General features: G+C 59.9%; 97 protein-coding genes, 2 tRNA genes and 2 pseudogenes (2 of these 101 running past the window's edge). 56 read left to right on the top strand and 45 right to left on the bottom strand.

The window, feature by feature from the left end; translation table 11 throughout:
• Both speA and ACA058_RS03025 read right to left on the bottom strand, forming a co-directional pair.
• Positions 1 to 1,378 carry the 5' portion of an arginine decarboxylase gene (gene speA / locus ACA058_RS03030; RefSeq protein WP_103397199.1) on the bottom strand. 536 nt of this gene lie to the left of the window's left edge, so the window shows 1,378 of its 1,914 coding nt (coding positions 1-1,378); it begins with the start codon at positions 1,376 to 1,378; the stop codon falls past the left edge of the window.
• A gap of 219 nt (positions 1,379 to 1,597) precedes the next feature.
• A complete protein-coding gene (locus ACA058_RS03025) occupies positions 1,598 to 1,969 on the bottom strand; it encodes a translation initiation factor Sui1 (protein ID WP_497637787.1) in 372 nt (123 codons plus the stop codon).
• Between the two features lie 130 nt (positions 1,970 to 2,099).
• On the opposite strand from ACA058_RS03025, the gene ACA058_RS03020 reads away from it, so the two are divergent.
• Positions 2,100 to 2,252 carry a hypothetical protein gene (locus tag ACA058_RS03020; RefSeq protein WP_497637786.1) on the top strand — a complete coding sequence of 51 codons (153 nt, stop codon included), beginning with the start codon at positions 2,100 to 2,102 and terminating at the stop codon, positions 2,250 to 2,252.
• 18 nt (positions 2,253 to 2,270) lie between these two features.
• On the opposite strand, the gene ACA058_RS03015 is transcribed toward ACA058_RS03020, so the two are convergent.
• Positions 2,271 to 2,840 carry an NUDIX hydrolase gene (locus ACA058_RS03015; protein WP_497637785.1) on the bottom strand — a complete coding sequence of 190 codons (570 nt, stop codon included), beginning with the start codon at positions 2,838 to 2,840 and terminating at the stop codon, positions 2,271 to 2,273.
• A gap of 3 nt (positions 2,841 to 2,843) precedes the next feature.
• On the bottom strand, positions 2,844 to 3,911 hold the full coding sequence (locus ACA058_RS03010; protein WP_497637784.1) for a DUF2333 family protein: 1,068 nt from the start codon (positions 3,909 to 3,911) through the stop codon (positions 2,844 to 2,846).
• A 253-nt stretch (positions 3,912 to 4,164) separates the two neighbouring features.
• Between ACA058_RS03010 and ACA058_RS03005 the strand changes: the two genes are divergently transcribed.
• The 14 genes from ACA058_RS03005 to ACA058_RS02940 all read left to right on the top strand — a co-directional run bounded on the left by ACA058_RS03005 (position 4,165) and on the right by ACA058_RS02940 (position 22,859).
• Positions 4,165 to 5,835, top strand: coding sequence for a diguanylate cyclase (locus ACA058_RS03005; RefSeq protein WP_497637783.1), 1,671 nt, complete (start codon positions 4,165 to 4,167; stop codon positions 5,833 to 5,835).
• Between the two features lie 51 nt (positions 5,836 to 5,886).
• Positions 5,887 to 7,833, top strand: coding sequence for a methyl-accepting chemotaxis protein (locus ACA058_RS03000; protein ID WP_497637782.1), 1,947 nt, complete (start codon positions 5,887 to 5,889; stop codon positions 7,831 to 7,833).
• Positions 7,834 to 8,007: 174 nt separating this feature from the next.
• Positions 8,008 to 9,750, top strand: coding sequence for a protein-disulfide reductase DsbD (locus ACA058_RS02995; RefSeq protein ID WP_497637781.1), 1,743 nt, complete (start codon positions 8,008 to 8,010; stop codon positions 9,748 to 9,750).
• A gap of 132 nt (positions 9,751 to 9,882) precedes the next feature.
• The gene (gene aroQ, locus ACA058_RS02990) at positions 9,883 to 10,335 is read left to right on the top strand and encodes a type II 3-dehydroquinate dehydratase (protein WP_497637780.1); all 453 of its coding nucleotides are present in this window, start codon (positions 9,883 to 9,885) and stop codon (positions 10,333 to 10,335) included.
• Positions 10,336 to 10,383: 48 nt separating this feature from the next.
• On the top strand, positions 10,384 to 10,848 hold the full coding sequence (gene accB, locus ACA058_RS02985) for an acetyl-CoA carboxylase biotin carboxyl carrier protein (protein ID WP_497637779.1): 465 nt from the start codon (positions 10,384 to 10,386) through the stop codon (positions 10,846 to 10,848).
• Positions 10,849 to 10,865: 17 nt separating this feature from the next.
• Positions 10,866 to 12,224 (top strand): acetyl-CoA carboxylase biotin carboxylase subunit, encoded by a 1,359-nt coding sequence (gene accC, locus ACA058_RS02980; protein WP_497637778.1) that lies wholly within the window; start codon positions 10,866 to 10,868, stop codon positions 12,222 to 12,224.
• A gap of 288 nt (positions 12,225 to 12,512) precedes the next feature.
• The gene (gene prmA / locus ACA058_RS02975) at positions 12,513 to 13,391 is read left to right on the top strand and encodes a 50S ribosomal protein L11 methyltransferase (protein ID WP_497637777.1); all 879 of its coding nucleotides are present in this window, start codon (positions 12,513 to 12,515) and stop codon (positions 13,389 to 13,391) included.
• 30 nt (positions 13,392 to 13,421) lie between these two features.
• A complete protein-coding gene (locus ACA058_RS02970; RefSeq protein WP_497637776.1) occupies positions 13,422 to 14,672 on the top strand; it encodes a DUF3426 domain-containing protein in 1,251 nt (416 codons plus the stop codon).
• A gap of 185 nt (positions 14,673 to 14,857) precedes the next feature.
• On the top strand, positions 14,858 to 15,868 hold the full coding sequence (gene dusB, locus ACA058_RS02965; RefSeq protein WP_497637775.1) for a tRNA dihydrouridine synthase DusB: 1,011 nt from the start codon (positions 14,858 to 14,860) through the stop codon (positions 15,866 to 15,868).
• Positions 15,865 to 16,185 (top strand): DNA-binding transcriptional regulator Fis, encoded by a 321-nt coding sequence (gene fis, locus ACA058_RS02960; RefSeq protein ID WP_015093301.1) that lies wholly within the window; start codon positions 15,865 to 15,867, stop codon positions 16,183 to 16,185. Before dusB ends, fis begins: the two co-directional genes overlap by 4 nt.
• Positions 16,186 to 16,266: 81 nt before the next feature.
• Entirely contained in the window at positions 16,267 to 17,874 is a 1,608-nt protein-coding gene (gene purH, locus ACA058_RS02955; protein ID WP_497637774.1) for a bifunctional phosphoribosylaminoimidazolecarboxamide formyltransferase/IMP cyclohydrolase, read from the top strand.
• A 155-nt stretch (positions 17,875 to 18,029) separates the two neighbouring features.
• Positions 18,030 to 19,322 (top strand): phosphoribosylamine--glycine ligase, encoded by a 1,293-nt coding sequence (gene purD / locus ACA058_RS02950; RefSeq protein WP_497637773.1) that lies wholly within the window; start codon positions 18,030 to 18,032, stop codon positions 19,320 to 19,322.
• Positions 19,323 to 19,420: 98 nt separating this feature from the next.
• Positions 19,421 to 22,198, top strand: coding sequence for a hybrid sensor histidine kinase/response regulator (locus ACA058_RS02945; RefSeq protein ID WP_497637772.1), 2,778 nt, complete (start codon positions 19,421 to 19,423; stop codon positions 22,196 to 22,198).
• Positions 22,199 to 22,262: 64 nt separating this feature from the next.
• On the top strand, positions 22,263 to 22,859 hold the full coding sequence (locus ACA058_RS02940; protein WP_008058841.1) for a MarC family protein: 597 nt from the start codon (positions 22,263 to 22,265) through the stop codon (positions 22,857 to 22,859).
• 26 nt (positions 22,860 to 22,885) lie between these two features.
• Here the strand turns inward: ACA058_RS02940 and ACA058_RS02935 are convergent, their stop codons facing one another.
• The 6 genes from ACA058_RS02935 to cobG form a co-directional block, all read right to left on the bottom strand.
• Positions 22,886 to 23,563: a hypothetical protein gene (locus tag ACA058_RS02935; protein ID WP_497637771.1), complete on the bottom strand. Its 678-nt coding sequence runs from the start codon at positions 23,561 to 23,563 to the stop codon at positions 22,886 to 22,888.
• A 57-nt stretch (positions 23,564 to 23,620) separates the two neighbouring features.
• Positions 23,621 to 24,448, bottom strand: coding sequence for a hypothetical protein (locus ACA058_RS02930; protein WP_497637770.1), 828 nt, complete (start codon positions 24,446 to 24,448; stop codon positions 23,621 to 23,623).
• A 184-nt stretch (positions 24,449 to 24,632) separates the two neighbouring features.
• A complete protein-coding gene (cobJ, locus tag ACA058_RS02925) occupies positions 24,633 to 26,342 on the bottom strand; it encodes a precorrin-3B C(17)-methyltransferase (protein ID WP_497637769.1) in 1,710 nt (569 codons plus the stop codon).
• Positions 26,342 to 27,073 (bottom strand): precorrin-2 C(20)-methyltransferase, encoded by a 732-nt coding sequence (locus tag ACA058_RS02920; RefSeq protein ID WP_497639852.1) that lies wholly within the window; start codon positions 27,071 to 27,073, stop codon positions 26,342 to 26,344. Before ACA058_RS02920 ends, cobJ begins: the two co-directional genes overlap by 1 nt.
• Positions 27,073 to 27,699, bottom strand: coding sequence for a precorrin-8X methylmutase (locus ACA058_RS02915; RefSeq protein ID WP_497637768.1), 627 nt, complete (start codon positions 27,697 to 27,699; stop codon positions 27,073 to 27,075). The genes ACA058_RS02920 and ACA058_RS02915 overlap by 1 nt, the downstream gene beginning before the upstream one ends.
• Positions 27,692 to 29,047, bottom strand: coding sequence for a precorrin-3B synthase (cobG, locus tag ACA058_RS02910; RefSeq protein WP_497637767.1), 1,356 nt, complete (start codon positions 29,045 to 29,047; stop codon positions 27,692 to 27,694). The genes ACA058_RS02915 and cobG overlap by 8 nt, the downstream gene beginning before the upstream one ends.
• Positions 29,048 to 29,305: 258 nt before the next feature.
• Here cobG and ACA058_RS02905 point away from each other — a divergent pair, with 258 nt between their 5' ends.
• The 10 genes from ACA058_RS02905 (at position 29,306) to ACA058_RS02860 (ending at position 38,795) form a co-directional block, all read left to right on the top strand.
• Entirely contained in the window at positions 29,306 to 29,956 is a 651-nt protein-coding gene (locus tag ACA058_RS02905) for a hypothetical protein (RefSeq protein ID WP_497637766.1), read from the top strand.
• A 175-nt stretch (positions 29,957 to 30,131) separates the two neighbouring features.
• A complete protein-coding gene (gene cbiE, locus ACA058_RS02900; RefSeq protein ID WP_497637765.1) occupies positions 30,132 to 31,343 on the top strand; it encodes a precorrin-6y C5,15-methyltransferase (decarboxylating) subunit CbiE in 1,212 nt (403 codons plus the stop codon).
• The gene (locus ACA058_RS02895; RefSeq protein WP_497637764.1) at positions 31,336 to 32,433 is read left to right on the top strand and encodes a cobalt-precorrin-5B (C(1))-methyltransferase; all 1,098 of its coding nucleotides are present in this window, start codon (positions 31,336 to 31,338) and stop codon (positions 32,431 to 32,433) included. Before cbiE ends, ACA058_RS02895 begins: the two co-directional genes overlap by 8 nt.
• Entirely contained in the window at positions 32,430 to 33,155 is a 726-nt protein-coding gene (locus ACA058_RS02890; protein WP_497637763.1) for a cobalt-precorrin-6A reductase, read from the top strand. The genes ACA058_RS02895 and ACA058_RS02890 overlap by 4 nt, the downstream gene beginning before the upstream one ends.
• An 81-nt stretch (positions 33,156 to 33,236) precedes the next feature.
• Positions 33,237 to 33,560, top strand: coding sequence for a helix-turn-helix domain-containing transcriptional regulator (locus tag ACA058_RS02885; RefSeq protein ID WP_131058881.1), 324 nt, complete (start codon positions 33,237 to 33,239; stop codon positions 33,558 to 33,560).
• A 117-nt stretch (positions 33,561 to 33,677) separates the two neighbouring features.
• Positions 33,678 to 34,076 carry a DUF2946 domain-containing protein gene (locus ACA058_RS02880; protein WP_497637762.1) on the top strand — a complete coding sequence of 133 codons (399 nt, stop codon included), beginning with the start codon at positions 33,678 to 33,680 and terminating at the stop codon, positions 34,074 to 34,076.
• Between the two features lie 47 nt (positions 34,077 to 34,123).
• Entirely contained in the window at positions 34,124 to 34,603 is a 480-nt protein-coding gene (locus ACA058_RS02875) for a copper chaperone PCu(A)C (protein ID WP_497637761.1), read from the top strand.
• A gap of 21 nt (positions 34,604 to 34,624) precedes the next feature.
• Positions 34,625 to 35,083, top strand: coding sequence for a DUF2946 domain-containing protein (locus ACA058_RS02870; RefSeq protein WP_497637760.1), 459 nt, complete (start codon positions 34,625 to 34,627; stop codon positions 35,081 to 35,083).
• Positions 35,084 to 35,173: 90 nt separating this feature from the next.
• Positions 35,174 to 37,291 (top strand): TonB-dependent copper receptor, encoded by a 2,118-nt coding sequence (locus ACA058_RS02865; protein WP_497637759.1) that lies wholly within the window; start codon positions 35,174 to 35,176, stop codon positions 37,289 to 37,291.
• Between the two features lie 127 nt (positions 37,292 to 37,418).
• Positions 37,419 to 38,795 carry a PepSY-associated TM helix domain-containing protein gene (locus ACA058_RS02860; protein WP_497637758.1) on the top strand — a complete coding sequence of 459 codons (1,377 nt, stop codon included), beginning with the start codon at positions 37,419 to 37,421 and terminating at the stop codon, positions 38,793 to 38,795.
• Between the two features lie 123 nt (positions 38,796 to 38,918).
• On the opposite strand, the gene ACA058_RS02855 is transcribed toward ACA058_RS02860, so the two are convergent.
• Positions 38,919 to 42,221 (bottom strand): hypothetical protein, encoded by a 3,303-nt coding sequence (locus ACA058_RS02855; RefSeq protein WP_497637757.1) that lies wholly within the window; start codon positions 42,219 to 42,221, stop codon positions 38,919 to 38,921.
• Between the two features lie 284 nt (positions 42,222 to 42,505).
• On the opposite strand from ACA058_RS02855, the gene urtA reads away from it, so the two are divergent.
• From urtA to ureC, 11 genes are all read left to right on the top strand, one after another.
• Complete coding sequence (urtA, locus tag ACA058_RS02850; protein ID WP_497637756.1) at positions 42,506 to 43,771, top strand: urea ABC transporter substrate-binding protein; 1,266 nt, start codon at positions 42,506 to 42,508, stop codon at positions 43,769 to 43,771.
• Positions 43,772 to 43,846: 75 nt separating this feature from the next.
• Positions 43,847 to 45,349: an urea ABC transporter permease subunit UrtB gene (urtB, locus tag ACA058_RS02845; protein ID WP_497637755.1), complete on the top strand. Its 1,503-nt coding sequence runs from the start codon at positions 43,847 to 43,849 to the stop codon at positions 45,347 to 45,349.
• The gene (gene urtC, locus ACA058_RS02840) at positions 45,349 to 46,428 is read left to right on the top strand and encodes an urea ABC transporter permease subunit UrtC (protein ID WP_497637754.1); all 1,080 of its coding nucleotides are present in this window, start codon (positions 45,349 to 45,351) and stop codon (positions 46,426 to 46,428) included. Before urtB ends, urtC begins: the two co-directional genes overlap by 1 nt.
• On the top strand, positions 46,425 to 47,297 hold the full coding sequence (gene urtD / locus ACA058_RS02835) for an urea ABC transporter ATP-binding protein UrtD (RefSeq protein WP_497637753.1): 873 nt from the start codon (positions 46,425 to 46,427) through the stop codon (positions 47,295 to 47,297). The genes urtC and urtD overlap by 4 nt, the downstream gene beginning before the upstream one ends.
• 132 nt (positions 47,298 to 47,429) lie before the next feature.
• Positions 47,430 to 48,128: an urea ABC transporter ATP-binding subunit UrtE gene (urtE, locus tag ACA058_RS02830; RefSeq protein ID WP_060542795.1), complete on the top strand. Its 699-nt coding sequence runs from the start codon at positions 47,430 to 47,432 to the stop codon at positions 48,126 to 48,128.
• A gap of 30 nt (positions 48,129 to 48,158) precedes the next feature.
• Positions 48,159 to 48,998, top strand: a complete 840-nt coding sequence (locus ACA058_RS02825; RefSeq protein WP_497637752.1) for an urease accessory protein UreD — start codon at positions 48,159 to 48,161, stop codon at positions 48,996 to 48,998.
• A 49-nt stretch (positions 48,999 to 49,047) separates the two neighbouring features.
• Complete coding sequence (ureA, locus tag ACA058_RS02820; RefSeq protein ID WP_007907366.1) at positions 49,048 to 49,350, top strand: urease subunit gamma; 303 nt, start codon at positions 49,048 to 49,050, stop codon at positions 49,348 to 49,350.
• 9 nt (positions 49,351 to 49,359) lie between these two features.
• The gene (locus ACA058_RS02815) at positions 49,360 to 49,893 is read left to right on the top strand and encodes a GNAT family N-acetyltransferase (protein ID WP_497637751.1); all 534 of its coding nucleotides are present in this window, start codon (positions 49,360 to 49,362) and stop codon (positions 49,891 to 49,893) included.
• Positions 49,894 to 49,899: 6 nt separating this feature from the next.
• The gene (locus ACA058_RS02810; protein WP_497637750.1) at positions 49,900 to 50,433 is read left to right on the top strand and encodes a GNAT family N-acetyltransferase; all 534 of its coding nucleotides are present in this window, start codon (positions 49,900 to 49,902) and stop codon (positions 50,431 to 50,433) included.
• Positions 50,433 to 50,738, top strand: coding sequence for an urease subunit beta (locus ACA058_RS02805; protein ID WP_497637749.1), 306 nt, complete (start codon positions 50,433 to 50,435; stop codon positions 50,736 to 50,738). The genes ACA058_RS02810 and ACA058_RS02805 overlap by 1 nt, the downstream gene beginning before the upstream one ends.
• A 139-nt stretch (positions 50,739 to 50,877) precedes the next feature.
• Positions 50,878 to 52,578, top strand: a complete 1,701-nt coding sequence (gene ureC, locus ACA058_RS02800) for an urease subunit alpha (protein WP_497637748.1) — start codon at positions 50,878 to 50,880, stop codon at positions 52,576 to 52,578.
• Between the two features lie 58 nt (positions 52,579 to 52,636).
• On the opposite strand, the pseudogene ACA058_RS02795 reads toward ureC, so the two are convergent.
• Positions 52,637 to 57,920: pseudogene (locus ACA058_RS02795) on the bottom strand (dermonecrotic toxin domain-containing protein).
• 241 nt (positions 57,921 to 58,161) lie between these two features.
• On the opposite strand from ACA058_RS02795, the gene ACA058_RS02790 reads away from it, so the two are divergent.
• Positions 58,162 to 59,295: a sensor histidine kinase gene (locus tag ACA058_RS02790; RefSeq protein WP_497637747.1), complete on the top strand. Its 1,134-nt coding sequence runs from the start codon at positions 58,162 to 58,164 to the stop codon at positions 59,293 to 59,295.
• Here ACA058_RS02790 and ACA058_RS02785 read toward each other — a convergent pair.
• Together ACA058_RS02785 and ACA058_RS02780 are read right to left on the bottom strand one after the other, a co-directional pair.
• A complete protein-coding gene (locus tag ACA058_RS02785; RefSeq protein WP_497637746.1) occupies positions 59,288 to 59,593 on the bottom strand; it encodes a chaperone modulator CbpM in 306 nt (101 codons plus the stop codon). The two genes, ACA058_RS02790 and ACA058_RS02785, sit on opposite strands and share 8 nt — an antisense overlap.
• Before the next feature lie 23 nt (positions 59,594 to 59,616).
• On the bottom strand, positions 59,617 to 60,561 hold the full coding sequence (locus ACA058_RS02780; RefSeq protein ID WP_497637744.1) for a DnaJ C-terminal domain-containing protein: 945 nt from the start codon (positions 60,559 to 60,561) through the stop codon (positions 59,617 to 59,619).
• 295 nt (positions 60,562 to 60,856) lie between these two features.
• Here ACA058_RS02780 and ACA058_RS02775 point away from each other — a divergent pair, with 295 nt between their 5' ends.
• Positions 60,857 to 62,131 carry an Hsp70 family protein gene (locus ACA058_RS02775; protein ID WP_497637743.1) on the top strand — a complete coding sequence of 425 codons (1,275 nt, stop codon included), beginning with the start codon at positions 60,857 to 60,859 and terminating at the stop codon, positions 62,129 to 62,131.
• A gap of 145 nt (positions 62,132 to 62,276) precedes the next feature.
• On the opposite strand, the gene ACA058_RS02770 is transcribed toward ACA058_RS02775, so the two are convergent.
• From ACA058_RS02770 to ACA058_RS02760, 3 genes and pseudogenes are all read right to left on the bottom strand, one after another.
• The gene (locus ACA058_RS02770; RefSeq protein ID WP_497637742.1) at positions 62,277 to 63,290 is read right to left on the bottom strand and encodes an AI-2E family transporter; all 1,014 of its coding nucleotides are present in this window, start codon (positions 63,288 to 63,290) and stop codon (positions 62,277 to 62,279) included.
• Positions 63,291 to 63,372: 82 nt separating this feature from the next.
• A pseudogene (locus ACA058_RS02765) lies at positions 63,373 to 63,447 on the bottom strand (PsiF family protein); the annotation flags it as partial.
• Positions 63,448 to 63,468: 21 nt separating this feature from the next.
• Complete coding sequence (locus ACA058_RS02760; protein WP_497637741.1) at positions 63,469 to 64,257, bottom strand: AraC family transcriptional regulator; 789 nt, start codon at positions 64,255 to 64,257, stop codon at positions 63,469 to 63,471.
• A 95-nt stretch (positions 64,258 to 64,352) separates the two neighbouring features.
• Between ACA058_RS02760 and ACA058_RS02755 the strand changes: the two genes are divergently transcribed.
• On the top strand, positions 64,353 to 65,240 hold the full coding sequence (locus tag ACA058_RS02755) for a DMT family transporter (protein ID WP_497637740.1): 888 nt from the start codon (positions 64,353 to 64,355) through the stop codon (positions 65,238 to 65,240).
• Positions 65,241 to 65,246: 6 nt separating this feature from the next.
• On the opposite strand, the gene ACA058_RS02750 is transcribed toward ACA058_RS02755, so the two are convergent.
• The 3 genes from ACA058_RS02750 to ACA058_RS02740 form a co-directional block, all read right to left on the bottom strand.
• On the bottom strand, positions 65,247 to 66,137 hold the full coding sequence (locus ACA058_RS02750) for a lipase family alpha/beta hydrolase (protein ID WP_497637739.1): 891 nt from the start codon (positions 66,135 to 66,137) through the stop codon (positions 65,247 to 65,249).
• A 107-nt stretch (positions 66,138 to 66,244) separates the two neighbouring features.
• A complete protein-coding gene (locus ACA058_RS02745) occupies positions 66,245 to 66,550 on the bottom strand; it encodes a DMT family transporter (protein WP_046819737.1) in 306 nt (101 codons plus the stop codon).
• Entirely contained in the window at positions 66,551 to 67,189 is a 639-nt protein-coding gene (locus ACA058_RS02740; RefSeq protein ID WP_497637738.1) for an FMN-dependent NADH-azoreductase, read from the bottom strand.
• A 120-nt stretch (positions 67,190 to 67,309) separates the two neighbouring features.
• Between ACA058_RS02740 and ACA058_RS02735 the strand changes: the two genes are divergently transcribed.
• Complete coding sequence (locus tag ACA058_RS02735) at positions 67,310 to 68,287, top strand: LysR substrate-binding domain-containing protein (RefSeq protein WP_497637737.1); 978 nt, start codon at positions 67,310 to 67,312, stop codon at positions 68,285 to 68,287.
• Here ACA058_RS02735 and ACA058_RS02730 read toward each other — a convergent pair.
• The 3 genes from ACA058_RS02730 to ACA058_RS02720 form a co-directional block, all read right to left on the bottom strand.
• Entirely contained in the window at positions 68,243 to 68,950 is a 708-nt protein-coding gene (locus ACA058_RS02730; RefSeq protein WP_497637736.1) for a hypothetical protein, read from the bottom strand. The genes ACA058_RS02735 and ACA058_RS02730 overlap by 45 nt on opposite strands.
• A gap of 63 nt (positions 68,951 to 69,013) precedes the next feature.
• Positions 69,014 to 69,796 (bottom strand): hypothetical protein, encoded by a 783-nt coding sequence (locus ACA058_RS02725; protein ID WP_497637735.1) that lies wholly within the window; start codon positions 69,794 to 69,796, stop codon positions 69,014 to 69,016.
• A 279-nt stretch (positions 69,797 to 70,075) separates the two neighbouring features.
• Positions 70,076 to 72,145, bottom strand: coding sequence for an AsmA family protein (locus ACA058_RS02720; protein WP_497637734.1), 2,070 nt, complete (start codon positions 72,143 to 72,145; stop codon positions 70,076 to 70,078).
• Positions 72,146 to 72,522: 377 nt separating this feature from the next.
• Here ACA058_RS02720 and ACA058_RS02715 point away from each other — a divergent pair, with 377 nt between their 5' ends.
• From ACA058_RS02715 to ACA058_RS02685, 7 genes are all read left to right on the top strand, one after another.
• A complete protein-coding gene (locus ACA058_RS02715; protein ID WP_497637733.1) occupies positions 72,523 to 72,816 on the top strand; it encodes a hypothetical protein in 294 nt (97 codons plus the stop codon).
• A gap of 170 nt (positions 72,817 to 72,986) precedes the next feature.
• Positions 72,987 to 73,619, top strand: coding sequence for a TetR family transcriptional regulator (locus ACA058_RS02710; RefSeq protein ID WP_497637731.1), 633 nt, complete (start codon positions 72,987 to 72,989; stop codon positions 73,617 to 73,619).
• Positions 73,620 to 73,806: 187 nt separating this feature from the next.
• Positions 73,807 to 74,307, top strand: a complete 501-nt coding sequence (ureE, locus tag ACA058_RS02705; RefSeq protein WP_497637729.1) for an urease accessory protein UreE — start codon at positions 73,807 to 73,809, stop codon at positions 74,305 to 74,307.
• Positions 74,304 to 74,978, top strand: coding sequence for an urease accessory protein UreF (locus ACA058_RS02700; protein ID WP_497637727.1), 675 nt, complete (start codon positions 74,304 to 74,306; stop codon positions 74,976 to 74,978). Before ureE ends, ACA058_RS02700 begins: the two co-directional genes overlap by 4 nt.
• Before the next feature lie 23 nt (positions 74,979 to 75,001).
• Positions 75,002 to 75,616 carry an urease accessory protein UreG gene (gene ureG / locus ACA058_RS02695; protein ID WP_497637726.1) on the top strand — a complete coding sequence of 205 codons (615 nt, stop codon included), beginning with the start codon at positions 75,002 to 75,004 and terminating at the stop codon, positions 75,614 to 75,616.
• Between the two features lie 29 nt (positions 75,617 to 75,645).
• Positions 75,646 to 76,218: a HupE/UreJ family protein gene (locus ACA058_RS02690; RefSeq protein ID WP_497637725.1), complete on the top strand. Its 573-nt coding sequence runs from the start codon at positions 75,646 to 75,648 to the stop codon at positions 76,216 to 76,218.
• Positions 76,219 to 76,390: 172 nt separating this feature from the next.
• Positions 76,391 to 77,527, top strand: coding sequence for an AGE family epimerase/isomerase (locus tag ACA058_RS02685; RefSeq protein ID WP_497637724.1), 1,137 nt, complete (start codon positions 76,391 to 76,393; stop codon positions 77,525 to 77,527).
• 22 nt (positions 77,528 to 77,549) lie between these two features.
• Here the strand turns inward: ACA058_RS02685 and ACA058_RS02680 are convergent, their stop codons facing one another.
• The 9 genes from ACA058_RS02680 to amaB all read right to left on the bottom strand — a co-directional run bounded on the left by ACA058_RS02680 (position 77,550) and on the right by amaB (position 88,664).
• Entirely contained in the window at positions 77,550 to 78,455 is a 906-nt protein-coding gene (locus ACA058_RS02680) for a cation diffusion facilitator family transporter (RefSeq protein WP_497637723.1), read from the bottom strand.
• Between the two features lie 171 nt (positions 78,456 to 78,626).
• Positions 78,627 to 79,397: an SDR family oxidoreductase gene (locus ACA058_RS02675; RefSeq protein ID WP_497637721.1), complete on the bottom strand. Its 771-nt coding sequence runs from the start codon at positions 79,395 to 79,397 to the stop codon at positions 78,627 to 78,629.
• 738 nt (positions 79,398 to 80,135) lie between these two features.
• Positions 80,136 to 80,852 carry an ABC transporter ATP-binding protein gene (locus tag ACA058_RS02670; RefSeq protein WP_497637720.1) on the bottom strand — a complete coding sequence of 239 codons (717 nt, stop codon included), beginning with the start codon at positions 80,850 to 80,852 and terminating at the stop codon, positions 80,136 to 80,138.
• Positions 80,849 to 81,721, bottom strand: a complete 873-nt coding sequence (locus tag ACA058_RS02665; RefSeq protein ID WP_497637719.1) for an ABC transporter ATP-binding protein — start codon at positions 81,719 to 81,721, stop codon at positions 80,849 to 80,851. The genes ACA058_RS02670 and ACA058_RS02665 overlap by 4 nt, the downstream gene beginning before the upstream one ends.
• Complete coding sequence (gene livM, locus ACA058_RS02660; protein ID WP_497637718.1) at positions 81,718 to 83,001, bottom strand: high-affinity branched-chain amino acid ABC transporter permease LivM; 1,284 nt, start codon at positions 82,999 to 83,001, stop codon at positions 81,718 to 81,720. Before livM ends, ACA058_RS02665 begins: the two co-directional genes overlap by 4 nt.
• A gap of 3 nt (positions 83,002 to 83,004) precedes the next feature.
• Positions 83,005 to 83,919 carry an ABC transporter permease subunit gene (locus ACA058_RS02655; protein ID WP_497637717.1) on the bottom strand — a complete coding sequence of 305 codons (915 nt, stop codon included), beginning with the start codon at positions 83,917 to 83,919 and terminating at the stop codon, positions 83,005 to 83,007.
• A 298-nt stretch (positions 83,920 to 84,217) separates the two neighbouring features.
• Positions 84,218 to 85,351 carry a branched-chain amino acid ABC transporter substrate-binding protein gene (locus ACA058_RS02650; RefSeq protein ID WP_497637716.1) on the bottom strand — a complete coding sequence of 378 codons (1,134 nt, stop codon included), beginning with the start codon at positions 85,349 to 85,351 and terminating at the stop codon, positions 84,218 to 84,220.
• A 362-nt stretch (positions 85,352 to 85,713) separates the two neighbouring features.
• Positions 85,714 to 86,997, bottom strand: a complete 1,284-nt coding sequence (gene amaA / locus ACA058_RS02645) for an L-pipecolate oxidase (protein ID WP_497637715.1) — start codon at positions 86,995 to 86,997, stop codon at positions 85,714 to 85,716.
• Positions 86,998 to 87,173: 176 nt separating this feature from the next.
• Positions 87,174 to 88,664, bottom strand: a complete 1,491-nt coding sequence (gene amaB, locus ACA058_RS02640; protein WP_497637714.1) for an L-piperidine-6-carboxylate dehydrogenase — start codon at positions 88,662 to 88,664, stop codon at positions 87,174 to 87,176.
• A 175-nt stretch (positions 88,665 to 88,839) separates the two neighbouring features.
• On the opposite strand from amaB, the gene ACA058_RS02635 reads away from it, so the two are divergent.
• From ACA058_RS02635 to nadE, 3 genes are all read left to right on the top strand, one after another.
• A complete protein-coding gene (locus ACA058_RS02635) occupies positions 88,840 to 89,727 on the top strand; it encodes a LysR family transcriptional regulator (protein ID WP_497637713.1) in 888 nt (295 codons plus the stop codon).
• Between the two features lie 77 nt (positions 89,728 to 89,804).
• Positions 89,805 to 91,019, top strand: coding sequence for a nicotinate phosphoribosyltransferase (gene pncB, locus ACA058_RS02630; RefSeq protein ID WP_497637712.1), 1,215 nt, complete (start codon positions 89,805 to 89,807; stop codon positions 91,017 to 91,019).
• Between the two features lie 4 nt (positions 91,020 to 91,023).
• A complete protein-coding gene (gene nadE, locus ACA058_RS02625) occupies positions 91,024 to 91,851 on the top strand; it encodes an NAD(+) synthase (protein WP_497637711.1) in 828 nt (275 codons plus the stop codon).
• A gap of 131 nt (positions 91,852 to 91,982) precedes the next feature.
• On the opposite strand, the gene azu is transcribed toward nadE, so the two are convergent.
• Complete coding sequence (azu, locus tag ACA058_RS02620) at positions 91,983 to 92,429, bottom strand: azurin (protein WP_497637710.1); 447 nt, start codon at positions 92,427 to 92,429, stop codon at positions 91,983 to 91,985.
• A gap of 344 nt (positions 92,430 to 92,773) precedes the next feature.
• Between azu and ACA058_RS02615 the strand changes: the two genes are divergently transcribed.
• A complete protein-coding gene (locus tag ACA058_RS02615) occupies positions 92,774 to 93,361 on the top strand; it encodes a cytokinin riboside 5'-monophosphate phosphoribohydrolase (RefSeq protein ID WP_274076811.1) in 588 nt (195 codons plus the stop codon).
• Positions 93,362 to 93,431: 70 nt separating this feature from the next.
• Complete coding sequence (locus tag ACA058_RS02610; protein WP_046819824.1) at positions 93,432 to 93,611, top strand: hypothetical protein; 180 nt, start codon at positions 93,432 to 93,434, stop codon at positions 93,609 to 93,611.
• A gap of 147 nt (positions 93,612 to 93,758) precedes the next feature.
• Here ACA058_RS02610 and ACA058_RS02605 read toward each other — a convergent pair whose 3' ends face one another.
• From ACA058_RS02605 to rnr, 11 genes are all read right to left on the bottom strand, one after another.
• Positions 93,759 to 94,649 (bottom strand): transglutaminase family protein, encoded by an 891-nt coding sequence (locus tag ACA058_RS02605; RefSeq protein ID WP_497637709.1) that lies wholly within the window; start codon positions 94,647 to 94,649, stop codon positions 93,759 to 93,761.
• Positions 94,649 to 97,135 (bottom strand): circularly permuted type 2 ATP-grasp protein, encoded by a 2,487-nt coding sequence (locus ACA058_RS02600; protein WP_497637708.1) that lies wholly within the window; start codon positions 97,133 to 97,135, stop codon positions 94,649 to 94,651. The genes ACA058_RS02605 and ACA058_RS02600 overlap by 1 nt, the downstream gene beginning before the upstream one ends.
• 88 nt (positions 97,136 to 97,223) lie before the next feature.
• Positions 97,224 to 100,499 carry a transglutaminase family protein gene (locus ACA058_RS02595; protein ID WP_497637707.1) on the bottom strand — a complete coding sequence of 1,092 codons (3,276 nt, stop codon included), beginning with the start codon at positions 100,497 to 100,499 and terminating at the stop codon, positions 97,224 to 97,226.
• A 366-nt stretch (positions 100,500 to 100,865) separates the two neighbouring features.
• Positions 100,866 to 103,169 carry a YgiQ family radical SAM protein gene (locus ACA058_RS02590; RefSeq protein WP_497637706.1) on the bottom strand — a complete coding sequence of 768 codons (2,304 nt, stop codon included), beginning with the start codon at positions 103,167 to 103,169 and terminating at the stop codon, positions 100,866 to 100,868.
• A gap of 185 nt (positions 103,170 to 103,354) precedes the next feature.
• Complete coding sequence (gene dnaB, locus ACA058_RS02585) at positions 103,355 to 104,752, bottom strand: replicative DNA helicase (RefSeq protein WP_497637705.1); 1,398 nt, start codon at positions 104,750 to 104,752, stop codon at positions 103,355 to 103,357.
• A gap of 134 nt (positions 104,753 to 104,886) precedes the next feature.
• Complete coding sequence (gene rplI, locus ACA058_RS02580) at positions 104,887 to 105,333, bottom strand: 50S ribosomal protein L9 (RefSeq protein WP_497637704.1); 447 nt, start codon at positions 105,331 to 105,333, stop codon at positions 104,887 to 104,889.
• A 19-nt stretch (positions 105,334 to 105,352) separates the two neighbouring features.
• Complete coding sequence (locus ACA058_RS02575) at positions 105,353 to 106,246, bottom strand: YybS family protein (protein WP_497637703.1); 894 nt, start codon at positions 106,244 to 106,246, stop codon at positions 105,353 to 105,355.
• A 36-nt stretch (positions 106,247 to 106,282) separates the two neighbouring features.
• Positions 106,283 to 106,513, bottom strand: a complete 231-nt coding sequence (gene rpsR / locus ACA058_RS02570) for a 30S ribosomal protein S18 (RefSeq protein WP_002551829.1) — start codon at positions 106,511 to 106,513, stop codon at positions 106,283 to 106,285.
• Between the two features lie 28 nt (positions 106,514 to 106,541).
• Complete coding sequence (gene rpsF, locus ACA058_RS02565; RefSeq protein ID WP_003217491.1) at positions 106,542 to 106,964, bottom strand: 30S ribosomal protein S6; 423 nt, start codon at positions 106,962 to 106,964, stop codon at positions 106,542 to 106,544.
• A gap of 315 nt (positions 106,965 to 107,279) precedes the next feature.
• Positions 107,280 to 108,047 (bottom strand): 23S rRNA (guanosine(2251)-2'-O)-methyltransferase RlmB, encoded by a 768-nt coding sequence (gene rlmB, locus ACA058_RS02560; RefSeq protein WP_007973273.1) that lies wholly within the window; start codon positions 108,045 to 108,047, stop codon positions 107,280 to 107,282.
• A complete protein-coding gene (gene rnr / locus ACA058_RS02555; RefSeq protein ID WP_497637702.1) occupies positions 108,044 to 110,671 on the bottom strand; it encodes a ribonuclease R in 2,628 nt (875 codons plus the stop codon). Before rnr ends, rlmB begins: the two co-directional genes overlap by 4 nt.
• Positions 110,672 to 110,896: 225 nt before the next feature.
• On the opposite strand from rnr, the gene ACA058_RS02550 reads away from it, so the two are divergent.
• The 4 genes from ACA058_RS02550 to ACA058_RS02535 all read left to right on the top strand — a co-directional run bounded on the left by ACA058_RS02550 (position 110,897) and on the right by ACA058_RS02535 (position 114,073).
• Positions 110,897 to 110,983, top strand: a tRNA-Leu gene (locus ACA058_RS02550).
• A gap of 166 nt (positions 110,984 to 111,149) precedes the next feature.
• Positions 111,150 to 111,236: transfer RNA gene (locus tag ACA058_RS02545), tRNA-Leu, on the top strand.
• Positions 111,237 to 111,497: 261 nt separating this feature from the next.
• A complete protein-coding gene (locus tag ACA058_RS02540) occupies positions 111,498 to 112,508 on the top strand; it encodes an iron ABC transporter substrate-binding protein (RefSeq protein WP_497637701.1) in 1,011 nt (336 codons plus the stop codon).
• Positions 112,508 to 114,073 carry an ABC transporter permease gene (locus ACA058_RS02535; RefSeq protein WP_497637700.1) on the top strand — a complete coding sequence of 522 codons (1,566 nt, stop codon included), beginning with the start codon at positions 112,508 to 112,510 and terminating at the stop codon, positions 114,071 to 114,073. The genes ACA058_RS02540 and ACA058_RS02535 overlap by 1 nt, the downstream gene beginning before the upstream one ends.
• A 120-nt stretch (positions 114,074 to 114,193) precedes the next feature.
• On the opposite strand, the gene ACA058_RS02530 is transcribed toward ACA058_RS02535, so the two are convergent.
• Positions 114,194 to 115,343, bottom strand: the 3' portion of a protein-coding gene (locus ACA058_RS02530) for a methyl-accepting chemotaxis protein (RefSeq protein ID WP_497637699.1). The gene runs 785 nt beyond the window's last position; the window shows 1,150 of its 1,935 coding nt (coding positions 786-1,935); its start codon lies off the right edge, out of view — the gene reads right to left on this strand; it ends in the stop codon at positions 114,194 to 114,196.

The raw sequence follows: 115,343 nt of genomic DNA, 5'->3' as shown, positions 1-115,343 counted from the left end.
TGTCGTTGAGCTCGTCGAGCACCTGGCGATGGGAACGCTGACGTGCCTTCAACGAGTTGTGCAGGCGACGGCATACGGCGAAGTAGCATTGCTCGGCCAGGGCTTTTTCGGCCAGGGTCAGTTTGCCGTCAGCGTACTGGGCGGCGACATCGCTCATGTAGTGCGTGGCGCGCCAGTAGGTTTCGGTGACCATCTCGATGTCGGTCGGGCCCAGCAGGTCCACCAGCCACTGCACGGTTTCCGGCAGCGCTTCCTTGTTCTCGATCTGTGGCACGTCGTCGTTGTGTTTCTCGACGTCGGTTACCTGGATCACCAGCATGGCGTGGTGGGCGGTCAGGGAGCGGCCGCTTTCGGAGAAGATGTTCGGGTGCGGCAGGCTCTGCGCGTCGCAGAATTCCTTGAGCATCCCGACCACGACACCGGCGTAATCGTCCATGTCGTAGTTGATCGAGCTGGCGTTACGCGAGTGCGTACCGTCGTAGTCCACGCCCAGGCCACCGCCGACGTCGATGTGATCCACGGGCAAGCCGAGGTTGCGCAACTCGCCGTAGTAACGGATCGCTTCCTTGAAGCCATGCTGGTAGTCAGCCAGGTTGGCGATCTGCGAACCCATGTGGAAGTGCAACAGGCGGATGCCCTGGTCCAGGCCCGCCGCGCGGAAACGCTCGACCACCGACAGCAATTGCGCCGCCGACAGGCCGAACTTGGATTTCTCGCCACCGGTGTCTGCCCACTTGGACGAGGCCAGGGAAGACAGGCGCACCCGCAGGCCGACCTGTGGCTTGACCTTGAGCGAGGCGGCTTCTTCGATCACCAGGCCGACTTCGGATTCTTTCTCGATCACGATGAACACGTTGTGGCCAAGCTTCTGGCCCATCAGCGCCAGACGGATGAACTCGCGGTCCTTGTAGCCGTTGCAGACGATGGTGCCGCCCTTCGGCGCCAGCGCCAGCACCGCCAGCAGCTCTGGCTTGGAGCCGGCTTCCAGGCCAATGGAGACGTTCTGGGTGGCAATGATGTTCTCGATCACCGCTTCTTGCTGGTTCACTTTGATCGGGTACAGCGCGGTGTACTTGCTCTGATATTCCAGGCGCTCGATGTTGGCGTCGAACGCACCGGTCAGCTGACGCACGCGGTCTTGCAGGATGTCCGGGAAACGAACCAGCAATGGCAAGGACAGGCCGCTCTTGCGCAACTGGTCGACTTGCTCGAACAGATCGATCGGTGAACTGCTCGGACCGTTGGGACGAACTTCGACGCGACCGGCGTCATTGATCGCGAAATACCCGGCCCCCCAATGGCGAATCCCGTAAACACTGCGGCTGTCCGCAACTGTCCATTGGCTGCCATCGTCTTTGCGTGTGCGTCGTACGGACATTGAAGTCCCCTATAAAGAAGTCATAGTGCGTCGCCTGGATGCAGGCCGGCGCAGTCTAAAGAATGATAATGACGGTTCGTCAACGAAGGGATAGACCTCGCCGACCGCAGTGAGTTTAGAAACCGGTCATGAACAGGCTCTGTGAAAACCATGGTGACGACGCCAGGCCTGCTGGTAGGCAGGTCTGGATCATGCCGCAGGTGGTTTTCACAGAGGCTGCTAGCCGCCGGACTTCTTCGCCTTGAAACCGTGCTTGATCAGTTCAGCCAAGAGTAGCTCGACATGATCGCCCTGGATTTCAATGATCCCGTCTTTCAACGCCCCACCGGTACCACAGCGTTTTTTCAACGTTGTAGCCAGCTCCTTGAGTGCGTCTTCGGCCAAGGGCACGCCGGTGATGGTGGTCACCGTCTTGCCGCCACGGCCCTTGTTTTCGCGACGCACGCGAGCGATGCCGTCGCCGGCCGGGATAACGGTCTGTTTGCAGATGCAGGCGTCCACCGGTTTACTGCATTCCGGGCAATGACGACCTGCGTCGGTGGAAAATACCAGGCCACCAAGGGCGGCGAAGGATGCGGCTTTTTTGGCCACCGGCAATCCTCTTGGGAGGACAAAGACTGGTCGCGGCAACCTGGGCAGGTGCCATCGACCGCGAAGCCCCACTCAGGCAGGGGCAGCGCTACTGAAACGGTACAACATTCATTTCACTGTAGGAGCGAGCATGCTCGCGATGGACGTCAACGATGACGCGGGGCATCAGGCGGCCCGTGTCGATCTTGCGTTTTTCGCGAGCATGCTCGCTCCTACAGGAACAGCAATGCCGTTACAGTTTGAAAAGGTCGCGCAGTGTAACGGCAAAAACGCCGATTGCTAAGAGCCAATCGGCGCCAATTCATACCTCTTTTGCGACGTCTTCGCCGCGGGCACGAAGATAACGCTTCAATGCCGCCAAAGAGTCCGGGCAGTAAGGCTTTTGCTCGATATCCCGGAGCACTTCCTCAATGGGTATGAAGCGCGCTTCCAGCACCTCTTCCGGCTGCAGGATCAGCGGGCCGTCCCACACCGCCGAAAACGCCGAACACCAGAGGCGATTGCCGGTGTCCTCGAAGAAAAAGTGGTCATGAACGGTCAACTCCACCCCGCTCACCCCCAGCTCCTCTTCCAGCTCACGGGCGGCCGACTCGGCATAGGTTTCGCTGGCAAGCACCATGCCGCCCGCCGCCACGTCCCAATAACCCGGATAGATCGCCTTGCTCAGGGTGCGCCGGTGTACGCAAAGCTCACCGGCGGAATTGAACAACATAATGTAGGTACCGCGCCCGATCAGCCCGCGCTCGCGCAAGTCGGATCGGACCAGGGCGCCGAGCAAATTGTCCTGCTCGTCGACCCAGGCGATCTGTTCGGCATCCGAGGCCGCCCGATGGGCGGCTTCGCGCAGGTTATCGATGGAGCTATCGGCCATGGTTCAGCCCTGATTCAGCAATTGACGCAAATCGATCACGGCGGCGTTGGCCCGGGAGATGTAGTTGGCCATCACCAGCGAGTGGTTGGCCAGCACGCCGAAACCGCTGCCATTGAGGATCATCGGGCTCCAGACCGCTTCCTGCGACGCTTCCAGTTCACGAATGATCTGGCGCACGCTGACCGTGGCGTTCTTCTTGGCCAGCACATCGGCGAAGTCCACTTCGATGGCGCGCAGCAAATGCGACAACGCCCAGGCCTGGCCTCGGGCTTCGTAGAACACATTGTCGATCTGCAGCCATGGGGTTTCGACGATCTCTTCATCGACCTGCGGCACCTGCCCGGGGGCCACCACTTCGGTTTTCAGCGCAGTGTTGAGCTTGACCCGGCCAACGCTGGCCGACAGTCGTTGTGACAGCGAACCCAGACGGGTACCGACATCACCCAGCCAGTTGTTCAGGTTATCGGCACGGGCAAAGAACAGCGCGCTCTTCTGGTTCGGGTCGGACAGGCGAGTCTGATAGCGGGTCAGGGAGTTGATGCCTTCCTGGAACTCAGACTCACTGGAGGGCAGCACCCAGCTCTTATTGTCGAAGTTGAAGCGCGGCTCGGCCTTGGCCAGGTCTGCGTCTTCGGTGGACTGCGATTGCGAGCGGGCGAAGTCTTTACGCAGCGCACGGCTCAGATCGCGCACCTGCACCAGCACGCCATATTCCCAGCTCGGCATGTTGTCCATCCACAGGCCAGGCGGCAGGCGGTCGTTGGAAATATAGCCGCCGGGCTTGTTCAGCAAGGTACCGGCGACACTCTTGAGGGTTTCCACCGTGGTGTAGCCGACCACCATCTGCTTGCCGTCCCGTTCGGCGGCCAGCTGCGCATTCTGCTGCACCGGAAACAGATCAGGTTCCGCGCTCCAGTACCAACCCAGAGCAATCGTCACCAGCAGGTAGAGGCCAATCAGCGTGGCCAACGCCCGGCTGAACACCAGGCCGCCCAGATAACTGCGGGTAGCCGACTTCGGTTCAGCGGCACGTTCAGGCGCGCTACCGGCGCGGTTCTTCCAGTCCAGCATGGCGATATCCTTTCAATTACTTGAGTTCATCGATTCGACCACAACCATACAACAACGTGCCTTTGCCCGGCACCCGCCGTTCGCTTTACAGCGAAATTTATCCATTACCTCTAAGGGAATCCCTTACCCCGCCAAGGCTGAAAATAGGTTGGTGCCGCAGATTATTAACCTACAACACTCATGTAACGGAAAAGAGATGCTAGCATAGAGCCACCAGTCGACCTCAGCGTACCCCCTAACCAGTAGTCAGGATATGACCGAGCCAGAAGACCCCAGCCGCGAGCGCCTCAAGCACCACTTTGCCCAGCGGGTAATTCATCAAGCACGTCAGGTTCTTGAGATATGGCAGCGCCTGCAGCGCACTGAATGGTCGACCCAGGAACTGGCGGAACTGAGCGAGGCCAACCTGCGCCTGCTGCGTTTCGCCGAACGCTTTGAACAACCGGAACACACGCAACTGGCGCGTCACATCGGCCAGTCCCTGGAGGCCGTCGACGCCAATCGCGGACGCCTCAGCAGCGGCCTCATCAGCGACCTCAACCGGTTGATGCAACGCCTGTCCCGCACCGGCCTGCGCCATGGCGATCAGCTCGACCAAACGTTCCTGCCGCCCTTGCGCAAACCGATCTATGTGATGCTGCAGGAGCATGACCGTGCCGAGCGACTGGCCAAGCAGCTGGAGTTTTTCGGGCTCAGCGCCCAGGCCCTGGAGAGTGTGCCGGCATTCCGCTCCTCAATGGTCGAGCGCCTGCCGGCAGCCATCGTCATGGACGTGGACTTCTGCGGCCCTGGCGTCGGCTTGAAACTGGCAGCCGAAGCCCAGGAAGGTCTCGACCAGCGTTTGCCGCTGCTGTTTTTCAGCCTGCATGAAACCGACACCCCGACCCGCCTCGCCGCCGTGCGCGCCGGCGGCCAGGAATTCCTCACCGGCACCCTTGAAGCGTCGAACCTGCTGGAAAAAATCGAAGTCCTGACCTGCGTCGCCCAGTACGAGCCCTATAAAGTGCTGGTCATTGACGACTCGCGCGCCCAGGCCTTGCACACCGAGCGCCTGCTCAACAGCGCGGGGATCATTACCCGGACCCTGATCGAGCCGATCCAGGCCATGGCCGAGCTGGCGGACTTTCAACCGGACCTGATTATCCTCGACATGTACATGCCGGCCTGCACCGGTACGGAACTGGCCAAGGTGATCCGTCATAACGACCGCTATGTCAGCGTGCCGATCATTTACCTGTCAGCCGAGGACGACCTCGACAAGCAACTCGACGCCATGAGCGAGGGCGGCGACGACTTCCTGACCAAACCCATCAAGCCCCGGCACCTGATCACCACCGTACGCAACAGGGCGGCACGGGCACGCAACCTCAAGGCGCGAATGGTGCGCGACAGCCTCACCGGCCTGTACAACCACACGCACATCCTGCAATTGCTCGAAGACTGCAGCTTTCGCGCTCGCCGCGAGGGCAAGCCGCTGAGCTTTGCGATGCTCGACATCGACCACTTCAAGCGCGTCAACGACATCCACGGCCACCCCATGGGCGACCGGGTGATCAAGAGCCTGGCGCTGTTCCTCAAGCAGCGTTTGCGCAAGACCGATTTCATCGGCCGCTACGGAGGCGAAGAGTTCGCCATTGTCATGCCCGACACCGACCTCGAAGCGGCTGTCAAGGTGCTCGATGAAATCCGCCAGCGTTTTGCCGAGATTCATTATCCCGCGCAGCCCCAGGATCTCTGGTGCACGTTCAGCGCCGGGGTGGTGGACCTCTGCGAACACTCCGACAGCCTGTTGATGGCCAGCCAGGCGGACGAGGCGCTGTACCGTGCCAAAGGCGCGGGACGCAATCGGGTGCAGGCCGCCCGGACATCAAAGCAAAGTGCCACTTTTTCATCTGAAGAGACCGATACAGTCATAACCCTGTAACAGAAACGCAATAACTTCAGGCACTTACCATTCTTCCGTTGGTAGTCCGTGATGCGCCTGAAACTGCTGACCAATCTCAATACCCTTCTTTTAGTTGCCGTGTGCGTGGCCCTTGGCGCCACACTCTGGTGGTCGCAAAAAGCCCTCGAACGCCCCTATCTGTTAATGGAGCGCTATCTGGGGTTGTCCCAGCAGTTCCAGAATGACGTGGCGCGCAACATCGAGGATTACCTCGCCAGCGGCGATGCGCTACGCTTGAGCAGCGCCAGCCAGGCCATCGACAAACTGCACAAGGAACTCGGCGAGTTGCCACCGGCCCTGGCTGAAACCTTGCGCCCGAGCCTGACGAACCTGGACGAATTCAGCAAAACCGATCTGCTGGCCGCCGGCAAACTCGCGGGCGACCCACAGGCCCTGCTCCTGCAAGCCGAACGAGAGCTGGGCGCCAGCCTTGATCAACTCAGCCAGTACGCCAGTGGCAACGCGAGCTACCTGACCCCGCTACTCACCGCCTCCCAGCACCTGGGCAAGCTGTCACTGGCCCGGGACAAACTGGTCAGCAGCGGCCGCAGCGAACTGGCCGCCGATGTCGAGCGCGAAGTCACCAATATCCGCAGCCAGGCCGAACAGCTGGAAGCTCTGCCGTTATTGGGCGTGGCGGCCAGCGGTGAATCGAACACAGATGATTTCGCCGCGATGATGGGCCTGGAGAACACCGAGAAAGCCGCCGCCGAAGATGCCGGCGTCGGTTTCAAGCGTGAGCTCAACAGCCTGCTCGGCCGCTACCCGGCGGAGCTGGCGCGCACTCGCGAGCAAATCCACAAACGCGCCGAACTCAGTGCCGCGACGCACCTGAAAATCGCCGCCGTGCAACAAGCCATCGCCGGACTGGAACCGGTAGTCCGCGCCCAGCACGGGCAGATCCAGAGTGAAGTCCGAATGATGCAAGGGCTGATGATCGGCTTGATTCTGTTGATCGCCCTGCTGATCGACACCCTGCAACGACGCCTGGCCCGGACCCTGACCAACCTCGCTCCGGCCTTGTCGACCTGGGCAGAAGGCGACTTCAGCCGGGACATCCAACTGGGCAACACCAACCGCGAACTGCATGATATCGAAGCCTCGCTCAACCGCTTGCGCGCCTATCTGGTGGACCTGGTGGGGACCATTCGCCTCAATGCCGAACAGGTCGCCGGCAGCAGTCGAACCCTGGCCGAGCTGAGCAATGACCTGCACAGCGGCGCCGAACACCAGGCCGGTGACACGGCAATGATCCGCGACTCCCTCGGCGAACTGGAAGCGACCATCCAGCAAGTCGCTGGCGACGCCAGCCAGGCCGCCGACGCCAGTCGCCATGCCGGCCAGGCGGTCGAACACGGCCAGAGAGTCATTGGCCTGAGTCTTACCGGCCTGCATGCGCTGGTGGGAGAAGTGCAAGGCAATGCGCAGATGATCGAGCACCTGGCCGAAGAGTCGGCGACCATCGGTGGCGTGCTGACGGTGATCCGCTCGATTGCCGACCAGACGAACCTGCTGGCCTTGAACGCCGCCATCGAAGCGGCTCGGGCCGGGGAAATGGGCCGCGGCTTTGCCGTAGTGGCCGAAGAAGTGCGCTCGCTGGCACAACGCACCGCCGGGGCCACGGCCGAGATCCAGACCCTGATCGCCGGCCTGCAAACCGCGGCGCGCCAGTCGGTCGAAGGCATGCGCGCCCAAGTCGAACACGCCGAAGCCACCGCCAACCAGGCGCAGGCGGCGGACGGTGCGCTGGATAAAATCGTCGGAGCGATCCAGACCATTTCCGACACCGCGGTACGCATCGCCGATGTCACCGCCCAGCAGAGCGGCGCCGTGAGTGAAATCCGCGATCACAGTGAGCGTATTCACCAGCTGGGTGGGGATAACTTGCTGCGTATCGGCCAGGGGCGTGAGCAAGGGGAGAATTTGTTGGTGTTGGGCGGGAGACTGCATACCGCCGTCCAGGCCTTCCGCGTCTGACCGCCCCCCTCTGAGCATTCCCACGCTCTGCGTGGGAATGCAGCCCGGGACGCTCCGCGTCCCAAAAGCGGACGCAGAGCGTCCATTGAGGCATTCCCACGCAGAGCGTGGGAACGATCACCCTATCTCGCGCACTCGGCTATCATCCCCCCAATTCCGATACGCGAGATCGCCATGCGCCGTTTGCTTTGCCTGCTGCTTTTAGTACTCGCCCTGCCGGCCACCGCCGCCGGGTTGCTGGAGAGTCGCCCCAGTTCGACCCTGGGCTCGATCAACAACAGCGCCGACTTCCTGCCGGTGCGCGAAGCCTTTCAGTTGAGCCTGGTAGAAAGCACGCCGCAATCGATCAAACTGCGCTTCGTCGCCGCCGAGGGTTATTACCTTTACCGGCATCGCTTGCAGTTCCGCGCCGATCCGGCCGACGTCACCCTCGGCCCGGCGCAATTGCCCAAGGGCGAACAAAAGCACGATGAGTACTTCGGCGATGTCGAGGTTTACCACGGCGTGCTCGATGTAGAACTGCCGCGCACCGATCAACGCGCCTTCACGCTGGTCGTGACCTACCAGGGCTGCGCCGACAAAGGCCTGTGCTATCCACCGGAAACCGAGCGCCTGGGCATCGATAGCAACGGCCCGACGACAACCCATGCCTGGAACTGGCGCGAACTGGTGCTGTTTTTCCTCGCCGGCCTGGGCCTGACCTTCACCCCGTGCGTGCTGCCAATGTTGCCGATCCTTTCCGGCGTGGTGTTGCGAGGCCAGGTCGGCGGCTGGCGTGGTTTCAATCTTTCGTTGGCCTATGTGCTGCCGATGGCCGCCTGTTTCGCATTGCTGGGCGCGTTAATGGGCCTGTTCGGCGCCCAACTCAATCTGCAGGCGCGCCTGCAATCGGCCTGGGTGCTGGTGCCGTTCGCGATGTTTTTTGCGTTGTTTGCCCTGGCGATGTTTGGCGTCTTCGAACTCAAATTGCCGCACGCCATCAGCAGTCGGCTGGACCGCATTGCCGGCCGCACCCATGGCGGCTCGCTGTGGGGCGCCGCGGTATTGGGCGTGGTTTCCAGCCTGCTGGTTTCGCCCTGCGTCTCGGCACCGCTGGCCGGTGCTCTGCTGTACATCAGCGCCAGCGGCGATGCACTGGGCGGTGGCCTGAAACTGTTCATGCTCGGCCTGGGCATGGGTGCACCGCTGTTACTGGTGGCCACCGGCGGTGCCGCCTGGTTGCCGAAAAGCGGACCGTGGCTGATCTACGTGAAAAACGCGATTGGCGTGTTGTTGCTGGGCTTGGCGATCGCCTTGCTCAGCCGGGTGCTGCCGGGGCAGATCACCTTGCTGCTGATCGGCCTGCTGACCGCTGGCGTCGGCTTGTTCCTGGGAGCACTGGAGTTCGTCTACAAACCGCCGCGAAAACGCCTGGGCCAATTGGTCGGGATGTTCCTGCTGTTTTATGCGCTGGCCTGTTGGTACGGCGCATTCAGCGGCCAGACCGATCCGTTCAACCCGATCGGTCAGCCGCCCATGGTGGCGGGCAACAAGCCAACGCAAAACCCCAGCGCCTGGCAAATCGTCAGCACCCCGGCAGACCTCGACCGTGTGCTCGCCGAAGCCCGGGCGTCCGGCACCCCGCTGTTGCTCGACTGGTACGCCGACTGGTGCATCAGCTGCAAAGTCATCGAACACCAAGTGCTTGACGCAGCAATCGTCGTCGAACGCCTCAAGGGCTATCGGCTGATCCGCTTCGACATCACCGCCAGTAACGCCGAACAACGCGCCCTACTCGACCGCTACAGACTGTTTGGCCCTCCAGCATTGATGTTTTTCGGCAAGGACGGCGTCGAACGCGTCGATTTGCGGGTCATTGGCGAGATCAATGCCAAGGACTTCGCCGAACGTGTCGACAAAGCGAATGACCGGATTTAATCAGGCGGTCATATATTTCGCGCAAACATCGGTCATCGTGCTGGCTATTGCAGAGAACTGGACAGTCACAAAGGCTTTGCGGCATAGTCGCCGGGTTCTGACAAATGCACACGGATAACCAAGGAACAGCCGATGGCAACGCTACTCGTATTGCATGGACCCAACCTGAACTTGCTCGGCACCCGCGAACCGGGCACCTATGGCGCCACGACGCTGGCGCAGATCAACCAGGACCTGGAACGCCGCGCCCGTGAAGCCGGCCACCATTTGCTGCACCTGCAAAGCAATGCCGAGTACGAATTGATCGACCGCATCCATGCCGCCCGCAGCGAAGGCGTGGACTTCATTCTGATCAACCCAGCAGCTTTTACGCATACAAGTGTCGCATTACGTGACGCGCTGCTGGCGGTGAGCATCCCATTCATCGAAGTGCATTTGTCTAACGTGCACAAACGCGAACCTTTCCGCCATCACTCTTACTTCTCCGACGTAGCGGTGGGAGTGATCTGCGGCCTTGGCGCCAGCGGTTACCGACTGGCCCTGGAGGCCGCCCTAGAGCAGCTTGAAACACAGGCAACAGCTTGAACAACAAGCGTTAAACGCCCCTGACCGACCCTTGGGAGTTGATGATTCATGGATATCCGTAAAGTTAAGAAACTGATCGAATTGCTGGAAGAGTCCGGCATCGACGAGCTCGAGATCAAGGAAGGCGAAGAGTCCGTACGCATCAGCCGTCATAGCAAGACCCCGGCTCAGCAGTACTACGCACCGGCTCCTATGCCTGCTCCGGCTGCCGCGCCTGTCGCTGCCGCCGCTCCGGCTGCCGCTGCTGCACCTGCCGCTCCGGCCGCCCCCGTGCTGAACGGCACCGTTGCCCGTTCGCCGATGGTCGGTACGTTCTATCGCAAGTCTTCGCCAGCCTCGCCGTCCTTCGTGGAAGTCGGCCAGACCGTGAAGAAAGGCGACACCCTGTGCATCGTTGAAGCCATGAAGATGATGAACCACATCGAAGCTGAAACCAGCGGTGTGATCGAATCCATCCTCGTCGAAGACGGCCAGCCGGTTGAGTACGACCAACCGCTGTTCACCATCGTTTGAACCGCGGAGAGCCTTTGATGACTGCGAAGTTGGAAAAAGTTCTGATCGCTAACCGCGGTGAGATCGCCCTGCGGATTCTGCGTGCCTGCAAAGAGATGGGCATCAAGACCGTCGCCGTTTACTCCAAGGCTGACAAGGAGCTGATGCACCTGGGTCTGGCAGACGAGTCCGTCTGCATCGGTCCGGCATCCGCTGCCCAGTCCTACCTGCACATCCCGGCCATCATCGCGGCCGCTGAAGTGACTGGCGCTACCGCCATTCACCCAGGCTACGGTTTCCTCGCGGAAAACGCCGACTTCGCCGAACAGGTCGAAAACTCCGGCTTCGCCTTCATCGGCCCGAAAGCCGAAACCATTCGCCTGATGGGTGACAAGGTATCGGCCAAGCACGCGATGATCGAAGCGGGCGTGCCAACCGTTCCGGGCTCCGACGGCCCACTGCCGGAAGACGAAGAAACGGCGCTGCGCATCGGTCGTGAAGTCGGCTATCCGGTGATCATCAAAGCTGCTGGCGGCGGCGGTGGTCGCGGCATGCGCGTGGTACATAAAGAAGAAGACCTGATCTCCTTCGCCAAACTGACCCGCACCGAAGCAGGCGCGGCGTTCGGCAACCCGATGGTCTATCTGGAAAAATTCCTGACCAACCCGCGCCACGTGGAAGTCCAGGTACTGTCCGATGGCCAGGGCCAAGCTATCCATCTGGGCGACCGCGACTGCTCGCTGCAACGCCGTCACCAGAAAGTTCTCGAAGAAGCGCCGGCACCGGGCATCGACGAGAACGCACGTGAGGAAGTACTCGCACGCTGCGTCAAGGCTTGCATCGATATCGGTTACCGCGGCGCAGGCACTTTCGAGTTCCTGTACGAGAACGGTCGCTTCTACTTCATCGAGATGAACACTCGTGTCCAGGTAGAGCACCCGGTTTCGGAAATGGTCACCGGCATCGACATCGTCAAGGAGATGCTCAGCATCGCCGCCGGCAACAAGCTGTCGTTCACCCAGGATGACGTAGTCATCCGCGGTCACGCGCTGGAATGCCGGATCAACGCCGAAGACCCGAAAACCTTCATGCCAAGCCCAGGCACGGTCAAGCATTTCCACGCTCCAGGCGGCAACGGCGTTCGCGTCGATTCGCACCTGTACAGTGGTTATGCCGTTCCGCCGAACTACGATTCGTTGATCGGCAAGCTGATCACCTACGGCGCAACCCGTGACGAAGCCATGGCGCGCATGCGCAATGCGCTGGACGAGATCGTGGTCGACGGGATCAAGACCAACATCCCGCTGCACCGTGATCTGACTCGCGATGAAGGCTTCTGCAAAGGGGGCGTGAACATTCACTACCTCGAGCACAAGCTGGCTGGCGAGAAGCACTAAGCTTCGACCCGATCAACAAAGCCGCCTTCGGGCGGCTTTGTTGTTTCTGGGCATGTCTTGCGAACCACAACACATTCCCTGTGGGAGCGAGCCTGCTCGCGAAGAGGCCAGCACATTCAACATCAATGTTGACTGATACACCGTCTTCGCGAGCAGACTCGCTCCCACAAGGAACTGTGCGCTGAGCATAAGGCCAAGCCACTCCCACAAAACCTTCGCGCTCGCGTAAACTTGCGCGCTTCTCGCAGCCCGCTAGGCTGCAATCAATATTTTTCAAAGGTGCCCGCCATGCCTTGGCTGCAAGTCCGCCTCGCCATCAGCCCAGAACAAGCCGAAACCTACGAAGACGCTTTCCTTGAAGTGGGCGCCGTGTCGGTGACCTTCATGGACGCCGAAGATCAGCCGATCTTCGAGCCCGAACTCAATACCACACCACTGTGGTCCCACACTCACCTGCTGGCGCTGTTCGAAGGTGGCACCGAGCCAGGCCCGGTACTGGCCCACCTTGAGTTGCTGACCGGCAGCCCGCTGCCCGAGCATCACAGCGAAGTGATCGAAGATCAGGACTGGGAACGCAGCTGGATGGACAACTTCCAGCCCATGCGTTTCGGTCAGCGCCTGTGGATTGTGCCGAGCTGGCACGCAGCTCCCGAGCCAGACGCCGTGAACCTGCTGCTGGATCCGGGCCTGGCTTTCGGCACCGGCACTCACCCGACCACCGCGCTGTGCCTGGAATGGCTCGACGGCCAGGACCTGAAGGACTGCAACGTACTGGACTTCGGCTGCGGTTCGGGGATTCTGGCGATTGCCGCGCTGCTGTTGGGCGCCAAACAGGCCGTGGGCACCGACATCGACGTGCAGGCACTGGAAGCCTCCCGTGATAACGCCGGGCGCAACGGCATCGCCGACGAACTGTTCCCGCTGTACCTGCCGGAAGATCTGCCGCAGGTTCAGGCCGATGTGCTGGTGGCCAACATCCTCGCCGGCCCGCTGGTCTCCCTGGCACCGCAACTGTCCGGCCTGGTCAAGTCCGGCGGTCGCCTGGCGCTGTCGGGCATCCTCGCCGAGCAAGGTGATGAAGTGGCCGCAGCCTATGCCAAAGACTTCGATCTGGACCCGATCGCCAATCGCGATGGCTGGGTGCGCATCACTGGCCGTCGGCGCTAGAATGGGCGCCTGCATCTACCGGATCGCCGCATGACCGACAGCTTCGTCACCCAGTGCCCGCATTGCCAAACCAGCTTCCGCGTCAACCATGCTCAATTGAGCGTGGCGCGCGGGGTTGTTCGCTGTGGCTCATGCCTGCAGGTGTTCAACGCCGCCAAGCAACTGCTGGAGCAAGCCGGCAAGGATGCACTCGTGCCGACGCCGGCACCTCGGGAGACCGTCGAACCGCCGCAGCAGCGTGCCATCAGCCAAAAACAATGGAGCGCCGCCGAGCTGGACCTGGACAGTCTCGACCTGGACGAAGAACTCGCCCGGCTTGAACAGCGGGAAATCCAGCCGACCACTGAGTTTGGCCGGCACCGCGAAGACACGCTCAGCGCTCGCCGCGATAGCGCCGAGCACGACGAAACCCCTTGGCCCGACAGCCTGTTCAGCGAATCGGCTGCCGATCGCGCCCAAGCGGCCGACACGCTTGAAACGCTCGATGCGCTCGATGCGCTCGATACACCGCAGCCACTGAGCGAGCCGAGCAAACCTTCGCGCACCGAACCGTCGCTGTCACTGGAACCGGTGGACCTGGACGATGAACCGCAGCCCCTGCAGCTGCGTCTGAACGATCCGCTCGTCCCCCCGGCACATCACGAACGCATGACGGCCACCGCAGAGATCGACGACGACCTGCCTTCGATCGAGCCACTGCGCAAGCGTCGCGAACGCAGCGACCCGGGGGGCCGAGCAGAAGTGCTGCAGGACCTGACCGACGATCCACTGCAACTGGATTGGCAAAAGCGTCGCTCGCCATGGGGTCGCCGGCTGTTCTGGCTGTTGTTGATCCTGCTGGGGGCCGGCGCACTCGTCGGCCAGTACGTCGCCTATCATTTCGACGAGCTGGCACGCCAGGACCAGTACCGCCCTTGGTTCCAGCAACTGTGCCCGCAAATCGGCTGCACAGTGCCCTCAAAGGTCGACATCGCGAAAATCAAGAGCAGCAACCTGGTGGTCCGCAGCCACCCGGAGTTCAGCGGCGCCCTGGTGGTCGATGCGATCATCTACAACCGCGCCCCTTTCTCACAGCCCTTCCCGTTGCTGGAGCTGCGGTTTGCCGACCTCAACGGCCACCTGATCGCCAGCCGCCGCTTCAAACCCGGCGAGTACCTCAACGGCGACCTCGAAGGCAGGGTGGAAATGCCTCCGCAAACGCCAATCCACATCGCCCTGGACATACTCGACCCGGGCGCCAAAGCGGTGAATTACAGCCTGAGTTTCCACTCGCCCGAGTGAAACGATTCACTGATCGGCAATTGACGACGGCTTTCTGACTTTGCCAGCCCGGACCAAACCGCTGGCGATAACAGAATAACTGTTCAGATTTTGTTCAATTCAGCCTTTATCCAGTCATCGAGAGCGGGTATCATGCCAACCCTTTTTCGAACTCTCATGATCCGGCCCCACAACAGGGAAGCCCTATGTCGGCGGTACGCATCGGTCCATACACATTACATAACGGCTTGATTCTCGCCCCGATGGCGGGTGTCACCGACCAACCCTTTCGTCAGCTGTGCAAGCGATTGGGCGCGGGGCTAGTAGTCTCGGAAATGGTCACCAGCGACATGAGTCTGTGGAACACCCGCAAGTCACGTATGCGCATGATCCACGAAGGTGATCCCGAGCCACGCTCGGTACAGATCGCCGGTGGTGACGCACAGATGCTGGCGGATGCAGCCCGGGCCAACGTCGACCTGGGTGCGCAGATTATTGATATCAACATGGGCTGTCCGGCCAAGAAGGTCTGCAACAAGGCTGCAGGCTCGGCACTGTTGAAGGATGAAGCATTGGTAACCGAGATCCTGCAGGCCGTCGTGGCCGCGGTCGATGTGCCGGTTACCCTGAAGATCCGTACCGGCTGGGACCGGGACAACAAGAACGGCCTGACGGTGGCGAAGATCGCCGAACAGGCAGGCATTACGGCGCTGGCGGTGCATGGACGCACCCGTGCTGACCTGTACACCGGCGAAGCCGAGTACGACACCATTGCCGCGATCAAGCAGGCGGTGTCGATGCCGGTCTTCGCCAACGGCGATATCGATTCGCCAGAGAAGGCCCGGTACGTGCTCGACGCGACCGGTGCCGATGGCCTGTTGGTGGGCCGGGCTGCCCAAGGGCGGCCGTGGATTTTTCGCGAGATCGACCATTTCCTGCGTACCGGCGAGAAGCTCCCGGCGCTGGACCTGATCGAGGTGGAACGCATTCTGCTAGAGCATCTGGTTGCGCTGCACGCCTTCTATGGAGACGTGATGGGCGTACGCATTGCTCGAAAGCATGTGGGCTGGTATCTCGCAACCTTGCCGGGCGCCAGGGAGTTTCGCGCCCACTTCAATCGTTTGGATGGTACGGAAGCACAATGCGCCAACGTTCGGGAGTTCTTTGCCGGGCGTTACAAGAGCCTGACAGGGGACGGAGAGTGGGTGGCCGCATGACGATGATGACCGAGACTTTAGTGAGTGGAACCACACCCGTGAGCGACAACGTGAATTTGAAACAGCACCTCAATACGCCAAGCGAAGAAGGCCAGACCCTTCGCGGGAGTGTCGAGAAGGCGCTGCACAATTATTTCGCCCACCTTGAGGGCGCTGCCGTCACGGACGTGTACAACTTGGTGCTCTCCGAAGTCGAGGCCCCCCTGCTCGAGTGCGTGATGAACTACGTCAAGGGCAACCAGACCAAGGCCAGCGAGATGCTCGGACTGAACCGGGGCACGCTGCGCAAGAAACTCAAGCAGTACGATTTGCTGTAAGCATTCAATCAAACCAGAAAGGCGCCCGCGTAAGACCGGTCGCCTTTTTTGCTGACTCCTTTGCTTTTGATGGAAATTGAGATGACCGACCAGACTACCCGCCTGCCGATCCGCCGCGCCTTGATCAGCGTTTCCGACAAGACCGGGATCCTCGAATTCGCCAAGGAGCTTGAAGCCCTGGGTGTTGAGATCCTCTCCACCGGCGGGACGTTCAAGCTGCTGCAGGACAACGGCGTTGCCGCAGTGGAAGTCGCGGATTACACCGGCTTCGCCGAAATGATGGACGGTCGGGTGAAAACCCTGCACCCGAAAATCCACGGCGGGATCCTCGGTCGTCGCGGTATCGACGACGCCATCATGAACGAGCACGGCATCAAGCCGATCGACCTGGTAGCGGTCAACCTGTACCCGTTCGAAGCCACCATCAACAAGCCGGGCTGCGACCTGCCGACCGCCATCGAGAACATCGACATCGGCGGCCCGACCATGGTTCGTTCGGCGGCCAAGAACCACAAAGACGTGGCCATCGTGGTCAACGCCAGTGATTACGCCAGCGTCCTGGAAAACCTCAAGGCCGGCGGCCTGACCTACGCCCAGCGTTTCGACCTGATGCTCAAGGCCTTCGAACACACTGCCGCCTACGACGGCATGATCGCCAACTACATGGGCACCGTGAACCAGGCGGCCGACACCCTCAGCACAGAAGGTCGCAGCGAATTCCCGCGCACCTTCAACAGCCAGTTCATCAAGGCCCAGGAAATGCGCTACGGCGAGAACCCGCACCAGAGCGCGGCGTTCTACGTTGAAGCCAAGCCTGCGGAAGTCGGCATCGCCACCGCGACCCAGCTCCAAGGCAAAGAGCTTTCCTACAACAACGTGGCCGACACCGATGCCGCGCTGGAATGCGTGAAGAGCTTCGTCAAGCCGGCCTGCGTGATCGTCAAGCACGCGAACCCGTGCGGCGTGGCCGTTAGCCCGGACGCCGAAGGCGGCATCCGTAAGGCCTACGACCTGGCCTACGCCACCGATACCGAATCCGCGTTCGGCGGCATCATTGCCTTCAACCGCGAACTGGACGCCGAGACCGCCAAGGCCATCGTCGAGCGTCAGTTCGTCGAAGTGATCATTGCCCCGAGCGTCAGCGAAGAAGCCCGTGCCATCGTCGCTGCCAAAGCCAACGTGCGCCTGCTGGCCTGTGGCGAGTGGTCGGCGGACCGCGCCGCTGCCTGGGACTACAAACGTGTTAACGGTGGCCTGCTGGTGCAGAGCCGCGATATCGGCATGATCGGCGCCGATGACCTGAAAGTCGTGACCAAGCGCGCACCGACCGAACAGGAAATCCACGACCTGATCTTCGCCTGGAAAGTCGCCAAGTACGTCAAGTCCAACGCCATTGTCTACGCCAAGAACCGTCAGACCATCGGTGTCGGCGCGGGTCAGATGAGCCGCGTGAACTCCGCACGTATTGCCGCGATCAAGGCTGAGCATGCCGGTCTGCAGGTACAGGGTGCAGTCATGGCTTCCGACGCATTCTTCCCGTTCCGCGACGGTATCGACAATGCGGCCAATGTCGGCATCACTGCAGTGATCCAGCCTGGTGGCTCGATGCGTGACAATGAAGTGATTGCTGCTGCCGACGAAGCCGGCATCGCCATGGTCTTCACCGGCATGCGCCACTTCCGTCATTGATACATCGATCAACTGTGGGAGCGAGCCTGCTCGCGAAGACGGCGGCACATTCAATAATGATGTGACTGATATACCGCTTTCGCGAGCAGGCTCGCTCCCACAGAAAAGCAGCATCAGCGCTGCATTCAGAATTAGCGTCATCCGAGGTTTTTGAAATGAATGTCTTGATCATTGGCAGCGGTGGCCGCGAACACGCCCTGGCCTGGAAAGTAGCCCAGGACCCACGTGTGCAGAAAGTGTTCGTGGCACCGGGTAACGCCGGCACCGCCATCGAAGCCAAATGCGAGAACGTCGCCATCGACGTGCTGGCCCTTGAGCAACTCGCGGACTTTGCCGAGAAAAACGTTTCCCTGACCATCGTCGGCCCGGAAGTGCCGCTGGTCGCCGGTGTGGTCGATCTGTTCCGCTCCCGTGGCCTGGACTGCTTCGGTCCGACCGCCGGCGCTGCCCAGCTTGAAGGTTCGAAAGCGTTCACCAAGGACTTCCTGGCTCGCCACAAGATCCCGACTGCCGACTACCAGAACTTCACCGAGATCGAGCCAGCCCTGGCTTATCTGCGTGAAAAAGGCGCACCGATCGTGATCAAGGCCGATGGCCTGGCGGCCGGAAAAGGCGTTATCGTTGCCATGACCCTGCGCGACGCGGAAGACGCCGTGCGTGACATGCTGGCAGGCAATGCCTTCGGCGACGCCGGCTCGCGCGTGGTGATCGAAGAGTTCCTCGACGGCGAAGAAGCCAGCTTCATCGTCATGGTCGACGGCAAGAACGTCTTGCCAATGGCTACCAGCCAGGACCACAAGCGCGTCGGCGACGGCGACACCGGCCCGAACACAGGCGGCATGGGTGCCTACTCCCCTGCCCCGGTTGTAACCTGCGAAGTACACCAGCGCGTCATGGACCTGGTGATTTGGCCGACCGTGCGCGGCATGGCCGAGGAAGGCAATGTCTACACGGGTTTCCTGTATGCGGGCCTGATGATCGACAAGGCTGGCAACCCGAAAGTCATCGAATTCAACTGCCGTTTCGGTGACCCCGAGACCCAACCCGTCATGCTGCGTTTGCAGTCGAGCCTGGTATTGCTGGTCGAAGCAGCCCTGGCGCAGGCGCTGGACAAGGTCGAAGCGCAATGGGATCCACGTCCGAGCGTCGGCATCGTCCTGGCGGCAGGCGGCTATCCTGGTGACTACGCCAAGGGTGTAGCCATCAATGGTCTGGATGCAGCCGCGGCACTGGACGGCAAAGTCTTTCACGCCGGTACCGCGCTCAAGGACGGTCAAGTCGTGACCGCTGGTGGGCGAGTGCTTTGCGCCACGGCCATGGGCGCCAGCGTCGATGCGGCCCAACAGCAGGCTTACAAACTGGCAGCCGAAATCGATTGGGAAGGCTGTTTCTATCGCAAGGACATTGGCTACCGCGCCATTGCCCGCGAGCGCGGCGAACAGGAATAAGGCAACATTGCGACAGGCAGGGGCTTGCGACCCTTGCCTGGCTATTCCGGCGCCGCGCATAGTTATATTCTGGCATTAACCTACGAAGGGATTTCGCCGTGCGCTGGCTCAGGATTGCCATAAGTCTAACCGTCACGTTGCTGACCTTGCTCTGCATGCTCCCGGCCCAGGCCGCGCAAGGCAGTGGCTGGGCGGTATTGCTCGACGAACAGGGTGACCTGCAGCTGAGCGACATCCGCTCCGCCCGTTACACCAATCAATTCAGCCCCATCGAACTCGACCACCTCACGGCGGCCGAGCCCGAGGGTGCGTTATGGCTGCGTTTCCGGCTTGCACCGGGCAAGCATGAACAATTGCTGCGGGTGTTCGCGCCCGATCTGTTGCACTTCAACATGTATGTGCTGGACGGCGACAAGCTGATCGAGCAGTCACAGACAGGCAATGAGCAACCCCTGGCGGACCGCCCCTTGCCCAGCAGCGACTTCATGCTGCCGTTACCGCAAAGCGACAAGACCCTGGACGTCTACTTGCGACTGGTTTCCGAACACCAGTTGCGACCCTACATCACCTTGCAATCGGCGGTCATCACCGCCGCCAATCAGAACCAGACGCTGATCTACGGACTGCTGTTGGGCTGCATTGGCATGCTGATCCTGCACAACCTCATCCGCTATGCCTATACACGCTCGACCAGCAGTGTCTGGCTGGCGGTGTGCGAAGCCTTGTTGGGGCTCAGCCTGGTGCTGTTGTTGAACCTGGCGGGACCCTGGATACCGAACTGGCAGGCCGTGCAAACGCCCGGCGCCTACCTGACCTTGCTGCTGACGGCCCCCAGCGGCCTGATGTTTGCCTATCGCTTCTTCAAGCCCCTCGGACCGCATCCGCTGAACAAGCTGATAGTGGGCGACATCCTGTTCATCATGATCTGCAGCCTGCTGCTGTTGTTCGTCAACACGCTGCCGCTCAATATCATCACCTACGCACTGGTCGCCCTGGCCGGCCTGACCATGTTGTTCGTCAGCACCTATCACTGGCAAAAAGGTTATCGCCCGGCACGGCTATTCGTGGCGGCCATGGTGGTGTTCAACCTTGGTACCCTGATCATCCTGCCGGCCTTGCTCGGGCTGACCCTGATCGAACCCCATGACCTGATCACCACCCTGCTGTCGTTCATCTGCATCAGTGGCCTGTTGATGAGCATTGCCCTGAGCGAACGCCAGCGCAGCATCACCGAAGCGCGTTTCAGCATCAGTCGTGACCTGGCGGCCAGTAACGCCGAGATCAATGCCAAGGCCGAGTTCCTGGCTAAGATCAGCCATGAGATCCGCACCCCGATGAATGGCGTGCTGGGCATGACCGAGTTGTTGCTGGGCACGCCGCTGTCGGTCAAGCAGCGCGACTATGTGCAGACCATCCACAGCGCGGGCAACGAACTGCTGACATTGATCAACGAAATTCTCGACATTTCCAAGCTCGAGTCCGGACAGATCGAACTGGACGATGTGCAGTTCGATCTCAACGCACTGATCGAAGACTGCCTGAGCATCTTCCGCGCCAAGGCCGAGCAGCAGAACGTTGAGCTGATCAGCTTCATTCAGCCACAAGTACCGCGCGTCATCAGTGGCGACCCGACGCGCCTGCGCCAGACATTGCTGAGCCTGCTGGAAAACGCCCTGAAGAAAACCGACGAAGGCGAGATCCTGATCGTTGTCGCCCTCGACGAACGCAGCAGCCATCCACGCCTGCGCATCGCCGTGCAGGACAGCGGCGAACCAATGGATGCCGAAGAGCGCGACGCGCTGATGCACGCCGAACTGCACAGCAAGCATTTCCTCTCGACCAACCACCTGGGCGGTAATCTGGGGCTGGTGATCGCCCGTCAGCTTATACGCCTGATGCAAGGCGAATTCGGCATCAAGAGTGGTAACAACCAGGGCAGTACCTTGTGGCTCACGTTGCCGCTGGACCCTGACCGCCTTGAGCATCCAACCTGCGACCTCGATGGCCCGCTACAGGGTGCACGGGTGCTGGTGGTGGATGACAACGACACGTGCCGCAAGGTACTGGTGCAGCAGTGCAGCGCCTGGGGCCTGAACGTGAGCGCCGTATCCTCGGGCAAGGAAGCGTTGGCGCTGTTGCGCACCAAGGCGCACCTGCGTGACTACTTCGACGTGGTCCTGCTGGACCAGAACATGCCCGGCATGACCGGCATGCAACTGGCCGCCAAGATCAAGGAAGACCCGAGCCTGAACCACGACATCCTGCTGATCATGCTGACCGGCATCAGCAATGCGCCGAGCAAGATCATCGCGCGCAACTCGGGGATCAAACGCATCCTTGCCAAACCGGTGGCCGGCTATACCCTCAAGACCACCCTGGCCGACGAACTGACCCAGCGCAACAAAGGGCTGGCGGTGCCGCAGCATCTGCCATCCGGTCCGCCTCTGCCGGTCAAGGTTCCCAGCGATTTCCGCATTCTGGTCGCCGAAGACAACAGTATTTCGACCAAGGTCATCCGCGGCATGCTGGGCAAGCTCAATCTGCAACCGGACACCGCCAGCAATGGCGAAGAAGCCTTGGTGGCAATGAAGGCGCATCGCTACGACCTGGTGCTGATGGACTGCGAAATGCCGATTCTCGACGGCTTTTCGGCGACCCAGCAACTGCGTGCCTGGGAAGTCGGCAATCAGCGCACTCGCACCCCGGTGGTGGCGTTGACCGCGCACATCCTCGCCGAGCATAAGGAGCGTGCACGCCAGGCCGGCATGGATGGGCACATGGCCAAACCGGTCGAGCTCTCGCAGTTGCGCGAATTGATCGAACACTGGGTTGCCCAGCGCGATCAGCAGAACCGCGCGACGACGCCAACGTCCTGAGCCGACAGACCCCGCGGCGCCTGTTAGACTCCCCCTCGACTTCCCTCACCAGTGAGCCTGCCCCATGCTCCACGTGTTGTTCAGCGTTTACCTGAAGATGTTGGTGCTCTATAGCCCGTTCTTCGTATTGTCCTGCTTCATCAGCCTGACCCGCGGTTATTCGCGCAAGGAACAACGTCGACTGGCGTGGAAAGTGGCCATTGCCACGCTGGTCTCCAGCGTCTTGCTGTACCTGTTCGGGCGGGTGATTTTCAGCGTCTTCGGCATCACCGTGGACGCCTTCCGCATCGGTGCCGGCAGCGTGCTGTTCATCTCGGCGTTGGGCATGGCCCAGGGCAAGTCGGCGGTGCAGACCGATAATGTGCAACAGGACGTGACCATAGTCCCGCTGACCATTCCTTTGACGGTCGGCCCCGGGACTATCGGTGCCCTGCTGGTGATGGGCGTCAGCCAGCCGCACTGGGACGACAAACTCACGGCCATTGTCAGTATTGCCCTGGCCAGCTTTACCGTAGGGGTCGTTCTGTACCTGTCCAACCGTATCGAACGCATTCTCGGCGATCAGGGATTGCAGATCGTCAGCCGGTTGATGGGGTTGTTCGTGTGTGCGTTGGCGGCACAGATTATCTTTACCGGGGTGAAGGGGTATTTGGTGCCCTGAATACACAAGGCACCCGCCAGGACCTGCTAAATCGTCAGCCTGGCGATCTCGAGACGTTCAGACTGTCGCCGTGCACCTAGCCACTGCACGGTATCCTCTCTGCACTCGCCATAGATGCCTGCATTGAAACGAGCGGTGTAAAAATATGCGTTCACCATGCCACGCAGATCGCTAAAAGCAAATTCACGCCCAGTGAGAAGCTTGCCGACTGATCCGCGAGTATCAAAAAAAACCGAAGCGCTATTCAAAGATCCACGTTCATTGACCACACCAATGCACGCCCTGATGCGCGTCAGCCCCTTCACATTCAGCGCTGCCTGTTGACGGAAGATCTGCTCCACGTTCAGTTTGTCCGGTAACTCGGCGACCTTATCCAATGCTGCCAGAAAAACAGTCGCCTGTTCACCATTCAGATTGTTTTCAAAGACCGTCGCAAACGCCTCTCTCAACGAAAACGCCTTTTCAGCAATAGATGTAAACGTACCGGTTGTCACGTTTTGCCGATCGGAGATCCAGCCACACTCAAACAAGATACTTTTATAAGCCTCGAGCCAATCCTGGCCGTTCGGATCGTCAGGAAAGTCTTCATCGGCAGCAAGCTGAGTAAAAAGTAAAGTATCAATCACATCTTGTTTCGTGGTGGGCGACAACGCTTTTGATACAGCCAGCACGCAACAGCCATTGATGTAAATCGAATAATCCATATGCCAATATCCTTCGGGCGAACCAGAGGCAACGCCTCTGGCCCAGGCTGACTACTTTTACTTCCTGTGCCGCGCAAATCGTTTGCTCCGCATGTCTTTGCGCCGCAGCCCAAGGACAGACTCAATATCATCTTTTACTTCAGCATAAGCAAAAGGATTAAAGGTGAGAAAGTTTGAACCCTGGTAAATATCAACATTGGCGACTTTGAGATCAAAGAACAAAACTTCGCCGCCAAACTTATTACTTTCATGATTAACAGACGAAAAGGAAATAATAATGAGGCCATTCTTCGCTTGTTCACATGGCAGTATGGCCAGCTTCACACCTTTTGCTGACATGACTTCGTAATTGAACAACTTCACTGTTTCAGGTTCTTTTTCCAAAGCAGTCAATGTGGAGTCTGCCACGGCACTCAGCACCGTTGCACCGGGAATGGCAGCTTTTGCCGCAGCGATACCCGCCTGGACAATAGAGGTAACGACATTTTTCATCGTCCCTGATCCAGACTGCTTGTTGTATTCCACGCTCGCATGGATTGGAACAGCACACCCCATATCCAACATGCAATTGATAAATGCTCGATGCCAGGCAGCGGGATTCGGATCATTTTTAGTTTCGTGATCGGCCTCCAGCTTCGAAAAACTTATGAGGTTTTCGATAATCATCATGTTCTCAAGGGAAATACCATCGCCATAACCGATGAGTGAATTACCCAAAACCAAAGCATCCAGCGCCTTGGTAGGACTCGAAGTAGCCGCGTCGTCAGCAGACGTTAAACTTCTTGCACGAGGGGCGTTAACCAATAGTGCCTTGGCCCTGGCAAGACGCGCCTTACCCAAATCAGTGCAACCCTTGAGAGCGCTTGAATCTTCAAAACTTTCCATATCCAACATTCCTTTAAATTCGTTTACAGCCCTCCTGGGCGTAAAAACGAATCTAACCCACCCCCCTACCGAGCAACAAACCCAATTAAATTTCCATATATGTAAACCCTGCACCAACACGCCAACAGGCGGATTATTCGAGCAAAAGAGCCCGAATAATCCGACCTATACAACTGCGACTTGTTTAGTTGATATCAACCAACTTGTCACCGTAGCTACGCGGCGTGTACACCCACAACGATCCTTGAGGCCGAGGAAACACGCGAGTCGTGGATGAGCCAATCAACACCATGGTTCGCATGTCGACCTGATCCGGCGTCAGTTGACCGAGTGTCGTGACCCGCAACGTCTGACCCGGACGACCGACATCACGTCCCAATACGACCGGAGTGTTTGCAGTGCGATGCAGGGCGACGATTTCCAGCGCTCGCCCCAACTGCCAAGGCCGGGAACGCGAGATCGGGTTATAGAAAGCCATCGCCAGGTCGGCTTGCGCCGCCAGGTCCAGACGCTTCTCGATGATGTCCCACGGTTTGAGATTGTCCGACAGCGACAGTACACAGAAATCATGCCCCAACGGTGCGCCTGCCTGGGCAGCCGTTGCCAGCGATGCCGAAACGCCCGGAAGGATTTCAAGGTCAACGTTGTGCCACGCTGGATCGCGGGACTCATGCAGTGCCTCAAGCACCGCCGCGGCCATGGCAAAGACACCGGGATCCCCGGAAGAGACGACCACTACGCAACGGCCCTGTGCCGCGAGTTCAAAGGCGTGGCGGGCACGTTGCATTTCTTCACGGTTGTCGGTGCAGTGCAGGACCTGATCAGCACGGAACGGCCCCGCCATGCGCACATAGGTTTCGTAACCGAGAACGTCATTGGCACGGGCCAGTTCCGCCTTGACCGCGGGCACCATCAGATCAGCAGCGCCAGGGCCAAGACCGATCACCGCCAGACGACCGCGAGGACGGCCAATCGACAAGGGGTCCAGAGGCTGCTCGGCAACTGCGATGGCAACGGCCTCATCGCCGAACATGGAAACAGGCTGGCCGATGGCGTTGCGCGCCAGCTCACTGACCGCGCCGACATCATTGGCAAAACGCAGCGGCACACCCAGCTCAAGCGCCGCTTCACGCAGCGCCACACTCGACATTTCACTATCGGCGCTTAGCAGACAGGCCACCGATTGCACGGCGATTTTTGCCTGATGCAAAGCCTCGCGAACCGCACTTGGCACATCGGCCACGCCGGCACTGACGGCCACCAACACATTGCGTGGATAAATCAGCAGTTCATTGGCTGCCGGCGTACGCTTGGCATGACCTACGTGGACGGCCAGCCGCGCTTGCGGGTTTTCAGGTAACTGCGCCTGCACCAGCCAAGGTGCCGCGCCTTCGATTCGCACCGTTTCACCGGCGAGTAAATCGCAAACGAAGCGTTTGCCCAGCTCAAGATCACCCAAGGCATAACCGCTGGGCGGGTTCAGCAGGCAGGTACCAAAACGCAATTCGCCACTGGTGGTGATCGCCGCTGACACGTCCAGCGCAGCAGCAATCTCCCGCGCCAGCACGTTCACGCCTCCCAAGCCACCGAGCAGCGGCACCACGGCACTTCCGTCTTCGGCGACGGCGAGCACGGGTGGCTCAGCCCCCTTCTCCAGCAGTAACGGCGCCAGGGTGCGAATGACAATGCCGGCCGCGCACAGGGCGATGATCGGCGTGTCTTGTTGATAAAGCTCACGCAACGTCGCACCGAACTCGTGGTACGTGCGATCGGCACCGACGACCCGTTCGGCGAGACCGTGAATCAAGGCGCCGGGGTACAGCTGTTGAATGCTGCGCGCAGTCGCGAGGCTGCCATTGCCGAGAATGACAATGGCCGGAGCTGGACGACTCATCAGCCTTGCCACCTTTCACCGGGAACGATGATCAGCGAGAAGTAAGGCGACGACATCGGCTCGACCTGATCCAGCGGCACGATCTTCTGGTTGGCCATGGTCGCGCGTTCGACGTACAGCGCACGCTCGGCCAATCCGAGTTCTTCCAGCACCTGACGGACTTTCGGGAAGTTACGTCCCAGCTTCATGATCACCGCCGCATCGGCGTCGGCCAGACGACGTTTGAGATCATCGTGAGGCAGCACGCCAGACAGCACCGACAAGCTCTGATTGCGATACACCAACGGCGCACCCAGTACCGAAGCGCCGCCGAGCATCGAGCATACACCCGGCACCACTTCGGCCTCATAACGCTGCGCCAGCCGATCGTGCAGATACATGTAGGAACCATAGAAAAACGGATCGCCTTCGCAGATCACTGCCACGTCACGCCCAGCATCCAGATGTGCTGCCAGCTCTTCACCGGCCGCATCGTAGAAATCGCTGATCACTTGCTCATAGGACAGCGGTGCCGGCAATGCCTCGGTGGTCACCGGATACACCAGTGGCAGCAAGGTTTGGGCGTCCTGCAAATGCGCTTCGATGATGCCGAAGGCGTTGCCCTTTTTACCCTTGGCGACGAAGTACGCCACCACCGGTGATTCGCGCAGCAGGCGCAGGGCTTTGACGGTAATCAGTTCCGGATCCCCCGGTCCCACGCCAAGGCCGATCAAACGTCCAGGTTGCTGCATCATTCGATCTCCGTGGCGAGGGCATTGACGGCGGCGGCGGCCATGGCGCTACCGCCCAGCCGGCCTTGCATGATAACGAACGGCACGCCGCGACTGTCGGCGGCCAGCGCTGCCTTGGATTCGGCGGCGCCAACGAAGCCCACCGGGAAGCCAAGGATCAGCGCCGGTTTCGGGGCGCCGGCGTCGAGCATTTCGAGCAGATAAAACAGTGCCGTCGGCGCGTTGCCGATCACCACCACACTGCCTTCCAGGTGTGGACGCCACAGCTCCAGCGCGGCAGCGGAACGGGTATTGCCCAATTCACGGGCAAGTTGCGGAACGCTTTCATCACGCAGGGTGCAGATGACTGGGTTGTTCGCTGGCAAGCGCGTGCGGGTTATGCCCTCGGACACCATCCGCGCATCACACAGAATCGGCGCGCCGGCGGCCAGCGCATCGCGCCCGGCCTTACCCGCGCCTGCGGAAAACTGCAGACCGTCGATAGCATTGACCATGCCGCAAGCGTGGATCACACGGACTGCGAGTTTTTCCAGATCGACCGGAATGCGCTCGAGGTTGGCCTCGGCACGAATGATCGCGAAGGAATTGCGATAGATCTCCTGACCGTCGCGGATGTAATCAAGCATCAAGGGGGCTCCGTGAGCGGGCGTCGAGCAAGGCCGCGACCGCTTCAATAGTAAGATTGCGTGCGTGCAGCGCGCCGAAATCCGGCTGCGCGGCATCGCGAAAATAGAGGTCGTAGTGACCAGGGCAAGTCGCCAACAATGTGACGGGCGCCGTGTGTGCGCACGCACAGGAGCGCGGGCAGCCCGACAAGTGAACCTGCACTTGTCCGGATTGAACATGTAGCCGTTCGGCCAGTTGCCGCGCATCGCTCTTGGTATCCGCCAACCCTTTGCCGCAACCGGCCGATCCGGTGCAGGCCACCAGATGGGCCAGGGTCTGATCGGCGTCGACCAGATAACCCAACGCCTGCAATTGTTGACGCAGAGCAGGTGAATCCTCGTTGCGAATATTGGGCAGCAACAGGCTTTGCCAAGGGGTCAGGCGCAGGCTGGCGTCACCAAACGCCTCAGCCAGATGAGCCGCCCCCTTGAGCATCGTCGGGTCCAGCCGCCCCAGGGGCGGCACGGCGCCGACATAGACAAGACCTTCCTGACGCTGCGGATAACTGCCGATGTGCAATCCCGGAGGGGAAGTCGGTCGCTGCCACGGCTCCAATGCAAACAAGGGCACTCGCTCGGCCAGCCGTTGCAGCAGCGAATCAAGCGAATGTTCAGTCAGCAGATGTCGCATCCGGGTCTGATCCGGCCGTGCACGTTCAAGAAACAACTCCAACATCGCCACCACCAAGGCATGCCCGTCACGCAGCAATACCGCTGCCGCCGGCGTCTCGGTGGGGCACCCCGCCAGACCGAAAGCCAGCACTGGCTCGCCGTTTCGCTCAACCGCACTCAGCCAGAGGTCATGGGGATGTTCGAGCATTGCCAAGGCTTCACCGCCATCCAGTTGCAGGGCGAATTTGGCCGATAACTCATGGAAGCGCACATGGGTTTGCAAGCTGTCGAGAATTTCTCGGGCCAAGGGTCTGCTGTCGATCAGCATGTGTCGGTCAATGCCTGCGCTGGGGCTGAGCATCAGATTGCGCACATCATCGCCAGCGACGTTGACAGGCCCCAGCCCGACGGCCAGCAGACTGTCGATCAACGCGCAGGCCTGCTGACCAATCCCGCGAATTTGCAGATTTGCGCGGTTGGTTGCCTCTATCACGCCCCCGGCATATCGTTCGGCGGCATCCGCCACCGCCACAGCCTGATCTGCGCGGATAGCCCCCCCAGCGAGTTTGATCCGGCAAATACCGCCGTCCAGCGCCTGAACGACACGCAACAATCCGGGACAGGCCGATGGGCGCAAGGGACTGGATGTCTGAGGTGAATTCACGGGGATGACCGGCAACGGGACGAAGGGTCGCATTATGCCTGCTTTGCCCGGCGGGATGAAAAAGCTCAAGTGATTGACGACGAAGCGCGCTCGCTCAGAGGTCAACGGTTGCTCCGCTTGAAGTCTGAAACGCCCACCGGCATTTCCGTTTTAAAGACGACTCCCCGTTGCATTTAACAGCAAGTATCAGTTCTCCACGCCAACTTCATTTCAACCGCACACAGGCTGTTGTACTTTCATCAGCAGGAAAAGCACTTCCTCCGATGAAATTTTTATTCAAGGGAACTGAATATGAATAATAGAAACTTCTCCGGCACATTGACCGGCCCCAATCTGCTTTCGTGCATTGAAGAAATGTCACTGGCGGATCATGACGACCTGACCCACTGCACACAGATCGCCACCCAATCCGCCGATATGGTCTGCAGCCGATTTGTCGACTCGACAAAGTGGCTGAATGAGTATGTAACAACGCTGAGCTTCTTGGGCTGGTCTGTCTTTCAAGATGCAATTATTACCCGCACCCGTCACGACGTCTTGAGAAGCGTTGCGGATTTCCTGGTCGAGAGCGCTGAGAAGATGCCCGACAGCCGACAGGGGACCGCAATGATTGACACGCTCGACGCACTAAAACCAGACGCGTCGGCGCGGCTCTCTCTGGACCAGGAAAGTCTACTGGGGCGGCACTTTCAGGTTATCCCCGCCCGCTATGACTCCAAGGGCTTTCTTGAAATTGCGGTTTTCAATCTTGAATTGGTGGCGTCTACAAAAAAAAGCAATTTCCTATACGTCGAATCGGAAGACCGCTCCGCCAAAATCATCCAGCAACGAGCCTATCTCAAACTGGACAAAAGAATACTTGAAACAAAAAGAACACTTATTGATAAAAAACGTCGCGAGATCAGAATGAAGAGATTCGACCTTCTAAGAAACAACCCATAAGATAATCAGAATAAATTCTCATCATTTTGCGGGGCCGCCATCGCCCTTGACCGCGATTTCATCGACTGACGACGGGCGAATGCAATCGACACCACGTTATGATGCTCAACCGCGCCGGCCGAGACGGATTTGAGCGCGGTGATGATTTGGCTTTGGTAGATAAAAGAGGAATGGCATGCCCCCTTGGCTGACAGTGGTAGGCATAGGTGAAGACGGCTTCAAGGGCCTCGGCAAGAACGCTCGACGCGCCCTGCTGGGCGCTTCGCGGATCATTGGCGGTCAGCGGCAACTGGATTTGCTGCCGGTGTGCATTCGTGGCGAACGGCAATTGTGGCCCAGCCCGTTTTCGCTGGCCCCGGTGCTGGAACGGTACGGCGAACCGGTTTGCGTGCTGGCCAGCGGCGACCCGATGTTCTTTGGTGTCGGCGCCAGCCTCGTTCGGCAATTGCCCAGCGATGAAATGCTGATCTTGCCCGCACCGTCTTCCTGCTCACTCGCCGCCGCGCGGATGGGCTGGCCGCTGCAGGATGTAGTGACGCTGTCGGTGGTCGCCCGCCCCATCGCTGCACTTAATGCGCAGTTGTTCAGTGGCGTTCGTTTACTTGTGCTGAGCAATGACGGCCAAAGCCCTGCCGCGATCGCGGCGCTGTTGCGCGAACGCGGGTTCGGGCCGAGCCGCCTGAGCGTACTGGAACATTTGGGTGGTGAGGCCGAGCGACGCATCGACGGTGCCGCCAACGACTGGGCCGACCCGGCTGTCGCCGACTTGAACCTGATCGCCATCGAATGCATCGCAGAAGCAAACACGCCGCGTCTGTCGCGACTGGCCGGTCTGCCGGACTCCGCCTTCAGGCATGACGGCCAACTGACCAAACGCGATGTGCGCGCGATCACGCTCGCTCGCCTGGCACCGGTTCCCGGCGAACTGTTATGGGACGTAGGCGCCGGCAGTGGCTCCATCGGCATCGAATGGATGCGCGCTCATCCGGGTTGCCGCGCGCTGGCCATCGAGGCCGATGAAGGTCGGCAGCTGTTGATCGAGCACAACCGCGACGTACTCGGCGTGCCCGGCCTGCAATTGATTCGCGGCAGTGCGCCGCAGGCCCTGGCCGGACTCGAACGCCCGGACGCGATTTTCATCGGCGGCGGGGTCACCCGTGAAGGCGTGCTCGATACCTGCTGGGGGGCACTGAAACCCGGCGGCCGCCTGGTCGCCAACGCGGTCACACTGCAAAGCGAAATGACCCTGATGGCCTGGCGCGAGCAGCACGGCGGCGAGCTGACGCGTATTCATATCGCCCAGGCGCAACCGCTGGGAGACTTCGACACCTGGCGCCAGGCGTTGCCGATTACCTTGCTGGACGTGGTCAAACCCTTCGATGCGTGACGAAACTGCCGAACAACCTGCCCCATTGCGCAGCGGCCTGACCACGGGCAGCTGCGCCACCGCCACCAGCCTGGCGGCGGCTCGCCTGCTACTCGATGGCACTTCGGCGGATGCCGTGCACATCGTCCTGCCCAAGGGCAAGCAGGTGCAGATGCGCCTGGAATTCTGTCGCCTGATCGACGACGGCGCCGAAGCCGGCACCCTCAAGGACGCCGGGGACGATCCCGACGTGACCCACGGTGCGCTGCTCTACTCTCAGGTGCGCCTTCGCAGTGAGCCGGGTATTGGTTTCAATGCCGGTCGTGGTGTTGGCACGGTCACTCGGCCGGGGCTGGTGCTGGGCGTCGGCGAGCCGGCGATCAATCCGGTACCGCGCAAGATGATCAGCGATCATCTGACGCTGCTCGCCAACGAATTCGGCTACCGCGGCGGTTTCGAGGTTACGGTGAGCGTCGAGGACGGCGAGGCCCTGGCATTGAAGACCATGAACCCGCGCCTGGGCATTCTCGGCGGCCTGTCGATCCTCGGCACCAGCGGCATCGTCCGGCCGTTTTCCTGCGCAGCCTACATCGCCTCGATCCACCAGGGCATCGACGTGGCCAAAACCAACGGCTATCTGCACATCGCCGCGTGTACCGGCAACGCCAGCGAAGACACCATGCGCAGGGTCTACAACCTGCCGGAAATCGCCCTGATCGAAATGGGTGATTTCGTCGGCGCAGTGCTCAAACACCTGCGCAAGGTACCGGTGGAAAAACTCAGCCTGTGCGGCGGCTTCGGCAAGATCAGCAAGCTGGCGGCCGGGCACATGGACTTGCACAGTCGGCATTCGAGCATCGATCTGCCGCAACTGGCCGAATGGGCCGCCGCGGTCGGCGCCGATACGGCGTTGCAGCAAGGCATCCGTGAAGCCAACACCAGTCAACAGGCCCTGGCGATGGCCAGCGCCGCAGGAATCGCCCTCGGCGATGCCGTGTGCCAACACGCCCTGGACTTTGCCCGCAGCGTGGTGCCGGCGCAGGTTCAGGTCGAAGTGTTTGCCATCGATCGCCAGGGCGGGATTGTCGGCCATGCGGGAGCTTTTCAATGAAGCGCATTCTGTTGCTGGGCGGCGTGACCGAGGCCCTGGCGATTGCCCGAACCCTCGGCCCACAACACATCTATAGCTTGGCGGGTATCGGTCGAGTGCCGACGGACTTGAACTGCCAGGTTCGCGTGGGTGGCTATGGCGGAGCCGAAGGCTTGGCGCAGTTCATCCGCAATGAACGGATTGATCTGTTGCTGGATGCGACTCATCCCTACGCCGCCCAGATCAGTCAAAACGCCGCGATCGCAGCTCGGTTGAGCGGCATCGCCTGCTGGGCGCTGCGACGTCCGGCATGGCAACCACAGGCCGGCGATGACTGGCGTGAAGTCAGTGATTGGGCCGAGCTGATCGAAGCGCTGCAACCCTTCCGTCGACCGCTGTTCACCCTAGGTCGCGAGCCCTTGCAACACCTGGACGAAATCCCGCCGGAGAAATTCTGGACCTTGCGCGCGCTGGACGTTTACCCCGGCAATGAACGTTGCGAAGTGATTGGCGCACGCGGACCGTTCCTGATCGACGATGAACGCGCGCTGTTCGAACGTCGGCAGATCGACGTACTGATCAGCAAAAACAGCGGCAGCACGGCCACTGAGCCGAAGCTGGAGGTGGCGCGCGAGCGTGGGGTGCCTGTGCTGGTGTTGAAGCGGCCGGAGTTGCCGGGGGTTGAGCGGGAGTTTCTGTCGCTTGAGGAAACACTTGATGCGTTGGCGGCCTTCGCCCAGTAAGGCAGGATTATCGGCTTGCATGAACAGTAACCTATTTGTTACTTTCAGGACTGCTAGCTCAACGAAATCGGAGATAGAGTCATGGCGCTTACCCGAAGCTACAAACACACCATTGCCGAGCGCGCCCAGCGTGACCCCGAGTTCGCCCAAGCATTGTTGGATGAGGCTGCTACTCTGTTTCTTAATGGCGAACCTGAAATGGCCAGAATCATTTTGCGTGACCTCGTCAACGCCACTGTGGGTTTCGAAGAACTGGCAAAGGAAACAGCGAAGCCCAGCAAAAGCCTTCATCGAATGTTGTCTGCGAAAGGCAACCCAAGCATGGACAATCTGGCTGCGATATTTGCGGTAATTCGCGCTACGCTTGGAGTAGATATGCAAGTACATGCGGTTCGTGCGCACTGACAGCGAGAGAGAAAAGCGACTTTTACTGCGACACCACACCGCACGCGGTGTTTTTACTTATCGGCCCTGATCAGGCTAAATAGCCGCGCCTGATCGCCCACCCACCGGATTTGTCCCATGTCCCGACAACGGCTCGCAATTGCCTGGATCGCCTGCTTCGCAGTGCTGTTCAACATGCTCGCCATGCCGATGTCCGGAGCGATGGCGCAGACGGCGAAGTCGCCAGCCGAGCAATTGTTGTGGGGCAGTTTCTGCTCGTCCAGCGGCACCAGGATGGTGGCGATTTCCCTGGGCGACATCGAGCAAAAAGCCCCGCAAAGCGACGATCATTCCAACATGCAGCATTGCTGGTGCTGCAGCGGCTCCGCGCCACTGGTGGCGTTGCCCGGGCATGCGCCGCACCTGTATTTCGCAAGCTTCGAAGCCAATCGAGCCCTCCCCCCCGCTTCACTCAACACCCCGACACCGCGCCAGCAATGGCCTAGCCTCAATCCCCGTGCCTCCCCTCTGGTGTGATTACTTCTCGCAATTGACCTGCGTTTAGAATCACCTGGAGAACTGCCATGTTGAACAGACTCATCGTTCTGGCCGCGTTGCTGCTGCCTGCCTGCTTTGCCAATGCCCACGAATACAAGGTCGGCGCACTGGAAATCGCTCACCCTTGGTCGCAGGAGCTTCCGCCCAATGCACCAACCGTCGCCGCGTATTTCGTGATCCACAACGCAGGCAATACAGCCGACCGCCTGCTCAGCGTCGACTCGCCGATCTCGGGTGAAGCGCAGTTGCATGAACATGTGATGCAAAACGACCTGATGAAAATGCAGCCGGTACCCAGCGTGGAAATCCCCGCTGGTGGCGAGGTCACGTTTGCACCGATGGCTTACCACGTCATGTTGCTGGGGTTGAAAGACCGCAGCCTGCTCAGCGATGGCAAGCGCTTTCCGCTGACCCTGCACTTCGAGAAGTCCGGTGACGTGACGGTCGAAGTGGCGGTGCAGAAGCAGGCGCCCGAGGCCACGCAAAAGCACGCGCACGTTCAGTAATCCACTGAGCTGAAGCCGCCCATGCGCCCGCCAGGCACCAGGTCATCCCCCCACCGTCATCAGCCATTGAGCCTGACGCGCGGCAGCTGGATCAGCCTGTTCGCCATGTTGATGATCTTTATCGGCCCACTGATTTCTCAGTCGATGCCGATGGATCAGCGCACCTCGATGCCCCTGGACATGAGCATGAACATGTCGATGGACATGAGCATGGACATGTCGGCGATGGAGCACTCGGATCACGCCGCACAACCAACTGCCGAGCATTGCCCGCCAGCGTCTGGGCACCATGCAATCTGGGAAAAATGCGGCTATTGCAGCCTGCTGTTCAACTGCCCGGCGCTCACCGGTGGCGGATCATTCACAGCGTTCGACACCCCGCCCGCCAACACTTTCACCACGCCATCCCCTCGCCTGGGCCATGCCCGGCAAACCTTCTTCCCCGGCGCCCGCACCCGCGCCCCGCCCGTCGTCGCGTAAACACCTACTGCTGATTTCACACGGTCCCTCTTCGCGAGCAAGCTCGCTCCTACTGGCCGTGTCGTTTACGACTGTTCGATGGAAATTGTCATGTCCAGGTTTTCTGCTGTCCCATGCTTGAGCTATGCCCAAGCCTCCCTTGCCCTGAACGAATCCAGCATTCGCTTCAGGCACGCCACCGCCATTCTGTGCGGTGCCTTGCTGGCGCCTTCTGCGCTGGCCGATGAACACGCAGGTCATAGTGAAGAACTGAGCCCGACGGTCATCACCGCCGTTGCCCCGAGTTCGCCACTGACCATCGTCACCAATCCCAAGGACCCGCGCCAACCCGTGCCGGCCAGCGACGGTTCGGACTATCTGAAAACCATCCCGGGCTTCGCCCAGGTGCGCAATGGCGGCACCAACGGCGACCCGGTGCTGCGCGGCATGTTCGGCTCGCGCCTGAACATCCTCACCAATGGCGGCATGATGCTCGGTGCCTGCCCCGGTCGGATGGACGCACCGACCTCGTACATCTCCCCGGAAACCTACGACAAACTGACCGTCATCAAAGGCCCGCAGACCGTGCTTTGGGGACCGGGTGCTTCGGCCGGCACCATCCTGTTCGACCGCGAACCGGAAAGTTTCGGCGAGCTCGGCACGCGGGTGAACGCCAGCGTGCTGGCCGGCTCCAACGGTCGTTTTGACAAATTGGTGGACGCGGCCGCCGGTGGGCCATTGGGTTATGTGCGGGTGATCGGCAACACCGCCCAAGCCGACGACTACAAGGATGGTAACAACGACACCGTGGCATCGCGCTACGACAAATGGAACGGCGACGTCGCGCTCGGCTGGACTCCGGACGCCGATACCCTGCTGGAGCTGACCGCCGGCAAGAGTGACGGCGAGGCGCGTTACGCAGGACGCGGCATGGACGGTTCGCAGTTCAAGCGCGAGAGCCTCGGCCTGCGCTTCGAGAAATCCAACATCGGCGACGTGCTGCAAACCCTTGAGGCGCAGGTCTACTACAACTACGCCGACCATGTGATGGACAACTACACCCTGCGCACGCCGTCCGGCACCGGGATGATGGCCGGCCCCATGGCGTCCAACGTCGACCGTCGCACCCTCGGCGCGCGAGTCAAGGCCACTTGGCGCTGGGCCGATGTGCAGTTGATCAGCGGCATTGACGCGCAGACCAACGAACACCGCCAACGCAGCTCCATGGGCATCAACACCTACAAGGACCTGCCGTACACCAAGGATGCCGACTTTCACAACTATGGAGCGTTCAGCGAACTGACCTGGTACGCAGCTGAGCGTGACCGACTCATCACCGGCGCACGCCTGGACCGCGCTTCGGCCAAGGATTACCGGCAAACCATCGGCTCGGGGATGATGACCCGCCCCAATCCCACCGCCGACGACACCCGCGCCGATACGCTGCCCAGTGGCTTCATCCGCTACGAACACGACCTGGCCGACAGCCCGACCACGCTGTATGCGGGCCTGGGCCACACCCAGCGTTTTCCGGATTACTGGGAACTGTTTTCGCCCAATTCCGGCCCCGCCGGATCGGTGAATGCCTTCGATTCGATCAAGCCCGAGAAAACCACCCAGCTCGACTTCGGCCTGCAATACAAGTCCGAAAACCTCGATGCCTGGGCCTCGGCTTACATCGGCCAGGTGCGCGATTACATCCTGTTCAACTACACGCCAGCCATGATGGGCATGACCTCGCAAGCGCAGAACATCGACGCGCGAATCATGGGTGGCGAACTGGGCGCCGCTTACAAACTCACCGAACACTGGAAAGCCGACGCCACCCTGGCCTACGCCTGGGGCAAGAACAGCAGCGATGGCAGTGCCTTGCCGCAAATGCCGCCGCTGGACGCCCGCTTCGGCTTGACCTACAGCGAAGACAACTGGAGCGGCGGCGCACTGTGGAGAGTGGTTGCCGCGCAAAACCGTATCGACCAGAACAAAGGCAACGTAGTCGGCAAGGACTTCGACAAGACCCCGGGTTTTGCCGTGTTCTCGCTCAACGGTGCCTATCGGATCAACCAGCACTGGAAGGTCAGCAGCGGCGTCGACAACCTGTTCGGCAAGGCCTACGCCGAACACTTGAACCTGGCCGGCAACGCCGGTTTCGGTTACCCGGCCAATGACCCGCAAGCCATCAAGGAACCGGGGCGCACGCTCTGGACCAAGGTGGATATGAGCTTTTAAGAGCATCGCGGGCAAGCCCGCTCCCACATGGACAGTGTTGAACCTGTGGGAGCGAGCTTGCTCGCGATCGGTTGCGAAGCAACCGCAAACAAACAACTAAAAGATCCAGCCAAGCGGAGCACACGTGATGAAACAGCCCAAAGTGAATTTCTACAACCTGGCCTGGCGCTGGCATTTCTATGCCGGATTGTTCGTTGCGCCATTCATGGTGATGCTGGCCCTGACCGGCACCATTTACCTGTTCAAACCACAACTCGATTCGCTGATGTACAGCAGCCTGCTCAACGTCCCGGCCGGGCACCACACAGTGCCAGCCGATGACCTGCTCAACCGGGTAAAAGACGAGTATCCACAAGGCACGATCAAACAGTACCTGCCGCCGGTCAACGCCGAGCGCAGCGCCCAGTTTGTCGTGCTCAACGACGGCAACGAGCTGAACGTATTCGTCGACCCGTACCACGGCGACATCCTCGGCGAGCAAGACGCCAAGAAAAACCTGCAAGCGGTCGCGCGAGCGATTCACGGCGAGCTGATGATCGGCACCGTCGGTGACCGTCTGGTGGAACTGGCCGCTGGTTGGGCGGTGGTGCTGGTGGTGTCCGGGGTGTTCCTGTGGTGGCCGCGCGGTCAGGCCGCGGGCATTCTCTGGCCGCGACTGAGCAGTCGAGGCCGGGTGTTGTGGCGTGACCTGCACGCCGTCACCGGTTTCTGGGGCGCCTCCTTGCTGTTGGTGATGCTGCTCAGCGGCATGACCTGGACCGGCTTCTGGGGCCAGCAATACGCCGCCGTCTGGAATGTCTTTCCGGCGGCGATGTGGGACAACGTGCCCAAGTCCGACGTCGAAGCGCGCAGCCTCAACAGCGCCACCCGCCAGACTGTGCCGTGGGCCATGGAAAATACACCGATGCCGATGTCCGGCGATCATGCCGAACACATGGCCCACGGAGCAGCGCAAGCCGGTCCGGCCGCGCCGACCATCAGCCTGCAGGACGTGCAGAACATCGCCGTGCAACGCCAGGTCGAGCCCGGCTACAGCATCACGTTCCCGACCACGGCCACCGGCGTGTTCACCATTGCTGTGTTCGCCGATGACCCACGCAACGACGCCACCCTGCATGTCGATCAATACACCGGCAACGTCCTCGCCGACGTACGCTACGAGCACTACGGCGCCGTCGCCCGCGCCACGGAAATCGGCGTGATGCTGCACGAAGGCAAGATGTTCGGCACGCTCAACCAGATCATTGTCCTGCTGATCTGCCTGATGATTTTGCTCAGTGCGATCAGCGGCGTGGTGATCTGGTGGAAGCGTCGTCCGCAAGGCAAGTTCGGTGTCCCGCCGCTGCGTCACGACCTGCCGAAATGGAAAACCGCGATGGCGATCATGTTCGCCCTGGCGGTGGCGTTCCCGTTGGTGGGGGCTTCACTGGTGGTGGTGTGGGTGCTGGATAAGCTGCTGTTGGCACGCCTAAACCGGCAAGCTGAACCTGACTCGGCCGCTTGAGCAATACCTGAGCAAGCAACACCCGTGCTTGCTCGTGCCACCCTGCGCAGGGTGGCACGAGCCTAAGCGCAAAGCCCCTTCAGCGTCGGTCGTTGAAGGGGCACACAGGTATTCACCGAGAAACTACAACTCATCCCGTGTGGGCTTATCGGATACGTCGGGCACCTGTTGGCGAGTGGTTTTCCAGTCTTGTCCAAGTCGACCTGACTGGTTCCAGTCAGCTGCCGTCTTGAGCACCCTCAGCACACCCACATTCGCCAACCTTTGGACAAAGTCTTCGGATGAAAGCAACTGCCCGGTGAGTAAAAACTTTCCTTCTTCCGAGGTATGGGTGGGTACGTATTTGAGCAGCGCACCATGACGCGTCGAATAGTAGAACGCGTCAATATCAAACCCTTTGGCTTTCAAGGCATGGGTGTACGCATAAACCGACGCGGTGGAGGCATAGTCCACCTGCTCCGGGACGGCGGGAGTGGCGGTCGGCAGGGATATCTGGTGGCCAGCCTTCAGTGCGTAACCGTCCGGAAACACCGGCGCTTTATTCCTGGAAGTGGTCGATGGATCGCTCGCGGTGCGGAAGATTCGATGGAGCGCATCATGGGAGGAAGGCGAATCCACAACCGGCTCCAGGCCGACGTATGAACGGGTCGCGATTTTGCCAAGCACCGCACTGGCCAGCGACGCTGGCTGCCCACCGACACCCGCCGCTCGAAGCTGTGCATGACGAGTCGCATCGTCGGGATGGTGAAACATGGGCCCCAAAGGCAGGACGGGATTGCGTGCCCACCGTTCAGCGTCGGAAACAGCAGGCATGCGTGGTACCCAGTCGTTGCCCACCACCCCCGGGCAAGACCAGTAGGGACTTGTCACCAAGACCTCCAGTCGCCCGGCCGCCGCCATGCGCCGAATGTAACTGGTCAGACTGAACTTGCCCTGCTCGATGTCGCGCCAGTCATCCTGCGCCTGCGCCAATGATGCGAACGGATTGTCCTTTAATACGACCTGCCCAAACTTATCCAATGACGTCGCCGAATCAAAGGGATTCAGGTTCAAATGTATCAAGGCACCGTCGGCGCAGGAAAAGTAAATCGACCGGTAGCCCTGGGCTGTGCGGGCAACAACACGTGCCAGGTTCACGTCGATGGGTGAAAAGAAGTGCCGATAATCATCGTCCGACAGATTCTGAGGCATTTGCGCACCACACATGTACATCCCGTTGGTGACGAAGCGGTAAGGTAATGTACCGGGGAAGATATGTTGATAGTCGAACCCGGAGTTGCGCGCCTCAATGGGCAAGGTTGCCATGAAAGAACCGTCGCGAGCATTCCTGAGCAAGAATCCAAAACTCAACGCTGCACGACTGCCCGCCCGCTCATGGGCAAAGCGCGCGGCATCCTGCTCTCGAATATGCAGCGGACTGTAAGCGGGTTCCGACACAGCATTCCTGCGACTGCTCGGTCGGGTCGCCGTTGCAAATGGCGCAAACACTATTACCGCACGCGCATAGCCCCAAAGTCGGCTCCCCACGACCACTTGCAGGTTACCGGACCCGGCCAGTTTTTTTACCCAGTCTGTCGGTGACAATAGGCCAAGATGGATCTGCTCCTTGATCCAGGCCCCATCCAGGTCGCGAGCCGGTTTGCCTGAGGCACTCAATGCAGTGCCCAGGTCGGCGCGGATTCGCTCCCACGTCCCGACGCGATAACGGATGGTCGATCCGTCGGGTGCAAACAAGTACTCGTCGAGCGTTTGTTCGTTACGGGTGAAAGCCGTGTAAACCACATCGACAGACAACATGTTGAGATAAAGCGCCCTATCAACCTCCGACATTACGACAGGTAACGCTCGCGGTACCCGTGAGCGGTAGCGTGCAACGATCGTGCAGCCCGCCGGAAACAGACCTAACGAGACCGACTCATCCGGGAAGATCCACTTGATGTCAAAGTCTTCCTGGGGAATTTCGACCGGATCGGTCGCTACAAAAAAACCGTCAGCGCGCTTCAGAATCAGGCCGCCGAACGCTCCTGCCCTGGCCTGGGGCACCTGCGATCGGGCATGCAGCGCAGCGTCATCGACCGAAAAGAAAACCGGACTCAGTGCTCGACGTTCCAGGAACAGACTTGGCGTCCAGTAGGAGTCGATCAGCCCTTTCCTGTCCCAGCACAGACTGGTGCGCATCACCTGCAAGCCACCGCTGTTGGCGACAACTCTGACAAAACCGGTCGAGGTGAGCTTGCCACTGGCCAGGTTGCCTTGAATTTCTTCCAGGCCCATGTTCGGGACGTCATTGTCGAACAACTTGGTGCCCCTGCGGGCGACGTATTTCAGCAGCGCGCCGTCCTGGGTCGACACATAGAGAGGAATGGGCGCATTCCCCTCTATCACCGGACGTCTTCTTGAGTTGTAAACCACCACATAAAGATCTCGCGGCACGATGAAATGCTGTGCCAACCAGCGTCTGGGTTCGTCTCGCGCATGCTTGACTCGCTGGCGCGAATAAAAATAGGAGTGCGGTAACAATGACTCGGGAAAGACACTGTCCAATTTTCTGGATTGGCTGAACAAACTGTGCAACGAATAAAGCTTGTCCCGCACACCACCGACCGGGACCAGTTCGGTGGCGACGTACTCCTCCTTGCCTTGTTGCTTGAGGATGAACCCGAACCAGGTCTGTTCCTCGTCGTGGTGTCCCGTGTCTTTGGCATAGCGATCAAGGGCCGCCTCATCGGCTGACTGGAACACCGCGCCAAAAGACACCCGCTCCGGCAAGGTTCGCTCCCAGGGGCCGGGGACGCGTTCCCCGGTGATTTTTCCTCGTGGTCGCCAACGGCCGTTGCTGATGAGGACCTGCAAATCGCCGGCGGCCGCCACCTCCACAACCAGCTGTTCCGGTTTGGCGGCCCCCGAGGCAAGACCCAGAGCAAAATCACCAGGCTCGTCTGTGGTTCCCAGTATGACCAGCAGGTTCGCCCAGCGCGAGCGATCGGGTGTGAAGCTGATCAAACTGTCCTCGGCCCCCGAAAGATAGGCAGGAAGAACGTTCGCGAGGTGATTGCGCAGTTCCTCGACGCTGAACATCAGCAAGTTCGTTGCTGCATCTTCGACAGACCATTTCAGCTGCGCAACCTTGCCTGCATCGAGCGTCGAAAGCGCAGGGTGAGAATAGAAACGACTGTGCAAGACGTGGTTGTCGGGGATCACCGGGTGATGGGAGACGACGCTGACCGGCTGCTCCGCCGGTTCGGTCATCACAAATCGTTGATCGCTTCGCTGAAGGATATAGCCGAAATAGCCGCTGTCGCGGCGGCGACCGACTCGCTCATGGGCATAACGGGCCGCATCGTCCGCCGACAGGAACACCCTGGCCAATACATGCAGCGCCGATCCCGTACCTGTCGAGGCGGGTTGTTGTGATTGCTCGTCCATGAAGTAGAACTCCGTTGAATCATTGGTAGAGCCCCACTCTCGCACCGAAAAACATTACCCCGGCGGTACATAGTTATTACTTGGCACGCTCGGCACCAGTTGGGCGCATCGCCATGCCCCGCCGGCAATTTTGTGCTCGCTCACGGTGCAGTGGGCGCACTCGCCGAGCGATTTCCCCCCTCAGGTAAAGCGCTTCGGGTCTTAGGCACAGCCCTTGCTAAAGCCCCTTCAGTAGTCCGCATCTACCAACCAAGAAAAAATCCAACGTTCATGGAGATCGCACAATGAAGCGTCGCAGTTTGATCAAGGCTTTCACACTCACGGCAAGCATTGCCGCAATGGGCATGACCTGGACTGTCCAGGCCGCCGAGACCATCAAGGTCGGTATCCTGCATTCATTGTCCGGCACCATGGCGATCTCCGAAACATCGCTCAAGGACATGGCGCTGATGACCATCGACGAGATCAACGCCAAGGGCGGCGTGAACGGCAAGATGCTGGAACCGGTGGTAGTCGACCCTGCGTCGAACTGGCCGCTGTTCGCGGAAAAGGGTCGTCAGTTGCTGACCCAGGACAAGGTCGCCGTGGTGTTCGGATGCTGGACCTCGGTGTCGCGTAAATCGGTGTTGCCGGTGTTCGAAGAACTTAATGGCCTGCTGTTCTACCCGGTGCAGTACGAAGGCGAAGAGATGTCGCCTAACGTGTTCTACACCGGTGCCGCGCCGAACCAGCAAGCGATCCCGGCCGTTGAATACCTGATGAGCGAAGAAGGCGGCAGTGCCAAGCGCTACTTCCTGCTGGGCACCGACTATGTCTACCCACGTACCACCAACAAGATCCTGCGTTCGTTCCTGCACTCCAAAGGCGTGGCCGACAAGGACATCGAAGAGGTCTATACGCCATTCGGCCACAGTGACTACCAAACCATCGTCGCCAACATCAAGAAATTCTCGGCCGGAGGCAAGACTGCGGTCATCTCGACGGTCAATGGCGACTCCAATGTGCCGTTCTACAAGGAACTGGCGAACCAGGGTCTGAAAGCCACCGACGTGCCGGTCGTGGCGTTCTCGGTGGGCGAAGAGGAACTGCGCGGTATCGATACCAAACCGCTGGTGGGCAACCTCGCGGCATGGAACTACTTCGAGTCGGTGGAGAACCCGGCGAACAAGAAATTCGTCGCCGACTGGAAAACCTACGCCAAGAAACACAACCTGCCGGGGGCTGACAAGGCAGTGACCAACGACCCGATGGAAGCCACCTACGTCGGCATCCACATGTGGGCGCAGGCCGCCGAAAAAGCCAAGTCCACCAATGTCGACAAAGTCCGCGAAGCCCTGGCCGGCCAGACCTTTGCCGCGCCGTCCGGCTACACCCTGACCATGGACAAGACCAACCACCACCTGCACAAGCCGGTGATGATCGGCGAGATCCAGGCCGACGGTCAGTTCAACGTGGTGTGGCAGACCGAAGGGCCGATCCGTGCCCAGCCGTGGAGCCCGTTCATCCCGGGCAACGACAAGAAGCCGGAGTATGCGGTGAAGAGCAACTAAGCCACTGGCACAACTCCTGTGTAGGAGCCGGCTTGCTGGCTCCTACAGGGTCCGCGCATGACCAGGACATTTAATATGCCCACCGCCCTTTATCGCTTCATCCTTGCCATCGCCCTGCTGTTGCCGATGACCACCCTTGCCGGGGATGCCGAAGACTTCGTCACCGCCAATCCCGCGCAGCAAGCAAAGCTTTTGGAAACATGGGCCGCGCAACCCGATCCGGCCCGCATCGAGCTGATCATCGCCCTGCAACAAGGCGAGCTGACAGTCGACGGCCAACCGAAAATCTTGCGCCTGAACAACCGCCTGCGTGGTCTGATCGACACCGCCCTGGCCAGCCACCAATTGCTCGCCGCCGACGCCAAAATCCGACTGGGCGCCGCGCAGCAATTGCAGAAAAGCGCCAAGCCCGCGCAGCTAAAATTCCTCGACCAGCAACTGGCGGCAGAACAGGACGAGAGCGTTCACGCCGCCCTCAGCCTGGCCCTGGCCAATCTGCAGCTGGTAGACGCCGACCCGGCAGTGCGACTCGCCGCCGTACGCCTGCTCGGCGAAACCGGCGACCCATTGGCCCGCACCCGCCTCGAAAGCCTGCTGGAGCCGGGCGTTGAAACCGACGCGAATGTGCGCACCGCCGCCGAAACCAGCCTCGCTCAAGTCAAACGCAAACTGCTGATCGGCGAAATGCTTGGTCAAGCCTTCAGCGGTATGTCACTCGGTTCGATTCTGCTGCTCGCGGCACTGGGTCTGGCGATCACCTTCGGCCTGCTCGGCGTGATCAACATGGCTCACGGCGAAATGTTGATGCTCGGTGCGTACTCGACCTACGTCGTGCAGCTGATGTTCCAGCGCTTCGCCCCGCAGGCCATCGAGTTCTATCCGTTGATCGCACTGCCCGTGGCATTTTTCGTCACGGCCGGGATCGGCATGGCGCTGGAGCGCACAGTGATTCGCCACCTCTACGGCCGCCCGCTGGAAACCCTGCTCGCCACCTGGGGCATCAGCCTGATGCTGATCCAATTGGTGCGCCTGGTGTTCGGCGCGCAAAACGTCGAGGTGGCCAACCCGGCGTGGTTGTCCGGCGGGATTCAAGTGCTGCCGAATCTGGTGCTGCCGTACAACCGCATCGTGATCATCGCGTTCGCGCTGTTTGTGGTGGTGCTCACATGGCTGCTGCTGAACAAGACACGCCTGGGTCTCAACGTGCGTGCAGTTACCCAGAACCGCAACATGGCCGCTTGCTGCGGCGTGCCCACCGGGCGCGTGGACATGCTCGCCTTCGGCCTCGGCTCGGGCATTGCCGGCCTCGGCGGCGTGGCGCTCAGCCAGATCGGCAATGTCGGCCCGGACCTCGGCCAGAGCTACATCATCGACTCGTTCCTGGTGGTGGTGCTCGGCGGTGTCGGGCAACTGGCCGGTAGCGTGTTGGCCGCGTTCGGCCTAGGGGTAGCCAACAAGATTCTCGAACCGCAAATCGGTGCCGTGCTCGGCAAGATCCTCATCCTCGCGCTGATCATTCTGTTCATCCAGAAACGTCCGCAAGGCCTCTTCGCGCTCAAAGGACGGGTGATCGATTGATGAACCAGCCCCTGATGCTCACGGCCACGCAAAAGGCCGGCCCGAAAGTCACCATTGCCATTGGCGCGGTGCTCCTCGTTCTTCTCTTGGCGTTGCCGCTGCTCTCGCTGTTGCCCGCCGACAGTGCGCTGCACGTCTCTGCCTACACGCTGACCCTGGTGGGCAAGATCCTTTGCTACGCCATCGTTGCCCTGGCGCTGGATCTCGTCTGGGGTTACGCCGGTCTTCTGTCCCTGGGCCACGGTGTGTTTTTCGCCCTCGGCGGTTATGCCATGGGCATGTACCTGATGCGCCAGGCCTCGGGCGACGGCTTACCGGCCTTCATGACGTTCCTGTCGTGGACCGAATTGCCCTGGTACTGGACCGGCACCGAAAGCTTTCTCTGGGCCATGTGCCTGGTGGTGCTAGCGCCGGGATTGCTGGCGTTGGTGTTCGGCTTCTTCGCCTTCCGCTCGCGGATCAAGGGCGTGTATTTCTCGATCATGACCCAGGCCCTGACCTTCGCCGGCATGCTCCTGTTTTTTCGCAACGAAACCGGTTTTGGCGGCAACAACGGCTTCACCAATTTCCGCACCATACTCGGCTTTGGCATCACGGAACCTGGCACCCGGGCGGTGCTGTTTTTCGCCACGGTGCTGCTGCTGGTGGCGAGCCTGTACATAGGCTGGCGTCTGGCGCAGAGCAAGTTTGGCCGAGTGCTGACCGCACTGCGCGACGCGGAAAACCGCTTGATGTTCTGCGGCTACGACCCGCGTGGATTCAAGCTGTTCGTGTGGGTGTTGAGCGCGGTGTTGTGCGGTCTGGCCGGTGCGTTGTACGTGCCGCAGGTGGGCATCATCAACCCGAGTGAAATGTCGCCGACCAACTCGATCGAAGCGGCGGTCTGGGTGGCCCTCGGTGGTCGCGGCACGTTGATCGGCCCATTGCTTGGCGCGGGCGTGGTCAATGGCATGAAGAGCTGGTTCACCGTGGCTTTCCCGGAATACTGGCTGTTTTTCCTCGGTGCACTGTTCATCATCGTAACCCTGTACCTGCCCAAGGGCGTGATCGGTTTGCTGAAGAAAAGAGGTGAACAATGAGAGTCACTGCAACGGCTGAATTCATGCTCGAACCGGCGTTTTTTCCGCCACTGGAACCGAACAGGGACGCCGGCAGCAGCCGCGATGCAATCGGCCTCGGCCAGCGTGCCGGCAAAGGCCTGAACACCCGCCACGGCACCATCCTGACCCTGGAAGACATCAGCGTAAGCTTCGATGGCTTCAAGGCATTGAACGACTTGAACCTGTACATCGGGGTCGGCGAGTTGCGCTGCATCATCGGCCCCAACGGCGCGGGCAAGACCACGCTCATGGACGTGATCACCGGCAAGACCCGCCCCAGTCACGGCAAGGCCTGGTTCGGCGAAACCCTGGACCTGACGCAAATGAGTGAAGTGCAGATTGCCCAGGCCGGCATCGGCCGCAAGTTCCAGAAACCGACCGTGTTCGAAGCCTTGAGTGTGTTCGAGAACCTGGAGCTGGCGCAGAAAACCGACAAATCGGTATGGGCCAGTCTGCGGGCGCGCTTGAGCGGCGAGCAGAAAGACCGTATCGCCGAGGTGCTCGACACCATTCGCCTGACCGCTTCGGTCAATCGTCCCGCCGGCTTGCTGTCCCACGGCCAGAAGCAGTTCCTGGAAATCGGCATGCTATTAATGCAAGACCCGCAATTGCTGCTGCTCGACGAACCGGTGGCCGGCATGACCGACGCCGAAACCGAATTCACCGCCGAACTCTTCAAAACCCTGGCCGGCAAGCATTCGCTGATGGTGGTGGAACACGACATGGGCTTCGTCGGTTCGATCGCCGACCACGTCACCGTGTTGCACCAGGGCAGTGTGCTGGCCGAAGGGTCGCTGGAACAGGTGCAGGACAACGAACGGGTGATCGAGGTCTACCTCGGTCGCTAGATTTGCGAACACTGATCCAACTGTGGGAGCGAGCCTGCTCGCGAAAGCGATTGACCAAACAACATCATTGGCGCCTGACACACCGCCTTCGCGAGCAGGCTCGCTCCCACAGGGGTATGAGGAGAATTTGAAATGCTGCAAGTCGACAAGCTGCACCAGTACTACGGCGGTAGCCACATCCTGCGCGGCCTGACGTTTGACGTGAAGGTCGGCGAAGTCACCTGCCTGCTCGGCCGTAACGGCGTGGGCAAGACCACCCTGCTCAAGTGCCTGATGGGCCTGCTGCCGGCCAAAGAAGGCGCGGTCAATTGGGAGGGTAAGCCGATCACCACGTTCAAGCCGCACCAGCGAGTGCATGCCGGCATCGCCTACGTGCCGCAAGGTCGCGAAATCTTTGGCCGCCTGACTGTGGAGGAAAACCTGTTGATGGGCCTGTCGCGCTTCCCCGGTTCCGAAGCCAGGGAAGTCCCGGCATTCATCTACGAGCTGTTTCCGGTACTGTTGCAGATGAAGCAACGGCGCGGCGGTGATTTGTCCGGTGGTCAACAGCAGCAGCTTGCAATCGGGAGAGCCCTGGCCAGCCGCCCACGGTTGCTGATCCTCGATGAACCCACCGAAGGCATCCAGCCGTCGGTGATCAAGGAGATCGGCGCAGTGATCAAGAAACTCGCGGCACGCGGCGACATGGCGATTCTGCTGGTAGAGCAGTTCTACGACTTCGCCGCCGAACTGGCCGATCAGTACCTGGTGATGTCCCGCGGTGAGATCGTGCAGCAGGGCCGCGGAGAAAACATGGAAGCCGAGGGTGTACGCGGTCTGGTTACGATCTAATCTGTGGCGTCCTGACGATAATCAGAAAATATGAATTTACCTCTTTCTACTGCCTTGTTTACCCCGAGCTGGCATGCCGAGCTGGAACTGGGCTACGCCCGATTCGGCGACAGCACGCGCCCGGTCCAGCGACGGCACAAAGGCCCGCTGCGGGTGCAGAAGCACCTGTATGCAGAAGGGCCCGAGGTGTGCCAGCACATCATCGTGCATCCGCCGGGCGGGATTGCCGGCGGTGACCGGCTGGACATCAGCGCCAGCGTCGGCCGCGCGGCATGGGCGCAAATCACCAGCCCCGGCGCCGCAAAGTGGTATCGCGCGGCAGCGCCGGCTTATCAGAAACTCGACCTGGAAGTGGCCCACGGCGCGACACTGGAGTGGCTGCCGCAAGAGACGATCATCTTCAGCGATGCCCGCGCCGAGCTCAGCACGTCCATTGATCTGCAAGGCGATGCTCGGCTGTTCTATTGGGACGTGGTGGCGCTGGGTCGCCCGGCCAGTGGCGAGCGCTTCGATCTCGGGCATTTTCAGGCGCATCTGGATATCCGCCGCGACGGCCAGTTGCTCTGGCACGAACGCCAGCGCATTGTCGGCGGTGATGGTTTGCTCGATTCGCCGATTGGGTTGGACGGGCAACCGGTGTTTGCCACGTTGCTGGTGACTGGCGAGATTGATAGCCAATTGCTGGAGAAGTGCCGTTCGCTGCCCAACGACGTGCGCGGGGATTTGACTCAGTTGCCGGGGTTGATTGTGGCGCGGTGCCTGGCCAGCGAGGCGTTGTTGGCACGCGGCTGGCTGATTGAATTATGGCGATTGCTCAGGCCGGCATTGCTTGGCCGCGAAGCCGTCCCACCCAGAATATGGAGCACCTGAACACCGCTCCTGCAAAAACTTTTTTAACTGCCGAAACTGGATTTCTACGATGGACCTGACCCCACGCGAAAAAGACAAGCTGCTGATCTTCACCGCCGGCCTCGTCGCCGAGCGGCGCTTGGCCCGCGGCGTGAAACTCAACTACCCGGAGGCCATGGCCTACATTTCCGCCGCGCTGCTCGAAGGCGCCCGTGACGGCCAGACCGTGGCCGAGCTGATGCACTTTGGCACCACCCTGCTCAGCCGCGAACAAGTGATGGAAGGCATTCCGGAAATGATCCCGGAGATCCAGGTGGAAGCGACCTTTCCCGACGGCACCAAACTGGTCACCGTCCACCAACCGATCGCCTGAGGCTTGGCCATGACTTACACCATTCGCGATGCCGTGCATGCCGACCTGCCCGCAATCCGTGACATCTACAACGACGCCGTGCTCAACACCACGGCAATCTGGAATGAACAGGCGGTGGAGCTCGGTAACCGCCAGGCCTGGTTCAGCGCGCGACAGGCGCAGAGTTATCCGATCCTGGTAATCGTCAACGCTGACAACAACGTACTGGGCTACGCTTCATTCGGCGACTGGCGACCGTTCGACGGCTTCCGTCATACCGTCGAGCATTCGGTTTACGTGCGCAGCGACCAGCGTGGCAATGGCCTTGGCCCGAAACTGATGGATGCCCTGGTCGAGCGCGCCAGGGACTGCGGCAAACACGTGATGGTCGCTGCCATCGAAAGTGGCAACGCCGCCTCGATTCGCCTGCATGAGCGCATCGGATTCGTGATCACCGGGCAGATGCCTCAGGTGGGCACCAAGTTCGGTCGCTGGCTGGACCTGACCTTCATGCAACTGACCCTCAATCCTGGCGCGCAACCACCGACCGCCAGCAAGGAGTGATACCCGATGAACCCCGCCCAACTGCGACGCGTCAACGTTGAAAGCTTTGCGCACTATCGTCAGGGATTGATTGACCTGCTGCTCGATGCCGTCGGTTATGGTGCCAGCGTCGGCTTCATGGCCAACCTCGATGCCACGCAGGCCCGCGCGTATTTCGATGAAGTTCAGGAGAACCTCAACAAGGGCAACGTGTTGTTGTGGGTGGTGGTCAAGGACGAACAAGTGCAGGCCAGCGTACAGCTGACCCTGTGCCAGAAAGCCAATGGCCTGAACCGCGCCGAGGTGCAAAAATTGCTGGTGCGCGAGCATGCACGGCGGCGAGGTCTGGGCCAGCAATTGATGACGGCGCTGGAGCAGGCTGCCCTGCAACACAAACGCGGCATGCTCTACCTCGATACCGAGGCTGGCTCCCCGGCTGAAGACTTCTACAAGGCGTTGGGCTACACCCGCGCCGGTGAAATCCCCGATTACGCCTGCGACCCGAGCGGCCGCTACAAGCCGACTGCCCTTTACTACAAGATTCTACAGGGAGCCCATTGATGATTCCCGGTGAATACCAGATCCAGCCCGGCGACATCGAACTCAACGTTGGTCGTCGCACCGTCAGTTTGAAAGTAGCCAACAGCGGCGACCGACCGATCCAGGTCGGCTCGCACTACCACTTTTTCGAAACCAACGACGCCTTGACCTTCGACCGCGCCACCAGTCGCGGCATGCGCCTGAACATCCCCGCCGGCACCGCCGTGCGTTTCGAACCGGGGCAGAGCCGCGAGGTTGAATTGATCGACCTGGCCGGGCATCGCCGGGTGTTCGGCTTTGCCGGCAGGATCATGGGTGACCTTTAAGTTTCATGATGTCTGCACTGGCCCCTTCGCGAGCAGGCTCGCTCCCACAGTTGATCGCATTTCCCTGTGGGAGCGAGCCTGCTCGCGAAAGTGAGCGCAGCGAACGATTTCACATTCAATTGAATCTCAAGGCGAACGAATGAAGATTTCCCGTCAGGCTTACGCTGACATGTTCGGCCCCACCGTCGGTGACAAGGTCCGGCTGGCCGATACCGAGCTGTGGATCGAAGTGGAAAAGGACTTCACCACCTACGGCGAAGAAGTGAAATTCGGCGGCGGCAAGGTTATCCGTGACGGCCAGGGCCAGAGCCAACTGCTCGCCGCCGAGGTCGTCGACACCCTGATCACCAATGCGCTGATCATCGACCACTGGGGCATCGTCAAGGCGGACGTCGGCCTCAAGGACGGTCGCATCGCTGCCATTGGCAAAGCCGGCAACCCGGACATCCAGCCCAACGTCACCATCGCCATCGGCGCCAGCACCGAAGTGATCGCCGGTGAAGGCATGATCCTTACCGCCGGTGGCATCGACACCCACATCCACTTCATCTGCCCGCAGCAGATCGAAGAAGCGCTGATGAGCGGTGTCACCACCATGATCGGCGGCGGCACCGGGCCGGCCACGGGCACCAATGCTACCACCTGCACCTCCGGGCCGTGGCACCTGGCGCGCATGCTCCAGGCTGCCGACGCCTTCCCGATGAACATCGGCCTGACAGGCAAGGGCAACGCCAGCCTGCCCGAACCGCTGATCGAACAGGTCAAGGCGGGCGCCATTGGCCTCAAGCTCCACGAAGACTGGGGCACCACCCCGGCAAGCATCGACAATTGCCTGAGTGTCGCCGATCAGTACGACGTACAAGTGGCCATTCACACCGACACCCTCAACGAATCGGGCTTCGTCGAAACCACCCTCGCCGCGTTCAAGGGACGCACCATCCACACCTACCACACCGAAGGCGCGGGTGGCGGCCATGCCCCGGACATCATCAAGGCCTGCGGTTTTGCCAACGTGCTGCCGAGTTCGACCAACCCGACCCGACCATTCACCCGCAACACCATCGACGAACACCTCGACATGCTGATGGTCTGCCACCACCTGGACCCGAGCATTGCCGAAGACGTGGCCTTCGCCGAAAGCCGCATTCGCCGCGAAACCATTGCGGCCGAAGATATCCTGCACGACCTCGGCGCGTTCTCGATGATCAGCTCAGACAGCCAGGCCATGGGCCGCGTCGGTGAAGTGATCACCCGCACCTGGCAAACCGCCGACAAGATGAAAAAGCAGCGCGGCCCGTTACCCCAGGACGGTGAAGGCAACGACAACTTCCGCGCCAAACGCTACATCGCCAAGTACACCATCAACCCGGCAATCACCCACGGCATCAGCCATGAAGTGGGCTCGGTTGAAGTCGGCAAGTGGGCGGACCTGGTGCTCTGGCGCCCGGCCTTTTTCGGGGTCAAACCGACATTGATTCTCAAAGGTGGCGCCATCGCGGCCAGCCTGATGGGTGACGCCAACGCATCGATCCCGACCCCGCAACCGGTGCACTATCGCCCGATGTTTGCCAGCTACGGAGGCTCGCTACACGCCACCAGCCTGACCTTTATCAGCCAGGCGGCACACGAGGCGGGGCTCCCCGAAGCCCTGGGATTGAAGAAAAAAATTGCCGTGGTCAAAGGTTGCCGTGAGGTGCAGAAAACCGACCTGATTCATAACGACTATTTGCCAGACATTGAAGTCGACCCTCAGACCTATCAAGTCAAGGCCGACGGCGTATTGCTGTGGTGTGAGCCGGCGGATGTGCTGCCGATGGCGCAGCGTTACTTCCTGTTCTGATAGCTCGATGGGTGTGCAGGAACCTGGATCACCAGGTTCCTGCGATCAACAGCAGTGATCAGCTGGCCGGTTGAACGGTAAAGGGCTCTTCTGCTCGTTGCAGTTTCGCCCGCTCAATCGCCTGACGGGTGAGGGTCTTGTACTTCGCTTTCATCTCATCTTCAATCGCCTTCACGTCGGCAACGTACTCGTCCTGGGTCATGACGCGGCCAGGGGCAAACGCACTTTCCGGTTTTTTCAGCTCAGTGCCGAGCACCCTGATCTCAATCTTCAGCTGCTCCCTCTGCTCAAGGGAAAGCGTAGAGTCGTTCGCTCGCTGCTCCAGTGCCATGTAGAACTCGGTGGTGAGATCAAGCCGGCGCCTGAAGCCTTTGAACGTGCTGCGATTGGAGCCTTCAACGTAGGATGACCAGAACGGTTGATCGATGAGCAAGTCATCCAGCAACTCTCCTGCTTCAAGGTCCAGCACTCGTCGATAAGCCGCATCGATCATCGCCTTATCAACCCCGGCGATCCCTCTGAATTGCATCTTGCGAAACTGCCAGGGCAAGTCCAGCCGATCAGCCAGATCTGTCATGAATGCCATATGCACTTCCCACTTCGTCGACAGTGCCTTCAACCTGACCCTCGGCATCGACACGCCTGAAACTTTCGCCCTGCTCCAGACGCTCGGAGACGGTCTTGTGGGCGATCCTGCTCAACTCGTCCAGCCGCGCCTTGCCCCGCGCCAGCGTGGCCAGCTCGGCCTCCACCAGGCCTGGATTGCCCAGTTCATAAGCCTCATGGATCAGCACCTCCATGCCCATGGCGTTGAACAGCTGCGCGCCGGCATCAACGCACGAGGTGCCGGGCGTAGCCATGGTGAACAGTTTCAGGCGCAACTCGGTGTTCTTCGACATGGCTTCGAGCATTCGCCACACCTTGGCAGTCAGATCGACCCGGTAGAGCGTGTCATGGACGTAATGGGACGATTCGGTCAGTTTGCGGATCTCGTTGAAAAACGGGACCGATCCGGTCTCGTCCTCGACGCTGTTCCAGACCGCCTGCCGGGCGACCCACTCGGGCCGGGACATGCCTTCTTCCCAGTCGAGGCTATCGCGCACGCCGCGCGGCGGATAGGGTCGATCGGGGTCCAGGCCGACGGACTCGATGTAATCGCGCAACGTCTGCAGATTTTCGGCCGAGAGAAATTCCGGAGTACGGCTCACTACCGTTCGCGCGAGCAGTTCCGCCTGCACTGAACCACGGGGCACCACCGGTATATCCGTGATCAGATTGCTCTGAATATCCAGGAAAAAATGCCGGAACCGCGGTTGCGAAAACAGTCCGCGCGGCCAGGTTCGAATACCTGTATCGGCCAGCATGACCGTATGCAACATTCTCATCCTGCCAATGTCCGGAACCTCTCTGAGAGGATTACCCATAAGATCCAGAGTATGAAGCCGGGTGAGGTCAGCCAGGTCAGCAATCCCTTGTGGGTCCAGCACAATCCGGTTTCCGCGCAGGCTCAACTCGGTCAGGGCGCGCATTCGACCAATCACATTTGGAACTCTCGTGAGTGAATTGCCGTTGATGTTCAGTGAGCGCAACCGTGGGAAACGGTCGAAGAAGGCTATATGGCCATCGGTCAATCCGGTGTTGGACAGATTGAGCCGGGTGACGTGATCGAAATTGCCCTCCAATGCCGGCATGGTCCCCAGATGCCGTCCCATTGGGAGATCGTGAAGATCGAGCACCGCACCTTGCAACTCGCCATATGAATCTACATCGCGCAGGCCGGTTTGCTGCCAGGCTTCCCTGACGGCTTTGTACACCGCGTTACGGGCCTGCCATTCGGCGATGCCGGCGGATGAGTACCGGAACGATTCGGTCGGTGAGTTCAGCCAGCGTTGAAAATTCGCGTTGAGCTGATTGAATTCGGCTTCAAGCGCGACTGCCCTCTGCTCAATACTCGCGTCACTGCCACCGGCCCGCAGGTAAACCAGGGCTTCGGCCTCCGACCACCCGGGGCGTACGACACGGACACGCTCTTGGGCTGTCAGGTGCCCACTGACTTGACCGAGCCCCCGAGAAGCGCCGCGCATGCCGCCTCGCAGGCGCATGGTATGCGGGTCGTACTTCGGCTTGCGCAGCGGATTATCCGCCAGCAGGGCGTTGAAACTGTCTCGTGGCAATGTCCCTTTTTGAATGGCCTGTTTGAGCGTCGCGCCCTGGTTGATGTGATAACCCAGCGCGTCTCGTTCGGCATCGGGCAGGGCATGCAACACCGACACGTAGAGATCGTCGGGGCCATGCAGGTGCAGATCATCGGCGTCACGGGCTTCGTACTGTCCGTTTTCGCTGACGAGCACCCGGCGAATGGCGGCATCTACCGGGCCGATGCTGTCGCTCAAGGGGCCGTCGAATGAAGAAGCACGGATTTCAATCCGCACATTTTCGGGCCAATTGGGCAACGCCTGCAACGAGTGCAACGCCAGACGCTCGGTGTCCGCGCTGTAGGCCACATCGAGGAACAGCCCTTCATAGGCGCGTGCGCCTCGTGACGTCAGCAGGGCCACCCGCGCGCGCTCCCGAAGAGCCAGGGGGATGTGCGCGGAGTCGGTGATCTTCGACAAATCCTCTGGTGCGACGTCGGCAAGCAACTCCTCGGCCGCTGCCGGGGATAGTCCGCTGAAAGCGTCCTGCAGCACCACTACCTGCGCAGAGCCCTTCTGCGGTGCGCCGCGGTTGAGCGCTGTAAACAAAGATTCGCACCGGATGTTCGCCTGCTCGGCGAGCTTGTTTCTCAAGGCGTTGATCCGCAGGGGCCGCTCTCGTGAAATGCCTTGCCCAAGCATGGCGTGGATGTCGGTTTCGCCCAAGAATTTCACCGCGAACTCAGGCAGTTTCCCTGCGCGAACTTCAGCGCGGGTGATCTTCAAGGTGTTCGCCGGCGAAGCGTCGATGTCACCAAACTTCATGGAGGGCCCCCAGTGTTCGGCGCCCTCGAACAGCTCGATACCGGTGTGTTCAGGCCATCTCGGCAGTTCAAGCAATAAATGCGGCACCTGCTCAGTGAACGCCGGCGGCACCTCATCGAGCCGGATCTGCTCGGGCAGTTTGCGCACATCGGCCCAGGCCCTGAAGCGATCGAACGTGTCGACCAACACTGCGGGTGGTGGCTGGTTGACGACATGCAGCCTGCGCAACTCGTCTTCCCCCACACCACTGGCGACCCGAATCTGCTCAAGAGTGACATCGGAGAAACCTTCGGCTACAGGCCCGATTCGCCGCATGAGGGTGGCATTTTCCCACTCGATCGGGCGATCGAGCTCGGTCCTCCAGCCGCCTGCACCATTGTGCTCGAGCTTGGGTTGATAAGCCTGCGCCCGTCTCGGGTGCTGCACGCATGACTGGCCAGTGCGCGGATCGTTGCGAACTTCGAAGTGCTGGTTGTCATGCTTGAGAATGTCTTTGTCACTGTGCCGGAACAGGCCCTGCTCGTTGGGCTTGGCCTCTGTGGCCAAGGCGATGTCATGGGCGTAGGGAGCCAGGTTCCCGTTCCACAGACGCACGCTGCCATCGGGCAACTGAACCGGTTTCAGGTTGTCGATGAGCGACGATGGCTTGACCGCCGTGGGTGCACCGCCGGGCAGGATATGCCCTGCCATCATCAGCGCCAACTGGGCAGCATTGATCATGACCCCGACAAGATGAGCCGCCGCTTCTTCCTTGTCGCCCTTGCTCCACTCCTCGATGCCTTCCATGGTTTCGAAGAGCATTTGCCCCACCATGACAGCCAGCAACGGCCCGGCCAGCCCAGGGACCAGCATCGCGCCGAAGTTGAACACGTTCCAGCCGATGTTCAGGTACGTGGTCAGCCTGTTCCAGCGGGTGGCAGCGTCTTCATCGTCGGTCAGCACCGCGATCTGCCGCGCGTCGGCAATCGCCTTTTCCCTGCGCCAGCGACCGAGTTGCGGCCACAAAGCTCCCTGGATGATGTTGGTGACAGGCTCGGCATTGGGGTTCTCGACGGCGGTTTCGCGCCACCAGGGTCCCATGTCCAAGGGGCCACGCGCAGTCCAGGTGAATGTCGTGAGACGCTCGCGCACCCGGGCAAAAAACCTGCCCTTGTCCTTTTGCGCGACAAAGCGGCTAAAAAACTGTTGATAACTCGGCGAGCGCAGCTGGCCCAGCAGCTCCTTCATGAAGTCCGCAAGGGAGTCATATTCCTTGATGGGGTGGTCAGGGTCATCGGGTACATAAACCAGTAAAGTGCCGTCAAGACGGCTCTGTTGGTACACATCATTGCGTTGCAACATGGCTTCGACCAGGGCCTTGGGGCCATTGGCGAAAAATGCCTTCATCAACTTGAATTGGTCGAATTCCTGCCCGGGCAATATTGCAAGGCGTCGCGACCACTCCATCAGCGTTCGCTGGTGCTGCGGAACCAGGCTGTCATAAAGTCGTTTGACTTCTGAAGGGTCCGCAACTGCGCTGAACATTACGATTCCCGACAGGTTGAACCCCATCAGCGAAAGCCGATGGCATTGCAAAGGGCGATTACCCAACAACACTCCCTGATTACCTTCGTGAATCTGCAGCAGCTTTGCGTAACTACCGGAAGAAACATCATTTTTCAGATAAGCAATGTAAGCCGATTCCTTGAAAGCGGCTTTTTCAATTTCAATGGCTTGTTTGGCGACCGTCTCTTTGGGGCCGGCCTGCTCGGGCATCAACATTGCCTTGATATGCTGCTGGTATTGCGCACCCAGATCGAGCTTGCGGCACAGGGCTGCAAATTTTTCGACGGTCAGAGCATGTCGCTGCAACTCGTTGGTGCTGTCGACGGTAAAGATGCCGGAACCATCACGAAACGCCCCCACCAGCGTCTCTGGCTCCTCGAAGTTGTGCAGCGCCGCCTCAAGCAATGAAGATTGCCGAAGCCGGCTGGCATTATTATCGACGCCGGGGAACAGATTGGCCGGGATATACAATCGAATCACTGTCGCCTTGACATCCAGCTCCAGCTTCAACTCTTCCTTCAATGCCTTGACGAGCAAAGGTTCTGCGAAGGTGTTGATGTCCTGCTGCAAGTTCTCCAGCGTTGTTTCCAAGGGGCCCTGAACTCGCCAGCGTTCGTCAATCAAGTCGTTGAGAAATTGACGATCGATGACCCGCGCATTCATGTACCACTCAGGAAAATTCGGTTGCGCGTTGACCATCGAGACCAATCGCGAGGGCGGAGCATCTCTTATCGACGTCGGCAACTTGCTCAGAAGATAATCACGATAGACGTTTTCCTGCCCCACCCCAAATGAGTACAACACTTCTATTGCGGGGGTACCCGATATCTGGCTCATCTCGCATATCCTTATGCAGTAAATTGACTCGCCAGTTTTATGGAGGATTTAAAAAAACAAAAGATTAAAAAACAGCGGGAAAAAATATTGTTTATCTGAAATCGCATTGAATTTCAGAATCTAAAAAATAATTAATTACCGCCCCCATTCCCCCCGCAAGTGCTTGCGCCGCGTAATGGTAGTTTTTAGCGCGCGGCAAAAGGGCTAAGATGCGCCAGACTTATCCCCCAGGAAGCTGGCCATGCGCCTACCCGAATTCATCAGGCAACACGTGGACCGTATCGTTGATGAATGGGAGCAGTTCGCCAGAACCATCACGCCGGCGGCCGTCAACATGGACCGTGCAGCCTTGCGCGACCATGCCAAGGCGATTCTGTTGGCCGCCGCGCGCGACATGAGCACTGCACAGACCGCCAGCGAACAACTGGCCAAGGCCAAGGGTGAAGGCCCCGAGAAAACCCCGAGCCTGGACGAAGCCGGCGCCAGCCATGGCGAGCTACGGCACACCGTGGGTTTCGATCTGGTGCAGATGACAAGCGAATTTCGTCATCTGCGTGCCTGTGTGATTCGCCTCTGGGTCGACAGCCTGGAGTCGCCGGACCTGACCTACTTCCAGGACATGATCCGCTTCAATGAAGCCATCGACGAAGCACTCGCAGAATCCACGGCGGCCTATGCCGAACAGGTGGATCGCTCGCGGGATATCTTCCTGGCGATACTCGGCCACGACCTGCGCGCGCCGCTGCAAGCGATGAGTATGTCGACTGAATTGCTGATGCGTAAAACAACCCTGGAAGGCGATGCGCTGGCCTGCGCGAACAACATCACACGCAGCGCTCGACACATGGCGGTGATGGTCAGCGATTTGCTGGAATTGGTGCGCAGTCGCCTGGGCAAGAGCCTGCCGATCGAACCAAAACCCATGGACCTTGCCGATGCCGCACACGCGGCGATTGCCGAAGCCTGCGCCGGCAACCCGGAGTGCGATCCGACGATCAAGGTAGTTGGAGATACACGTGGCGTCTGGGATGCCGGACGGCTGGGTCAATTGCTGCAAAACCTGATCGGCAATGCGTTGCAGCACGGTTTGAACAAACGTGATGTGACGGTCACGCTCTTTGGCGAGCCCGACACGGTTCGCCTGACGGTCCATAACTACGGAACGCCGATTTCCGCGAACGCTATCGGCACGATCTTCGATCCACTGGTGCGCAGCACAGATGAAGAACTGGGCCAGCCGTCCACCAGCCTCGGGTTGGGCCTGTTTATCGTCAAGGAAGTGGTGAACGCCCATTCCGGGACGATCGAAGTCAGTTCAAACGAAACCGATGGCACCCTGTTTACTGTGGTGTTGCCACGCAATTCCCCTACGTGACCACCAACCGCCCCAACCGCTGCTTGAGCATGCGGTTCTCGGCCCGCAATTGCTGGACCTCTTCAAGCAGGTCCAGCGCCAGGGCGACGCCTTCCCACTCCAGTTCCAGGTCGCGCCGCAGCTTGGCGGCGCGTTTGGCCAGGGCCAGTTCGTAATCGGTGAAGCGCCAATCCTTGGGCTGCCCGCCCTGAGGTTCGAGGATGCCGTGCTCGACGATTTCGATCACGTAGACGTCCGAGAGGTCGGTCGCCTCACAGAATTCTGCCAGGTCCAGTTGAACGATCAGGGGGCTGCTCATGATGGGCTACTCCGTCGCTGGGTTCAGAAGTTTTCTCGTGGGTTGAAGGCGGCTTTTTTCGCCAGTTCCTGCCACAGCGCCTTGACGTCATCGTCTGCGGCCTTGGGCATTACGGCTTTGAACTGGATGAACAGATAACCGCGCTCACCCGCCTTGTTCATCAGGCCATGGCCCTTGGCGCGCATGCGTTGGCCGTTCTGGCTGCCCGCCGGGACCTTGAGGTTGATCTTGCCGGTCAGGGTCGGCACGGCGACTTCGGTGCCCAGCGCCAGCTCCCACGGTGCCAATGGCAAGGTGATGATCAGGTTCTCGCCTTCGACGTCGAATTTCGGGTGTGGCGCAAAGCGAATGGTCAGGTACAGGTCGCCATTGGCACCACCGCCGACACCTGGAGCGCCCTGGCCCTTGAGGCGAATGCGTTCACCATCGCTCACGCCCGCCGGGATCTTAACGTTCAGGCTTTTGCTGGTGTTGCTCACATGCTGGCCGGCCGCATTGTACTGCGGTACCTGGAAGGTGACCTTCTTCGACTCGGTCGACAGGGTTTCTTCCAGAAAAACCCCCAGTTCCATTTCCACGTCTTGCCCTCGACGCCCGGTACTGCGACGTGATTCTCCACCGCCGAAGCCAGGGCCACGATTACCAAAGATCGAGCTGAAGAAATCCGAGAAGTCACCGGTGTCCTGGCCACCGCCACCAAAACCGCCACGGCTCTGCCAGCCCGGTGGTCCCTGGAACGGTTGACCATGCTGGCCATAGCGGCGCAGTTCGTCGTATTCGGCGCGTTTATCAGCGCTTTTCAGCGCCTCATAGGCTTCAGAGGCGTCCTTGAACTTGGCCTCGGCGTCCTTTTCCTTGCTGACGTCGGGGTGGTATCTGCGCGCCAGCTTGCGATAGGCGGCCTTGATTGCCTTATCGTCTGCTGTCGGCTCCACACCGAGAATCTTGTAATAGTCTTTGAAGTCCATCGCGGGAATCACCATCCGTTATCGAAATCGCGCCACCTGCCACAGCATGCACTCGATTGCAGCACAGGGTTAGACCGATCTCAAGGTTGTGACCGGGCGGCGCGTAAGAAGTTTATCGGCAGCGGCGGCGCGACTTTCGGGTGCTGCGCGGCTACCGGCTTGATGCAGGGTAGTTTGGGGGTCATGGGCCATCTTTCAAGACATTGTTTCCAGGAATTAGCAGATAGTCGGCCTTCGAATCTGTCGCGCCCTGACATACACTGCGCGGCCGTTTTTTAACCGGAACCCCAAAGACATGAACAACGCATCTCCAGCCCGTGCCGTGGGCATCGACTTTGGCACGTCAAACTCCACCGTCGGCTGGCTACGCCCCGGCATGGAAACGCTGATCGCGCTGGAGGACGACAAGATCACCCTGCCTTCGGTGGTCTTCTTCAACATCGAAGAACGTCGCCCGGTGTATGGCCGGCTGGCGCTGCACGAGTACCTGGAAGGTTATGAAGGCCGGTTGATGCGCTCGCTCAAGAGCCTGCTGGGCTCCAAGCTGATCAAGCACGACACCAGTGTTCTTGGCACGGCGATGCCATTCAAGGACCTGCTTGGCCTTTTCATCGGTCAGCTCAAGAGCCGTGCCGAAGCCGCCGCCGGTCGGGAATTCGAAGAAGTGGTGCTGGGCCGTCCGGTGTTCTTCGTCGACGATGATCCGATGGCCGACAAAGAGGCCGAAGACACCCTGGTGGACGTTGCGCGCAAGATCGGCTTCAAGGAAGTTTCGTTCCAGTTCGAACCGATTGCCGCCGCGTTCGACTACGAGTCGACCATCGAGAAGGAAGAGCTGGTACTGATCGTCGACATCGGCGGTGGTACCTCCGACTTCTCGCTGGTGCGCCTGTCGCCGCAGCGTCGGGGTGTGGATAACCGCCAGGATGACATCCTCGCCACTGGCGGTGTGCACATCGGCGGGACCGACTTCGACAAGCAACTGAGCCTGCAGGGCCTGATGCCGCTGTTCGGCTACGGCAGCCGGATGAAGAGCGGCGCCTACATGCCGACCAGCCATCACATGAACCTGGCAACCTGGCACACCATCAACTCGGTGTATTCGCAGAAGTCCCAACTGGCCCTGGGCAGCATGCGCTACGACATCGAAGACACCGGCGGCATCGACCGCCTGTTCAAGCTGATCGAACAGCGCGCCGGGCACTGGTTGGCCATGGAAGTTGAAGAGACCAAGATCCAGCTGACCCATGCCGACCACCGCCACGTACCGCTGGATCGCATCGAAGCCGGCTTGAGCGTGGAGCTGAGCCGTGCACTGTTCGAATCGGCCATCGATAACCTGCTCGAACGCGTGCGCAATAGCGTCACCCAGTTGCTGACTGACGCCGATGTGCGGGTCGATCAGGTGGACACGGTGTTCTTCACCGGTGGTTCCAGTGGTATTCCGGCGCTGCGAAACAGCGTTTCGGCGATGTTGCCGAATGCGCGGCATGTGGAAGGGAATATCTTTGGCAGCATTGGTAGCGGCCTGGCCATTGAAGCGGCCAAGCGTTACGGTTCGATGGGCTGATCCGAAACCCTGTGGCGAGGGGATTTATCCCCGTTCGGCTGCGCAGCAGTCGTCGCTTTTTTGTTTTTTTGGGGGCGCTGCGCACCCCGACGGGGATAAATCCCCTCGCCACAAAGCCCCTCGCCATATTGAGATGGGGTGGTGGTTACACCATCCCCACCTGCTTCAACTCACTCTTCAGATACGCGTAATAAATCGGCCCTGCCACCACCCCCGGCAGGCCGAACGCGGCTTCGAACACCAGCATTGCCAGGAGCAACTCCCACGACTTGGCACTGATCTGCCCGCCGACGATCCGCGCGTTGAGAAAATACTCGAGCTTGTGGATGACAATCAGGTAGCCCAGCGCGGCCATCGCCACCCAGATCGACAGCGACAGGCCGACAATCGTGATCAGGGTGTTCGACATCAGGTTGCCGATCACCGGCAACAGGCCGAGCAGGAAGGTCAGCACGATCAGGGTCTTGGTCAGTGGCAGCTTGATGCCGAACATCGGCAGCACCACCGCCAGGAATATCCCGGTAAAGAACGTGTTGAGCAGGGAAATCTTGATCTGGGCGAACACGATGTTGCGAAACGCCTGTACCAGCAAGTGCAGGCGGTCGAACAGGGCAGCGGCCAGCGGTTTGCGTTTGGTCAGGTCCGGTATTCGTTGCAGGGCAATGATCGCCCCCAGCACCATGCCGATCAGCAACGTCACAAACATGTGCGCCGCATCCTTGCCCACCAGTTGCAAGTCGCTGAGGTGCTTGCTGACCCATTCACCAATTGCCACGCGAAACTCGGCGGCACTGGCCGGCAGATAGGCGTCGATGAACGGCGGTAGTTGCCCGCGTGCACGGTCGACCACCCCCATGAACTTGTCGAGGGATGCACCGGGGTTTTCCGCTTCGTGCAGCAGAAAACTGATGGCGCCGGCAAATATCAGCGACAGTACGCTGACAATCAGAGTCCCCAGCAACGCCACCGCCAGCCAGCGCGCACGCCGGCCTTCAATCAGTCGTTGCAGTTGTGGGGTGAGCATGTTGACCAGTTCGAACACCAGCAACCCGGCCAGCAGGCTGGGCAACAACCGCAGCGGAATCACCAGCAGCAGTCCGCCGAAAATGATGACCCAGCTGATGACAAGCAAAACTTGACGTTGAGAAAACGTTGGCATACAGCCTCAAAACGAACGGCGTAAAAGGATTGGCAGTCTGCCAGCGATCCGGTGTCAGCACTAGGGATTGTGTGGGCGCCTCATCGCCCTTGAGGGCCTTGGTCGCGGCGTCGGCATTGCAGGTTTTCATTTTCTCCTGCTGTGACGTCAAGGTTTTGCCGGCACACCTGTTACACCTTCATCTTGTCTCCAGGTGGCTGCGTCGATACTGCTCCGGCGTACACCCGGCCTGGCGCTGGAACATGGCGATGAAGGCCGAGCCGGTGCTGTAGCCCAAGTCGAAGGCGACGTCCTGAATGCTACGGTGGTGGTCCAGCGCCTCGATCGCCGTCAGAAAGCGCAGACGTTGGCGCCATTCACCGAAGCTCATGCCCAATTCGCGGACAAACTGCCGCGCCAGCGTGCGTTCGCTGACATGAATCTGCGCGGCCCAGTCCGCCAGTGACCGGTTATCCCCAGGCTCGGCCTGCAGGGCCTCCAGAATGCCAAGCAATCGGCAACTGCTGGCGTAGGGCAAATAACACTCATGCACTGGCGCTTGTTGCAGTTGATCCACCAATACCTGGGCCAGACGCTTGTCCGCGGCCTGCGCGGGGATCTTCACGTCCCTGGCGGCAAAGTCCTTGAGGATCGCCTTGAGGATGTCGCTGATGGCCAGTGTGCAGGCCTCTTGTGGTAGATCACGGCAAAGGGTGGGCGCCAGGCAGACCGCGCGGTAATTGATCGGCTGGTTGCTATAGAAGCTGTGCTCGGTCTCGGGGGGCACCCATACCGCGTATTGCGGTGGTGACATGAAGCGACTGCCACCGATTTCCATGTGCAGCACGCCATGGGCCGAATACTCCAGCGTGCCCCAGGGGTGTCGATGCGCCGAGGCAAAACGATGTGCATCAAAATCGGCGTAGCGGAAGTACACCGGGGCGGGTAGTTCACTGAAATCCAGCAGGTCGATGTGTTTACTGGTCATGCTGTCCGGAATCAGGGGCGGGTTGTCTGGATCGAAGTATAGGCCTGTATCCAGACAAGGGATAATTACCCCTCATCAACGTTCTGGTTTTTCCCATGCAATACGCTTATCCCCTGCTGGCCATTTTCATCTGGGCCGGCAACACCGTGATCACCAAAATGTCGGCCGGGGCGATCTACCCCGCCGAGATCGGTTTTTACCGCTGGCTGCTGGCCGGGTTACTGTTCACGCCCTTCATGCTCAAACCGGTGATAGCCCACTGGCCGTCGATCCGCCCGAACCTGGCCAAGATCTTTCTCCTCGGCGTGCTCGGCATGGCTGTTTACCAAAGCCTGGCGTACTTCGCCGCGGGCCTGACCTCCGCTACCAACATGGGCATCATCCTGTCGTTGATGCCTTTGATGTCGCTGGCCATGGCGATCATCAGCCTCGGCCAACGCCTGACCTTCGGCGCACTGGCGGGTGCGGTGCTGTCGTTTGCCGGGGTGTTGATGGTTGTCTCGTCCGGCAGCCTTGGCGTGCTGCTGGAGCACGGGGTGAACCTGGGCGACGCGATGATGCTGATCGCCACCCTGGCCTACGCGATCTACAGCACTTTGCTGAAAAAATGGCAGCTGCGTTTGCCGCCATTGGTGTTGCTGTATTTGCAGGTGCTGGTAGCGGTGGTGGTATTGTTTCCGCTGTTTCTCGCCTCACCGAAAATCGGCCCGACCCTGCAGAATATTCCTTTAGTGCTTTACGCCTGCCTGCTGGCCTCGATGGTCGCACCGCTGGCGTGGATGCAAGCCGTGGTGCGCTTGGGTCCGAGCCGGACCACGCTGTTCTTCAATTTACTGCCATTGATAACCGCGCTGATTGCGGCGGTGGTGCTGCATGAACAGTTGGCGATGTACCACCTGGTGGGCGGGATGTTGACGTTGGGCGGGGTGATTCTTTCCGAGCGTTGGACGACGGTATTGGGTCGTAAGGTCAGTGTTGCCTGACGCGCTCTAAACCCCGGCAGCTTTCAGCCGAGCCGCATGCTCGACAAACAACCGGATCGGCTCCGCCCCCTTCCCCACCAGCCCCAACGACTGGTTGACGATGTCGAAGTGGTCCAGCGGATACTCATCGCCAATCACCGTCCCGAGGTGCGAGCTGTAACGCCCGACCATCCCGTCGCAATGCCCGGCCTCGCGAACGAAGGATCTGGCAAACAACCGGCAACTCCGGTTGGTGCCATCGAACAGGTTGCGCCCGCGATCAGTCTTGCCCGGCTGCAAGGTCCCGGACCAGGAGTAGTAACGCACGCCGTTCACCTCTTCCGGCCCTTGCCCGCCCCAAGTCTCGGGCAGCCCCTGTGGATAACGTTGATTGAACAGCGCCACGCCTGCGGTGGTGAGGGAATGATGGGAAGCATGGATGTCGACCGGCAACTTTGGTCCGCGATAGCCGGTTTCCAGCAGGCTCATCAGCGCCGCGATCCACCGAAGTAGAACGGTCAGCAGCCGCCCCATGGCACTATCATGCGGATAATGCCTATGCAGATAGTCCGCCAGTTCCGAACCATGATTGGGCCCCGCCACCGAGGTCACCGAGGCGACCAGATCCGGGCGTTTGGCCGCCGCGTAACGCGCGGTCAGCGAGCCTTGGCTGTGGCCTATCAGGTTGACCTTCTCGGCGCCGGTCTCGCGCAGAATCTCTTCGATCCGCGCCAGCAGTTGTTCACCGCGCACTTCGCTGGAGTTGAGCGGCGAGACCTGCACCGCAAACACCACCGCACCACCACGGCGCAATGCCTCGGCGATCCCGTACCAGTACGGATAGAGCACCAAACGGATAAACCCGAGCATTCCCGGGACCAGCACCAGCGGGTAACGCGTGGCCGAACCTTGCGACATGGGCGAACATCCTTGTGATCGGTGAGGTGACGCCTGGCGGACGCAAGACATCCGCCAAGCTTCGCCAGCGAACATGACAAACCGACGACCAGTTTAGGACATCCGCCCTACTTCAGCCCAACCACACCCGCCACGATCAGCCCGACCGACAGCAGTTTGACCGCGGTCAGGCTCTCACCGAGCAAGGCAAAGCCGAGAAACACCGTACCCAGCGAACCGATGGCGGTCCAGATCGGGTAGGCGATGCTCACCGGCAATTCGCGCATGGCCAGGGTCAGGAAGTAAATCCCGCCCACCGCCGCCACGATGGTCATCAGCGATGGCCAGAGCCGGGTGAAGCCCTCGGCGTACTTCATGCCCATGGCGAAGGTGACTTCAAACCCGGCGGCGATCAGCAAAAACAGCCAGGCCATCTAGAACTCCCTGGCCAGTGCCAGCAAGCGCCGCTCTGCTTCGGCGGCAGAGACTTCGAACGTACGTGCCTCGGACTCTTCGCCTTCAGCGGCGACCACAGTGACATCGGTGATGCCGATGAAACCCAACGCCGTACGTAGAAGCGGATCTGCATGGTTCATTGCCTCCAGCTCGCCGCCCGGACCAAACCCGAAACCGCCGCGACTGGTGACGATCAAGGCCTTTTTACCCTGCACCAGTGGCTCGTACTGCGCGATACCGTTATCCAGAGTGTGATTGAAGGTGAGCCCGAGCCGCACGATCTGGTCGATCCAGGCTTTCAAGCCACTTGGCACGCTGAAATTGTGCATTGGCGTGGAAATCACCAGTACGTCATGCCCGAGCAACTCGCCGACCAGGGTGTCGCTGAACGCCAGGTCCGCTTGCATCGACAGCGGTCGTGCGTCGGGTTCGGGATAGAACGCGGCGGCCACGAATGCCTCGTTGACCGGTGGAATCAACGCTCGGCCGACTTCGCGGCGAGTCAGCTTCGATTGCGGATGGCGGGCCTGCCAGGCCGACAGAAAAACTTCCGCCAAACGCCGGGAGTGCGAACGATCACCCCTTGGGCTGGCATGAATCGCAAGAACTGTGTTCATCTGACTCTCCTTGGGACTAAACTCAAACTGCTTGTGGATTGCAGCTTGGAGCTCACAGCCACCCCTCTTCAACTGAACAAAAATCAGTCTGGATGAATCTGTTTCATCCATGGAGTTTCCATGTTTGCCTCCTTGCCATTGACCGCCCTGCGCGCCTTTGAATCCGCCTCTCGCCTGCTGAGCTTCAAGGCCGCCGCCGAAGAACTGTCGGTAACTCCGACGGCGGTATCCCATCAGATCCGCTCGCTGGAAACCTGGCTCGGCGTGCAGCTGTTCGAGCGCCTGCCGCGTCAGGTACGCCTGACCGAAGGCGGCGAGCGATTGTTCCACAGCTTGCACGGCGCTTTCCTGGAAGTGGCGCAAAGCGTCGACACCCTGCGCCCGCACCGCAGCGGCACGAACCTGACGATCTCCACCACCGCCGCCTTCGCCGCCCTATGGCTGGTGCCGCGCCTGGGTCGTTTCTATGCCCGCCATCCAAACATCAGCCTGCGCCTGGACACCCACTGCGAAGTCATCGATTTGCATCAGGACGCCAGTGTCGACCTGGTGGTGCGCTACAGCCTCGATGACTATCCGAATCTGTATGGCCTATGCCTGTTCGACGAGTCGTTTGGCGTTTACGGCTCGCCGGAGCAAGTGGCCTTGGCTGCCCATCAAACGCCTACGCTGATCAGCGTGCGCTGGCACAATTCCAAGCTCTACGCCCATGGTTGGGAAGCCTGGTGTGGACAATCCGGCGAGACCTGGCTGGCGGGTCAGCCAATCGTGCGCGAATACGATGAAGAGCATTACGCCCTGCAAGCGGCGATTGCCGGGCAAGGCTTGGTGCTGGCGAGCAATATTCTGGTGTCCGAGAGCGTGGCCAGGGGTTTGCTCCTGCCTTATCGGGGCGATGTGCAGGTGGATGGCGCCGGTTACAGCGCCCTGTGCGTGCCGGGACGCGAGCGACATCCACCGGTTCGGGCATTTTTTGCGTGGCTGCAAGAGGAAGCGCAATTATCAGGGCTTCCGCCAGGCAGCCTCCAAACTGCGATCACAGGCGCGAAGAAACTACAGCACTTGGTCATCGCCTTGAGCGGTGATATCAAGCACTAGCGGAGCCGTGACTTCAGGAAGGCTGCGAAGAATCTTCTCTCTCATCCGAGCTTTTTCATAGGCATCCTTATCGAGTACAAGCTGCGAGATTCCAATGCCAATCTCTCCCACAATGAGTTCACTTTTAAACTCCTGATGAAAAAAATTACGCTCAACCTCTTGAGTAGTTTTAAAACAGACAAAGACCGAATATATCGCTGGCCCCCGCGCTACCAAACTGACGTGTAGAACGACAGTCGAAACGGTTGATGTTTTCTCCTCGACCTGGTAGACCATTGCATGCTCCTCAGTCAATGAAGCAATCGCCTCCGCTGCGCAACCCTGTTGAATGCTTGACATCAACCTTTCAAATTGTTCTGTTTGAGGCAAACCCACAACCGAGCCTAACCTCTTTTGAATCAGAACATTCAAAAAAATGGACAAACCCTCATCAAACTCGACACTACTAAACCTATAACCTCCAGTCTTCCACTTCGTTTTCGACATCGCCTCGGTATAATTTTTATACCATTGCTGCGAATCGGAAAACTTGCTAATTTTTGAACTCGCATACAACTGAGAGAACAAAATAGAATCAACCACATTGCTCCTCCACGCCTCGGAGACGCCGACTGAAACAGAGGTCAAATTACCCGCAACTAACAAAACATCATCCTTGACCATATAACTCTCCTTACTGAACATCTCAAATCGAGAAGCTCACCAAGCATCTCGATGACGAGTGAATCACTTCAGCTTGATGCTTTTGAAAAATTCATCCGAATTTTGATCAAGAAGCTCAATAATTTGATCTCGTCGACGCTCATGCTGACTCATGTTCAGTTCCATAACAGAGGCAACTCGTTTCAGTCTCAAATTGGAAAACTTCCACTTCCAAAACCAAGCCCCACCCTGAGACGTCGAGAGTTCACAATCAACTGATACGAAAGTGGCGATTGCTGTACCTCCAGGAGTTTGAAGGCAGGGTATAATCCTGAAGTCTTTGTCTGTACCGTTGTTGCTATTCTTGTCAAAAATAGTTACAAGCTGCTCATCGGACTGTATCTTGTTAAAACCGCCTTGCAACAAACCGATGAGTGCCGGTCCATTCCTTCCCGCAGTCGCCTTGACAATATCCAGGACAACGGCATCCATTGTGACTTGTGTTTGTTTGCTCGTATCCTCTTTATACTTACTGTTTGTTAACGACCATCCACAATGTTTCAATGCTTCAGCGTATTTCCCGTGCCACTCTATGGGTGCCTTTTTTTTATCCGAGTATGTATCCGCATAACGCTCAGCAAAATGGATACTATCCGCCGCTGCTTGCTTTTTGTCTTCATCGAGGTTATCGGTAAACCCGATAGCAGTAGGAACATCCTCACCCAATAGAAAATCTGATTTAGCTACCGTCTGATCACTTAAATCGGCAAAGGACCTGATAAGTTTCGGTTTGGCAACCAATGGCTCGAGTTGCGCACTGGCAAAAAACACACGACTCTCTTCGATGCTCGGTACTAAAATAGTCATATAAAATCCAAATCCATGTGGAATATTTTATGACAGCCATTTGGCTGACAATGACAATTTATCATCCCATGCTTTTCTTACCAGAGCTCATACGTGACACATTATTACCCTGCACTCCAAGTCATGAAACACGTTTACCTGGACGCCTTCACCGCATTCCGAGCTCAATGCCCTATATAACAAGAAAAACCTTAATCTACAGGCTGAAAAACACGAAACACACCAATACGTACCGATTAAGTAGACTGGACGATCATTGTTTCACTTCTTTTACTTCTTTTAGTTCTTGATGGTCTTGGGCGCCTTACCCGACTTCATCTGTTCCAGCAACGGCGCGCACTGGTTCGGTTCTCCGCCGCTCGGCGCCACTAATGCCAACAAACCCGCCGCTGGCGCGGCAATCACACCCAGTGCAACCATCCCGGCCCCACGCAACATCAAGGGGACGGCTTTCACCCCGGCATCAGGTTTGATGAATTTACCCCGCACATACAGTGGCGAACGCAACGAGATCAGCCGCCAGCCCTTGGATTCCGGTGTGATGGTCAGGTCCAGCTGCTCGGTGGCCATGTTCGCCGTGCCGTCAATGTAGATGATCGCGTTCTCGGTATCGAAGACGAACAGCCGCGTGGTGGCCAGACCGGTCTTGATGTCGAAGTCGGCGGCGGCGCAGTTGATCTTCACTTCCTTGTCGCCAAAGATCTTGCCGACCAAATAGTTGCCGACATTCAGTCCCGCCAGCTCCATCAGCTCGCGACTGATGGCGCCGTCGTTGATCAGCATCTTCAGCTTACCGTTGGCGCTGCCCAGCAACTTGGCCACCGAATTGCCGCGTCCGGTAATGTCGGCGTCGCCATTGAGCTCGCCGAAGCTGGTTTTCATCGGCTCGAAGGTCGGGAACAACTGCTTGAGCTTGAAGCCCCGAGCAGTGAGTTTTGCCCGGCCTTCCAGCGGTTCGGTGTGCCCGTTCAGGCGAATCTGTGCATCCAGCTTGCCACCGGCCACGCCGAATCGCAGCGGCTCAAGACTGAGAACGCCATCGGTGAGCACCAGGTGCGTATAGAGATCGTTGAATGGCAACTTTTCGCTATGGACGATGCGTTTGCCGGTGAATTCGACATCCGCGTCCATGTCGCGCCAGCGATCCGTCTTGAAGTCCTCGACCGGCAGGACCTTGTCCACCGGCTGCTTGCTCTCGCCGCCGCGGGCTTTCTGCTTGGCATTGGAGTCGGCGCCGATCAACGGGGCCAGGTCGGCAAACAACAATTGATTGGATAACAGCGAACCGCTGAGTTTGGGGCGTGGCTGGCCGGAGACGTAGGTCAGGCTGCCATGGATGTCGCTCGAGCCGATCTTGCCGTTGAACGCTTCATAACGAAATACCGCACCTCCCGGCTCATGCAACTTGGCGATCAGATGGCCGTCGGTGGCATACGGCGGCGTATCCGGCAGGGTCACGCCAGTCAGGGGGTAAAGGTTGCCCAGGCTGGTGCCGGCCAGTTTCAGGCGTAAATCCAGGGCGCCCAGATTCATCGGGTCGGTCAACGTGCCGGCCAGCTCGACGCTGGTATCGCCGATCTTTGCTTGCGCCTGAAGCGGAAACGGCCGGGCCGCGTCCTGCAGCGCCAGCAAGCCGCCGATTTTGCCCTGGCCCGTGAGTTTCTGAGCGTGGTACTGGCCTTTGACCTTCAGCGCAAACGCGTAATCCTGAGGTGCGCTGCCCTGCTCGGAGGCCGTTTTCGCCGCTTTATCACCGACGATTTCACTGAAGGGAATCGGTTTGCCCAGTGGGTCGATCAGCAGGTCCAGTTGAGTCTTCAGGCTCTGGTCGTCGAGGGTGACATGTCCCTTGTCGAAGCCGATCGCGCCGATGTCCACCACCCAGGGTGAGGGCTCTGCGTTCGGGTCTTTCGGGTCGAACTTGAAGGTCCAGTTGGCGCGACCGTCGGCCAGGCGTTGCAACTCGGCATTGGGTTCGGTGAGGTCGATGCGCGGGATCACCACACGCTGCGCCAACAAGGCCAAGGGCGAGATGCGCAACTCGACGCGCTTGAGGCTGGCCATCCGCGGTGCCTTCGACCAGTCCGGGTTGCCCAGGCTCAGATCTTCCGCCACCACGTGCGGCCAGGGCACCCAGGCACGCCAGCCGCCCTCGTCGGGCTCGCGCCGCCAGACCACCGCCAGATTGCCGTTGATCGCGAACGGACGGTGCAGCTCTTCGGACACCTTGGCATTGAGGGGCGGTTTGATCCGGTTCCAGTCGAAGAACACGATGATCAGCACCAGCACTGCCAGCAGGACAATAAGGCTGGTCATGGTCCAGGCGAGAATCTTACGGGTGCGCGTCATTGCACAGAGCTCCTGATACGCCTGAGCCTCACGATTACGATGCTCAGGAGAAACGCAGGGCCAGAACCGGCCCATCATGGAATCTACGACTGGAAAATGCACCGCAGGTTTAATCGAAAAGCCGATTTTGCCGCAATTGACCGGTTTAACACGGCGCTCTCCTCCCGTCCGGCGTTACCGGCTCCGCACTTTTGCGTGGCGCGGTTGAGTCGAAAATACCCACCTCGGTGTGCCGCAAAGGCCCGGTTTACAAGGGCTGCAGAGAACAATCAATTCCGTTGATAATTAACATTGCGTTTATGAACTTTTATATCGACTTATCGAGAGTAGCATTGCCCTCGTACCCAATTTATCGCCCTCCTACGGAGCACCCAATCATGAAACGCCAACTCCTGCTTAGCCTTACACTCTCAATGCTGGCCAGTACCGCTTTTGCCCTGCCAGCCGCTGACCAGGCCACCCCACAAGTGAAAGACACTCACTCGGTGTTCAGCCAAACCGTCGCCGCTGATGGCTCCGACCGCACCCCTGGTCAAACTGTTGCCGCTGACGGTTCCGACCGCACTCCTGGCCAAACCGTGGCTGCCGACGGTTCCGACCGCACTCCAGGTCAAACCGTTGCCGAAGGCGGTGGTGACCGAGTCATCGAACGCAACAGCGCTATGAGCTAATCCATGGTGGCCCCGAAAAAATGCCCAATCCTCGGATTGGGCTTTTGACTTTCTGGCCATTGCCTTTGTAGAAGTTGCACCGCCCCGCCTGATCCCCCTTATGTCGTTCGACGCCGGCAAAGCCGATTTGCTAGAGTGCGCCGCAGTCCTTTTCAGAAAACGCCCTTGCAATGCTGCCCCGCGCCGAACAGAAACAACAAACCCGCAACGCCTTGATGGACGCGGCCCGCCATTTGATGGAGGGCGGCCGAGGATTTGGCAGCCTGAGCCTGCGCGAAGTCGCGAAAACCGCCGGAATCGTCCCCACCGGTTTCTACCGGCATTTCGCTGACATGGATGAACTCGGCCTGGTGCTGGTGAGCGAAGTCGGCCAGACCTTCCGTGAAACCATTCGCCTGGTGCGGCACAACGAGTTCGTCATGGGCGGCATCATCGACGCGTCCGTGCGGATATTTCTCGATGTGGTGTCGGCCAACCGTTCGCAATTCCTGTTTCTCGCCAGAGAGCAGTACGGCGGCTCGTTGCCGGTACGCCTGGCCATCGGTCGCTTGCGCGAGAACATCAGTTCCGACCTGGCCGCCGATCTGCACTTGATGCCGAAACTGCAACACCTGGACATGGCCGGCTTGAGCGTCATGGCGGACCTGATCGTCAAAAGCGTGTTCGCCACCTTACCGGACATTATCGACCCACCCGTCGAGGCGTTGCCTGAGCACTTGACGCCGCAGGCAAAGATCACCCAACAGCTGCGGTTCATTTTTATCGGCCTCAAGCATTGGAAAGGGCTCGGCAGTACAGAATAAACACCGCCAAGGCACACGTGCCCGGCTTCAACTTGGTGCACAGAGAAAAACCTGCGCACCAATTTCAGCCAAAATCCTAAGCGCTCCGAAACATTTCCTACGCTTCCTACAGGTATTTCCTACGCATCCCCGGATTGGCAAGCCCCTTGCTCTAGCCTGAGCATTGTCCATTGCTGGAAGCTTTCCGATGCTGGTGATTCATCGCAGAATCGACCCTCAACCCGATTGGGCCGCCGAGCTGCACCTGACCTTCGAAGCCCGGAACAAAAGCCGCTTGCGCTGTTTCAGTGCCGAAGGTGAGGACGTCGGGTTGTTTTTGGAGCGCGGTCAATCGCCCTTGTATGACGGCGAATGCCTGCAAGCCGAAGACGGCCGCGTCGTGCGCGTTTGTGCCCGTCCCGAGCAATTGCTGCACGTCACCTGCGCCAATGCCTTCGAATTGACCCGTGCCGCCTATCACCTGGGTAATCGCCATGTTGCCCTGCAAGTGGGCGACGGCTGGTTGCGCCTGCTCGACGACTACGTGCTCAAGGCCATGCTCGAACAACTCGGCGCGCAAGCCGAGCCCATCGAAGCTGCGTTTGAACCTGAACACGGCGCCTACGGCGGCGGCCATCACCATTCGCGCCACGGTGATGAAGACTTCAACTATCCGCCAAAACTGCACCAATTCGGCGTACGCCCATGAACCCTGCATGGGCATTGCTGCGCCTGGGCAGTCCGCAATTGCCGATTGGCGGCTACAGCTATTCCCAAGGCCTGGAAATGGCGGTGGACAATGGCCGGGTGCACGATCCCGACAGCGCGCGACGCTGGATCAGCGATCAATTGCTGCTCAATCTCGCCCGCTTCGAGGCACCGCTGCTGCTTGCCCATTGCGTGGCTGCGGCCGAGGAAAACTGGAGCGAACTGCTGCAGCGCTGTGAAGAACACCGTGCCAGTCGGGAAACCCGCGAGCTGCATCAGGAAAGCCGGCAAATGGGCTACTCCTTGCAGCAGTTGCTCAACGGCCTGCCTGAACTCGATTCACAGGCCCGCGTCTTTCTCGCACAACGACCCGAACCCCACCTGGCCCTGGGCTGGGCGTTGGCTGCTCGCGCCTGGCAGATCAGCCCGCAGGATGCACTGGCCGCGTGGCTCTGGAGCTGGCTGGAAAACCAATTGGCGGTACTGATGAAAACCTTGCCACTGGGCCAGCAGGCCGCGCAGCGCTTGACCAGTGAACTGCTGCCGCTGCTGCAACAGGCCCAGCAGGATGCTACCCGAATCAACCCCGAACACTTTGGCAGCGCCGCGTTTGGCCTGTCCCTGACGTGCATGGCCCACGAGCGCCAGTACAGCCGCCTGTTCCGTTCCTAGGGCCTGTTATTTTGGAGAATCACATGAACACACAACCTTTACGCGTCGGTATCGGCGGCCCGGTCGGTTCCGGTAAAACCGCCCTGACGCTGGCCCTGTGCCTGGCCCTGCGCGAACGCTACAACCTGGCGGTGGTGACCAACGACATCTACACCCGCGAAGACGCTGATTTTCTGGTGCGCAACGAAGCGCTGGCGCCGGAACGCATCATCGGCGTGGAAACCGGCGGCTGCCCGCACACGGCGATCCGCGAAGACGCCTCGATCAACCTTGAAGCCGTGGATCAGTTGAACCGCCGTTTCCCGGGGCTGGACCTTATTCTGGTGGAGTCCGGTGGCGACAATCTCTCCGCCACCTTCAGCCCTGAGTTGTCCGACCTGACCATCTACGTGATCGACGTTTCCGCTGGCGACAAGCTGCCGCGCAAAGGCGGACCGGGGATCTGCAAATCCGATCTGCTGGTGATCAATAAAATTGACCTGGCACCCTTGGTGGGAGCTTCGCTGAGTCTGATGGACAGCGACACCACGCGCATGCGCAACGGCAAGCCGTTCGTGTTCAGCAACCAGAAAACCGGCCAGGGCCTGGACGCCATTATCGCCTTCATCGAACGCCAGGGCCTGCTGACGGCAGACTGATCATGACTTATCAACAAGGAAGCTTCTCCATGACACTGAAACGCATTCTGGGCGCCATGACCCTGCTTTTGACACCGGCTATTGCGTTCGCCCACCCGGGGCACGGTGACAACGGCCTGTTCGCCGGCATCAGCCACCCGATCGGTGGATTCGACCATTTGCTGGCGATGCTCGCGGTCGGCCTGTGGGCGGCGCAGCAGCAAGGTGCTGCGCGCTGGGCGCTGCCGTGCACTTTCGTTGGCACCATGCTGATCGGCGGGTTGCTGGGTTTTGAAGGGCTGGAACTGCCGGCGCTTGAAAGCGGGATTGCCGCGTCGGTGTTGGCGCTGGGTTTGGCAGTGGCCTTGGTGGTGCGTCCACCGTTGAGCGTGGCAATGGGTGCAACGGCGTTGTTTGCGCTGTTCCATGGCGTGGCCCATGGTCTGGAATTGCCGGACATGTCGAGTCCTTGGGCGTATGCCGCTGGATTTGTCGCGGCGACGGCGGTGTTGCATGCGGCGGGTTATGCCGTGGTGCGGGTGTTGCCGCAAGGTGCTGCGCCGTTGGTTCGACTGGCGGGTGCGGCGTCGGCGGCGACCGGGGCGTGGTTGTTGGCAGGTTGATTCTTTAGCGTCTGTGATGGCCTCTTCGCGAGCAGGCTCGCTCCCACAATAGAACCATGCACGCAGGGCAAATGTGGGAGCGAGCCTGCTCGCGAAGAGGCCTGAGAGACAACACACCTCTCAGGCCTGCTAACATGTCGCGCAATCAACCCTGCCGTGACGACGCCAGCCAATGCCGCCTGTTTCCCGCTCCGCCTCCCAGCCTGAACTGACCGCCCTGTTTGCCTCGGTGCAACAGCACTTCCAGGACTTGATCGTGCCGCTTTGGCAAGGTCCCGGCTGGAATGCCAACATGGCGCTGCCCTATGAGGCGCTGGACGCCGAGCACAATCCGCTGCCCCCCCAACGCTACCGGGCCATGGCCTGCGCGCGGCAGCTGTACCTGTTTGCCAGCCTGATCGGCCAAGTGCCAGGCGCGCACGAGCGCGCGGCGGCGCTGTTCCGTTCCTTGCAGCGGCATTTCCACGACGCCGAGCACGGCGGCTGGTTCTACAGCATTGACCCACAGGGCGCGCCGCTGGATCAGCGTAAAGACCTCTACACCCACGCCTTCATTCTGTTCGCCTGCGCCCATTACTGGGACAAAGTTCGCGAGCCGCTGGTGGAATCAGTGCTCAACGCTGCCCTGGAAGTGATCGCGCAACGTTTTGCCAGCGGCGACGGCCTCTACGAAGCGAGCCTTGCGCGTGACTGGTCATCGTTGAACAGCGGACCGCTGCAGAATCCGTTGATGCACTTGGCTGAAGCCTTCCTCGCCACGCTGTCGGTGCGCGAAGACCTCGCTGTGCAACAGGCGCTTGTGGACTTATGCACAGGGATGCAGAAGCGCTTTATCGATCCGCAACACGGCGTGTTGATGGAAAAACCGCTGGGTACTGTGGATAACTGGTTCGAACCGGGCCACCAGTTCGAGTGGTATTTCCTGCTGGAGTCGTCCGAGCTGCTGCGCGGTTTACCATTACATGCTTCGCTGGAGCGCGCCTTTACCTTCACCGAACAACTGGGCGTCGATCAACAGACTGGTGCCGTGCGGGCCATGCTGGACCTGGGGCCGGACGGTCAGGGTTCCCGGGACGCGACGCAGCGAATCTGGGCCCAGGCCGAGTACCTGCGCGCATTGACCCTGCGTCCGCACAGCGAGGCCGCGATACTGCGCCAGTTGCAGGCGTTGCAACAGCGCTCGCTGCACGCGGGTGGGTGGTATGAGTGCCGTGACGAGCACGGTGAAGTGAGTCGTCGGGACATGCCGTCGACTACGCCTTATCATTTGGCGACTTGTTATCGTGGGTTGGTCGAGTATCTTCGCTGATCTCTGCGAGATCAGCCTCGGGTCACTCAATCCACTTGCGGTCTCCGGTAAAGCTGATAGTCAGCCATCGCGCGGCGTCCGGCTCGCCAAGCTTTGCGGAAATTTCCTCGCGCAAACTGTCCAGTTGCCCCACACCGTCCAGCCAATAGTCCTTCGGCAACACGATGTGAATCTCGATAAAACACGCCCGACCGTGCTTCTGCACGTAGGAAATGTAGTCGTCGAAACCGTGCTCGATCTTGGCCTCTTCCATCACCTGGCGCACCTTGTCGTCCAGTTGATCCGGGGCAATTCCCAGCACATCGCGCAACGCCGGGCCGAGGATTTTGAACGCCGGAGGGAGCATGCCCAGAGCCAGCAGAATCAGAATCATCGGGTCGACATACAACGCCCATTTGTCGTAGCCCTGAGTCTTGAGCAGCAGCGCGATGAGGAAACTCACCAACAGGCCGGCCGAGAGCATTGCGTCCACCAGCCAACTGATGTTGTCGAACTGGATCAGCGATGATTTGAGCGTGCGATTGCGATGGCGGACGTAGAAAAAATAAATGAGCTCAACGACGGTGAACACCGCCGCGTAGAGGATCACCAGGCCGAGCTCGATCTCGCGGCCACCACTGATAATGCCGAACACCCCGTTGAGAAAGGCATAAATGGCCACCAACAACAGGAAACTGCCTTCGATCACCAGCACCATGGGTTCCAGGTGCCAGGAGCCGAACTGGAAGCGTTGATTGCTTTCCTTGGCGATCAGCCTGGCGGTGATCAGCATCAGGACCTTAATGAAGGCTGCAACCAGCGAGAAGAAGCCATCGAACAGGATGGATTGGGAACCCGAGACAAACCCGGTGATGATCCCGGCGAATGTCACCACCAGCATCAGGAAGGTCGATTGCTTGAGCAGCGCCTGCTCGCCTCGATTGCTCACTCACTCTCCTCGAAAACCTTGAACCGCAGGGCGCGGCGGGGTTGTTGGGTGAGGAGTCTAGCTGATGTCCTGTATTGTCAGTTCCGGCCTCTTCGCGAGCAGGCTCGCTCCCACAAGGATCGCGTTCAACCTGTGGGAGCGAGCCTGCTCGCGATTGGCCATTACTCGGTGTTACGCCTTGCCACCACTACGATCAATCGCGAAGCCGGCCCAGGTCTGGCTCACCGGCATCAGCTCCACGCTATTGATATTGATGTGCGCCGGGGCATTGAGGACCCAGAAAATGGTATCGGCAATGTCTTGCGGCTGGATCGGATCGGCACCGGCATAGGTGGCGTTGTAGCGTTCCTGGTCACCGGCGAAACGCACCAGCGAGAATTCGCTTTCACACAGGCCCGGCTCGATGTTGCTGACCCGCACGCCGGTTCCCTGAAGGTCGCAGCGCAGGTTCAGGGAGAACTGTTTAACGAACGCCTTGCTCGCGCCATACACATGGCTGCCCGGGTAGGGGTAGTTGCCGGCAATCGAGCCAAGGTTGACGATGCCCGCGCCACGACCATGGGCGATCAAGCGCGGCAGCAGCAAACGGGTGCTGTACATCAGGCCCTTGATGTTGGTATCGACCATGGTGTCCCAATCGTCCAGATCGCACTTCGGCGCCGGATCGACACCCAAGGCCAGGCCAGCGTTGTTGATAAGTCCGCGCAGCTTGGCAAAGGACGGCGGCAGATTGGCAATGGCTTCTTCCATGGCCTTGCGGTCACGCACATCGAGCACCAGGCCGTGCACCTCGGTCTGCTTGGACAGTTCGGCGCACAGGGCGTCGAGGCGCTCTTCACGACGCCCCGTCAGCACCAGTTTCCAGCCGGCCTCGGCAAAACGACGGGCACAGGCTTCACCAAAACCGGAAGTCGCGCCGGTAATGAACAGGGTGTTGGACATGGTGTTCTCCTTGCTACGGCTGATCGGCAGCCATTGGAATAGAAATCAGCAGGCAGCATGCCCGGCCTTGCGCACAGCGGCAACCGGCGTGCTACCTGTACAAAAAATGAGCAAAACTTGCAACGCCTTGCGGGCCGTGGCTTGCAGCCATATGCACGCACGTTATCCACAGCCCCATCCACACATTCCGGGGGCAAGTAGAAAAGCTGAAAGCCTCTATCCACAAGGCTTTGCGGGCTGATTTGAAACTTTTTTGCTTGACCCCCATTGGCCCGCTGTGTAGCCCCTGGTCAATTTCCCGACCGGGCGGTCAAGCCTGCGATGGCGCCAAGCCAGTAAACACGGCCCTCAGCCAAGTCTTTCCAGAGTTTAACCACAGACTTATCCACAGGCTTGTTCACTGCCTTTCATCGCATTTAACTCACCAAGAAAAAGGTTGACAAAGCCGTCTTGAAGGCCCGAAAAAACGCCTGATCAAAAAACAACCACAGCGCTGCAAGCCACGGATTCAAAGGCTCTCAGCCAGCTACTCCCACGTTATTCACAGCCAGCTCCACAGCAAACGGGGACAAGTCAAAACCGTGACAAAACAACTATTTGCAGCGGCTTTATGTCGCGCTTTCGGAGGTCGTCAATTTTGTTTTCCACAATTTCCCGATTACCTGTGAGAACGGAATTTTGCAGATGTAAAAAAGCCCCGGCGATTACTCGTCGGGGCTTTGTCATTGCAACAGCGAATCAGTGCCCGCCAAGATAAGCGTTACGCACATCCTCGTTGACCAGCAACTCCTTGCCGGTACCGCTCATGCGAATCTCGCCGTTGACCATTACATAGGCCCGGTCCGACAACCGCAGCGCGTGGTTGGCGTTCTGCTCGACCAGGAAAATGGTCATGCCGGTCTTGGCCAGTTCCCGCAGGGTCGCGAAGATCTGCTTGACCACGATAGGCGCCAGCCCAAGGCTCGGCTCATCGAGCAACAGCAATTTCGGCCGGCTCATCAGGGCACGGGCGATGGCCAGCATCTGCTGCTCGCCACCAGACATGGTCATCGCACGCTGGGTGCGCCGCTCTTCGAGCCGCGGGAACAGCTCGAACATGCGTTGCATGTCTTCCTTGGCGTACTTGTCGCCAATGGGGATGGTGCCCATCAGCAGGTTTTCCTCGACGGTCATGTCGGGGAACACCCGCCGTCCTTCCGGCGACTGTGCGATGCCGTTGGAGGCGATGTAGTGGGACGACTTGTGGGTGATGTCCACCCCCTGATAGAGGATCTGCCCGTCCGCCGCCCGCGGCTGACCGAAGATCGACATCAGCAGTGTCGACTTGCCGGCGCCGTTGGAGCCGATCAAGCTGACGGTCTCCCCTTCGTTGATGTGCAGCGAGACGTTCTTCAGGGCCTGGATCGGCCCGTAGAACACATCCAGTTCCTTGAGTTCGAGGATGGGTTGGGTCATACCACCTCCTCTTCATCGGCGCCCAGGTAGGCGGCAATCACTTTCGGGTCGTTGCGAATCGCATCGGGGCCGCCCTCGGCGATGACGATGCCGTGGTCCAGCACCACGATGTGGTCGGAAATACTCATTACCATGCCCATGTCGTGTTCGATCAGCACCACGGTCAGATCGTGCTCGTCGCGCAGCAGCCGGATCATCGCGCTCAGCGCTTCGGTTTCCTGAGGGTTGAGGCCGGCGGCCGGTTCGTCGAGGCAGATGATCTGCGGACGGGTGCACATGGCCCGGGCGATTTCCAGTCGGCGTTGCTGGCCGTAGGACAGTTCACCGGCCAGGCGGTTGGCGCAGTCCACCAGGTCCACCACTTCCAGCCAGTAGAAGGCATGGTCCAGCGCATCGCTTTCGGCCTTGCGATAGCCCTTGGTGTTGAGAATGCCGGCCAGCATGTTGCGGTTGACCCACATGTGTTGGGCCACCAGCAGGTTTTCCAGCACCGACATTTCCCTGAACAGGCGAATGTTCTGGAAAGTCCGCGCCAGGCCGGCACGATTCACCAGGTGGGTGCCGCCGAACATCTTGTAGCGGAGCCGGGTGATGAAGCTTTTTGGCGAAACGAAGTCGGTCGGCTTGAACGATTCGCCGAGCAACTGGATGACGTTGGTCTGTTGCCCACGCACGTTGAGTTCGATCTTGCCGCCGGAGGCCTTGTAGAACCCGGTCAGGCAGTTGAACACGGTGGTCTTGCCAGCGCCGTTGGGGCCGATCAGGGCGAAGATCGAGTTGCGCTTGACCTTCAGGCTGACATCATTCAACGCCTTGATGCCGCCGAAGTGCATCATCAGCTTCTCGACCGAGAGTACGACTTCGCTCATGGCGCTACTCCTTTACGCGGGGTCACACCGGTACGGCTGATCCGAATCAGGCCGCGCGGTCGCCAGATCATCATTAACACCATCAGCACGCCGAACAGCAGCACGCGGTATTCGGCGAAGCCACGCAGCAGTTCCGGGGCCACGGTCAGCACGAAGGCTGCAATCACCACGCCGATGGTCGAGCCCATGCCGCCGAGTACCACGATGGCGAGGATCAAGGCCGATTCGAAGAAGGTGAACGAGGTCGGGTTGACGAAACCCTGGTAGGTGGCGAAGAACACGCCGGCCAGGCCGGCCGTCGATGCGCCGATGGTGAATGCCGAGAGCTTGACCAGCACGTGGTTCAGACCCATGGAGCGGCAGGCGATCTCATCCTCGCGCAGCGCTTCCCAGGCACGGCCGACGGGCATGCGGGTCAGGCGATGCTTGATGTACAACACGGCCAGTACCACCAGGAACAACACCGCGTAGATGAAGTAGTACTTCACGTCCGAGTTGTAGGCGATGCCGAAGAACTCATGGAACGGGACGCCCCCCTCCTTCGCGCGCTTGCCGAACTCGAGGCCGAAGAAGGTCGGCAACGGAGCCGCCATACCGTTCGGGCCGCCGGTCAGGGACAGCCAGTTGTTGAGGATCAGGCGAATGATTTCACCGAAACCCAGGGTCACGATTGCCAGGTAGTCACCGTGCAGGCGCAGCACCGGGAAGCCGAGGATGCAACCGGCAAGGCCTGCAGTAATGGCCGCCAGCGGCAGCACCGTCCAGAAACCCAGTCCGAGGTATTGATAACCCAGCGCCAGGCCGTAGGCACCGATGGCGTAGAACGCCACGTAACCCAGGTCGAGCAGACCGGCCAGACCGACCACGATGTTCAAGCCCAGGCCCAGCAACACGTAGATCAGCCCGAGGATCACCACCCCCAGCAGGTAGGAGTTGGAGAAAAACGGGAACACCACGGCAATGACGATCACCAGCGGGATGATCCAGCGCAAGCGGGATTTGTAATCAGGCGGCAGTACATGAACCCCGGAGCCGGTGCTTTCAAAGCCTTCAAGAATTTTCAGGCCTTTTGGCGTTTGCAGGAACAGGCTCAGGGCAAACCGGCCCGCCATGACGATGGCGACAATCCATGCCACCCGGGTCGTTTCCAGATTGAAGCCGTAGCCGTCGAGAACCACGCCGACAATCGGACCAAACACAATCAGGGCGACAAGGCCGGCGAGAATCGCGTCAACCAGGCTTGTTTTGAGATCAATGGTTTTTTGAGTGGTTGAAGACATCGCTTACACCTTCGACACAAGAGGACGGCCGAGCAGGCCTTGGGGCCGAAAGACCAGAACGAGAACCAACAGCGAGAAGCTGAAAACGTCTTTGTAGTCCGAGTTCACCAGGCCAGAGAACAGCGACTCGGAAATCCCGAGGATGATCCCGCCCAGCATCGCGCCTGGCAGTGAACCGATCCCGCCGAGCACCGCGGCAGTGAACGCCTTGATGCCGATGATGAAGCCGGCATAGAAGTCGAACGTGCCGTAGTTCATGGTGATCAGCACGCCGGCCAGGGCCGCCATCGCTGCACCGATGATGAACACATAGGAAATCACCCGGTCGGTGTTGATCCCCAAAATCGAAGCCATCTTGCGGTCTTGCTGGGTTGCACGGCACATGCGGCCGAGCTTGGTGTACTTGATGATGTAGGTCAGCAGGGCCATCCCGACGAACGCTGCGACCAAAATGAAGACCTTGGTGTAGGTCAACTGCACGAAACCTGTGCCGACTTCAACGCGCCACGCCCCGCTGAGCAGGGTTGGAACGCCTTGTTGCTTGGCGCCCTGGGCGATCTGCGCATAGTTTTGCAGGATCAGCGAAATTCCGATGGCGCTGATCAGCGGTGCCAGTCGGGTGGAGTTACGCAGGGGTTTGTAGGCGACGCGCTCGATGACCCAGCCATACACCGCCGTGACGACGATGGTGAAGATCAGGGTGCCGAGCATCAGCAGCGGGAAGGATTCAATACCGAAGTATGCCAGCAGAGCCAGACTGATCGCCGCGAGGTAAGCGGAAATCATGTAAACCTCGCCGTGGGCGAAGTTGATCATGCCGATGATGCCATAGACCATTGTGTAGCCGATGGCGATCAGGCCATAGACCGACCCGAGGGTCAGGCCGTTGACCAGTTGCTGCAGGAAAATACCATCCATAACGCAATCTCACGCATTTGAGAGACTGCACAGAAGCCGCTGGCGACGGACCGGGGTTCAGCCGCCGGCGCAAGCGGTTGTGTGCAGCTCTACGAGAAAAGACAGACTAACCTTGACTGATTTCAGTCTGCTGAGGATGAACACTTTGTGGCGAGGGGATTCATCCCCGTTCGGCTGCAAAGCAGCCGCAAATCCGATGACCACGGAACTTCAGAAATACAGTGATCGCAGGTCTTGGGGCTGCTACGCAGCCCACGGGGATAAATCCCCTCGCCACAGGGCCGATCAGCAGGTCATATCACTTCTGTTTTTCCAGTTGGTGGTATTTGCCATCCTTGTCCCACTGGTAAACCACGTAGTCGGAGATTTTCAGGTCGCCCTTGCTGTCCCAGGTCTTTTCGCCCATGACGGTCTTGACCGGATTTTTCTTCAGCCACGCAGCCGCTTCTTCGCCCTTGTTGGATTTGGCGCCGTTGAAGGCAGCCGCCAGGGTCTGGACCGAAGCGTAGGCGTACAGGGTGTAGCCTTCAGGCTCGGTACCGGCCTTGCGGAATGCGTCTACCACGGTCTTGCTGTCTGGCAGCATGCGTGGGTCGGCACCGAAGGTCATCAGCACGCCGTCAACGAATTGCGGACCGCCAGCGGTGGTCACCAGTTCGTCGGTCACGATGCCGTCGTCGGACATGAATTTGACGTCTTTGAGACCCTGTTCACGCAGTTGACGGACCAGAGGACCGGCTTCCGGGTGCAGGCCACCGAAGTAGACGACGTCAGCGCCGGCACCGCGGATCTTGGTCACGATGGTGCTGAAGTCTTTCTCGCCACGGGTCAGGCCTTCATACAGCACAGGCGTTACGCCGCGCTTGACCAGTTGGGCCTTGGTGGCGTCAGCCAGGCCTTGGCCGTAGGTGTCTTTGTCGTGCAGCACCACAACCTTCTTGCCCTTGAGCACGTCGACGATGTAGTCGCCGGCCACGATGCCTTGCTGGTCGTCACGCCCGCACATACGGAACATGGCGCTCAGGCCGCGTTCGGTAACTGCCGGGTTGGTGGAACCTGGAGTGATCGCGATGATGCCCGCTTCGTCGTAGATCTCGGAAGCCGGGATGGTCGACGAGGAGCAGAAGTGACCGACCACGCCGGCGACTTTTTGGTTGGTCAGGTCCTTGGCGACCGTTACAGCCTGTTTCGGTTCGCAGGCGTCATCGCCCTTGACCAGTACGATTTTTTCCCCGTTCACGCCGCCTGCTGCGTTGACCGCATCGGCTGCTGCCTGTGCACCCTTCATGTACTGCTCGCCAAATGCCGCGTTGGCGCCCGTCATTGGACCCGCTACGCCGATCTTGATGTCAGCCTGAGCAAACGCAGAAACACCCAACGCAGCTGCCACTGCGAGGGCCAGAAAGCCTTTCTTGTAAAACGTCTGGGACATGAGGTGGTGCTCCATGGTTTTTTTAATTGGCACTGCGACTTCACTGACTGCTCAGAGCAAGGGCCGTGCCATCGGTTTTTTATTCTGAAAAAAGTCGCTGCTTTATTATTATTTCGACTGTCTCGGGCCCATTTTCATTGGGCGTGCAACCGTCTAAACCGCGGAAGGTAAAACCATTATTTTTTTGAGGCGCAACCCGCCTGCGCCATCATTGCAACCGCGGCACTAAACGACGTGCAACCAGCCTGTAACAACGTGCGTCACCGAAGTGCACACTGCTGGTGCGGGACTGCTACAACCCGCACCACTACAGGCTAGCTGCTGAACGAAAAAGCGCCGCCTTCAACGACAAAAATCAACAATCAGATCACGATCCGCAAGCACTGGCCCGCGTGATACAGCGAAAATCCCGCCTCGTACAGACAGCTGCGCAACCCCACCCCGGCCAATGGCTGCATGGGCGCGAAGGGAATCGGTAGCGCTAGAGGATTTCCGTTACACAAGTAATCGGCAAAGGCCTTGCCGACCACTGTCCCCGTGGTCACGCCCCGGCCATTGTAACCGGTGACTGCCACTAAACCGGGCGCAGGTTCGAACAGGCGCATCAAATGATCGGGGGTGAAGGCGATGCACCCGGTCCAGGTGCATTCCCACTCCACCGGCTTGAGGTAGGGGAAGTAATGCTGCTGAACCCGATCGGCCCAGGCCTTGAGAAACCAGGCCGGCTTCTGGTTGCCATTTCCGAGACTGCCGAGCAGCAGGCGCCCGTCTTTGTCCCGGCGAATACTGCTGAGCACCTGGCGGGTGTCCCAGGAACCCTGGCCACCGGGCAGGATTTGCTGCGCGGCGTCTTCGGTCAGCGGGACCGAGGCCACTTGATAGTAATAACCGGGGAAGAAATTGCGTCGCAGCTCGGTCCAGTCGCCTTCGGTGTAGGCGTTGGAGGCGATCACCACTTGCTCGGCCAGGACCGAACCCTGCGCGGTTTGCACTGACCAGCGCTGACCCTGTCGTTCAAGGCGGGTCACCGGGGAATGATCGAACAACTGACCGCCCAAGCCAATGGCCGCCTTGGCCAAACCCGTGGTGTAAGCCATCGGGTTGAGCGTGCCAGCACGGCGATCGAGCAATGCCGCGGCGATTTTCTTGGTGCCCGTCGCTTGCTCGCAAGCTTGCCCGGTCAGCAGCTCGACGGGTGCGCCACGGCGCTTCCACTGCTCTTCACGACTGCGCAAGTCAGCTTCGCCACGGGCGTTGTGCGCCATGTGCAGCGTGCCTTCGCGGCGCAACTGGCAATCGATGTTGTACTTATCCACAAGGCTGAACACCAGGGACGGTGCTGCGCCGAGCATCCGGTTGAGCTGACTGCCCACCGCCTCGCCAAACCCGGCTTCGATCTCGTCCGGTGGAATCCACATGCCGGCATTGACAAGCCCGACGTTGCGCCCAGAGCCGCCGTGACCGGCGCGATGGGCTTCCAGCACACACACCGTCTTGCCCTGCTCCAGCAGATGCACCGCCGCCGACAGCCCGGTAAAACCGGCGCCAATGACGCAGACATCGACCTTCACCTCACCCTTGAGCGCCGAGTTGTCGGGCCTTTGCGGCGTCAGTTTTTCCCACAGACACTCTTCGCGTAACGGCATTGCCAGACTCCAACAGAAACCTAACAAACACATTCATTCAATGTGGATCATCTAATGTGGCGAGGGGATTTATCCCCGCTGGGCTGCGAAGCAGCCCCAAATAATGGGACTGCTGCGCAGTCCAACGGGGATAAATCCCCTCGCCACAAAAGCTCGCTCCTACAGGGGATCACCGATCAGTCAAAGGTGATGCCCTGTGCCAACGGCAACTCCAGCGAATAGTTCACGGTATTGGTCTGACGGCGCATGTAACCACGCCATGCATCGGAACCCGACTCACGACCACCGCCGGTCTCCTTCTCACCACCGAACGCACCGCCGATTTCTGCACCGCTCGGGCCGATGTTGACGTTGGCGATGCCGCAGTCACTGCCCACCGCCGACATGAACTGCTCGGCTTCACGCACGTCGGTGGTGAAGATGCACGACGACAGCCCTTGCGGTACAGCATTGTTCAAACGCAGGGCTTCGTTGAAATCGCTATAGCCGACCACGTACAGGATCGGCGCGAATGTTTCATGGCAGACCACATCGCTCTGCTCGGGCATTTCGACGATGGCCGGCGAAACGTAGTAGGCATTCGGGAATTTGTCTTCCAGCTGACGCTTACCGCCAAACACCCGGCCACCTTCACTCAGGGCCTGTTCCAGCGCGTCCTGCATGTTCTCGAAGCTTTGCTTGTCGATCAGCGGGCCGATCAGGTTACCTTCCAGCGGATGGCCGATGCGCACTTTGGAGTAGGCGGCCTTGAGGCGGGTGACGATTTCTTCTTTCACCGACTCATGGGCGATCAGGCGACGCAGCGTGGTACAGCGCTGACCGGCAGTGCCGACGGCGCTGAACAGGATCGCGCGAACGGCCATGTCCAGATCGGCGCTTGGGCCAAGGATCATCGCGTTGTTGCCGCCCAGCTCCAGAATGCTGCGGGCGAAGCGTGCGGCGATTTTCGGTGCTACTTCACGGCCCATGCGGGTGCTGCCGGTGGCGCTGACCAGCGCGACACGCGGGTCATCGACCAAGGCTTCGCCGGCATCGCGGCCGCCAATGACCACCTGGCTCAGGTGGGGTGGCGCATCGCTGAAATTCTTCAACACGCGGTCGAACAGTGCCTGGCAGGCCAGTGCGGTCAGCGGGGTTTTTTCCGACGGCTTCCAGATCACCGGGTTGCCGCAGACCAGCGCCAGCGTAGTGTTCCAGGCCCAGACCGCCACCGGGAAGTTAAAGGCGCTGATCACACCGACCACGCCCAGCGGGTGCCAGGTTTCGCGCATGTGGTGGCCAGGACGCTCGGAGGCGATTGTCAAGCCGTACAGTTGACGGGACAGGCCGACAGCGAAGTCGCAGATGTCGATCATTTCCTGAACTTCACCCAGGCCTTCCTGGGTGATTTTGCCCGCTTCCCAGGACACCAGCTCGCCGAGATCGGTCTTGTATTCGCGCAGGATGTCACCCAGTTGCCGCACCAGTTCGCCGCGGCGCGGTGCCGGAACCTTGCGCCACAGTTCGAATGCATGATCTGCACGACTGATGTGCTGCTCGACTTCAGCGGCACCTTCCCAGTTGACGGCGGCAATCTTGCTGCCATCGATCGGCGAATGCACCGGCACTTTGCCGTTCTGGTACAGGGCCGGGTTCACACCAAGACGATCAAGCAATGCGGCAACCATGGGTCACTCCTCAAGCAAAAAACGGAACGTGTGCAGCCGCCGGATCACGACTGATCAGACCTGTAGTTTTAGCGCTCCCGAGGTTACTCAACAAACGACCATTAAGAGAGATATCATTCCGTTTATTCATGCTGTGCATTGCTGGCAATAAAGAGACAAGCACAAAGGACCGCCCATGCTGAACAAACGCTATTTGCCCTCGATCACTGCGCTGCAGTGTTTCGAAGCCGTGACCCGCCACCTGAGCTTCACCCGGGCCGCGGAAGAGCTGAACCTGACCCAGAGCGCCGTCAGTAAACAGGTGGCGCAACTGGAAGAGCTGTTGCAGCACCTGCTGTTTCGCCGGGTTCGCCGACGCCTGCAAATGACGCCAGCGGGCGATCTGTACCTGGTGGAGGTACGAAAAATACTCACCCAGGTTGAGATGTCGACCCATTACCTACGTTCCTACGGTGGTGAAACCGAAGTCCTGCGCGTCTCGACACCCTCGACCTTCGGCGCACGCTGGCTGGTGCCACGCCTCAAGGGCTGGCGCCTGCGCCATCCGTCGATCCATCTGGACCTGTGCAATGAACAGGAAGCCGACGATCTGCTGCAAGGGCGCAGCGACCTGGCGTTCTACTTCGGCCAGGGTTCACGTCCCGGCACCGAATGCCTGAAGTTATTCAGTGAAGAGCTTGTCCCTGTCTGCGCCCCAGGCAGCCTGCCCGACACGCCGTTCACCGACCCGACGCAACTCACCGACCTGGTCCTGCTGCAAAACGCCTCCCGCCCCCAAGCCTGGCACGATTGGTTCGACAGTCAGGGCTACCACACCGAACACAGCTACCACGGCCCGCGTTTCGAAACCTTCTATATGTGCATCCGCGCGGCGCAAGTCGGCTGCGGCGTGGCATTGCTGCCACGGTTTCTGGTGGAAGAGGAACTGGCCGACGGCAAACTGGTCATTCCCTGGCAGCATGCAATGCCCAGCACCGACGCCTATTACCTGGCGTACCCGGAACATTCGGCGGAAGTACCCAAGGTGCGCGATTTCGTGAAGTGGATGCTGGAGCAGGTGTAGGGACGATTCAAAAATCGCTGGCAATACCCACCACCGACATGCGCCACTAGCCTTATTCAATGTGGAGAACCCCCGTTATGAGCGAGAGTGTGTTTGCCGATCGCATCGTGCAGAACCTGCTCGACACCGACTTCTACAAACTGACGATGATGCAGGCGGTGCTGCACAACTACCCGAACGTAGAGGTCGAATGGGAGTTTCGTTGCCGTAACAGCGAAGATTTGCGCCCGTATCTGGCGGAGATCCGTTTCCAGATCGAACGGCTGGCCGAGCTGAACCTGAGCGCCGACCAACTGAATTTTCTGGAGCGCATCAGCTTCCTGAAGCCGGATTTCCTGCGTTTTCTCGGGCTGTTCCGCTTCAACTTGCGCTATATCCACGCCGGCATCGAAAACGGTGAACTGTTCATCCGTCTGCGAGGCCCTTGGCTACACGTGATTTTGTTCGAAGTCCCCTTACTGGCGATAGTCAGCGAAGTGCGCAATCGCTATCGCTACCGGGAAGTCGGGCTGGAACAGGCCCGGGAACAGCTCTACCGCAAATTCGACTGGCTGAGCGCCAACGCCAGCGGCGACGAATTGTCCGAATTGCAAGTAGCCGATTTCGGCACTCGTCGTCGCTTCTCGTACCGCGTGCAGGAAGAAGTGGTGAATGTGCTCAAGCACGATTTCCCCGGACGCTTCGTCGGCACCAGCAACGTGCACCTGTCCCGGGAACTGGACATGAAACCGCTAGGCACCATGGCCCACGAATGGATCATGGCCCACCAGCAACTCGGCCCGCGGCTGATCGACAGCCAGATCGCCGCCCTCGATTGCTGGGTCCGCGAATACCGTGGCCTGCTAGGGATTGCGCTGACGGACTGCATCACCATTGATGCTTTCCTGAGCGATTTCGACCTGTTTTTCGCCAAGCTTTTCGACGGTTTGCGCCACGACTCGGGCGATCCAGTGGTTTGGGCGGAAAAAGCCATTGCGCACTATCACAAGCTCGGTATCGACCCGATGAGCAAGACGCTGACCTTCTCCGACAGCCTGACGCTGCCCAAGTCCCTGGAGATTTTTCGGGCGCTGCGGGGTCGGATCAATGTCAGCTTCGGTATCGGCACCAACCTGACGTGTGACATTCCGGGTGTCGAACCGATGAGCATCGTGCTTAAAATGACGGCCTGCAACGGCCAACCGGTGGCTAAGATCTCCGATGAGCCGGGCAAGACTCACTGTAAAGATCCGAATTTCGTCGCCTATTTGCGACATGTTTTCCAAGTTCCCGCCCCCTCTAGCAAGGAGTGAATTCATGCAAGCCGTACAGCGTGAGATTGCTGAACAGCTCAAGGTACAACCGCCGTTCGCCGACGAAGCTGCCCTCGAAGTTGAAGTCGCCCGGCGGATTACCTTCATCCAGGATTGCCTGGTCAATTCCGGGCTCAAGACCCTGGTGCTGGGCATCAGTGGCGGTGTCGACTCCCTGACCGCGGGCCTGCTGGCCCAGCGTGCGGTCCGTGAGCTGCGTCAGCGCAGCGGCGATGCCGCCTACAAATTCATCGCCGTGCGGCTGCCGTACGAAACCCAGTTCGATGAACATGACGCCCAGGCCTCGGTGGACTTCATCAAACCGGACGAGCGCCACACGGTGAACATCGGCCCGGCGGTCAAATCCCTGGCCAACGAAGTAGCGGCGTTCGAAGGCAAGCACGCGGTGTCGGTGGATTTCGTGCTCGGCAACACCAAGGCGCGCATGCGCATGGTCGCCCAGTACACCATCGCCGGCGCGGCCCAGGGGCTGGTAATCGGCACTGACCACGCGGCGGAAGCAGTGATGGGTTTCTTCACCAAGTTTGGTGACGGCGCCTGCGACCTGGCACCGCTCAGTGGCCTGGTGAAAAACCAGGTCCGCGCCATCGCCCGCAGCTTCGGCGCACCGGAATCCCTGGTGGAGAAAATCCCCACCGCCGACCTAGAAGACCTGTCACCGGGCAAACCGGACGAAGCGTCCCATGGCGTGACCTACGCCGAGATCGACGCTTTCCTGCACGGCGAGCCGGTGCGTGAGGAAGCGTTCAAGATCATTTGCAGCACGTACAACAAGACTCATCACAAGCGGGTGATGCCGTTTGCGCCTTGAGGCGTGAGTGAACGAAAAAGCCCTCTGAAGTGTTGAGCTTCAGGGGGCTTTTCTTTGGCCAGCACATTTGTTGATGCGGATGGCCCATTCGCGAGCAGGCTCGCTCCCACATTTGATCGCGGTATTTCGGTTTACTTCAGGGTAACCGTGCCTTTCATCATCGAGATGTGGCCCGGAAACGAGCAGAAGAAGCCGTATTTCTCGTTAGCATCGAGCTTGGATACGTCGAAGGTCACCGAGTCGGTTTCCTTGGCGCCGATGACCTTGGTGTGAGCGATGACGCGGGCGTCACCTTCTTTCAGGTAGCTCTTGTCGATGCCGGCGGCCAGGCCGTCAGTTGCGATTGGCTGCATGTCGGCTTCTTTACTCAGCACCCAGTTATGGCCCATGACGTTTTTCGGCAGACTGCCGGAGTGGGTCAGTTCGACGGTGAAGGTCTTGCAGCTCTTGTCGATTTCGATGGCCTTGGTGTTGAAGGACATCTGATCAGTGGAATCGATAGTGGTTTTGCACTCTGCAGCCATCAATTGGCTGCTGGCCAGTGTCAACAGGGATACCGCAACAAGTTTGGCAAACATGGTGAATCTCCAAGGCAGGGTGAATGAACAATGCGAATGAACAGAAGACTGCCTGAAAACTTCGCAAGTTCCTATGACCTGAAGCAAAAATTGTATACAACTTTCGGGCTATGAGACCGATCGAGACAATCTACCAGCCAGGTGTCTGCCCCGGCCCTATCATCAGACCGTCATCATTTGTCGGAGCGTCTGTCATGTCTATCAACAGCCTGTTGTGCAGCTTGCTCGCCGCGTATGCCTGCGGTGCCAGCGGGACCTGCGAAACGCCCAAGCGCGAAGTTTAGCCCTTGGAGCGCAGCGCGCCTGCCTTTACTCTGTGGCCCTGATCGACCCTGGAGTAAGGCATGTCTTTAGCATCCGTTTGTGTATTCTGCGGCGCCAGCACTGGCACCAACCCCGCTTATCGTGAAGCAGCCGTGGCTCTTGGCCAGGCATTGGCCGAACGCAAGCTGACCCTGGTCTACGGCGGTGGTGCCGTGGGACTGATGGGTATAGTTGCCGACGCGGCATTGGCGGCTGGCGGCGAAGTGATCGGCATCATCCCGCAGAGCCTCAAGGACAAGGAAATCGGCCACAGCGGCCTGACCCGCCTGGAAGTGGTCGACGGCATGCATGCGCGCAAGGCGCGAATGGCCGAACTCAGCGATGCCTTCATCGCTTTACCCGGCGGCCTGGGCACCCTGGAAGAGTTGTTCGAAGTCTGGACCTGGGGCCAATTGGGCTACCACGGCAAACCGCTGGGTTTGCTGGAAGTGAATGGTTTCTACAGCAAACTCACTGGTTTTCTCGATCACATCGTCGGCGAAGGCTTCGTTCGCGCGGCGCACCGTGACATGCTGCAGGTGAGCGAATCGCCGCAGACGCTGCTCGACGCTCTCGATCGCTGGCAGCCGACCGTACCGCCCAAGTGGGTCGAGCAAAAACCCGACTAACGACTTAGGCACCGATACAGGGCAGAATACGCGCCGCTCAAACCTCACCTTCGACCCCAGAGGATCGCCCATGGCCAAACCCAATTACTCCTTCGCCAAACGTCAGAGAGACCTGGCCAAGGAACAGAAGAAAGAGGAAAAACTTCAGCGCAAGAAAGCAATGGCTGACGAAGCGGCACTGAACCCTGATGGTGAAGTCGCGGCAGATGACGATGTTGATGCACCGAAAGATCAGGCGCCCGACGCCTGAGTCCCTCCGGGCCGGATGATCTGATCGGGCCCACGGATCTGTGTCCAGGGTTGGCGGCGATGCTGCCAGCCCTCACAGGCCATTCTGAAATATCTATCTAAAAACGATCTACCCCTGTGGGAGCGAGCTTGCTCCGGGGGACTTGGTTTACCCCAACGGCATCACTGTGACGCGAACTTCGGGATCATGGTTACCGCCCCCCAGGATCACCCCGCGCAATGGCGATACATCGGAAAAATCCCGGCCGCAGGCGAGCGTGATGTGCTCCAGCGCCGGTTGCACATTGTTGGTCGGATCGAAATCGACCCAGCCCGACACCGGACAAAACACCGAGATCCAGGCATGGGACGCATCGGCGCCGATCAATCGCGGTTGACCTGGCGGTGGCTGGGTCAACAGGTAGCCGCTGATATAACGCGCGGCCAATCCACGGGAGCGCACGCAAGCGAGCATCAGGTGGGCGAAGTCCTGACAAACCCCGCGCCGGCGTTCCAGCACTTCCACCAGAGGTGTCGCGACCTGCGTCGCTTCGGCATCGAAGGTGAATTCGCTGAAGATTTTCTCCATCAAGGCCTGGACCCCAAGCAACAGCGGCCGCCCCGCCGGAAAGCAGCTCTCGGAAAACTCGACGAAGTTGCGCTTCAGATGCACATAAGGTGATTCGAACCGGTAACGGCAGGCTTCGAGCAATTGCGGCGAAAGCGGCTGGCTGCTGTAAGTCAGCGCGCTGCGGGTGTCTTCCCACGCTGGAGATCGATTGAAATCGACCAAGGACCGGGGCAGCACCTCAATCGTCAGGCTGGCGTTGACCAGCAGTTCATCATGGGGGCGCTCGAACGCCAACCGGGTCAACGGATTGCCGAACACATCCAGCTCATCACGGCGTGAAGTCGGGTCCGGGCTGATCTGCAATTGCTGATCGGTGCAACGCTGCCACGCACAAGGCCTGGGCCACAAATGCGCCAGTTGCTGGGCCAGGGACACCGGGCTGTCGTAGTGATAATGGGTATCGTGGAAAATCTGGTAGTGAGCGCTCATCAGACGGACACCGTGCGCTGGCTGACATCATCGACATGGGCGAAGTGACGCAAGGCCAGGCGATCCGATACATGCCCGCTGGCATCGGCAATCTCTTGCAGCAGATCGGCCAGCCCTTCGACGGCAGCACGCACGCTGGCGGCGCCAAACAACGGGTTTTCCAGGCAGCCCAGATCGAAGCGCGCCAGACGCTCTACCAACTGCACCAGGCCCGCTTCGCGAGGTGTGCCAAAGTCGTCGCACAGGCGTTTGAGCGTGCGGGTCACCAGTTTCAACTGGAACAGCACCGCGTGCGGGTTCTGCTCATCAAGCAACAACAGGTCGAGCACCGGGATCAACTGCGCCACCGCCAGATACCGCGAACGATAGGTGATGCTGCTGTTGCCCAGCTCCAGCAACCATTCCAGTCCCGCTTGATCGAAAGCCCCGGCGCCACGCAGGAACGCCGCCAGACTGCCGCTGAGAAATTGCAGGCGCTCGATCCGCCGACCGATCATCAGGAATCGCCAGCCTTCGTCCCGGGTCATGTCGTCCAGGGCAAAACCGGACAGCGCCGCCAGGGACATCACCAGCCGGTTGAGGAAGTCGAGTAACTCACCGAAGTCCGGCTCTTCGGTCTCGAGCTGAATCGCTTCGCGTTGCAACTCCACCAGCGCCTGCCAGTTTTCCCGCGAGAGCTTGCCACGCACCTGCGAGGCCGCCCATTGCAACCGTTGCAGGTTGGAGCGCAGGCTGAACGGCCAGTCATCGCCGAGTATTGCGGCCAGCAACCGTTCCGGCAGTTCACCTTCATCGGGCAACAACATCAGTCGTTCGCCAAGATCGACCGCCGCATCCAGGGCCTGCGGGTCATCGCCGTCGACATAACGCGCCAGCATGATTCGCAGCAATCGGGCGCTGTCATCACAGCGCTCGCAATACCGACCGAACCAGAACAGGTTCTCCACCACCCGCGACGGCAGATAGGGATCGCGTCGCACCAGATCATGCACGCCAATATTGCGCTGGGCTTTCCACTGTTCGCCGCTCGGTGCACGTTCGCCCAGCACCCAGGTGTCCTTGCTCGCGCCGCCGCGCTGCATCGACACCACTTCGGCATCGGCCTGCGCGGCCACACGGGTCAAGCCACCGGGTAACACCCGATAGCCGTCGCGACTGGCCACCGCATACACGCGCATGCCGATGGCCCGCGGTTGTAGTTGACCGTCCTCGGCCTGCCATATCGGCGCTTGGGATAGCTGGGCAAGTTCTTGCGCCACATAGGCATAAGGGCGCGCCTGCATGCGCTCGGCGAGCTCCTGGCGCTGTTTTTCACTCAAATCCCGCCCGAAGACCGGGGCAAAACTCTGGGACGGAAACGCCGGTTTGATCAGCAACTCCGGCATTTTTTCCAGGGCCTGGGCCAGCACCGGCGCCTCACCGCACCACCACGTGGCAATGGACGGCAGGATCAGCTCTTCGCCAAACAGGAACTGATTGATCTTCGGCAGGAAACCCAGCAAGCCCGGCGACTCCAGCACGCCGCTACCGAGGGCGTTGGCCACCAGAACCCGCCCCTGCCGCACGGCTTCGAGCAGGCCCGGTACGCCAAGAGCCGAGTCGGTGCGCAATTCCAGCGGGTCGCAGAAGTCGTCGTCGAGTCGGCGCATGATCGCGTGGACCCGACGCAGGCCGCTCAGGGTCTTCAGGTAGACCGTGGCATCGCGCACCGTGAGGTCGCCACCCTCCACCAGCGGATAGCCGAGCTGGCGAGCCAGGTACAGGTGTTCGAAATAGCTTTCGTTGAAACGCCCCGGCGTCAGCAGGACCACCAGCGGTGCCTCTTCGTCGCTTGGCGCCTGGCGGGCCAGTGTCTCCTGGAGGGTGCGGAAGAATCCCGCCAGGTGCTGCACCTTCAAGTCACGGTACAACTCGGGAAAGGCCCGAGACACGATGGTGCGGTTTTCCAGGGCGTAGCCAGCCCCGGACGGTGCTTGAGTGCGGTCCGCCGTTACCCACCAGCGGCCATCGGGAGTGCGCGCCAGATCAACGGCGTACAGATGCAAAAAGGCTCCGTCAGGCGGTTTGATACCCTGACAGGGCCAGAGGAAATTGTTGTGGCCAAATACCAGCTCCGCCGGCAGCAGACCTTCGGCGATCAAGCGTTGCGGGCCATACAGATCGGCCAGTACGGCATTGAGCAAGCGCGCACGCTGGGCGATGCCGGCGGACAATTGCTCCCACTCATCGGCAGCAATCACATGGGGCAGCAAGTCCAGTTCCCATGGCCGATCGGCGCCCTTGGGATCGGCGTAGACGTTATAGGTGACGCCGTTTTCCTGAATCTGCCGGGCAAGTAGCGCCTGACGCTGCACCAACTGCGCAGGTGTGCTGCGCTGCAACTGGTCGAACAGCCGACGCCAGTGCGGCCGTATGGCACCGCTGTCGTCGAGCAATTCGTGATAGGTGCCCGCCGTCAGCGGGTAGCGGTCTAGCAGGTCAGGCATGGAAAGCTCGGCAGACAGCAATGATCGGTCAGACTAACGCACGCTCATGACACCCGGATAGACGAAAAATCCGGGCGTCGCGTACGAATTAGAAACGTCGCAAATCGAGCGTCATCGGCAGCTCGTCGTTAATTTCCATATTCGGTGTCGGAAGTTTCCCCGGCGTGTGTCCGATACGGAAGAAACGCGCCATTCGCCGGCTTTCGGCTTCATTGGCGTTCACTGGCAAGGTCTCGTAGTTGCGCCCACCCGGATGCGCGACGTGATACTGGCAACCGCCCAGCGAACGCCCCATCCAGGTGTCGAGCAAGTCAAACACCAGCGGCGCATGGACCGGGATGGTCGGCTGCAGGCAGTTGGCCGGTTGCCAGGCACGGAAGCGCACACCGGCGACGAACTCGCCAACCCGCCCGGTGGGCTGCAACGGCACAGGTATGCCGTTGCAGGTCAGCAGATAGCGTTGCGGCGGCAATCCGCTGAGCTTGACCTGCAGGCGCTCCAGGGACGAGTCGACGTAACGTACCGTGCCACCGACCGCGCCCTCCTCGCCCAGTACATGCCATGGCTCAAGTGCCTGGCGCAGTTCCAGCGCGATGCCATTGACGGCGTAGTCGCCGACCTTGGGAAAGCGGAACTGCAGGTGCGCCGCAAACCACTCTGCCCGCACCGCATAACCGGCGGCGTTGAGGTCGACAACAACGTCGGCGAAATCCTGTTCGATAAAGTGCGGCAACAGGAACCGGTCGTGCAGCTCGGTACCCCAGCGCGCCAGTTTCGGCGGAGCATAAGGCTCGCGCCAGAACCGTGCAACCAACGCCCGCAGCAATAGCTGCTGGGCCAGACTCATGCGCGCATGGGGTGGCATTTCAAAGGCGCGCAACTCCAGCAAGCCCAGGCGACCGGTCGCGCCATCCGGTGAATAGAGTTTGTCGATGCAGAACTCGGCGCGATGGGTGTTACCGGTCACGTCGATCAACAGGTTGCGCAGCAGTCGATCCACCAGCCAGGGCGCGCACTCCTCGCCCGGCTCAGGCATCTGGGCGAAGGCAATTTCCAGTTCATACAAGGCGTCGTTGCGCGCTTCATCGACGCGCGGGGCCTGGGATGTCGGGCCAATAAACAGTCCGGAAAACAGGTAGGACAGCGACGGATGGTTATGCCAGTAGCTGATCAGGCTGCGCAGCAAATCCGGACGCCGCAGAAACGGTGAGTCGGCCGGTGTCGCGCCACCCAGTACGAAGTGGTTACCTCCACCGGTGCCGGTGTGCCGGCCGTCGATCAGGAATTTCTCGGTGGTGAGTCGGGTCTGGCGCGCTTCTTCGTAAAGAAACTCAGTGCGCTCAACCAATTCGTCCCAGGTCGCGGATGGCTGCACGTTGACTTCGATCACTCCGGGATCGGGCGTGATGCGAAAGTTGCTCAGGCGCGGATCGCTCGGCGGCTCGTAACCTTCCAGTAACACCGGGCAATGCAGCTCTTGGGCCGTGGCTTCGATGGCTGCCACTAACTCCAGATAGTCTTCGACCCGCTCCAGCGGCGGCATGAACAGGTACAAGCGACCTTCCCGCGCTTCGGCGCAGAACGCGGTGCGGGTCAGCCAGTCGGCGGACTCATCGACCTTCGGTGCTCGATCTTCCGTCAACGCCGCCGCGCCCTGGCGCTGCAGTTGCTCCGTGTCAGGCAGCGACGGGAAATCCTGATTGGGATCGTTGGGGTGAATGAACGGATACTCCGCCGCCTTCACCCACGGCTGCGAACCCAGTGGCAGGCGGTACCCCAGCGGCGAATCCCCCGGCACCAGGCGGCAGTGCTCGTCACGCAGATACCAGCGGCCGCTTTGCCATTGATCGCCCTTGGCGGAGCGCGCGAGCGGCAGGACCTGGCCAATCACCTTGTCCAGGCCCTGACTGAAGACTTTGCGCAAACGCGCACGCTCCAGGGGCTCCTCGAGTCGCGAGTCTTCGGCGCTGACGTTCTGCGGCAAAGCGCCTTCGCGCCAGAGGTAATAGAAATTGTCTTCATAGGCCGGGAACACAAAGCGTGTCGGAATTTTCAATCGCTCGGCGACACTCGCCAGGAAACGTCCGGCCAGCTCGCCATTGGCGGCGTAATCTTGCTGCTCGTCGGCGATCAGCGCGCTGTTGTGCCAGATCGGCACACCGTCACGGCGCCAATAGCAATTGAGCGACCAGCGCGGCAGTTGCTCACCGGGGTACCATTTGCCCTGGCCAAAATGCACCAGGCCTTGCGGGGCATAACGTTGACGCATGCGCTGGAACAGTTCGGCGGACAGCCGACGCTTGTCCGGCCCCAGCGCCGCGGTGTTCCACTCGGCACCGTCCGGGTCATCGATGGACACGAACGTCGGCTCACCGCCCATGGTCAGGCGCACATCGCCCGCCAACAGGTCGGCGTCGATCTGCCGGCCAAGGGCCTGGATCGCCTGCCACTGCTCTTCGGTGTAGGGCTTGGTGACCCGTGGGGCTTCCCAGATCCGCTCCACCGACATTTCGTGGCTGAATTCGCACTCGCACGGTTCCACCAAGCCGCTGATCGGTGCCGCAGAGGATGGATCGGGACTACAGGCCAGCGGAATGTGTCCTTCACCGGCAAACAGCCCCGAGGTCGCATCCAGGCCAATCCAGCCGGCGCCGGGCAGATACACTTCGCACCAGGCGTGCAGGTCGGTGAAGTCGACTTCGGTACCGGAAGGCCCGTCGAGGCTTTTCACGTCAGCGGTCAACTGGATCAGGTAGCCCGAAACGAAACGCGCCGCCAGACCCAGGTTACGCAGCAATTGCACCAGCAGCCACGCGGAGTCGCGGCAAGACCCGGAGGCCTGTTCGAGAGTGTGCTCAGGCGTTTGCACACCCGGCTCCATGCGGATCAGGTAGCCGATGTCTTCGCTCAGGCGCTGGTTGAGCGCGACGAGGAAATCCACAGCCGGCAATGGCGTGCGGTCGATGCCGTCCAGATAGGCCTTGAACTTCGGCGTCAGGGGCAAAGTTTCCAGGTACGGCGCAAGTTCCTTGCGCTCGTCTACCGCATAGGTGAAAGGGATTTTTTCGGCGTAAGGCTCAAGGAAAAAGTCGAACGGATTGAACACCGCCATTTCCGCCAGCAGATCGACTTCGATCCGCAGCTCGTCGGTTTTCTCCGGGAACACCAACCGTGCCAGGTAATTACCCTGGGGATCCTGCTGCCAGTTGATGAAATGCTGCTCGGGCGAGACTTTCAACGCATAGGAGAGTATGCGCGTGCGACTGTGGGCCGCGGGACGCAGGCGAACAATCTGCGGACCCAGCTCGACAGCGCGGTCATAGCGGTAATGTGTGACGTGGTGCAATGCGACATGAATCGACACGGCGTGCCTCCTGCGAGCCCTAAGCGTATTGGAAAGCGCGCAAGACTTATGCCATCCAGCAGTGCTGGCGCTTTCTCCGGTTGCAGGAGGCAGTACAGCACCAAAATCGGGCGATGCGGGAAATTGGTTTGGGCCAGTTGCACATAAATGTGGCGAAGGGGCAGTGGCGAGTAAAAACCTGTGGCGAGGGGATTTATCCCCGTTCGACTGCGAAGCAGTCGCAGAGTCGTTCATCTGAACATTGTGGCTCCGGTTTTTGGGGCCGCTTCGCAGCCCAACGGGGCGGTGCGACGTTTCGCTAAATCCCCTCGCCACAATGCAAAACGCCAATCCGAAGGTTGGCGTTTTGTTTAGAGCTAGCGGTACTTAGCGCGGCACGACCGGTTTGCGCGCAGGCTTGGGCCCCTTGCCTTTGGCCGCATCCTTGCGCTCCTTGGCCGCCTGCTGGTTGCGGGCGAACGCCGCCGCCTTGGCCTGCTCGCGCTTGTCCCAAGGGTTGCCGCCATCGCTGGCGCGCGGTGGCAGGCCGGTGTGCTGGGTCAGGATCTTGGTAGTCTTTTCCCCTGCCACCTTGTGGCTGCCAGCCGGCGTCGAGTTCTTGCGACGGGCGCTCTGGTAGCTGTCGGTGGAAGGCTGGTGCAGCGGGATCAACTGGTTCTTGCCCGGCCCGATCAGATCAGCGCGGCCCATGCGGGTCAACGCCTCACGCAGCATCGGCCAGCCTTTCGGGTCGTGATAACGCAGGAACGCCTTGTGCAGACGACGCTGCTCTTCGCTCTTGACGATGGTCACCGCGTCACTCTTGTAGGTGACCTTGCGCAGCGGGTTCTTGCCCGAGTGGTACATCGCGGTAGCGGTGGCCATCGGCGACGGGTAGAACGCCTGGACCTGGTCGGCACGGAAACCGTTGCCCTTGAGCCACAGCGCCAGGTTCATCATGTCTTCGTCGGTGGTGCCCGGGTGGGCGGCGATGAAGTACGGAATCAGGTACTGCTCCTTGCCTGCTTCCTTGGAGTACTTCTCGAACATGCGCTTGAACTTGTCATAGCTGCCGATGCCCGGCTTCATCATCTGGTTGAGCGGACCTTCCTCGGTGTGTTCCGGGGCGATCTTCAGGTAGCCACCGACGTGGTGGGTCACCAGTTCCTTGACGTACTCCGGCGACTCGACCGCGAGGTCATAGCGCAGGCCGGAGGCAATCAGGATCTTCTTCACACCCGGCAATTCACGGGCGCTGCGGTACAACTGGATCAGCGCCGAGTGGTCGGTGTTCAGGTTCGGGCAGATGCCCGGGAACACGCAGGATGGCTTGCGGCACGCGGATTCGATTTCCGGGGTCTTGCAGGCGATGCGATACATGTTCGCGGTCGGGCCGCCCAGGTCGGAGATTACGCCGGTAAAACCGGGAACCTTGTCACGAATTTCCTCGATCTCACGAATGATCGATTCATGGGAACGGTTCTGGATGATCCGTCCTTCGTGCTCGGTGATCGAGCAGAAGGTACAGCCGCCGAAGCAGCCACGCATGATGTTCACCGAGAAACGGATCATGTCGTAGGCCGGGATTTTCTCCTTGCCATACGCCGGGTGCGGAATGCGGGCGTAAGGCATGCCGAATACGTAGTCCATTTCTTCGGTGGTCATCGGAATCGGTGGCGGGTTGAACCAGACATCGACTTCGCCGTGCTTCTGGACCAATGCACGGGCGTTGCCCGGGTTGGTTTCCAGGTGCAGTACGCGGTTGGCGTGGGCGTAAAGAACGGCGTCGCCACGGACCTTTTCAACCGATGGCAGACGAATCACGGTCTTGTCGCGAGTCATTTTCGGGCTGGCCAGGATCTGCACGACCTTGGCTTCCTGCGGATCTTCAACCGGCCCCTTTTCCTGCTCGATGGCGCAGGCAGAGGTGTCCTGGGTATTCACGTACGGGTTGATGATCTTGTCGATCTTGCCCGGACGGTCAATACGCGTGGAGTCGACTTCGTACCAGTCTTTCGGCGTGTCGCGACGAATGAACGCGGTGCCGCGCACATCGGTGATGTCTTCGATCTTGTGACCGTAGGACAGACGCTGGGCGACTTCGACGATCGCACGCTCGGCGTTGCCGTAGAGCAGGATGTCGGCGCAGGCGTCGATCAGGATCGAGTTACGCACCCGGTCCTGCCAGTAATCGTAGTGGGCGATGCGGCGCAGGGACGCTTCGATGCCACCGAGCACGATCGGCACGTGCTTGTAGGCTTCCTTGCAGCGCTGGCTGTAGACCAGGCTCGCGCGATCCGGACGCTTGCCCGCCAGGCCACCCGGGGTGTAGGCGTCGTCGGAGCGGATTTTCTTGTCGGCGGTGTAGCGATTGATCATCGAGTCCATGTTGCCGGCCGCGACACCGAAGAACAGGTTCGGCTCGCCGAGCTTCATGAAGTCGTCTTTGGACTGCCAGTTCGGCTGGGCAATGATCCCGACGCGGAAGCCCTGGGACTCCAGCAGCCGGCCGATAATCGCCATGCCGAACGACGGGTGATCGACGTATGCATCACCGGTGACGATGATGATGTCGCAGGAATCCCAGCCGAGCTGATCCATCTCCTCCCTGCTCATCGGCAGGAATGGCGCTGGCCCGAAACATTCGGCCCAGTACTTGGGATAGTCAAATAACGGCTTGGCTGCTTGCATGTCGATAACCGGTGTTGGCTTTCATTGAATTTCGCGGGCGCGGAATATAGCACAAATTTTGACCAATTCCGACGGCTGCGGTCGGAAATTGGAGACCGCGTAATCGTTCATCGCGAGCAAGACACAAACGCATCCTGTAGGAGCAAAGCTTGCTCGCGATGAGGCCCTGTCAGGCGCTAAATAACTTACTCGTCATCGTCGAAATTGTAGCTACCCGGCGCCAGGTTCTCGAATCGCGTGTACTTACCGATAAAGGCCAGGCGGATAAAGCCGATCGGACCGTTCCGCTGCTTGCCGATGATGATTTCGGCGATGCCTTTGTGCTCGGTCTCAGGGTGATACACCTCGTCGCGATAAACGAACATGATCACGTCGGCGTCCTGCTCGATCGCTCCGGATTCGCGCAAGTCGGAGTTCACCGGGCGCTTGTTTGGCCGTTGTTCCAGGGAACGGTTCAGCTGCGACAGCGCCACCACCGGGCATTGAAACTCTTTGGCCAGGGCTTTCAGGGAGCGGGAGATCTCGGAAATCTCGTTGGTCCGGTTGTCACCGCTGGAACCCGGGATCTGCATCAGTTGCAGGTAGTCGATCATGATCAGGCCGACTTCGCCATGCTCACGCACCAGTCGCCGGGTGCGGGCGCGCATTTCCGACGGGCTGATGCCGGCGGTATCGTCGATGAACAGCTTGCGATCGTTGAGCAGGTTGACCGCCGAAGTCAGGCGCGGCCAGTCGTCATCTTCCAGCTGACCGGAACGCACCTTGGTCTGGTCGATACGGCCGAGGGACGACAGCATACGCATGATCAGCGATTCGCCTGGCATCTCCAGCGAGTAAACCAGAACGGCCTTCTCGCTGCGCAACACGGCGTTTTCCACCAGGTTCATGGCAAAGGTGGTTTTACCCATGGACGGACGGCCGGCGACGATGATCAGGTCGGACGGTTGCAGGCCGCTGGTCTTCTCGTCTAGGTCGGTGTAGCCAGTGGACAGGCCGGTGATGGCGTTGTCAGTGTTGAACAAGGTGTCGATGCGGTCGATGGCCTTGGTCAGCAGGTCATTCACACCCACCGGGCCGCCGGTTTTTGGCCGGGCCTCGGCAATCTGGAAGATCTGCCGCTCGGCTTCGTCGAGAATCTCGGCGGCGGTCCGGCCTTCCGGGTTAAAGGCGCTGTCGGCGATTTCGGTGCTGATGCCGATCAGCTGGCGCAAGGTTGCCCGTTCACGAACGATCTGCGCATAGGCCTTGATGTTGGCGACCGATGGCGTGTTTTTCGCCAGTTCGCCCAGGTAACCGAGGCCACCGACCTGCGAAGTCTGACCTTCCTTGTCCAGTTGCTCGGACAGGGTCACGACATCGATCGGCATGTTCTGATCGGCCAGCTTGGCGATCGCACGAAAGATCAGACGGTGGTCATGTCGATAGAAATCGCCGTCGGAGACTTGATCGAGCACGCGCTCCCAGGCGTTGTTGTCCAGCATCAGACCACCGAGTACAGCCTGTTCGGCCTCGATGGAATGCGGCGGCACCTTCAGCGCGGAGGTTTGCAGATCGTATTGCTCGGGAGCAGAGATTTCGTTCATGGCCACTTGGTTTTTTAAGGAAAGCAGGGGGTTGAAAACGGGTGTTACCAGAAAGACAAAGGGCACGACCTGTGAACAGGATCGTGCCCGATGTTACCGGCAAGCACCCGAGGGTGCCAGCCGACAAGTGCTGCTTAAGCTGCTACCACGACAACGCGTACGGTGGCTTCAACTTCGGCGTGCAGGTGCACGGCCACGTCGAATTCACCTACGTTGCGGATGGTGCCGTTCGGCAGACGAACTTCGCTTTTCGCTACGTCAACGCCGGAGGCGGTCAGTGCGTCAGCGATGTCGTGAGTACCGATCGAACCGAACAGCTTGCCTTCGTCGCCAGCGGTGGCAGTGATGGTCACTTCCAGCTCGGCCAGTTGGGCAGCGCGGCTTTCAGCCGACGTTTTACGATCTGCTGCGGCTTTTTCCAGCTCGGCACGACGCTCTTCGAACGCAGCCAGGTTGGCTGGGGTCGCAGCGGTAGCTTTGCCGTAAGGCAGCAGGTAGTTACGACCGTAACCAGCCTTAACGTTCACTTTGTCACCCAGGTTGCCCAGGTTGGTGACTTTTTCCAGAAGGATCAATTGCATGTGAAAATCCTCTTAACTTTTAACCTTCACCGTTCGCGTCATCGGCGTCTTTCGACGCCAGACGACCGCGAAAATCAATCAGGCTGTCGACGATGGCCAAGACCACCAGCAACGGATAGATCAGCTGCATGAACAGCAACAGCGTGACGTACAACCCCACCAACCAGAACCTGGCCAGTCGCTTTTGCGCCACCAGCCCGTGAATCAGGGCCAGCCCGGCGAAAACCAGCGGTACGCTGCACAACGGTACAAGCATGGACATCTGGACACCGAGGTTCGGTGTCACAACCATGCCCGCCAGCAGCAACATCGCGGGACCCAGCGGGATTCGGACGGCGCGAAACTCGCGACCAAAACCACCGGGGTTGTACAACAACGCCTGCCAGTAGCGCCCGACAATCAGGCTCAGCACACTGACGATTTGCAACAAGGCCGCAATCAGGCCGGTCAGGATCGGTGTAATCAGGGACGCGAAACGCGCTTGCTCATCTACCGACATTTGCTGGTAGACCTCACCGAGTAGCGACGGCATGACTTTTATCAAAGCCTGCGCCAGCATCTCGATCTGGGGACCAAAAGCCATCCCCAGCACCACTGAAAACACCACTCCCATCGCTATGCTGACCAGCAGCACGCGGTTCCAGGACTCGCTTGCGCGCAAAACCAACGCAAGGCTCGCAGACCCCAGCAGCACCAGAAGCGCCCGTGGGTCGTCGGAGTAAAGCCACCAGATCAACGCCGGCAGCAGTCCCAGAGCAAGAACGCCCAGGGCGTCCTTCAATCCGCGCCGCAGGAGCACAAGGCATCCGGCGGCAGCACCCAACCAATACAACAACGGCAATGCCGCGCATCCAGCCACTACGAGAGTGGCCTGCATACGGCCCCGCATGATGAACTCAGCTAAGGCGCGCATACATTCAATCCTTTGCTACGTGTCGACTGCCCGGTCTCAGCGGCCGTGGCTGTCGGTGTAGGCCAGCAGGGCCAGGAAGCGGGCGCGCTTGATAGCGGTGGCCAGCTGACGCTGATAACGAGCTTTGGTACCGGTGATGCGGCTTGGAACAATTTTGCCGGTCTCGGATACGTAGGCTTTCAGAGTGTTGAGATCTTTGTAATCGATCTCTTTCACGTCTTCAGCGGTGAAGCGGCAGAATTTACGACGACGGAAGAAACGTGCCATTTGATAGGCTCCTTAAAAGGTCCGTGGATTACTCGTCAGCGTTATCGCTGTTGTCGCTGTCATCACTGTCAGCGCTTTCAGCGCCTTCGTGCTCAGGACGGTCGCGACGCTCACGGCGCTCACTGCGGTTTTCTTCAGCCTTGAGCATCTCGGATTGGCCGGTAACGGCTTCTTCGCGACGGATGACCAGGTTACGGATCACTGCATCGTTGTAGCGGAAGTTGTCTTCCAGCTCGGCCAGGGCCTTGCCAGTGCACTCAACGTTCAGCATCACGTAGTGAGCCTTGTGAACATTGTTGATTGCGTAGGCCAGTTGACGACGGCCCCAATCTTCCAGACGGTGGATTTTGCCGCCGTCTTCTTCGATCAGCTTGGTGTAACGCTCAACCATGCCGCCGACTTGCTCGCTTTGATCCGGGTGGACCAAAAAGATGATTTCGTAATGACGCATGAATGCTCCTTACGGGTTGTAGCCTGCCGCTCAAAAGCGGTCAGACAAGGAGTGAATGACACTTATGGACTCGCGGACGCTAGACACGTTGGTGCCTGCCATCACAGCAAGGGGCGCAATTGTAGAGAAGGGGCGTGGGCGGCGCAAGGGAATTGGTGATTATTTGAACAGTTCGTTCACACCACATTTTTTGCTTCACCACAAACCCCTGTGGGAGCGAGCTTGCTCGCGATGGCGGTATAACATTCGGTATTAATGTCGAATGTTATGCCCTCATCGCGAGCAAGCTCGCTCCCACAAGGGATTTGCAGCAGATTAGGACTTCTTGGCGGCAGCTTTCGCTTTAACACTACGCTGACGCTGCGCTTCGAACAGGCAAACGCCCGTCGCCACAGAAACGTTGAGGCTGCTGACGCTACCGGCCATCGGCAAATTCACCAGATAGTCGCAATGTTCACGAGTCAGTCGGCGCATGCCTTTGCCTTCGGCGCCCATGATCAGGATGGTCGGGCCGGTCAGGTCCTGGTCATACAGGCTGACCTCCGCTTCACCGGCCGTACCGACAACCCACAAGCCGCGCTGCTGGAGTTTTTCCAGGGTGCGCGCCAGGTTGGTCACTGCCACCAATGGAATCACTTCCGCCGCACCGCAGGCGATTTTTCGTACAACCGGAGTCAGGGTCGCTGACTTGTCCTTCGGCACAATCACTGCCAGCGCACCCGCGGCATCGGCGGAACGCAGGCAGGCACCGAGGTTGTGCGGATCGGTCACGCCGTCGAGCACCAGCAGCAACGGCGCGCCGTCGGTGCGATCGAGCAGCTCGTCGAGCATCGCCTCGCCCCAGACCTGGCTCGGACTCACGTCCGCGACCACGCCCTGGTGCACGCCTTCAACCCAGGCGTCCATTTCGCGGCGCTCGGCCTGGCCGACCTGAACCCGGTTTTCGTTGGCTAGCTCGATCAGCGTCTGGACCCGAGGATCATTACGCCCCTCGGCCAGCCAGATCTGCTTGACGCGTTTCGGGTGATGACGCAGCAACGCTTCAACAGCGTGTACGCCATAGATTTTTTCCAACTGACTCATGACTTGGCCTTAGGTTTACGCGCCCCGCCGCTTTTTGCTGGGGCCGAGCCCGCTTTTGGCGGGCCTTTACGATGTTTGCTCGGTTTGGCTGGCTTGCCGCCGGCAGCCTTTTCAGGCGCCGACCGTCCGGTCTTTCCCGTAGACGCCGCTTTACCGCCGCTTTTCGCGCCGGCGAGCAACGCCTGCTTCATTTCACGACTCTTGCGCACTTCAGCGTTTTTCGCCGCAGCATCACTCGGACGATAAGCCTCGACTGCCTTTTCCTTGGCAGGGCGACGACCGGTTTTCGCCGGTGCCGGCTCTGCTTCGGTTTTGGCGGCAGGTGCAGCGGTTTCGGTGCCGCGTTTTTTGCGGCCGATCGGTGCGCTGATGGTTGTGTCGGCCATCTCGAAGTCGATCTTGCGCTCGTCGAGGTCGACACGCATGACCCGCACTTCAACCGTGTCGCCAAGGCGGAAGCTGCGGCCAGTACGCTCACCGGCCAGGCGGTGGTGCACAGGATCGAAGTGGTAGTAGTCGCCCGGCAGCGCGGTGACGTGCACCAAGCCTTCGACGTAGATATCGGTCAGCTCGACGAACAGACCAAAGCCGGTGACAGCGGTGATCACACCCGGGAACGACTCGCCCACGCGATCCTTCATGAACTCGCACTTGAGCCAGTTCACGACATCGCGGGTCGCTTCGTCGGCACGTCGCTCGCTCATCGAGCACTGCTCGCCGAGTTGCTCCAGAGCCGCTTCGTCGTACGGATAGATACGCGCCTTCGGAATAGTCATCGCACCGGCACGGCGAACGTGCGGGGTATCCTGCTTCGAATGGATCACGCTGCGAATCGCCCGATGCGTGAGCAAGTCCGGGTAACGGCGGATCGGCGAGGTGAAGTGGGTGTAGGCCTCGTAATTCAGGCCGAAGTGACCCTGGTTATCGGCGCTGTACACCGCCTGGCTCAACGAACGCAGCATCACGGTCTGGATCAGGTGGAAATCCGGACGATCCTTGATACCGGCCAGCAGTGCCTGGTAATCCTTCGGCGACGGGCCGTCCTTGCCTTTGTGCAGGGACAGGCCGAGCTCGCCGAGGAACGCGCGCAGTTTTTCCAGGCGCTCCGGCGGCGGGCCGTCGTGAACGCGGTACAACGCAGGAATTTCGTGCTTCTTCAGGAATTCGGCGGTGGCCACGTTGGCCGCCAGCATGCATTCCTCGATCAGCTTGTGCGCGTCGTTGCGAATTGTAGGACGGATTTCCGCGATCTTGCGCTCGGAACCGAAGATGATCCGGGTTTCCTGGGTTTCAAAATCGATCGCGCCGCGCACATGACGAGCGGCCAGCAACACCTTGTACAGCGAATACAGCTGCTTGAGGTGCGGCACGACGTCGGTGTATTCGCCACGCAGCTTGCGCGCTTCGGTGGCTTTCGGCGTTTCCAGCATCGCGCTGACCTTGTTGTAGGTCAGGCGGGCGTGGGAGTGGATCACAGCCTCGTAGAAGCAGTAATCGGTCATCTCGCCGGATTTGGAGATGGTCATCTCGCAAACCATGGCCAGGCGATCGACCTGCGGGTTCAGCGAGCACAAGCCGTTGGACAGCTGCTCAGGCAGCATCGGGATCACGCGCTCGGGGAAGTACACCGAGTTACCCCGAACCTGAGCCTCGGCATCCAGTGCCGACCCGAGCTTCACGTAGCTGGAAACGTCGGCAATCGCCACGTACAACTTCCAGCCACCGGAGAACAGGCGCAGCTTGCCCGGACGGGCTTCGCAGTAGACCGCGTCATCAAAGTCGCGCGCATCTTCGCCGTCGATGGTGACGAACGGCAGATGACGCAGGTCGATGCGCTTCTCTTTGTCTTTCTCTTCGACTTCCGGCTTGAGCTTGCCGGCTTCCTTGAGTACGGCATCAGGCCATACGTGAGGAATGTCGTAGGTACGCAGGGCAACGTCGATCTCCATGCCCGGCGCCATGTAGTTGCCCACGACTTCAACCACGTCGCCTTGCGGCTGGAAGCGTGGTGTCGGCCAGTGAGTGATCTTCACTTCGACGAACTGACCGACCTGGGCGTTGGCGTTACGGCCCGGCGTCACCAGCACTTCCTGCTGGATCTTCGGGTTATCCGCGACAACGAAACCGATACCGCCTTCTTCGAAGTAGCGACCGACGATGGTCTCGTGAGCACGGGACACCACTTCGACGATCATGCCTTCGCGGCGACCGCGACGATCCAGCCCGGAAACACGCGCCAGTGCACGGTCGCCGTCAAACACCAGGCGCATTTGCGCCGGGCTCATGAACAGGTCGTCACTGCCGTCGTCCGGCACCAGGAAACCGAAGCCGTCACGGTGACCGCTGATGCGGCCCAGGATCAGGTCGAGCTTGTCTACCGGCGCATAAGTGCCACGGCGAGTGTAAATAAGCTGAGCATCGCGCTCCATGGCGCGCAGGCGGCGGCGCAGGGCTTCGATCTGGTCTTCTGTGGTCAGACCAAACTCCTCGACCAACTGCTCGCGGTTAGCGGGCGAACCCCGATCAGCAAGGTGCTGAAGGATCAGTTCGCGGCTAGGGATGGGGTTTTCATATTTTTCCGCTTCACGAGCGGCCTCGGGATCGAGGGACTGCCAATCGGCCATTAGAGAGTTTTCACCTTGTCTATATACGGGTTAGTTTGGCATAGGAGTAATGAAACGGGAAATTTCAGGCTAAGACGCCTCATCTAAAGCCCTTTATCGACACCAGGATGCTGACTTGAAGACCGCCGGTGAAATTTTTCAGGTTTTTTTGGTGTCGGGGGTTTACAGTTAAAAAGACGCTCCGTATAGTGCGCGCCATCGACGACGGACAACGTTGTCGATACTGCCCAGATGGTGAAATTGGTAGACACGCCAGCTTCAGGTGCTGGTGACCGCAAGGTCGTGGAAGTTCGAGTCTTCTTCTGGGCACCAATTTCGAGCTTGAGATTAGTTCAATTTCAAGACTCATTCAAAACCCGCGAAAGCGGGTTTTTGCATTTCTGGGGTTCTGATTTATTAATTTCAAATCAGGGGTTTACAGATCAAATTGCTCTCCGTATAGTGCGCCACATCAACAGCGGCAACGCTCGCGATGAATGCCCAGATGGTGAAATTGGTAGACACGCCAGCTTCAGGTGCTGGTGACCGCAAGGTCGTGGAAGTTCGAGTCTTCTTCTGGGCACCAATTCAAATTCAAGGTTACGGCCTGGAATTTCACAGAAACCCGCGAAAGCGGGTTTTTGCGTTTCTGGCGCTCGAAAAGCATACGCACTCCTGTAGGAGCTGCCGCAGGCTGCGATCTTTTGATTTTGGTTTTTAAGACCAAAAGCTCGCAGCCTGCGGCAGCTCCTACAAGGTCAATTGCGCCGCGCGAGACGCATTTGAGAAACAATATCGTTTATCATTGTTGCAAGTTTTTGCAATGCGACAGTGAGGAACCCTGCGAATGATGTTTCGAAATACCCTGCGCCGCTGCCTGACCACCACCCTGCTCGGCCTGGCACTCGCCACTCCCCTCACCCAGGCTGCCGATCCAGTTTCCCTGACGCTCTACAACGGCCAACACAAAGAAGTCGGCGATGCGGTCGCCAAAGCCTTCGAAGCCAAAACAGGCATTCACGTCAATGTGCGCAAAGGCAGCAGCAACCAGCTCGCCAGCCAGGTCGTCGAAGAAGGTGATCGCTCCCCCGCCGACGTGATCTACACCGAAGAGTCGCCGCCACTGAACAAACTCGGTGAGCAAGGCCTTCTGGCCAAGGCCGATGACACCACGCTGGCAGTTCTGCCCAAGGACTATGTCGCCGCTAACGGCACCTGGATTGGCGTCACCGCTCGGGTGCGCGTCGTCGCGTTCAACCCGAAACTGATCGACGAAAAAGACCTGCCGAAATCGGTGATGGAATTCTCCGATCCAAAATGGCAGGGCAAGGTCGGCTTCGTACCCACCAGCGGCGCATTCCAGGAACAAGCCGTGGCGATCATCAAGGTGCATGGCATGGAGGCTGCGGAAGAATGGCTGACCGGCCTGCGCGCCTTCGGCAAGACCTACAGCAACAACATGGTTGCCCTCAAAGCCGTGGAAAACGGCGAAGTGGCGACGGTATTGGTGAACAACTACTACTGGTTCGCGTTGCAGCGTGAAAAGGGCCAGCTCGATTCGAAACTGCATTACTTCACCGGCGGCGACGTCGGCGGACTGATCACCGTTTCCAGCGCCGCCGTGCTGAAATCCAGCAAACATCCAAAAGCAGCCCAACAATTGCTCGCCTATATGGCCAGCGAAGAAGGCCAGCGCGTGATCACCCAGACCACCGCCGAGTACCCGCTGCACAAAGGCATGCAATCGGATCGTGGCCTCAAGCCTTTCAGTGAGCTGCAAGCGCCGAAAGTTACGCCCGCCGACCTCGGCAATGCCGAAGAAGCCCTGGACCTGGAACGTGAGGTTGGCCTGAACTGATGAGCGCATCGCTATCCGCGTCCGCCGCGCCTGGCCGGTACGTGCCAGGGCGCAAGCGGCCTTCCATCTGGTTGGTTCTGCCGGTTCTTCTGCTGGTCGTGCTCAGCTTGCTACCCCTGGCTTACGTCGGCCTGAAAGCCTGGCAAGCGGGCTGGGCCGAAGCGCTGCACTTGCTGTGGCGACCTTATGTGTTTGGTCTGCTGCGCAATACCCTGGCGCTGATGATCGGCGTCACGCTGGCTTGCGGCGTGATTGGCCTGTCGCTGGCATGGCTGCTGGAACGCAGCAATCTGCCGGGGCGGCGCCTGTGGGGCGTGATTCTGTGCTTGCCGTTCGCCGTACCGGCGTTTGTCAGCAGTTTTACCTGGGTGTCGCTGAGCGCACATTTCGAAGGGCTCGGCGGGGCGATTCTGGTGATGAGTCTGTCCAAATACCCACTGATCTTTCTGCCGGTGGCCGCCACCCTGCGCAATCTCGACCCCTCACTGGAAGAGTCTGCCCGCACCCTGGGGCAAAATCGCTGGGGGGTGTTTTTCCGCGTCACCCTACCGCTGCTCTGGCCTTCGCTGCTGGCGGGGTCGCTGCTGATTGCCCTGCACATGCTGGTGGAATTCGGTGCGCTGTCGATCATCGGCCTGCAAACCTTCACCACCGCGATCTATCAACAGTTCGAGCTTGAGTTCAGCAACGCCAACGCCGCGATGCTCTCGGCGGTGTTGCTGGCGCTGTGCTTGATGTTGCTGTGGCTGGAATTGCGAGTTCGCGGCAAAGGCCGACACGTGCGCACAGGCCAGGGTGCGGCGCGACAGGCAGAACAGGTCCGATTGGGCTCCTGGGCGATGGCTGGGCAGCTTTATTGCCTGTTGCTGGCGATCATCGGCAGCGGCATTCCTCTGGGGATGCTGGCGTACTGGCTGGCCGCGGGCTCGTCGGCCGCGTTCCCGATTTCCGCGATCAGCGAGGCACTGCTGTCCTCCCTGGCCCTGTCCTTGGGTGGCGCGGCGTTTTGCCTGGTGCTGGCGTTGCCGGTGGGGTTGCTGGTGGTGCGCTACAAAGGCCCGCTGGCAATCTGGGCCGAGCGCTTGCCATATCTTCTGCATGCATTACCAGGATTGGTGATTGCGCTGACCCTGGTGTATTTCGCCCTGCACTATGTGCCGGTGCTGTACCAGACTTCAACGCTGTTGCTGATTGCTTATGCACTGCTGTTTCTACCGCTGGCCCAGGCGCCGATTCGCACGGCCCTGAACAAGGCTGCACCGCAACTGGAAGAGGCGGCACGCACGTTGGGCGCGTCTTCGTTCAGCGCGTTTATCCGGGTGACCCTGCCGATCATCTTTCCGGCGCTGGGTGCGGCGTTTGCGCTGGTGTTTCTGGATGCGATGAAGGAGCTGACGGCGACTTTGCTGTTGAGTCCGACCGGACTCAACACGCTGGCGACCGAGGTGTGGGCGCACACCGCGAATGTGGAGTTTGCGGCGGCGGCGCCTTATGCGGCGTTGTTGATATTGGTATCGGGGTTGCCTGTATACCTGCTAACGACCCGGATGTATTTGAGCCGTTAAGGCCGTCATCGCGAGCAAGCTCGCTCCCACATGTGTTTTGAGGCGTTCACAAATTTTGTGCCCGCCAACATTCATTGTGGGAGCGAGCTTGCTCGCGATAGCGTCAGCCCAGGCAAGACATCAAGCCCTGAACTGCCCCAGACTGGCTTTGAGCTGCGCCGCCAACCCATCCAGCACCTTGCCGCTGGCCGTGGTTTCTACCACCGCCTGGGCCGCCTTCTCGGCTTGCACATGAATGGTCTCGACCCGACCGCGCACCGCTTGGGCTCCCCGGGCCTGATGCTCGGCGGCCTGGGTCGCCAGACCGATCGCCGTGTGCACCTGCTCGACCGAAGCCTGCACCGATTGCTGCAACCGCGCGCTGTCACGCAAAACCAACAGGCCTTCACTGGCCTGACGCCCGGCCTGACCGATTGCCGCCACGGCTTCGCGTGCGCCTTGCTGCAACGCCACGATATGCGCCTGAATATCGCCGGTGGAGCTTTGCGTCTTGCTCGCCAACGCGCGCACTTCATCAGCCACCACTGCAAAGCCGCGCCCGGTTTCGCCGGCGCGCGCCGCTTCAATGGCCGCGTTCAGCGCCAGCAGGTTGGTCTGCTCGGCAATCCCGTGAATCACCGTCAGTACCACCTCGATCTGCTCACTCTGCTGTGCCAGGCGCTCGATCACTTGCGCCCCGGTATTAACCTGGCCAGCCAACGCCTCAATCAGGTTGCCGACTTTCGCCGAGGTCCGGGTGTTTTCGTCGGTAGCCTGACGAATATCCACCACCTGCTTCAATGCCGCTTGCATGGCCTGGCTTTCAGACTGCGCCTCATCCGCCATTCGCGACAAGGCTCGCAGACTTTCAGCCACCTCATCGCGCTGCATGCCTGCCGCCGCATCGGCCCCTGCGTTGCGCAACGTCATGGCACCGATTTCCACACCGGTACGCTGAGCGACATCACCCGCCTCGCGAACGATCGGCTGCAACTTGTCCACAAAGCGATTGACCGCCGAAGCCATATCGCCGATTTCGTCCTTGCTGCTGATCTGCACACGCTTGGTCAGATCGCCCTCGCCCGCCGCCAGGTCATCCATGGCGACAATCAACATCTTCAGGCGGTTGACGACTCGGCGCCCGAGCACGACCGCCAGCAACAGCAGGACACCAAAGCCCACCACAGCCAGACTCACACCAATACGCCAGCGCAGGGTTGTCGCGGCTTCCTGCACGGTACCGGTGGTATTGGCTTTCATTTCAGCGGCCGTGGACTGGGCCGACTGCAGA

It is taken from the genome of Pseudomonas sp. LBUM1649 (genome assembly GCF_059716155.1).
This window is presented reverse-complemented; position numbering and strand designations above follow the sequence as displayed.

What these genes read in the sequence shown, in the direction of transcription:
- ACA058_RS02600 (WP_497637708.1), bottom strand. Translation starts at nt 97,135, where the DNA reads ATGCCTGACCTGCTAGACCGCTACCCGCTGACGGCGGGCACCTATCAC.
- ACA058_RS02775 (WP_497637743.1), top strand. Translation starts at nt 60,857, where the DNA reads ATGAACAACGCATCTCCAGCCCGTGCCGTGGGCATCGACTTTGGCACG.
- ACA058_RS02770 (WP_497637742.1), bottom strand. Translation starts at nt 63,290, where the DNA reads ATGCCAACGTTTTCTCAACGTCAAGTTTTGCTTGTCATCAGCTGGGTC.
- ACA058_RS02610 (WP_046819824.1), top strand. Translation starts at nt 93,432, where the DNA reads ATGGCCAAACCCAATTACTCCTTCGCCAAACGTCAGAGAGACCTGGCC.
- ACA058_RS02725 (WP_497637735.1), bottom strand. Translation starts at nt 69,796, where the DNA reads ATGACTATTTTAGTACCGAGCATCGAAGAGAGTCGTGTGTTTTTTGCC.
- prmA (WP_497637777.1), top strand. Translation starts at nt 12,513, where the DNA reads ATGCCTTGGCTGCAAGTCCGCCTCGCCATCAGCCCAGAACAAGCCGAA.
- purH (WP_497637774.1), top strand. Translation starts at nt 16,267, where the DNA reads ATGACCGACCAGACTACCCGCCTGCCGATCCGCCGCGCCTTGATCAGC.
- ACA058_RS02995 (WP_497637781.1), top strand. Translation starts at nt 8,008, where the DNA reads ATGCGCCGTTTGCTTTGCCTGCTGCTTTTAGTACTCGCCCTGCCGGCC.
- ACA058_RS02970 (WP_497637776.1), top strand. Translation starts at nt 13,422, where the DNA reads ATGACCGACAGCTTCGTCACCCAGTGCCCGCATTGCCAAACCAGCTTC.
- ACA058_RS02720 (WP_497637734.1), bottom strand. Translation starts at nt 72,145, where the DNA reads ATGACGCGCACCCGTAAGATTCTCGCCTGGACCATGACCAGCCTTATT.
- urtB (WP_497637755.1), top strand. Translation starts at nt 43,847, where the DNA reads ATGCCCACCGCCCTTTATCGCTTCATCCTTGCCATCGCCCTGCTGTTG.
- ACA058_RS02740 (WP_497637738.1), bottom strand. Translation starts at nt 67,189, where the DNA reads ATGAACACAGTTCTTGCGATTCATGCCAGCCCAAGGGGTGATCGTTCG.
- ACA058_RS02665 (WP_497637719.1), bottom strand. Translation starts at nt 81,721, where the DNA reads ATGAGCGAAGTCGTACTCTCGGTCGAGAAGCTGATGATGCACTTCGGC.
- ACA058_RS02780 (WP_497637744.1), bottom strand. Translation starts at nt 60,561, where the DNA reads ATGGACTTCAAAGACTATTACAAGATTCTCGGTGTGGAGCCGACAGCA.
- amaA (WP_497637715.1), bottom strand. Translation starts at nt 86,997, where the DNA reads ATGCCGTTACGCGAAGAGTGTCTGTGGGAAAAACTGACGCCGCAAAGG.
- ACA058_RS02655 (WP_497637717.1), bottom strand. Translation starts at nt 83,919, where the DNA reads ATGGATGGTATTTTCCTGCAGCAACTGGTCAACGGCCTGACCCTCGGG.
- ACA058_RS02815 (WP_497637751.1), top strand. Translation starts at nt 49,360, where the DNA reads ATGACTTACACCATTCGCGATGCCGTGCATGCCGACCTGCCCGCAATC.
- pncB (WP_497637712.1), top strand. Translation starts at nt 89,805, where the DNA reads ATGAGCGAGAGTGTGTTTGCCGATCGCATCGTGCAGAACCTGCTCGAC.
- rlmB (WP_007973273.1), bottom strand. Translation starts at nt 108,047, where the DNA reads ATGAGTCAGTTGGAAAAAATCTATGGCGTACACGCTGTTGAAGCGTTG.
- rnr (WP_497637702.1), bottom strand. Translation starts at nt 110,671, where the DNA reads ATGGCCGATTGGCAGTCCCTCGATCCCGAGGCCGCTCGTGAAGCGGAA.
- ACA058_RS02730 (WP_497637736.1), bottom strand. Translation starts at nt 68,950, where the DNA reads ATGGTCAAGGATGATGTTTTGTTAGTTGCGGGTAATTTGACCTCTGTT.
- ACA058_RS02790 (WP_497637747.1), top strand. Translation starts at nt 58,162, where the DNA reads ATGCGCCTACCCGAATTCATCAGGCAACACGTGGACCGTATCGTTGAT.
- purD (WP_497637773.1), top strand. Translation starts at nt 18,030, where the DNA reads ATGAATGTCTTGATCATTGGCAGCGGTGGCCGCGAACACGCCCTGGCC.
- ACA058_RS02895 (WP_497637764.1), top strand. Translation starts at nt 31,336, where the DNA reads ATGCGTGACGAAACTGCCGAACAACCTGCCCCATTGCGCAGCGGCCTG.
- ureE (WP_497637729.1), top strand. Translation starts at nt 73,807, where the DNA reads ATGCTGGTGATTCATCGCAGAATCGACCCTCAACCCGATTGGGCCGCC.
- ACA058_RS02675 (WP_497637721.1), bottom strand. Translation starts at nt 79,397, where the DNA reads ATGTCCAACACCCTGTTCATTACCGGCGCGACTTCCGGTTTTGGTGAA.
- ACA058_RS03020 (WP_497637786.1), top strand. Translation starts at nt 2,100, where the DNA reads ATGCTCGCGATGGACGTCAACGATGACGCGGGGCATCAGGCGGCCCGT.
- rplI (WP_497637704.1), bottom strand. Translation starts at nt 105,333, where the DNA reads ATGCAATTGATCCTTCTGGAAAAAGTCACCAACCTGGGCAACCTGGGT.
- dusB (WP_497637775.1), top strand. Translation starts at nt 14,858, where the DNA reads ATGTCGGCGGTACGCATCGGTCCATACACATTACATAACGGCTTGATT.
- ACA058_RS02920 (WP_497639852.1), bottom strand. Translation starts at nt 27,073, where the DNA reads ATGCAGCAACCTGGACGTTTGATCGGCCTTGGCGTGGGACCGGGGGAT.
- ureG (WP_497637726.1), top strand. Translation starts at nt 75,002, where the DNA reads ATGAACACACAACCTTTACGCGTCGGTATCGGCGGCCCGGTCGGTTCC.
- ACA058_RS02935 (WP_497637771.1), bottom strand. Translation starts at nt 23,563, where the DNA reads ATGGATTATTCGATTTACATCAATGGCTGTTGCGTGCTGGCTGTATCA.
- ACA058_RS02750 (WP_497637739.1), bottom strand. Translation starts at nt 66,137, where the DNA reads ATGTCGCAAGGTTCGGCCACGCGTTACCCGCTGGTGCTGGTCCCGGGA.
- urtC (WP_497637754.1), top strand. Translation starts at nt 45,349, where the DNA reads ATGAACCAGCCCCTGATGCTCACGGCCACGCAAAAGGCCGGCCCGAAA.
- rpsF (WP_003217491.1), bottom strand. Translation starts at nt 106,964, where the DNA reads ATGCGTCATTACGAAATCATCTTTTTGGTCCACCCGGATCAAAGCGAG.
- urtD (WP_497637753.1), top strand. Translation starts at nt 46,425, where the DNA reads ATGAGAGTCACTGCAACGGCTGAATTCATGCTCGAACCGGCGTTTTTT.
- ACA058_RS02745 (WP_046819737.1), bottom strand. Translation starts at nt 66,550, where the DNA reads ATGGCCTGGCTGTTTTTGCTGATCGCCGCCGGGTTTGAAGTCACCTTC.
- azu (WP_497637710.1), bottom strand. Translation starts at nt 92,429, where the DNA reads ATGTTTGCCAAACTTGTTGCGGTATCCCTGTTGACACTGGCCAGCAGC.
- ACA058_RS02590 (WP_497637706.1), bottom strand. Translation starts at nt 103,169, where the DNA reads ATGCAAGCAGCCAAGCCGTTATTTGACTATCCCAAGTACTGGGCCGAA.
- fis (WP_015093301.1), top strand. Translation starts at nt 15,865, where the DNA reads ATGACGATGATGACCGAGACTTTAGTGAGTGGAACCACACCCGTGAGC.
- ureC (WP_497637748.1), top strand. Translation starts at nt 50,878, where the DNA reads ATGAAGATTTCCCGTCAGGCTTACGCTGACATGTTCGGCCCCACCGTC.
- ureA (WP_007907366.1), top strand. Translation starts at nt 49,048, where the DNA reads ATGGACCTGACCCCACGCGAAAAAGACAAGCTGCTGATCTTCACCGCC.
- ACA058_RS02650 (WP_497637716.1), bottom strand. Translation starts at nt 85,351, where the DNA reads ATGTCCCAGACGTTTTACAAGAAAGGCTTTCTGGCCCTCGCAGTGGCA.
- ACA058_RS02760 (WP_497637741.1), bottom strand. Translation starts at nt 64,257, where the DNA reads ATGACCAGTAAACACATCGACCTGCTGGATTTCAGTGAACTACCCGCC.
- ACA058_RS02810 (WP_497637750.1), top strand. Translation starts at nt 49,900, where the DNA reads ATGAACCCCGCCCAACTGCGACGCGTCAACGTTGAAAGCTTTGCGCAC.
- ACA058_RS02905 (WP_497637766.1), top strand. Translation starts at nt 29,306, where the DNA reads ATGAATAATAGAAACTTCTCCGGCACATTGACCGGCCCCAATCTGCTT.
- ACA058_RS02700 (WP_497637727.1), top strand. Translation starts at nt 74,304, where the DNA reads ATGAACCCTGCATGGGCATTGCTGCGCCTGGGCAGTCCGCAATTGCCG.
- ACA058_RS02940 (WP_008058841.1), top strand. Translation starts at nt 22,263, where the DNA reads ATGCTCCACGTGTTGTTCAGCGTTTACCTGAAGATGTTGGTGCTCTAT.
- ACA058_RS02890 (WP_497637763.1), top strand. Translation starts at nt 32,430, where the DNA reads ATGAAGCGCATTCTGTTGCTGGGCGGCGTGACCGAGGCCCTGGCGATT.
- ACA058_RS02710 (WP_497637731.1), top strand. Translation starts at nt 72,987, where the DNA reads ATGCTGCCCCGCGCCGAACAGAAACAACAAACCCGCAACGCCTTGATG.
- ACA058_RS02685 (WP_497637724.1), top strand. Translation starts at nt 76,391, where the DNA reads ATGCCGCCTGTTTCCCGCTCCGCCTCCCAGCCTGAACTGACCGCCCTG.
- dnaB (WP_497637705.1), bottom strand. Translation starts at nt 104,752, where the DNA reads ATGAACGAAATCTCTGCTCCCGAGCAATACGATCTGCAAACCTCCGCG.
- ACA058_RS02915 (WP_497637768.1), bottom strand. Translation starts at nt 27,699, where the DNA reads ATGCTTGATTACATCCGCGACGGTCAGGAGATCTATCGCAATTCCTTC.
- urtA (WP_497637756.1), top strand. Translation starts at nt 42,506, where the DNA reads ATGAAGCGTCGCAGTTTGATCAAGGCTTTCACACTCACGGCAAGCATT.
- ACA058_RS02535 (WP_497637700.1), top strand. Translation starts at nt 112,508, where the DNA reads ATGAGCGCATCGCTATCCGCGTCCGCCGCGCCTGGCCGGTACGTGCCA.
- ACA058_RS02540 (WP_497637701.1), top strand. Translation starts at nt 111,498, where the DNA reads ATGATGTTTCGAAATACCCTGCGCCGCTGCCTGACCACCACCCTGCTC.
- ACA058_RS02715 (WP_497637733.1), top strand. Translation starts at nt 72,523, where the DNA reads ATGAAACGCCAACTCCTGCTTAGCCTTACACTCTCAATGCTGGCCAGT.
- ACA058_RS02670 (WP_497637720.1), bottom strand. Translation starts at nt 80,852, where the DNA reads ATGACCCAACCCATCCTCGAACTCAAGGAACTGGATGTGTTCTACGGG.
- livM (WP_497637718.1), bottom strand. Translation starts at nt 83,001, where the DNA reads ATGTCTTCAACCACTCAAAAAACCATTGATCTCAAAACAAGCCTGGTT.
- rpsR (WP_002551829.1), bottom strand. Translation starts at nt 106,513, where the DNA reads ATGGCACGTTTCTTCCGTCGTCGTAAATTCTGCCGCTTCACCGCTGAA.
- cobG (WP_497637767.1), bottom strand. Translation starts at nt 29,047, where the DNA reads ATGCGACCCTTCGTCCCGTTGCCGGTCATCCCCGTGAATTCACCTCAG.
- ACA058_RS02825 (WP_497637752.1), top strand. Translation starts at nt 48,159, where the DNA reads ATGAATTTACCTCTTTCTACTGCCTTGTTTACCCCGAGCTGGCATGCC.
- ACA058_RS03010 (WP_497637784.1), bottom strand. Translation starts at nt 3,911, where the DNA reads ATGCTGGACTGGAAGAACCGCGCCGGTAGCGCGCCTGAACGTGCCGCT.
- cobJ (WP_497637769.1), bottom strand. Translation starts at nt 26,342, where the DNA reads ATGAGTCGTCCAGCTCCGGCCATTGTCATTCTCGGCAATGGCAGCCTC.
- ACA058_RS03015 (WP_497637785.1), bottom strand. Translation starts at nt 2,840, where the DNA reads ATGGCCGATAGCTCCATCGATAACCTGCGCGAAGCCGCCCATCGGGCG.
- ACA058_RS02875 (WP_497637761.1), top strand. Translation starts at nt 34,124, where the DNA reads ATGTTGAACAGACTCATCGTTCTGGCCGCGTTGCTGCTGCCTGCCTGC.
- ACA058_RS02635 (WP_497637713.1), top strand. Translation starts at nt 88,840, where the DNA reads ATGCTGAACAAACGCTATTTGCCCTCGATCACTGCGCTGCAGTGTTTC.
- urtE (WP_060542795.1), top strand. Translation starts at nt 47,430, where the DNA reads ATGCTGCAAGTCGACAAGCTGCACCAGTACTACGGCGGTAGCCACATC.
- ACA058_RS02930 (WP_497637770.1), bottom strand. Translation starts at nt 24,448, where the DNA reads ATGGAAAGTTTTGAAGATTCAAGCGCTCTCAAGGGTTGCACTGATTTG.
- ACA058_RS02690 (WP_497637725.1), top strand. Translation starts at nt 75,646, where the DNA reads ATGACACTGAAACGCATTCTGGGCGCCATGACCCTGCTTTTGACACCG.
- ACA058_RS02615 (WP_274076811.1), top strand. Translation starts at nt 92,774, where the DNA reads ATGTCTTTAGCATCCGTTTGTGTATTCTGCGGCGCCAGCACTGGCACC.
- accB (WP_497637779.1), top strand. Translation starts at nt 10,384, where the DNA reads ATGGATATCCGTAAAGTTAAGAAACTGATCGAATTGCTGGAAGAGTCC.
- ACA058_RS02755 (WP_497637740.1), top strand. Translation starts at nt 64,353, where the DNA reads ATGCAATACGCTTATCCCCTGCTGGCCATTTTCATCTGGGCCGGCAAC.
- ACA058_RS02880 (WP_497637762.1), top strand. Translation starts at nt 33,678, where the DNA reads ATGTCCCGACAACGGCTCGCAATTGCCTGGATCGCCTGCTTCGCAGTG.
- ACA058_RS02855 (WP_497637757.1), bottom strand. Translation starts at nt 42,221, where the DNA reads ATGGACGAGCAATCACAACAACCCGCCTCGACAGGTACGGGATCGGCG.
- nadE (WP_497637711.1), top strand. Translation starts at nt 91,024, where the DNA reads ATGCAAGCCGTACAGCGTGAGATTGCTGAACAGCTCAAGGTACAACCG.
- ACA058_RS02735 (WP_497637737.1), top strand. Translation starts at nt 67,310, where the DNA reads ATGTTTGCCTCCTTGCCATTGACCGCCCTGCGCGCCTTTGAATCCGCC.
- accC (WP_497637778.1), top strand. Translation starts at nt 10,866, where the DNA reads ATGACTGCGAAGTTGGAAAAAGTTCTGATCGCTAACCGCGGTGAGATC.
- ACA058_RS02805 (WP_497637749.1), top strand. Translation starts at nt 50,433, where the DNA reads ATGATTCCCGGTGAATACCAGATCCAGCCCGGCGACATCGAACTCAAC.
- ACA058_RS02785 (WP_497637746.1), bottom strand. Translation starts at nt 59,593, where the DNA reads ATGAGCAGCCCCCTGATCGTTCAACTGGACCTGGCAGAATTCTGTGAG.
- ACA058_RS02860 (WP_497637758.1), top strand. Translation starts at nt 37,419, where the DNA reads ATGAAACAGCCCAAAGTGAATTTCTACAACCTGGCCTGGCGCTGGCAT.
- ACA058_RS02575 (WP_497637703.1), bottom strand. Translation starts at nt 106,246, where the DNA reads ATGCGCGCCTTAGCTGAGTTCATCATGCGGGGCCGTATGCAGGCCACT.
- cbiE (WP_497637765.1), top strand. Translation starts at nt 30,132, where the DNA reads ATGCCCCCTTGGCTGACAGTGGTAGGCATAGGTGAAGACGGCTTCAAG.
- ACA058_RS02885 (WP_131058881.1), top strand. Translation starts at nt 33,237, where the DNA reads ATGGCGCTTACCCGAAGCTACAAACACACCATTGCCGAGCGCGCCCAG.
- ACA058_RS02605 (WP_497637709.1), bottom strand. Translation starts at nt 94,649, where the DNA reads ATGAGCGCTCACTACCAGATTTTCCACGATACCCATTATCACTACGAC.
- amaB (WP_497637714.1), bottom strand. Translation starts at nt 88,664, where the DNA reads ATGGTTGCCGCATTGCTTGATCGTCTTGGTGTGAACCCGGCCCTGTAC.
- ACA058_RS02865 (WP_497637759.1), top strand. Translation starts at nt 35,174, where the DNA reads ATGTCCAGGTTTTCTGCTGTCCCATGCTTGAGCTATGCCCAAGCCTCC.
- ACA058_RS03000 (WP_497637782.1), top strand. Translation starts at nt 5,887, where the DNA reads ATGCGCCTGAAACTGCTGACCAATCTCAATACCCTTCTTTTAGTTGCC.
- aroQ (WP_497637780.1), top strand. Translation starts at nt 9,883, where the DNA reads ATGGCAACGCTACTCGTATTGCATGGACCCAACCTGAACTTGCTCGGC.
- ACA058_RS02870 (WP_497637760.1), top strand. Translation starts at nt 34,625, where the DNA reads ATGCGCCCGCCAGGCACCAGGTCATCCCCCCACCGTCATCAGCCATTG.
- ACA058_RS03005 (WP_497637783.1), top strand. Translation starts at nt 4,165, where the DNA reads ATGACCGAGCCAGAAGACCCCAGCCGCGAGCGCCTCAAGCACCACTTT.